Genomic DNA, 115,343 nt, shown 5'->3' with positions numbered 1-115,343 from the left:
TATTCGGTTGTGTCTAAACGCGCGGCTTTATCAAGTCGCGCATTAAGCGGTGCAATGGGGCTATTAGGTGGCCCTGTCGGTTTAGCTGTCACAGCAGGTTTAGCCGTCGCTTATTTTGCGACTCAAGGCGACAAAGCCAGCACCAGCTCAAAACGACTTGAAACACATTTGTATGACTTAGGTGATGCGTTCGACTCAGTTAATAACGTCAGCGCCAAGGCGCAAATAGCTTCTGCATCAAAGCAAACAATCAACTACACAAACAACATTCAAAACGCGTATAAACGTATTAAGCATCTGCGCCAACAAATGAATAATGCAGGCAGTGATCGCGCTATATTTACGTATCAAAACCAAATTGCAGGTATTGAGCGTTACATCAACGAGCAAGCAAAGTTGCGTAGCGAGTCAATGAAAACCGCAGCACAAGCGGCCAACCTACAGCAGAACCTTAAAGCATTGGACTGGAAGCAAATAGCAGAAAACGCAAAACAAGCGACTAATGCCCTGCCACAAAACATCCAGCAGCTGCAGCTTTCGCTACTAGGAGAAGAAGCCAGGCTAAAAGCCAGCTACGAAAAACGCAAAGCCATGGTCATACAAGCACGTGAAAACGACCTGGGCAATAAAGCCAAATACGATGCAATTTTGCTTCAGTTAGACGCCAAACTTCAAGCAGACCAACAAGCCCTTATCAAAAAGCGCGAAGCCGAAAAAACACGTATCCAAAACCAAGCAGAGGAAAAGCGTAAAAACGATTTACGCGCAGAGCTAGAAGACCGCATTGCGCAAATCAAAGGTTATGCAAACCGTGAAGCACTCGCCAGCTACAATAACCAGCTTGCAGTAGAAGAAGCAAAGCAACAAGCACGTATTGATGCAAAACGGCGCAGCATGCTCGGCCTTGCTGCAAACGATGAAGTCGGCGAAATCAAACACAACGCTGATAATCAAATTCGAGACCTAGAGCGCCAGCAAGAGCTGAACGCGGCGAGAGGCTTCCATAGTCAGCGCGAAGCGGATGAACACGCGCACCAGGAGCGTTTAATGCAAGCCCGCACCCGCAATACCGGTGCGATGCAACAACATCTCATGCAGTTTGCAAACTGGGAGACTAAAAACGCCCGCGAGAAAACATCAGCGGTTGTTGGCCTAGGAGCTGCAGGTTTTAAAGCGATGGCTGGCCAAAGTAAAACCGCGTTTAAGCTGTATAAAGCGTTTTCAATCACTCAAGCGATGATAAAAACTTATGAGTCAGCAACTGGCGCATATGCAGCATTAGCCCCTATTCCAGTTGTGGGCCCTGCCCTTGGTGCCGCTGCAGCTGCGGCCGCCGTCGCGATGGGGTTACAACAAGTGCGTATGATCAAATCACAACAACCCGCTGGTATCGCACATGGTGGTTTAGACTACGTACCAAACGAAAGCACCTATGTACTACAACGTGGTGAACGTGTTCTATCTCCAAAGCAAAACGTCGAAATCAGTCATATGGCCAGACACTACAATGCAGGCAACCGCCAAGCTGCAGGTCAAAATGTGGTGTTTAATATTACGAATCAGATCACAGTAGAAGGCGCAGCCAATGCCGAGCAAGGCAACGTTATTGGTGCAAACATTGCTCGGCAGATAGAGGCTGTATTTGTTGAGAGTTGGAATTCTCGTGGAGCTGTGTTCAGGGCGATTAGAAGTGTTGGTTAGTCAGAAACCAAAGCCCATCCAGACATTTCAAAAACGATTAATTTTCATTTAACCCAAAGGCTCTTGTACCAAATTTTTGTTTATACAATGACTCTAGCCTTTCAATTTCACCTTTCCCAAAATTGCTAGGGAGTACTTGAAGGATAGAGAAGGTAAAATTTTCATGATAATTAGGTGTTTGTTGGCACAATGATTCGAGGTGCGAATTCCCGCAGTGTTTAGTGTCTATATAGTTTTTCCACCGCTGCCATAAACCTAGTTGTCCAGAAGCAGAACCAATGTATTGGCAACCCGTATTAGTATCTAATATCATGTAAATTGCATTTACTGAAGAAAGGCGGTGATACCACGCTATATTAGCTTCTTTATTATTTATGAGTTTTTCTAAATCATTAAACTTCAAAACGATATTTTGTAGCTCCGGGCATTCACCAATGTAGCCTTTGGGCAATATTTCAATTACCTCTTTTTCGTTACGGTCGAACCACTGATGCCAATTTCGGGTTGCATCACCCCAATCTATAATTACTCGTTCTTTGAAATGTAGAAGAGCTTCAACCTCTTTAAGGTCATAGAAGTACTTTTCATTTTTTTCTTCTACACCATCCACTTTAAATACACCTAGAAAAAGCGCTTTAGTTCCCTCTAGGCCAATGAATGAAACTAAATAGTCACAGTCATGAAACACGGGCTTAGATTGCTCTTTTTGGTAAGCCAGGAGTTTATCTTTGTCCTTGATGACATCTCGATATTCTTTACGGTTATCTTTATGCCTAACATATTTGACTCGTTTTCCATTAAAAATTGTAGTTTTTATACTAGCTAGTTCTTTAAAAGTTAGCTTTCCTGAGCCCAATGTGATTACCTCATTTAACATTAATATTATCCACGTTGAGGCTTGGAACCTTCTTTTTATTATGGAATAAAATATCAGTACCATGTTCGCATTGATAAGTTTAAACTGCAATAAGCGTTTTAAGGAGAATTTAAGTGAAGAAAGGTGAAGTGTGTTTTGGTACTCCGCAAAAGTTTAATGTCTCGTTTGATATAGACGAAACAAAGTTTAGTGGTGTACTGTTTATTGCGGACGGGCACAGTGCAAGATTACAAGTTAACAATGATTTCTTTTTCAACGGATGTTTGAATATTGCTGAGCTGAAATGTTTCTCTAGTTGTGGAGCATCTTTTACCCTACTTAATTGCGAAGGTTCTTGGGGGGTTATCTACCCAAGTTTTATTCTAAAATGCAAGGACCAAGCAGAGTATGATGCTGTTGTCATCGATTTTTTGGGTCTCGTGAATTGGTTTGATCTAGACAATCCATTTTCTTGTGAGCACGATAAAATATTCAAACAGAACTCTAAAAAGCAATTTGAAGCGGTGTTTTCGCATGATAATGTGGATTATAGTATAAGTAACTCACCTGAATTGTATACGAATAATCGAAACCCAGATGAATACGGGAAAACGATCGTTTATGAATATCAACATATAGTTGTCAAACGCCTTGAAGGGAACTTTTCTTTAGAAGAGGTTGTTATTATTACAAGGCATCTAAAAATACTATTCACACTTCTATCTGGTCACGCCGTACATATACACAAAACGTCTCTGAAGAGTGGCTCATCTTATCACCCTTTTTATTTTCCTGAAATCAGCTCCTCTACCCCTCCATCATGGGGAAAAGGAAATATTCTGTGCACTGGTAACTTTCTTTTTGAAGCGGATATCTGGGAACCTGTACTTAAAAGCTACTTTGATGTGAGCTCCAAAAGCGACCTATTCATAAATTTATATGAGACACTAATATATGATGGCATTTGGACAAACAGTCTTTTAATGCATGTGTCTACATTAGATTCATACTGTACCTATGGTGCTAACGGAATGACTAACGAAAGGTGGGATAATGATAGTTTCAAAAAAACTCTTGATAGTGAGCTTGAATCTTTTAAACACAACTCTTTGATAGGCACTAGGCAGTGTGTCAATAACATTATTAGGAAAATCAATGATAGAAAGAAGCAAGTTGAACACACATTTGAAGAAAAGTTTAATTATGTACTTGAAGAAACAAATAGTTCGATAAAGAAGATAATAGGGTTCGATTTAGTAAAGTTTAAACAACTTAAAAATGCACGAAATTGCATAGCCCATGGAGGAACTTTAGAGTCTTCTTTTTGGGAAAATATAAGTACAATGAACGCCATAAAAAATAACCTACAAATACTACTTTTATATTTTGCTTTTAAGGAATTAAGCTTCAGCGAGAAGCAATTTGCACTATGCCTGAAAGATACGTATAACAAAATATCTCAATTTGGAATTAATATGGCTGAATGCAACAAATTTCTAGGTTATGGGGCATTCATAGCTCTCTCTGAAGGGTTTGAGAAATTACCTAATGAAAGTTATTTTTCACACCTTGCTTTTATATACGACAAGTTAAACAACACTTACCGATTCGATGAAGAGTTAACTAAGCTTGTAAAGCAATGGTATGAACCTAGAATGGAACCTAGAAAGCACCGTAGTATAGTCGACTATCTTGAAGAAGTTGTAGAAGACTCAATTAGTATTAAGTTCGAAAATCTTATATATCTAGAAAAAGGAAATGAGTACATCCCTATTAATGGCGGAGTAATTCTTACCAAGTAAAACATTTTCCACCTAAATCCCTGCTCCTAATTTTTTAAACTCGCTCACACAGTAAAGCAAAGAGCGATAAAAAATATGGAGCATCTTCCCCTACCTAAGCCCCCAAAAAGCTGTGTTTTTCGGCTTGTTCCTAATAGTTACTTACATGTGAGTAAAGCCAATAATGCCTCTGAGGTCTATGACCTTGAAGGTGCGTATTGGGAATTTGAGATTGAGCTGACCAATGTGTTAGAGGCTGATGCGCTTGCGCTGGATGCGTTCTTGGCCAAGTGTCGTGGTTCAGTTGGCAAGTTTTTGTGTTTCGACTATCGGTTTTTACAAGATGAGTTGGACAGTTTTGCGCTGGTTACTAGTTCTTTCCAAGACGGCAATTTGCTTAAAGTCGCTGGTTTGCCAGTGAATAGCGTGTATGCAAAATCTGGCAATCGCATTCAGATTGGTACGGGTGAAAACGCCGAGCTTAAAGTGCTGACTTCGGATGTGGTGGTTGATAGCCAAGGCGAGTGCGAGCTTGAGTTTGAATCGCCTATGCGCCAAATCCCAGCGAGCAATACGCCTGTGTATTTTCAGCGCCCTGCTGGCGTGTTTCGTTTATTGGATAACAAGCAAGGATTGGCTGAGGCGAAGGTTAAAAATGGCTTTGTGACCTCATGGAAAATCAAAGGTCGGGAGGCGTTTTAATGGAGGCATTAAATTCCGCTTTGGTGGCTGAGCTTGCACATTGTCGCCCCCGCTACTTTGTGCGCTTGGCGTTTAAAAGTGGCGATGTGTTATTACATACCGGTGTGGGCAAGCGTCGATTCTTAGGTTACACCTGGCATGGGCTTGGTATTCTCGGGCGAATCGGTGAAATCCCTGCAAACGATAAAAACGATGCGGCGCGTATTCGCTTAACGTTGCACACGCAAAACGAAACGGTGTTAGCTGAAGTCGCTGAGAATGACCCCATTGGCGTGGGCGTTGAAATCTATTTGGCCACGGTCGATAAACATTATCGTGTTAATCAGTCTCAGCTATTAGAAAGCGGCTATATCGTGGCGTGCGATGTCGAGCGCGGCCAAGTCAGTAAAGTGAGCTTATCTGTTGCAGGTGAGTCTGAGCGCTGGAAACAGTCACGTTTACATCAACGCTGGAACCATGCGACGCAAACGGCGTTGTACCCCGATGATATGTTTTTTAATGAGCATGCTGAGGCAACTGGTACTGTGTTGCCGGATACGCAGCCTGGTTATCCAATTGGTGGGAGGGATGGTCATGCACTGCCCTAGTTACCGCCCGATCATACTCCAACGCTATTTAGATTCATGCGAAAACACGCCCTTCTCTTGGGGTAAATTTGATTGCTGCCTGTTCGTTGCAGATTGGCTTCTGACTCGAAATGGTGTCGATGTGGCCCAAGACTTTCGGGGTCATTACAGCACCGCCATTGGCGCAAAAAGGCGTTTAACTCGCTTAGGGTTTAATAGTATTGAAAGTGTGTTTAAACACCATTTAAAGCCTATTGAAACTCACTATGCGCAGCGCGGTGATATTGCCCTGGTTGAATGGGATGGCGAATTGATAGGTGGTATCGTCGGTCTTGGCTATGTCTATTGCGTTACTAATATCGGTTTAAGCGCGCTAGAAATGAGCGCGGTCATTTTTTGCTTTTCTCAGGTGTTACCTGGCTCTGAAAGTGAGGTGGCACATGGGTAAAGTCGTCGATGTTGTTGAAGATATTGCCTCACCCATCCTGGATGTTGCTGAAAAAATTTGGGATGAAACCGTAGGTGCACTCTGGGACAGCATGAGCCCTGAGATACCCGAAGAAGACTATGCAACGCTGGCCAAGGGCTTGCAAAAAGGCATTGACCAGCCAAGGCGTATCACATTCGGGCGTGACCGCATTGGCGGCGTGATTGCGCACCAAGCCACAGTCGAACGCGATGAAAAAAAGTGGGTGCAGTTGATTGTGTTAATCAATGGCGCGCCCATAGATGCACTCGAAGAAGTGTATATTGCCAATAAGCCGTTATCGGACTACCCAGCCGAGAGCTGGGATTATTCACTCTCTGATGGCAATCATACGTCCGCTAACAGCAAAGCCGTGTCTAAAATGGCGGGCTGGACCAGTAAACATGTGGGTTATGGTCAGGCACATGTATTCATTGAGCTTGAGAATAACCGCGAAGTCTTCCCCGACGGGATATCTGATTGTGAGTTTTTAATACGCGGCGCGCGTATTTGGGACCCCCGAGATAGTGAGCAAGACCCAGATGATGCAGCAACTTGGATATGGTCACAAAACGCAGTAATGTGTGCTCTGCACTATATTCGATTCTATGGGGCCCATGAAGTGCCCTACCATCGAATCCCCTTAAACTGGTGGATAGCAGCAGCCAATGTGTGTGATGAAAATGCGGTATATCAAGACAGCGACGGTATTGATAATTTTGAGCCGCGCTACACCTGTAATGGCACCTTTCGCTTTACCAGTAAACCCATAGAAGTGTTAGGCCAGCTTGAGCGCTGTTTTGCTGGCAAGATATTTCGCCAAATGGGCCAATGGTTTGTTCGGGTCGGTGCCTGGTATGGCAACCCTACGTATACGATTAATCAATCGGACGTCATGGGTAATGTCAAAATCAAGTGGCATGCGGATCTGCGTGACAGAGCAAACATTGTCCGTGCTACCTTTACCGACCCCAATCAGCATTACGAACGCACCGATGCACCGCCTGTTCGCGCTGAAGGCTACATTGAAAAAGACAATCAACCTTTAGAAGCCACGATTTCCCTGCTCTTTGTTCGCAGTGCTACAGCGGCACAGCGTTTGGCGACTATTCACCTTGAACAAACCCGTCTCGGCTCAATCGAACTCCCCCTTAAACACAAAGCATTGCGTGCTGCTGTGGGTCGAACAGTATATGTGGACTTACCCAACGAGCGCATTAATAGAAAGGTCTATCGCGTTGTCGCAAGGCGCTTTCGTCTTGATGGGGGTATAACACTGACATGCGTGGAAGACAGCCCCTTACTTTGGGCTGATGATTTAGTGCCTGGCGCCTCTGATATCACCCCAAATAGTGATTACGTCGTGGGCAAACCTTCTCCAATTGAGCAAGCACGTGTTGAGGTGGATGGAGATGGCAATGGCATTGTTAAATGGACCCACCCCGCTCCGCTGGCAGTGCATGAGTTTGATGTGGAATTTTACAGTACGAATGAAACACGTGTGTATAAAGAGTCCGTCACCTATACGCAAGTTGTTATTCCCAAACTCGCGCTTGGCACCTATACGGCAAAAGTGTTTGCCAGGAACATATTCGGACAGCGTTCACCATCTGTTGCGGTTCAGTTTACTGTTTCAGCACCAACAAACCCACAGCTGTCTTATGTCGCAGATTATAACCAAATCACGCTCACGGCTTCACTGCCCGCAATTGGGATTGGTACTCAGTTTGAGTGGCAGTTCCTAGGCTCCAATGACGCACCTCAGCAAAGCGATACAGCTTTCGCGCAAATCTACAATCGCATTGGCTTGCAGCCGATGACCGAGTATCACTTTCAATGTCGTGCCGTGAACCATTTGGGTAACAGTGATTGGGTGCAGATATCTGCCTCAACAACAGAGGTAGATTTAACAGAGTTTATTAACGACATTCCGCTGGCTAAGTTAAGCCAAGAGGCCCAAGCCCTCATCAACGACTTGAACACCCAAGTTGATAGATTGCGACCTGAAACTGAAAACAATTTACCCTCGCTTGTTGCTAAAAATATAGAACAAATACAGGGTTTGGAAGATGTCACTAAGGTTTTAGATAACTCCGTAGTTGATGGCATCCCCGCACAAATCGCACTGAATAAAATCAAGCTGGATGAAACCGCATTGGCTGTGACTGACATGCAAAAAAGCGTCTTCGATGTGACAGCTGGATACACAAATTTTCGTCATGAGTATGAGCGACGCACGCTTAATAATGAACGACTCATTGATGCTGCCGTGTTTGTTGATGCTGAGTCTGGCACTATCGTGAATCGGGCATATTCTTATACCGACACACAATTTAGTGAAGCGGTTTCTTTGGTCGATGGTGCCCACGCGCGCATCAATTTTGAGTCCCGTCGTATAAAGCAGACAGAAAACAAGTTGGTTGATGCGACCGCTCAAATCGAGCTGCAGGCAGGCCAAATTACACAGCGTGCAACGCATAGCGAAGTCGACGCCCATATTGCGGGGGCTATATCAGCCTTAACGCCTGCCTACAGCTGGCAGTTTAACAGCGGCGCTGAGGGTTTTGTAGGGTTTGAAAGTCATCATGCGCTGGGTTATCTAGTGTGTAAAAATACGCTGAATAGCCCTGCTATTTCTCTGGATATATTCGATAACCCCATGTTTAGAGTGCGCGTGCGTAAACATCAAAACAGCACCTGGCTTGGGCATATCCAATTCAATAATGGCGAGCTGTTTTTACCAGAGCCGAGTAGTTTTGATTGGGAGGTTATTCAAGCGGATGCAACCGGCACCGAAGGCTATACCGGTATCGTTACTTGGCTTCAGTTTTCACTGGGCCGCTGCGATATCGACTTTATTGAAATCGGTAAGCGCGGGGCCAGTGATTTAGCACTCAATGACATTACCAGTCGCACCACCACCATTGAGCAAGAACTCGATGCGGGCAATGGCCGTATGGCTCAATATGCAACTACCGCGTGGGTCTCAAGCTTAGGCTATCAAACCCAAAGCAACGTACAAACACTCATAGATTCATTTAACACTCAGTACAGTATCAGTGCCGTGCTACAGCAGCTCAACGACAATGACGTCATCGTCAAAGCCAATACTGCGCAAAAATGGATTGATGGTGCAAATTCAGCGATACGTAGCCAAGTCATTGGCTATTTAAACGAAGAAGACGGCGTAAATCAAAAGCTCGCTACGGCCGAGCAAAACATAGATGCGCTGGCGGGAGAAATACAACAATCGGTCACGCAAATACAAGGCATTCAGCTCGACTTAGCTGACAAAGATTTGAACCAGGTATTAGATGCGTACAACCAACTTCTGCGCGATAACGCGCTAGCAGAGCAGTCTATCACCCTCGCTCATGCTGAAGATAAACTCGCTGCAGTCACAGACGAGGTAAGCGCTCTATCTTCACAATCTACCAAACTGATTGCACTGCATAATCAAAGTGCCTCAAGCATCGATATTCTCGGTAGCGCTTTTGCCAATGAGCGCCAAGCAAGTGCTGAGCGTACAGAAACACTGCGCGCTGAAATAAACCATGAAAGCCAAAAGTCCATTGCTGAAGCTAAGGAGTTTACGCGTGCAATTACAGGTTATTGTGTGGATAGCGATGGCAATCGCACCTTTGATCAAGGTGCTGCTGCGTGTGAATTGGCAGGTCACACATGGGTCGATGGGCCGGTGGTCGAGCGAACAATGAGCTTGGCGACATTACTGGTTGATGGCAGAGGCTACCAAACATCCAGTCAAGTGAACCAAGCGATTAGCACTTTTGATGCTGTCTATGGTATTACAGCTGCGCTGCAATCATTTTACGATAACGGCACGCTTGAAAAAGCTAACGCGGCTGAGCGCTTCATAGCAGGCGCAGCAGGTTACATCAAAGACCAAATCACGGTGTTTAATGCCCAGCAAGATGGTGTGGACGAAAAGTTCTCGTACGTATCTAATAAGCTCGATGCCATTCAAGGCGAGATAAACCGTAATATCGTGCAAGTGCAAGGCCTGCAACTGGGGGCGGATGCGAAAAGTCTCGATGAAGTTATCACGGCGTATAACGCATTGCTTCAAAACAACGAGCTGCAGCAATTAGATATCAAACTTGCCTTGGCCCAAGACCAGTTAAAAGCGACAACCAATGAGCTGGAAAGTGTTGCAAGCTACACAATGGAGCTGGGTGCAATACATCAGCAAAACAGTGCAATTATCACATCCGTCGCCAAAGCATTTGCTAACGAACGTCAAGCCAGTGTCATACGTGATGAGCGCTTCGCGGCTTTCACCCAATCAACACACGCAGCTTTTAGTGATGTAACCGAAGCCGTTGCAGATATAGACCAAGCAAACTTGGTGCGCGACCAAGCATTCACCGCATTCGCAGCTAACACTGAGACGGCTTTTCAAGAAACCACCCAACTTATTTCAAATCTAGATTCAGCTATAACAAGTCAACGACAAGACTTGGTTGCCAAAATCGAACAAGATGACACCGCCACTTTAGCCAGCGCCATCACGTATACGCGCGCTGCCGTTGGATATTGCATCGATGCCCAGGGCAATCTCACAAGTGAGACCGACGCAACCCTTTGCGTTGCGGCAGGTAATAGTTGGGTTGATGGCCCGCTCGCTGAATTTATCCGCAAACTTCAAATTGAGAACAATAGCGGCGACAAAGCCAGCATTTCTGATATTCGCCAGGCGTTTGAAACTCAAGATGGTCGACTTATTGCTCGTGGCGGTTTCTTAATCAATAACCAAGGTCGCGCCACTGGCGTTGTTGGTTTGAACGATGGGCAAATCGGTAATTTGGATTTAGTTGGCGATGTCATCCGTCAAGGCGTCATGGTTGGAGAGACATTCGTCCCTACATCCTACATTGATAACCGCGACCCGCAAAATCCAGTTCACGTATTTCGAGGTCGTTTAGAACTCGGCGATTTTGTAGTTGAATCGGAGGATGATATTCGTGGGCTTGATGGGAAAGATGGGCTATCTGGTCCGCCTGGGCAAACTAAATATACCTGGATTAAATATGCTGACGATTTACACGGGAATGGCTTAAGTGATAATCCTGACGGTAAAGATTACATTGGCTTATCTCACAATCAATTTACGCATATCGAATCAAATGACCCAAGCGTCTACACCTGGTCAAAAATCAAAGGTGAGCAAGGCAATCAAGGTATCCCCGGTGACAAAGGTGAAGATGGTATGACGCTTTACACGTGGATTGCGTACAGTGACAGCGCCAACGGCGCCAATATGTATCAAGTGCCGACCAGCAACACTCAATATATAGGTATCGCAAACAACAAAACAACGGCGACTGAGTCGACAAACCCAGTGGATTATCACTGGTCTAAAATCAAAGGCGCTGATGGCAACCCTGGAGAAAAAGGTGATAAGGGCGATAAAGGAGAGCAAGGCAACAATGGTTTCAATGGCTTACGAGGCGCTGGACGCTTTATTGCTCCGACAGTATCGGGAGTCTGGTCGGATGCAGATGCACATGCTGCTTGTACAGGAGGACGCGCAGTTTTCTATGACGTGGTCACGCTTTATAAACAAGGTGACCCCCGTGTGCAAACAACTAAATCTTGGATCGGCGGAGCTTGGCAAACCTTTGAACTACGCGTACATGGTAATCAACTTGTAGAGGGTACGGTTGTAGCGAATGAGTTAGCTGCAGCAAAAGGTACTTTTTCAGGACGTCTAGAAATCATATCTAACGAGCAAGATATTGACGCGTTTAGTATTCAGTCAGGAAGACTTGGCAGAGCTGGTTTTATAAGCAATACGGCCCAGTCAGTGAACGCCACCCCCTTGATGCTCATGAGTAGTCATGGAACTGCGTTGGAAGCGCTTGGTGGAAAACACGCAATCTACGCAACAGTGCGGGAAGGCACAGCTATTAAAGTAGATGCTTACGAACATGACACCACTGCCCTTTGGACTCGGTTAAAACTATACGCAGGTGCAGGCTACAAACCATTTACCGGAATACATGAAGGTCTGCTTTCTAAGGAAATTCAATTAACACCTGGCGACATCGTTTGTGATGCTTCGCTGGTCAATATGTCCGATATCTCAAACTCAATCTTTGAAATGACGCCATCAACAACGGTTGCGCAGCGCAATGTGCGAGGTGTTTTTATCAGTCGAAAGTCGTTAATGAATGAGCATTTGCCTGCGGGGCTTAATGGTTTTAAGGGGTCGCTAAAATTTAATGAATATAGAGACAGCCACGACGTTATCGAATTCAATGCCATTGGTGAAGGTCTACTCAATGCTTGCGGTCAAGGAGGCAACATCGAAGCTGGTGATTATCTATGCTCAAGCGATATTGCAGGAAAAGCGATGCGCCAGGCTCAACAAGATTTTGAGCGCCCTTTCACTATCGCCCAAGCGCGACATTCTGTGACGTTCAATTCATCAACTCAAATCAAAAAAATCGCAGTCATCTACTTACGAGGATAATAAAAAATGACCTGGTTTAACTCTACAAATTCAAATGCCACCAATGGCAGTAACATCATCAAAATCAATGACAATCAGAGCGTAGCTAACATTAGGCCAAGTGATGCGTTAGTGCTGAGTTCATTCGCGCCCGTCGAAATATTCAAAGCCTACGTCACGAGCCATGGCACATTTATCGAACTCATCAAGCCTTGGCCAAATGCAACCCAAAGCCAAGTACCTTGCGTAGTTTTGCCGACTTCAGGCGACTTCAATACAGCAGTTTCAGCACTCAATAACGCATCCAAAATGGTTAATGACAATTATAAATCAATGCTCGACTGGCAAACAAAATTAGGCTCTGTGCAGTTCAGTGATTTAGATGGAAATACGCAAACAGTTAAAACACTTCGCCAAATGCAAAGTGAAATAGACGCCGTTAATCCCTACCCTTGGGCTATGCGCAAAGTTGAATTCGAAGCGCGACGGCAGCAGAATATAGAGAAGTATGTAGCTTCTGGGTTTGTGAATATGGGGTTGCATATCGACATAGAAACAAACCCCGCCGCAGGTGAGGGATTATGGACATGGTTAAGCTCACCAAACCTTATGTCATTAGGTGTTGCCGAAACTGACTCTGGTGGCCAAGGTAGATCAAAAACAAAGTATTCAACCTTGCATATCTCGGGCTTGCTTTTTGATTTAAAACAACTGTGTCATATTAATTATGTTTTTATAAAACTCCCGCCCGCAGAAGACGGTACGCGCACGTATGATAGCGCCACGGGAATTTCAGTGACGCATAGCTCACCTTCAATTGCGTTTGCCAGCGAAACAGAAACCAACAAAGTCGTTACAAATCGAGTAGATATGTGGGGCTTTGGCTCTTTTTTACGAGAAATAAATCATGCTGACCCTTTTGTATATAGATATGGTTTGATTCACAGCCGCGCCCCAAACATCAATGGCGTTACAACATCTGATGACAATATACGCCCGATTGAATATTTTGCATGGTACGAGGGTGATACAACGAGTCGTGGTAGAGGGGTAAACTGGCAAACTGCAACCGAAGCACAGCGCATGGCAATTGCCTCTGACCCAGCTAACAATATTTATTTTGATGACGCAACGGGCAAGTTTTATCAGCAATGTGTGCGTGGTCGAAGCTTTGCTGGTTTGGGTAATGGTGATTGGTTAAATTCAGGTGAAAGTTTGAATTATGTTATTGGTTTCGATGCGCACAATACATCAAGAGTGCCTGTTCATGGGAAAATGGATACTCCCGAGAAAAATCTAACCGCTTCAAGCGGTTTCTTTTCAGCACTCAGTAATTATTCTACAAATCCAGTTGACAAAGGCGTTTACACTAGCCAAAGGAACACGTCTGCATCTAGCGATGGTTTGGTATATTTTTTGCCCTGTGGCACTGTAAATCGTTTGAACCAAGGTGTTCATCACCCATTAAACCTTTCAGGCACTGCGCCAGTGCGTTTTAAAAATGGCACCGGAGCTATAGCGTGGCATGACGCAAGAACAAAGTTTATCAACTCAAAATCCGATGCGTTCAACCCAGATAATATCGGCTATGCTGGTGCTGGTGTGGTCAATGGCGCACCAATATTGAGCCGAGGCAAGATTGGCGAAAATTCCGGCCGACCCGACAGGCGTTGTTACGATGCAATCTATACGAACGGCCAAGGAGGTGTGTGTCGCGATATGCGATATTCGTCAAAAGCTTTGAGTTTAGAAGATTTTGCAGAGCAAGACTTAAAAGTTAAGTCAGGTCAGTATCGTGGCGTTGAACTCCTAGGAATAACTAAAGTAGGTAAAGTTACAACTACAGGTGCTGTTTATAGTGCTGGATATACTAAGCTAGTAGCGTCGGGGCAACGATATTCTAGTGAATTCTCAGAGTGGGATGGATATAACTTTAGTAGCTATAATGACGTCGACTTACACGGCTGCTTTATCATTGGTGAAAGTGGAACACTCTACCCATTAGGTGTATGTTCTATCAGAAATAACGTTGACGCTACTACGTATGTAGGTGCTAGCGCAGGTGATGTCAGTTCAGATTTTCCAACGGGAGAATATTATGTGATCCTAATGCGTAACGATTTACTACCATCTGTTTCAGGCAAATACATGCACTCTGATGTATTTGGACACCCAGCCAACATTTTGCGTTGTAATGATTTAAGGAGCGGCTGGATTGGGGGCTATTCAGTTGATTTACCAAATGGTATGAATGAAAGAAAGATGCTGAGTCGACCTGTCCACTCTATCGAAAAAACAAGCTGTCAATATTACAACGAAACAAATGGTTGGCTTTCAACTGATGTATCGCACAGCCTGAATGTAGCAACCAGCTCAGTTGGTGACCCAATAATATTTGCAGATGGCAATGTAGTGATTGTTAATTACATGACGAATGCAAAACTTACAAAAAATGCAAACAACTCTAATGTGCAAGGTGGAAAGCATGCAATTGGTGATGTTTTTGTATCAAAGTCGTACCAAGCGCCTCATGGTGCAATGCTTGGATATAGCCTGATCAACAAGGTCATGACGTGCGACGACAATGTAACGCACAAAGATTATGTACTTTCATCATATACGCTAAAAGATAACAAACTGGATTTTGCAACACACCCACCAATTGAACTAACGCTTCCAGCCAATAACGGCCCTGCGTTTAAAGCTTTAAGTTATGTAACTGAACATAACGGACAACCATTTTTAAACTATGCATATACAGAAATTAAACATAATGGCACTGATTGGGGTGATGACGGTGCAATAAACAGTGTGAATGCTCAATCAACAATGCTAGATGGCAACGGCAATATAGTCTGTTTCGGCACTGCACAAATCACAGAGCCACTAGGATGGCTGAAAAAATGACTAAAAATTTTGGAGTTAATTCTGAATTAATCAGTTTTTTGAGCAATTAAAGTAGATAAGTGTCTACAGAATTGGATTTAAAAATCAAAAGTTCAATATATGATAAGTAATGCGTTTGAATATGGTTTATTTAACATAATTTAACTATATCTAATTTCAAACGCACTTTTTTCCAATTTCAAACCGCGCGTTACAACTACATCTTTATAAATTTCTTTAGGTGGATACAGGGATTTAATTATAGTTCTAAAAATAGCCCCTTCATTGACTAATCCCAATGTTAGAAACAACATAAACCCAGCAATAAATGACCAGAAAGCCACTTTATAAATTTTTAGGTTTTCAGATACAGTTAAAGTAACTTTCTTTTCGATCCATTTTTCATAACGATCTCTAACCATAGTCGTCACTCCATGATCTGATGCATCTTGAACATAATCTAGTTCAAGATAAGTCATTTCTCAAGGTCGACTCCCCTAAAAACCCGTAGCCTTTTGCTGTGATAAATAAAAAAATATGCAATTTAACATAATGCATATATTGGTGAAATTACCTACTTCGCTGAATCTGATGGAGAGATGTCTTTTGCTTTCCACTTTTACTACCGCTCCATAATAGATACCTTACCCTGGCAAATATGTTACTCAATCCTTTTATTATTGACGGAGATCTTTTAAAATTCCTTGTTGCTTTTAGTCAAGCTAACGTAACTCGTCAATTTTATTAGAGGTCTTTCAGTGTCACCTGAATCAATGACAGATTTAACCATAACATTTATCATTCTTTTAGTATCCGTAGGCATGGCTTTCCAAGGCAAGGTGCTTAAATCTAACCTAGCTGACAAAGAGAAAGAAGAAGCACAAAAGCTAAAAAGTCGCGCCAACCTTTTAATTATGTGCGGTACATTTGTTGCTATAATTCAAGTTGTTAAGCTAGTTTCTTTTTTATAAGCTTTTAGTAAATTTAACTATGAGCAATGTGCTTAATGAGAACATTGCTTAGTTATACATTTACTAGCTATCACCACCATTTAGTTGCAGCTCTTGAAATATTTGAAGTGGGTTTTCAGGTTGCAAGGCTCACCTATATACAGGATGAACTTGTCAATCATAACCAAATTCCGTGAACTTATTTGACAAATACCTGTTTTCTTCAAAATACTTACGATCTATACTCTGAGGAAATTCCTTCCGTGCAGTTACAAAATTGATTCAACCTTGCTCTTCAATAATTCGAATTTTTTCATCAAGTTATCAATACTATATACATATCCTTGCGAAGCTTTTCTTTGTGCTTTAGAAGGTCTCATTTCAAAAATCTATAATTTTGAAAGCACAACAAACGGTCATGCTTTCGTCATTCTGTTCGTTTCAGCCTACTGTTCTAACGTTTTTAAAACTTCTTTGGCCTTTTGATTTCTAAAGATATAGAACGCAATGGATGCAAGCAACCCCAGTAATAACCCCCCTTCAAGGGCGAAGTCGTTTATTTGACATACATCGGAATAACATATGCTCAAGTTAAAGATGCCAAAACCTAAAATAAATATCCAAGTACCTTTGGTATATAAGGTCCATCTATAGATCTCGTTTCTCAATAATTTTTTGTGAACTTCAAGAGAAGTGCTTATATTCTCACTTTTCAGTTGGTTCAAGCTATCTAAGCGACTTTTTACAGTCAAAACAAAAATGACAATCGCCCAAAAAGTGACAAATCCAATCCAGACAAGTTCAATTAATCCCTTACCTTCGATATATGCCCACACTAACGCGTAACAAACAATGAGGATTGCCAACGCTTCAAAGCACACATTAAACTTTAAAATTGCACTGTGCCTTTTATGTCGTTTCAGTAACTGATCCATATGTGGTTGAGGCTTTTTTTCCGTTGATTGCCAAAGGGATGACAATTGTTCAAATTCATTATTATCCATTAGTTCATACCTGCTAGTAATGTTGATAATTGCTCTTTTGCTCGGTGTAGCCTCACACCGACATTTGCTTCGCTTATCCCTAACACTTCACTCATTTCTATGTTATTTAAGTCCTCTAATTTCAGCAGCATAACTTGCCTTAAACTGAGTGGCAGCTTGTTGACCGCAATGATCAATTGATGTTGCCTTTGCGCTTGTAAAGCGCTTTTCTCTGGTGTTGGAGATTCGCAAAGTGTTGTTTCGTCCAATTCATCTTCTGAAATTTTACTATGTCGTCTTATGTGATCAATTGCCGTATTGTGAATTACACGGTAAATATACGTATTGAGTGAACATTGATAGTTAAACCCCTCTAGCGATCGCCAAACAGATAGCGCCATCTCTTGTGCCAATTCATCTGATAAAGCAGGTCGACTTTCGTACCCTGATGCGGCACGACTTATTTGTGGCCAAAACTGCGAGATGACTTCTTCTTTATCTACGTCCTTGGTGATACTTACCAACGATCTACGCCTCCAAGTTGTTTTTATTATTAGTCGTTGCAGAAACGCAATCATTACAAAAAATTTAGATTTTTTATATCCCTTATTGCTGTTGATTGTATAACGAATGAAAAAACTTAAAAAAGTTTGTAATGATTATTTTTTTTGCACGACTAACCAGATCAAACAACTCATTTACTTAATTATAAAGGAAGCAAAAATGCAAACTTTGAAAAAGTTACTACATATGAATAAAAAGCGCGTACTAAGAACAATTTGGCTTGTCGTTACTTTAAGCTGGTTCGCTATGTTTGCTGTACTTTTTAGTACTGAGACTAAAAGTATGCATATCACCGCAGTTACTATTGCAGCAATCATAACTGAATTAGCAATATGGTGTACTGCTGCGGTGTTAGGTGTCGCTGTTGTTGACGGTAGAAAAGCAATTATTCGTGCGATTAAAAACAAACTCACTGGCCAGCGTGGCCTTAGTAATTAATCGATTAGAGGTTCTAAATATGAAATCATTAAATATAAATGAAAAAAAATTGGTTGCAGCTTGGGTGTTATGTATTTTTTGCTGGGCCAATACAGCACTTGTGATGTCATTCTCTCCTTTTACATTCCTTGAAGTGAGCGCTTTGTGTTTTGCTGTTGTTGTAACACAACTCACAATTTATTGGACAAAGAAAGTAGGCGAAAACAACCCTATGGTTGCGTCAGTTTATAAAAGTCTAATAGGTGATTAAGTTTATAAAGAGTTGGAGATAACTAGTTCCAACTCTTTTAATTCTCCTGCCCTAAATATTTATTCAATGATTCATATAAAACTGTTTGGTCTATGGGCTTGGCTACGTGAAAAGTAAATCCGCTTTGCTTATATTTTTCAATATCTGTACTCATTACATTAGTGGTAAGCGCTATTATTGGTACTTCTTGATTTTCAATTCTTATTATTTCACAAGCTTCGATACCGCTCATTTTTGGCATTTGAATATCCATCAGGATGATATCAGGTAGTCTTTTTATATATAATTCAACTGCTTCAACACCATCTTTCGCGACATCAAATTGAGCCATTGTCTTTTCAAGCATTGCACTTATTACTCTCATATTAATGGCATCATCTTCAGCAACTAAGATATAAGTGTTTGATAAATTTGGTGCTGTCAACGTCTGAACAGCGCTAGGTGTGCAGCTGCGAGAGATTTTATGTTGAAGCTTTTTCAGTGGTAATGTAACACGAATGTCAGTCCCTACCCCTTCACTGCTATTTACCTCTATTTGGCCATCCATCAAGGATATCAAATTTTGAGTAATAGCCATACCTAATCCTGTTCCTCCAAACTTGCGAGTTATTGAATTATCTGCCTGCTTAAAGCGCATAAACAAATTATCTAACCCAAGTTTAGACATACCTATTCCGGTGTCTTTTATCTCGAAAACAAGTAGGTATTGTCCCTCACTTTGAATTTGGTCGATGTTGACAGTTACAGAACCTTCTTCGTTAAACTTCACAGCGTTAGAGATCAAGTTTATCAAAATTTGTCTAATCCTAACTGAGTCGCCAAGCCACATGCTGTGCTTAATTGTATCTGCGCGAATTATGTGAAATGAAAGAGACTTTTGTTTTGCTTGTGATGAAAAATCTGCTTCAAGTGGATCAACAATGCTATCTATTGAAAACTCGGTTACTTCTAAAGAAAGTTGGTTTGCTTCAACTTTCGAAAAACCGAGTATATCACTAATAATACGAAGTAAATTTTTACAGGAGAACAGTGCGATAGACACTGTTTCTAAGTGACGCTTGTCAGTTATACAAGACTGAAGGTGTTGTAGTGAGCCCATTACTCCGTTTAATGGTGTTCTAATTTCATGGCTCATATTGGCTAAAAAATCTGACTTTGCTTTTGAGGCCTGCTGTGCTTCTATCGTTAAGGTGTGCTCTTTTTCAAAGGCGGCTCTGAGCCTAAAAAAATATAAAACTAATACCCCGATAAATATCATTACACTTATAACATTGACAGTATGAGCAATCACAAAGTTGTTGTTTAGCTGTTGTTCTTCCTTACTTATTCGAGCTCGGCTATCTAAATGAAACCTAGACAACGCGGCTAACGCGTTTGTGTCATCAACTTGAACGGCTCTGTCTATTTCTTCACTCGAAGCACCTTGTTCAATCAATTTTAGTGTCAGTGTGAGATTGTGTTCGTATTCGAGTACTACGCTTCTGATTATTTGTAGCGACTTGCTGTCATACTGCTCATACTTTTGAAGTTTTGTTATGAGCGCTTTAATTTCGTAGATCGATTGTCTTAGCTTAGATTCATAGCGAGATTTGTCTTTACGTAACACTAGGTTTTTAAAGTCATGTATGAATCCGCCATAACCTAAATGCTGAACAAGATCATCATGCAAATAGTAAACTTCGTAAATATCTTTGGAATAATAACGCCACTGATTTTCAACTTTGTGATAAAAAAATAATGAAACCAAAGTCAGCCCTACGCCGATTAAGATCACAAGAGAAAACTTTAAGCGTAAGCTATTCAGGGCGTTACTGGTTTTTGTTGTCCGTAAAACAGTCCTTATAAACTTACACTATCGCTTAAGCCATAGAAACTTACCATTAATCTCTTACGCCATGAGATGTCTTAGCTATTAATACTAGCCAAAAGATTATCAATGTGCATTTCCCTGCATTTAAGTGTTGATGATTGCTATTTCTGTTGATTCAAATCCGGTATGTCTAACAAAAAATCAGTGCTGCCTATGTCAATTTCAAGTTGGTTAAACAAGGTTGATAATTGGCCTCTGTGGTGAGTTTGGTGGTTAAACATATGTGATACCAACTCACTAAATTCTCGGGTGCTTTTCTCACCTAGAGAATTGCTATAACTCAAGGTTTTGTGAAAATCGCACTCTTGTGCTTCATTATTCAACCAATGCAAAATTGTTTGGTCCAAACGCTGCCTGACAGCGATCAGGTCTTCAAACTGATTAAACAAAATTTCATCAAGGCTAGATGGATAAGGCAACTCGCTTAGTTCGGAAAGAGATTGAAAACGATTAGAGTGCTTAGAAAATCTTAATAACCAAATTAAGTCACCTATGATGAGGTGATTAAAAGTCCCCAGTATTGAGCTAAAAAATGCCCCTTTGTCTTCAATTAGCTGTTCGTGAGTTAAGGTATGAGCAGCTTGAATGAGTTGTTCATTCATTCTGCGGTTATACAAAGCCATTAATTTGAAGTGTTTGATATGCAGCATACTCTTTTAACTTAGCACGTTTAAATAGTTAATTTTCGGATTAAGTAATATAACTAACTTTAATAGTCTCGATTTGGCTTAAATATACCATTTAAATTAAACCTTATATTTATGCTTTTTTTGTTAGCCTATGCTAGAATCCGTCGCCATCCAACTGATTACATTGATAATTATTATATGGAGTTAATTTTTAGTGTCAGATTCAATTACAAATGAAAATATTCAAGAAACTGTTAATAATGACGCAGTATCATTAGTTAAAATTTTAAATGATATTAGAGAGGTTCACCCAAATACAGCGTGTATTACAGGCGAAATCGTCTCTCTACATTACTATAAGCGCCAATTTAATAAAAAAGAAGAGAAAAAAACACAAAGTTTCGATTATGCATATTGGTGGGTTGAAGTAAAAGATGAAAACGGCAACATCATACAAACCTCAATATCTAGTGAATCTGATTTACTCCAAAACCTAAAAAAAGGCGACTTAATTAGCCTAATATCCTTTCTCGATACACAATTAACATACGATATCGTTTCCTCAGAGGCCAGAAACTTAGTCACAAACAACTCTATCGCAGAGGTAACCGTGATTCATGGTAAAAAATCAAACCAGTGGATAATGAATAACACAGCTTACCCTCACCCAGGATGGAGTAAGCCTCGTTTTTTCACTTTTGGACTTCTCTTAATGCTTTTTGCATTTTTCGAGCAAAATCATGAATTTATTATGTATGGAATGATTTTGACTCCTATTGTTTTTCTAATCGAATGTCTATTTTCGTTTAAATCGTATAATAAAGAAAAGTCGGCTTATAAGCTTGTTTTAGGTAGTTTGGATAATTTATCGGATTTACTTGGGCAAGCTGCACTTTCGCAACGACCCCTTCAAAATTCTCCTTCTGTTGAAAAGGTAAATAGCAAACTATGTGTAGAACAGCCTCAGGCTGCCCAAGCATTAGTAGATAAAAAGCGAAAAGAGCAAGAAAGACTTGCCTCTATGTATGTTAAAGAGTACACAGAGACATATGAACACAACTGTATGTATGATTCAAACTATAAAGCAGATGTCTATTGTAGGCTTCACGTTGCTAAGGTCATTGATACTAAAAGAAAAGTTAATGTTAATAATGGCAAATATGAGGAGAAAACTTATTCAACAGAAAAAGTTTACAACACGGAAACACATTATATTGACGGTCAGTGGGTAAAAGAAAAATCTGTTGATTATGTTCAAGTTGTTGATACCCATACCCATGAAACTCGAAGTGCAAATATGGTCGGTCATGCAGTTTTAGAAAGCCTATCAGGGAAAGTACTTACACAGCGTTTACCTGAAAAAATGTTAAGTAACCTAGATATAGGTGATTGGGTAATTTTTGCTGACTCACATGCTGTATTTGAATCCGGAAAAGAAATTTATTCTTTAGAATATTTTTCAAATATAGATAAGCACACTTGGGACTCTGAAAAATCATTTATGGAATACGAAGATACAAAATGTGAAAAAATGCTCTCTGCCATCTTTAAGTTAATTGGTATGTGTGTTTTAGTCGCGATTGCTGTATTTTCTTATCAATCAGACTGGTCATTATTTCCTGCATTAGCATTGATACCTTACGTAATATATTACTTCTATAAAAGAAATACTTTTTGCAACATTTACAACAAAAACATTGATAATCGCCGTGATGTTTTAAACAAAATATCTGTTTCTATTGATGGCATTAACGAAGATAGAGAGCAGATTAAAGCTCACCTGAATAAGCTAGACGCTATTATCTAATCTTTTAATTATTAGCCAACCAGCTATACAGGTTGGCTAATATTCGCTTCAAGCTCTTCTATAACCTTATACTCTAACTATTTCGCATCGTCTGAAATTTATCAATCTATAGTTTGTGATAAGGCATTGGTTGCAAAACTATTTTGAAAGATATACTGCAATAAAAGAAATAAACAAAAAGGTTAGCACGATTTTTAGCTATGTTTTGCTCTTGCGCAATATAAGATGTAAATACTTCAACGACACCTTCTTTTTAGGCATGAAAAAAGTCTTTGTTGAAAAGTAACCTGTAAACTGTGCTGTGAAAACAGTCATTCGCTCAAAAAGGCGCTTGGTTCAGAAAATCTATAATCGACCAACTTACTACTTTCTCTCTTGCTACCTCAATAAGCAAATTTATACTGGTGTTGATCTGACTCATCTGGTACCTCAGACATTATTTATACACAAATCAGTGGTTGAATTGGCAGCGCTTCTGGGACATGGAAAAGAACTTCATCGTACTCTGCAAACTGTTAACCAGCATATCTGAAATTAAGCGGCAATGCTCAGCCTTGGAGCTCGAAAAAGCGGCAACTTGTCGCCATGCTAATTTTTGCTTTATGTTACACATTGTATTTTATGTAAATTTTTTATTTCTTCGATTGGCCTGTTACTTGCTAAGTATTTGTTACTGAGATAAGGAGATAAGTCATGATTTTAAACTCGAACCCATACCAAGTAACGAATGCGGCTTCCCAGTACCAGCAAACACAAGCTGTTAGCAATAAAGAGTCTACTCAAGCTTCTACACAAACAGATAAAACGGAACAGTCTTCAAATGAGCCACAAAGAAAGCTTGCATGGGAAGGATTTAGAGAAAAAGTAGAATCAGACCCCTCTTTTGCAGCTGAGATAGCAGAAGCTGTGACATTTATCCCTAATAAAATGATGATTAATCTTAATGAAGCGCCACCGCTAAACGATGTAGAGGCGTTTGCAAAGTGGGCAAGCAAATCAGATAAATTTGATAAAGAAGCAGTTGTAGTTACAGAGCAGCGTATCGAAATATATAACAAAATGAAAAATGAAGGCGCTACTGATGCTGAAATTTTCAATCGGATTATGGATTTTAATAGAGCGCTACCACTAGATTACCAAGTTAAAGCAGGTATGTTAGCAGTAGACACTCATGCTTAGGCTAAAACCTTTATATCAAAGGTTTAAAAGCTGTAATTTACTATTACTTGACTATTTCCACCGTAGGCTGGAGGTGACAGTGCACTACCGTTTCCAGCTACGCCAAATGCGAAGAAAAATGGTTTATTTGCAGCTTTGTTTCTAAATTGTTCTAAACGTCCAGATCTACGACCAGTCACGTCCGCACAAGTTGAGGTGCTATTCCAGCAGAGGTACGCGCGCATGCCGCTTGGTAAATATGAATAGTTGTAGTAATAGTTCACTACTGTAATTTTGGCACTCGATGATACAGCACCAACTACTGGCAAGTTTAAGAATGAGTATCGACCAGAGTTGTATAGAGATGGTGCGTTGCCATTGCTTGCATACGCGCCACCGCTAATATTTATTGGTTCAGCCGCTTGCTCTTCTATTACTTCACTTTTAAAAGGCGCTTGTACACCATTTATTGAAGGTAAAGCACCTAGTTGAGCATTTGCAGCCCCAGCAAATAATACGCTAGACGTTACGATTGCAGAAAGATATGTACTGACTTTTACTGTCATTTTCCTTTTCCTCTATTCCATAAAAAGTGCATCCACATTAATAAACTCATTAGAAACATGTCAATAATGCATGATTAAATTTCAATCAATATGAAAGGGGGAAATACGTTTAGCTATCTTTTTTGTATACATCTTTTTAATAGAATAAAAATTCTACTCATTACAAAATCACAATAAGAACTTTCCCTTTCACCTCGTTATAATAAGGCTAACTTGTCATAACGTAGTTGTTTATTACCCTATAAATGAGTACGACTTTACAGGTTAAATGACAGAAGTATCGTATAATTTAAATAACAGAAGCATAACTTTTAATAATTTTAGAATTTTACACCCTTAACTGTCTTCAAACAGGAAAATATCTACTCAAAAATGGAATTTTGAATTATCAATAAAATCACGATAGTTGTAACGTCAAATGTTAAAAAAAATAAAAAGGTGAAAGGTTATTACCATTACTATGCTGAAACAGTCACATCAACTGACTTTAAGATGTGGCTTATGTTTCGAATGTCATACTATTGTCATTTTATAAATCAATGATTTTTTCGTACCTATTATGGACCTTGAATTAATTCAAGCATCAGATATAGAATTTGGGCACGAAAAATGAAATCGCTAAACATAGGTGTTAATGTAATCTGAAGTCTCAGCTAGAAGCTTGTCGTAATTATCGGGGTGCGCCAGGTTTTTACTTCCCCAACTTGTTGCCATCTTAAATAATTCAGATTGCTTGTCTCGCAAAGCAGCTAAGTCTGTCATGATCTCTTTAGCCGACTTGCCCTCTCCTTCTCCATGTTTGATAATTGCCAATTCTTCCTTGTGAAATAGCTCAGCCTCGTGATTAAAATGGCTAATCGCTCTTGATACACGGCCATGCATTTCTTCGACATTATGTGAATTTAAGATGTCTTCCATTCTAAACATGGCTGTTGGGGGGCCGTATTTCTTGATTGCATCAATAGATTGGGCAAGCTTTTCTTCACTTGCTGAATCTATATATTTAAGGTACTCGTTTCTATTATCAGGCTCTTGGGTCGTGCTAACTGAACCTGATGTTGAGCGTTGAACACTTGTAGGTTTATGTTTGATTTCATAAGCACCTTGAGTACTGACCCGATCACTCACATTCATAATAATTTCCTTTTAAAATATTTATCTGCCGCATATGTAATTAAAAAGCGTCATTACTTGCCTGACTATTAATTAAGCAAGTGCCATTCCAAGGTGTTTTACAAAATTAGGTCAAGAGTCATACGTTTTCTTATTTATTTTCAAATTAAATTTAAGTGTTTGTAACTTTTAAAGACTAAATTACATACGCGCTGTAAATGTGTAATTAAATAAAAAATAAGGAAATCTATAATGAAAAAACTAGCACTACTTTCTCTTTTATTACTAGCGAGCACAGCACAAGCTAAAGAAGTCACTTGCTCAGATAAAATCAGTAGTATCAGTATGCAGTCAAATGGATCTGTTTGGATTTGGCCTGATAGACATGAAACCCTTAAATTGGAGCCTACTCACCCTAATTTCTACGAGTATCTTGGCATGATGTTTTATGCAATGAAGTCAGATAAAACAGTTGTCTATAAAGCTGACAACGGAGAGCATATTTCAAACAAATGCCATGATACAAAGTTTGGTTTATATCCGCTGCATGATGTTCTAAGAATGAACTAACTATCACCGATATGAATTCTGAAATGCACTTGCGCTGTGAGTGCATTATTATATTCCCAAAAAAATAATTTAACGAATATAAATTTAAATTTTTGAAGTAAAGGAGCAGTTGTTTAGATATAATACTCTAAAAACAAATGGATTTTATGACATGATTAAAAAATTTGCCCTCTCTACCTTTTTATGTCTCTCTTTTCACTCATTTTCAAGCCCGCTGTTAAATGTAGAATTGACTACAAATAAAGCTGAAGTCTGTACCGAATTCTTAGTTGCTTACCAAAAAGAATATAAACAAAACACTAATGTGGATTTTAGAAGTTGGTTGTCACCATCATTTCGAGATGGCACTCAAATAAACCATAATAATATAGATACCTTTGACATCCCCATTGAATCAAACTTTTCTGTCAAGAGTGCTCCATTTTCTTCGTTTAAACTGTTCCCATCCTTTAAATACCATTTTCAAGCTAAAGATAATATTAGGCAGGAGCTTTACATTACTCATTTAGAGTCTGTAAACAACCTTAGTATTTTATACACAGTTAAAAGAGTTTTTTCACAGAGCCCAAACAATTGGCAGCGCACTTTTTACATTGCAAAGCGTGATAACATCGCTGAGTACTTAAACAGTATCACAGTAAACAGACCATTTAGTATTGATCGTGAGCTATCTGAGATCCTACAAGTCACGGATATTTCTTTCCCATTTGAACATCAGGGAAATGCTTATTACATCAAAGACAATAACAAGGTTATTGCACTTACAGAAGCGTTAGAACATGAGGTCGTTTGTGAAGTTGAAGAAACTAGATTACCAGTATTAATATCGCTGAACGCGCTAAACAAACTGGCACATCAATCTATTATGACTAAAGGCAACCCTATGTTGATGGGGTCTTGGGGAAGCCCGTATTTTGTAATAAAAAAACCATTTGAAGCGTATTTGAAAACACCTAGTTCATTGAAAGTAAAAGGTGAAGGCGGTTGTGATAAAAACGCTGCTATCTGCGCGAGGAAAAAACAGGTTGATAATATCTTGGCATTATTTGGCAATGTGGATGCATGGAGTCATCGAGAGTTACTCACACTAAAAAACCATATGGCAGACGCACAACTACAAGTTGCGCATTTTTACATGTCATATCATAAATATGACAAAGACAAAGCCCACTTTTATGCGCAAACATTGATATATCAATTCTTAGGAAGATTACTCGCTCCCTATCAAGGTTATATGGATTTAAAAGCGGGCTCTCCTCAGTATTTTAAAGCGCAATATTTACTGAACGACTTAAGTGCAGAAGAATTTGCTCAAGCAGCAGCCTATAAGAACTGGTTTAACAAAACATATTTAATGTTAGCCGCACATTTCAACGATCTAGACACCGTTAATGCCTTAATAGCTGCTGGCACGGATATTAACGCCGTCACGTTTATCGATGAAGACGACGAATACAGTAGTTCGGGTGCTTTTATTAATGATGTAAAAAGGCTTAATCGTTCAGCGCTCACTTATGCTGCGGAGAATGCTTCTTTAGAAGTGATCAATGCACTTATCGCCGCAGGAGCGGATAAAACGCTAGTCGACTCGCAAGGCAATGACTTATCATTTTATTTTACAAAAAACCCAAGGCCAAAGGTGGCAGAGCAGGCATCAGAATTTAAATTAATTAAAGGCCAAAAAACCTCTGCTCAAATTACGGCTAGTTTTGATTGTAAATTGGCAAAATCAAAACAAGAAAAAGCGATTTGCTCCAGTGCTGGACTCGCGCTGTACGACAGAGAGCTCACAGCAGCATATAAACGGTTAAGAAACACAGAGCATGCCGATCATGTTCGCCAAACACAGCGCCTTTGGCTGAAAAATATTAGACAGCATAGTAAGACATTGAGCCAAGAAGAGACTCAAGAATACTTGAAAGCACAATATCGTGCGCGTATCCGCGCTATGCATAACTTACTGAGCATTTATTGATCAGAGTAAGTTGCTAAAATGTTAAAAGCATCCTAGTTTAGATTTGATACTCACAATCGGAGAAACTCTATGAAGGTAATTATTTTAGCATTGGCTTTAGGGGTTACAGGTGCCGCAGTGGCAACTGATCATGTTTCCCATGATAAGCATGAGCATAAGCATGGATATAACTGCGGCCATGCAGCCGAATGGCATGTTGACCATTTTGATTACAACCACAGTGGTCATGACCATCACAATCATGCCGGCGAGGTTCATGAGGCTAAAATCAAAGTCCATGAAAAGCATAAACACGGCCATGGCTTAGATTGCGGTCACAAGCGCCGTGTTGAACAAGGCCGTGTGGAATATAGTCATAATGGACATTGGCACCATCAGCACGGTGCACATTTCCATGAGAATCATGGTTAAATAGCATTCAATATCAAGCCCAGACTTATCTGGGCTATTTCTGAAATATATCCTGTGTACTTCTCTCACTATTCTATAAAAACTGCTTTTTAACATAATTTTATTATGTTGTATTTTAAGCTAAGCTTATTACATTCGATTACGAGAAACGTAAACATATAACTGAAATAACACTTTCAAGAGTACATACTTCCACTTATTGAACAAAATTAAAAATTCACTATAAATTAGACTGATGTTCTATTTATTAGAATGAAACTATAAAAAATTACGGTATTTAATTAATGAACCATTCTAATATATAGAACAAATGTTATTTCAGAGCTTTATTAAGTAGCGGAGTGTTCACTTTATTTTTAAACCTTTCCATTAAATTGAGCAATTTGGGGGCGATGATGTTCTGACAAAATGGTCTATCCGGTGCGGTATAAAAATAATCTTGGTAATGCTCAGGTGATAGCTTAAATTCATTAAGTAATAATGCTTGCGTAATTATGGGTTGCTCAAATTGCTTTTGAAGTACTGACAATACACCTTTTACTTCAGTTTGCTGCTCGGTGCTGTAGCAATAAATAGCACTTCTATACTTATCTCTTTTTGAATGGTTTGAAGTTGAACTATGAGAAAAAAGGTGTATCTCAACCAAATCAGCTAAGGTGATGATGTTTTTATCAAATGCCAAGCATTTCCCTTCAGAAAACCATTCGTTGTTATCAAAGCTGTTTATCCAGCCCTGCTCTACTTTTTCAACGCCAATTAATGAGCGAAATATCGCCTCAGTACACCAGTAACAGCTTCCCCCCAAACCCAGCTTAGTTTTCAAAACAACCTCTCAATAAACACAGAATACCGTTTATATGATTTAGCATAACAATCACTCCCCATATAAAGGATAAATTATTCGATTAAAAACTGCCTGCATAATTAAAATAGGTGCAGTCAAACTCAAAATCTATATAATTAAGCGTTTTTTGGGAGCCTAAAGTTTGCTGTCTCGATACAAATTTACACTATTTGGCGTTATAGCTGTACTGCTGTGGAGTGCTGTTTTACACATCGTACGTATCGTGAGTGAGGACTTTGGCCCGATTGGCGGTGCTGCGCTGGTATACACCTACTCTGCGTTATTTTTGGTCGCCTTTTCCGGACTCCCAAATATCAAAAAATACCCAAAACGTTATGTTGTTATTGGTGGCTTTCTTTTTGTTGCATATGAATTATGTCTTTCACTGTCACTTGGCTTTGCTAACTCCAGAGAGCAATCCGCACAAGTACTGATTGTTAATTATCTTTGGCCTTTATTCACCATTTTAGGCGCGGTAATTTGTAAACATAGTAAAGCCAATCTCCAGTTATTGATCCCAGGCAGTATTATAGCCTTCATCGGTGTGTGTTTTGTCGTTTCGGGTGAGTCAAACCTGTTTGCAGGGATGTTGGCAAATATCATGAGTAACCCATTGGCATTTGTACTTACCTTTAGTGGGGCAATTATTTGGGCAATATACTGTAACTTAACCAAGACTATGTCTAACGGCGAAAACGCAATTACGCTCTTTTTCATTTTTACGGCATGCACATTGTGGCTAAAATGGTACCTATTGGACGCTGGTTTCTCGTCAGGCTTTTCCTTCAAAAGTGTCTTTATGCTGGTGCTGGCCGGTGGTGGAATGGCGCTAGGCTATGGCCTTTGGAATAAAGCCATTATTGGCGGCAATATGATCTTACTTGCAGCCATCTCTTATTTTACCCCGGTTTTCTCCGGTATCTTCGCTGCTATTATTTTAGGTGTGACTTTGCAGCAAAGTTTTTGGTTCGGTGTTGTCGCCGTAACGATTGGCTCTTTATTATGCTGGCAATCAACACGCTATAAAAATCAACAAATTAGCCAGGTACAAACTGTGCTAGACAATACTGAATAAATATACATATAATTTGATACAAACATACCGCTTGGATCAACAATATATGACGCCGTTAGTCGATACGCTAAAACAACTCAGATATCTCATCGCCCATTTAGATGATGAGACTTTGCAAAGTGAATACCCCGCAATGGCAGAGTTTTTAAATGATAATCGGCTTGAAGAAAATGTATGTTTGGACGAGTTAAAGTTTCTTTATCAGTTTTTATACGTTTATGGGCGCAAATCAGAGGCAACATTCAATCGCTTTAGAAATGAGATAGAGCGTTTTCATCTTTGGAGTTGGCTCATTCAAGAAAAATCTGTATTTGAACTTAAACGTGAAGACATAGAAGCGTATGTTGATTTTGTTGTCGAGCCAGATAAAGCTTGGCTTGCAGACTCTGTGCAGTGGCGGTTTAAAAATCATGAAGGCACTCGACAAGTTAACTCTAATTGGCGCCCTTTTGTTTTTAAAGAAAATGGCGTGAGCCAGCAAACGCTCGCATCCATGTTCACGGCGCTTAATGTCTTCTATAAATTTGCAATTTTAGAGGAAAAATCATTCACCAACTTTGTGCCTGTTGTTAAAAAGAACTGTCCTTATTTGGTCGTACAGTCACAAATTAAGCTCCCTGACACACTGAGTGATTTGCAATGGGAATATGTCTTTGGTGTGACTAAAGACTTGTGTGAGCAAAACCCAAAACTTGAAAGAAACCTGTTTACCCTTGCGTGCCTAAAAGGGCTTTATCTACGTATATCAGAGCTATCTGAGCGTCCCCAATGGTCCCCTGTAATGAGTCATTTCTGGCAAGATCAGGATGGCTTTTGGTTTTTAAGAATTATGGGTAAAGGTAATAAGCTTCGTGATGTCACATTGAGTGATGACTTTGTTGAATACCTCAAAAGATATAGACAGTCGCGCGGTTTAACCTCCCTTCCCCGTGTTGATGAGCCTCACCCAATTATTCATAAACTACGTGGACAAGGCGGCATGAATGTTCGCCAATTAAGACGTATCGTACAAGAGAGTTTTGACTTAGCCATTGATAAGTTGAAACAAGATGGTTTTAGTGAAGAATCTGAGAACTTAGAAGCTGCGACCAGTCATTGGTTAAGGCACACTGGTGCCACTCATGATGCCCAAACACGACCGTTAAAGCACTTATCTGAAGATCTTGGCCATTCAAAAATTGCGACAACTGACCAGATCTATATTCAAACGAATATAAAAGAGCGCGCAAAGTCTGGCGTTAAGCGGAAATTGTAAACTCGATTTTTTACCCATGCTGTGCATCATTGCATTGTATGTACAGCAGCTTAGTATTTACCTACTCGACCTTCAATCTAAACCTTCTATTCCTTTGATAAAATTTGATTATAAGTAATATGCACTTATGTTAAACATTATTAAAGTATATTTATGTATGATGTGTTCTTTTTGGTAAGCTTTAAAGGGCCGTGGGGCCCTTTTGTTATCTCTTGAATCTTACCACAAGCTCATGCATATCTTTAGCAACGCGTGTTAGTTCTTCACTAATTTCTTGGCTTTCTTGTGAGCTCGTAACGCTTGAATTGGCCAACGAAGCAATATTAACGACTTGCTTATTAATATCTTCAGAAACAGTCGCTTGTTCTTCTACAGCAGCAGCTATTTGCATACTGTTCACGCTCATTGTTTCAATCAAAGAGTAAATATGCTCAATTTTTTGTGTTGAAGCATTTAACTTCTCAATACCAAGTTGAGATTCAGTCTCACCCCGCTGAGCGATCACTTCTGACTCTTGCGTACTTTGAGTTAACTCATCGATGATTGCATGGATCTCTTTAGTAGACTCTTGCGTACGCTGTGCTAGATGTCTAACTTCATCAGCCACCACGGCAAAGCCTCTACCCTGCTCTCCTGCTCGGGCCGCCTCAATGGCCGCATTTAAAGCAAGTAGGTTAGTTTGCTCAGCGATTTGCTCAATGATTTGTGCTGCATCTGCAATTTTACTTGTTTGACGCGCTACGCCTAATACTGAGTCTTTTATGTCAATCACAGTTGAACCAAGACTTTCAATTGACGCTTTAGTCTCTTCAGAGCTTTTAGCACCTTCTTTTGCAAGCTCAAGCGCATCGGTTGCATCCGCTGAAGTAGATTGCACGTTTTGCGAGACTTCATGAATAGTCGTTGCCATCTCATTCATAGCAGTTGCAACCAACTCGGTTTCTTGTTGCTGCTGAGTAAGTTGCTCGGTTGTTGAACGACTTTTATCTGTTGTTTGCTCTGCACCGGATGTAACTTGGTTTGACGCATGTTCAATTCGTGTAATCACCGTGTCTAAATGCGCGTGCTCACTTAATAGTTTTACGTGCAATTCAGCCATTTTCCCTTGCCAAGGTGAGTACACTTGTTTAGATACATCATCGCAAAAACTGTGTTTTAAAACTTGGTTAATTCTTTCGAGTTGCTCATTATCACGATACCGGTTGTATCCGAAGATCGCTACACTATTGAGCATAAGCCACGCAAAAGCACCTGATTCGGATCCAAACGCGTACAAAGCGAGTGAGCTTGCAAATGCAGCAACAGGCCAAATCGTTCTTAATCTTGGTAGTTTAATCGCTGATTTCGTCCCGCTTTGAATAGAGCGATACAAGGCCTCTGCCCTTGCAATATTTTCACGGCTAGGACATGTTCTCACCGATTCATAACCGATAACTTGTCCGTTCTCCGTCATTGGAGTGACATAAGCATCTACCCAATAAAAATCACCGTTTTTACAACGGTTTTTGACCATTCCCATCCAAGGTTTACCAGCTTTTAGCTGCGTCCACATGGTTTTAAATGCCAATTCAGGCATATCAGGATGTCTGACTATATTATGAGGTTGGCCAATTAATTCTTCTTTTGAGTAGCCACTTATATTTATAAAGTGCTCATTACAGTCAATGATTGTACCTTTCAAATCAGTAACTGAAATCAGCTTATCTTCTGGTGCAAACCGCTGTTCACGATTTGTAACTGGTTGATTAACTCGCATTTAACTTAAAACTCTCTGCAAATTACGCTTAAACTCGACGCTGGATAGAGGAACATACGACTTATACCTGATATAAGCAACCTATTTTCACTCTATTACTACAATTTTAAGACGTATTGACATGATTTAAATTAAAAACGCCGCAGTTAGATCCAAATAAGCGTGTTTTACGTATACGCTTTACTGTAAAATACTACCCGTTTTAAAATGCCACCAAGGAGTGCTAAGTGTCCAGATTTTCGGCAATTACTGACAACCCTCATGAGAACCGTTTCAACAATAAAGTTGGCGTACTCGTCACCAATTTGGGCAGCCCTGACGCAGCGACCACACAAGCCCTTCGAATTTATTTAAGAGAATTTCTATCAGATCCACGTATTGTAGAAATTCCACGCATTATTTGGATGATGATATTGCACGGTGTCATACTCAGGATCAGGCCAAGTAGGTCAGCCAAAGCATATCAAAGTATTTGGACCGAGGAAGGCTCGCCACTTATCGATATCACAAAGAAACAATGCCATAAACTGCGTGAATATTTAAAAGAGCAAGACCATAATGATGTCGAAGTGGTGATGGCGATGCGCTACGGCAATCCATCTATTGAAGCCGGTTTAGAAGAGTTACGTGAAAAAGGCATCACTAAAATTGTTGTACTACCACTTTACCCTCAATACTCGAGTGCAACGACAGGCTCAACATTTGATGCAGTCTCTCGGGTATTAACTAAATGGCGCTGGGTACCAGAGCTTCATTTTATTAATGGATATCACGGTAATGAGAAATATATTGAATCTCTAAGTAGCTCTGTTCAAGAGTATTTAGAGCACAACCCAACACCAGATAAAATATTATTCTCCTATCATGGTACGCCGAAAAAGTTTTTGACCAACGGCGACCCATACCATTGCTTTTGTCATTTAACGACAAATGCAGTCGTGGCTAAACTCGGCTTAGACAAAGATAAAGTAATGACCACCTTTCAAAGCCGATTTGGACGTGAAGAATGGCTGAAGCCCTACACTGACTTCACTCTCAAGGAGCTTGCTCAGTCAGGCACAAAACACATTGCCATCTTAAGCCCTGCATTCAGCGCAGATTGCTTAGAAACGCTGGAAGAGCTAGAGGAAGAAAATAGAGAGTATTTTATTGAAGCTGGCGGTAAACGATATGACTATATCCCTGCACTCAATGATAGAGATGACCACATAGAAGCGTTTTACGACATTCTAAAACCACATATCTGAATAGATGTTATTAGAGAGCTAGGTAATTCTGGCTCTCTCCTTTTGACTTGCCCATTAGACAACTTAAATAAAGCTTTTCATTAATAAAATTGTATTTAATGAAACCAAGTAACCAAATTAATATCAAACTGGACAGATTTAAAGTAGTCAATTTTTACCCATTAAAACCAAGGTGAATTAGGTTTTAATGGATTGAATGTTTTTATATCCTGTTAGAACTTAAGTTCAACAAATTAAACTCAATAGCGCTTTCACCGTTAAACTCTTCTAAAAGATGTATGCAAGCGCCGATTGGCCTTGCCGGGCTATAGTAATATCCTTGGATATGGTCACACCCGAGTTCATTTAGTACACTCAGCTGTGTTTCACTTTCAACTCCTTCAGCAATTACTTTGATCCCCAATTGCTTTGCCATATCAACTAAGCAAGAAATCATGATCTGCTTGCTTTTATCTTGCAGCAAACTATCAACAAAGGATTTATCAATTTTCAAGTAGTCTACTTGGTTTTCAATTAAGTGACTCAAAGATGAGTAACCGGTGCAGAAATCATCTAACGCAATTTTTACGCCTTTATCCCGTAAGTCTGCGAGTAATTTCCATGTATAATGATTAGTCGCCATCGACTCAGTTACTTCAACAGTCAAACTATTAAAAGGAATATTTGCTTTTTCGATAGCTTCAGTAATTAAATCAAACTGATTGTTGCTCACTTTAAATTCATTCACAGATCTGTTCACCGATATGCTCACGTCACTGTAGCCCAATGAATGAATTTTATTTAAATCCTGACACGCTTTTTTAAGCACAAAGTGCCCTATTTGCTGGATTAAACCGAACTCTTCAGCAATCGGTATAAATGCGCCTGGTGATATCATACCTTGCTCATCGTCAAACCAGCGAACGAGCGCCTCAAACTTAACAATCTTACCTGTTGATTGATCAACAATTGGCTGGTAATACACATTAAGCAACTCGTGCTTAATTGCATTTCTTAGTTTGTCTCTAAGCGCAATCTTATTGAGATAAGCATTTTGAATCTCTTGATTGTGCAGTGCTATATTACCTCTATTTGTCTTTTTTGCACTTTCTAGTGCGTGTGCAGCATTGCGAATAAACTTAGCTGCGGTAATGCGTTTGCGATAATCTAGCTGTGCAACTCCAATACTCGCTGTCAGCTCTATCGCTAATTCATTAAAAACATAAGGCTGTTTAAGCTTGTCACAAAGCTTAGAAGCAATGTCATAGGCACTTTGTTCATTGGTCGCATCTAGCAAAATTGCAAATTCATCCCCACCATAACGTGCAATCGTATCAGCGCGCCTCAAGCCATTTTTGAGACGCCTTGCGACTGAAATAAGCACCTTATCACCAATTTCAGGACCATAAATATCATTCACTTCTTTAAAGTGATCCAGGCCGATAAACAAAAGAGAACAAGGCTGCAATGTACTGCGGTTTTCTGAAATTCGAGACTCTAGGATATCCATAAAGCAACGACGATTAATTAATGCCGTCAGAGGTTCGTGATTAGCGTAAAATGTTAACTGCGCTTCGTTGCGTTTCCAGTCAGTGATGTCACGGAATATCGCAACATAATTTACGATTTCATCGTCTTCGTCTCTAACAATATTAAGTGTTAGCTCTTCGGGGAAGATTTGGCCGTTTTTTCTGCGGTTATATATCTCACCTTTCCAAGTTCCCTCTTTACTCAGCACTGCCCACATTTTTTCGTAAAATTCTGCACTGTGTTTACCTGAAGATAACACCGAGGGATTTCTGCCGAGAAGTTCAGTGTCAGAATATCCAGTTAAACGCTCAAACGCTCTGTTAACCATCACAATACGGTTTTTATGATCGGTTATCATGATGGCTTCCGTAGCATGTTCGAACACCACATTGGTTAGTTCAAGTTGCTTATTAAGCGCATAAATATATGAAATATCCTGCACGGATGCACAAAAAATGCGTTCATCTTCTTGCTCATCGGAACGCTCAATATGCCCTATAACTCTAAACAACCCTTTAAACTGACTTCTGTCTCGATGAGAAACGTTAATATCAATATGGTTTATCTGCCCATTTCTGAGCTTTTGCATCAGGACTCTGAGTGCTTTCTGATCTTTGCTTTTTAAACTCTCACAAAACAACTCAAAATCAATTTCTTGATCAGGCGCGTTGATGAGAGTTTGCATCTCTTGACTAAAGTTATGGATATTCCTACTGATGTTCCAAGACCAAGAACTAAGTCTTGCAATACGCTCACCTTTTGCAAGCTGCTTAACTAAAATCTCTTGTGAAGTAAGCTCTAAATTATGATTAAGCTCTGCACCCACCAGCAAACTCAGCTCTCTAAACCAATGTTTGTCGTCGTTCGATATTTCTATTTTTTCATCAAACAAGCAAACCATGATACCGATAGGCTTATGGTTCAACGCCCTAAGCGTTACACCAAGGTAACCGTCAATATCAAATATTTTTAAAATCTCATCTTCAGCATACATTTGCTGTAAGTTACAGCTAATAGAGCACACAGTTTGGCTGTCTTTCGCGTCTTTGCAAGGCGTCCCTTCAAGATCATAAATGATGTAATTGGACTTTTCTCCATTGACAGAGTACGCCACTGTCTTAACTCGCGTATCTGAATCAATGAATTTACCTATTAAACAATGAGCTGGTTTAAACTTCTCGTAAATCAAGTTTAGTGCCAATTCGTAACGTGCTTCGCTACTTGGCAAATTATAAAAAGTACTGAATGATAGCGTCATCGTTTAACAATCTTTTAATAATTATAGTTATTAATATGAACCGGAATTAATACAATTAGCAATGATAGATAATTAATATTTTAAGATATGAAGATAGATCAATAAAATATCAATAACAAGATTAATAAATATATATTCAACAATATTTCAACCTTTTAATACCCATTTTACCAAATATGGATACAAACATATTATTTTTCGAATAAAAATACCAATTAAAACGCAAAAAAAAACCGTCTTATTAAGACGGTTTTTAATTAATAAAAATTAAATTTATTCAATAATTGGTTGCACATCTAAGCCATAACCAAAGCTTACTGCAAGTATCAATACGATTGATGCTGCTAGCAATAGCTTACCAATCAATGGCAAACAGAATCTGAACCAGTGTGTATATGGTACGCCGGCCATACCAAGAATACCCATCAATACTGCGTTAGTTGGAATAATCATATTCGAGAAACCATCACCGAATTGATACGCTAATACTGCGACTTGACGTGGCACACCAACAAGATCACCAACCGGTACCATCAGAGGCATAGTGACATAAGCTTGACCAGAGCCAGAAGGAATAAATGTATTTAAGAAGGTTTGAATCACTAACATGCCCACTGCCGAAATTTCTGCAGCAACATGAGATAGCGGAGAAGACAAACTGTAAACCAGAGTATGAAGGATTTGGCCATCTTCAAGGATAAGCGCGATACCACGTGCTACACCGATTAATACAGCAGTCGTAACAAGCTCAGAAACACCATCGATAAAACGCTCTGCAGTCTCGTCAGCTGATAGTTTGCCGATAACCGCAATCACAACACCCCAGGCAACAAATAAGCCACCTAGTTCGTAAAGGTACCAGCCTTTAGTTGCTATTCCCCATACAGCAATACATAAAGTAACTATAAAACTGAATAGCACAGCTTGGTGGCGACCATTTAGTTTCGGGTAATTTGGTTTAGCTTGACCTTCAAGTGGACAAGGAACACCAATCATCATTGATTTGCTTGGGTCGTTTGATACTTTTTTAGCGTAGCTCCAAACATGATGAAAACCAATTAACACGAAAGGAACAAAAATAGCCAATCTAAGTTCAATACCAGAATAAACCGGGATATCTGCGATTTGTTGTGCAATAAGAACCGTAAATGGGTTAAACGCTGATACACCGTAGCCAATGCCGTAACCTGCTACGATCATGCCCACGGCTGTCATTGCGTCAAGCTTCATCGCCTTACACAGCGCAACTAGAATCAGTACAAATGGAATGTATTCACCAGCTGTTCCGATTGTGCTTGATGCCAATGCGAAACAAAAGACCACCATAAAAATAAGGCGCTGTGGCTTAGTTCCATGCTTTTCTAACAAACGACCTATCAATGCATCAACGGTACCTGTTGCACGAGCAATACTCAGTACACCACCTACGATTAATACGAAGAAAATAACATCTTGTGCTTGCGCAAATGCTTTAGGGATTGCAGTTAGGAGGTCCCAAGGAGTTAGAAATTCTTTTTGCTCAACGAGCTGATAAGTACCAGCGACGACCATTTGTCTACCGCTTTCAGTTACGCTTGTTTCAAAAAAGCCCTGAGGTACCACCCATGTGGCTAACAGGGCAACCACCATCATGCCGAGTAACAGCACGAGCGTATGTGGTACTTTCAAAGTCTGTCCCATTTACTACTCCAAATCAATAATATTATAATTTGGCGCGCATATTACCCACATTTAAGACAAAGATCATTGTCTAAGCTAAAAGTTTGTAAATGATTAGCTGTTTTATGTACAAAAAGACCATTTAGGCAGCTTCTAAACAGCAACTTTTATTTCTTCCGCTTTGCTTAGCTTGATATAGCGCTTTGTCAGCCATTTCAATTACCTTATCTATTTGCATTGAATTATTTGGCCACTGGGACACACCGATAGACACCGTCACTCTGATCCCATTAGGCATAGTGTGATTTGATATCAAGGTTCTCAATCTTTCAGCTGTTACCATTGCTTGTGAAAGAGACTGGTTGGGCATAAAAATTAAGAACTCTTCCCCACCTACCCGACAGCAAAAATCATCGGCTCTTGCATTTTGAATCATTAATTTCGCCAGTTCTTTTAGTACTTTATCGCCTGTGCAGTGACCATGACTATCATTGATTGATTTAAAGTGGTCAATATCAATTGCCAGCACGGAAAACCCGACTTTAGATTTAATCGTATTTTCGAGCCAAAGATCCAATGAAAGTCTATTATGTAAAGCGGTAAGCTTGTCAGTCTTTCTATCCGCATCAAGTGCTCTAATCACTTGCCGAACCGCACGGTGACTCTGTAATAAAGCACATTTAAGATTGGCAACCTCATAATACCATGCACTTACTCCTGCACCGGACACGTTCTTATTCTCTACCATTGTTAGTTGCTTTGCCAATACAGTCAGTGGTCTAGCAATTAAAAAACCTACAACGAAAACCCACCCGAGAATCACAATAGTAAAAGGTACGCTGGAGTAAACGACTGACCTATGTGTAAGTGCAAGTTGATTCAAAATTGAAATCAGTGGTCTTTGACTAACCACTCCCCATCCAGTCATTGGAATAGCAGCAAACCCAGCAATCATCTGCTTATCATTACTATTGACCAATTCCATTGCACCTGTTTGGCCGTTTAAAACGCGGTCAATTACGACATTATTAGATACGTGCTCTCCAATTCTATCTGGATCAGGGTGATACAAAATTCGATGCGCTTTATCTACCACGTATGAGTATGAACCATCTGCATAGTGATGCCTTCCAAGCAATCGATTAAGAATCGTATCACCATGGAGATAAATGCCCCCCGCAACAAAGCCAAGATACTGCCCCTGACTATCAAAAAGCGGATAAGTTGGGCTGATCATCAAATTGCCAGCGGGAGATACAAAAGGATCAAGCACGATGGGCTTTTGTAACATTACTTTATCTAGTTGTTGTGAAGAGATTGACTGACCGAGCACCGGCAGATCTGGACGTACAGCTATGATTTGACCAGCAGCACTCACGACAACCAACGAATCAAAGCTATTCGTTTGCGACAACAAACGATCTAATTCAGCATTGACCAGTTTTGTATCACTTATGTTTTCAGCGATATGAAACGCACTGACATTTAACTGACTATTTACTGATTGCAAAAAGAGCTGCGTTACCTCTGCAAGTTTTGTTGCATAGGTTTGATTGGCATGTAAGGTGTCTTTAATAAACGCCTCTTTATGAACTTGATAGCTGGCAATCAGCGTGTTTAATAGCGACAGTACAACACCGCAAGTTGCCAAAGCTAATATGAGTTTTTTTAAATCGATTCGAAGAATGTGTCTTAGCCCGCTTAGTAAATTTCTTTTAGCCATATACAATCATATGTTTTCCCTGCTCTAGCTGTATTTTAAAACCCTAATACAGGTAAAAAATTAACCTAGGTCAAGAAGCAAATCATTAATACAACTTTAATATTAATCCTTTAGTTTGAGTGACTTTATTGTGTAGCAATAGAAACCAAAATCTATTCCTGTTGATAACAGCAACTTAGGTTATCAACAGGAATAAAACGTTCCAAAAGCATGGTTTGTGTTCTATTTTCACTTTATAATATCGACTTAGATTTAGTTTAGGTTTATTTAATGGGTAAAAAGAGAAAATCAAACCCCTTAGTTACACACTTCACCATTGCGGCGGTTGTACTCGCTTTTTTGTGGTTAATAACTGAGGATAAGGATGTATTAGTACTCGGCAATTCTTTGGTATTGGTGTATGTTGTGTACGCACTCGCTTCCAGGTTTGTCGCTACGAAGAAAAAAAGCAAACATTCTTCGAAATAACGAAAAGAAGGAAGCAAACAAAAATAACAAGGAAACTTATGAAACAGCTCTGCGCCATTCCCTTCATGTTTTTAACCGCTTGTACACTTACCAAACCAATTGAGCAATCGACATATCAATTATGTGAACAAACGTTATACCAATATACTGAAATTAGAGATAAAGGCACGACTGATCAATATATTAGTTTATTTACTGAAAACGCAATCTTTAATGTAGAAAGACTGAATATCTCCTTGTCCGGCCATCAAGCACTGGCTTCAAGGTTTGAATCAGCCAGAAAAACAAAGAAATCAATTCACCTTATGACCAGCAGCCGAATCTTTTTAGATGAAGATTCAAACCTTAACGCCAATTCTAACTTCATTCTATACCTAAAAAACAAAAATAATGACAGTGATACAACGGTCATAGCAGGTCGCTATCTTGATAAACTCTCAGTGACAGAGAGCGCCTGTAAATTCAGCCACCGCGAAGTAATCGTTGATAGAATTGACACACTTTAACGACATGTTTTTTTCACATTACTTCTAAAATAGAAATTTTGGGCTACATTCTATTAAGCTATTGGATCGCGCGTTCAACATTAGCTGGAAGCGAGCATGGGTATTAAACAATAATTACAAGGATTTGACTGGTTGGTAGATGCAATAGCAAAACTGTTTTAATAACCTTGTAGGCATTGCTATGAACATGTATAAACCATTCCAAGGATTATGCTTGGGTTTGGCATTATTATCGTTGTCTGGCTGTTTAGATAATGATGATGACGATCCAGTCACTAATCCTACCCCTGTAGATCAAAGTACCAAAGTCACTGTCACCCCATCACTTGGTTTGATAAAAAATGCGGATATCCAATTACTAACATTGGCAAATAAGCAAGCAGTAGAAGGCGCGACAGGCTCAACCGGAGAAGATGGGACGGCAACCATCACTGTACCTAGCGGTACAACTGGCCCCTTCATTGTTGAAGTAAAGCCAACCAGCGAGTCTGAGTATTTCGACGAATCCAAAGGTCAATTCCTGCCGTTGCCATCGACCACAACATTACGTGCAGTGATGGCATCATTACAAGAGCAAGTCGGTGTCACCACCTTAACTGAGATTGCAGCCAACTCGATAATCTCAGCAAATGTGGTCGATGCGGATTCTGTGAATGCAGTCAATGAGCAAATAAAAAATGCGTTAGCGCCTGCACTTGACAACATTTTACAAGCACCGCAACTGGTTTCAGAAAACGTTGCAGGTTCTATTAACAATGACCAAGCAGGCATTTACGCAACAACGCTTGCGGGCCTTGCTAAGCTAGGTGCTACCCAAGACAATCCCGCCATCGCAATTTTAAACAGTTTAAAAGCTGATTTTCTAGATAACGTACTGGATGGAAAAGTAGGCGATCAAGTATTTGAAAACCCAGTTTACAATGCAGACACTTTTGTATCTGATTTATCAAACCAAATTAGCACATATGCCAATAGCTTCGGCGTAGAAGCGCTCTCAGCAGACGTAAATGGTATATTCTCTCTAAATAGCATCAAGAAAACATTAGAAGGCCTTGAGGAAATATTAAAAGACCTGAACTTAGATGATATTTCATTGGATTTTATACCTGGAGGTCTCATTCCAGGTGGCGATGATGATGACGATAACGACGATCAAGGTAACGATGATGTAGTTCCTACTTTGACCATTACAGGAACCTCTACTACTGCAGGCGTTTCCGTTAATTTGCCTGAAATTAAACTTGAGAATGTACCAGCGCCAAATCCTGAAGATTTGGATGCAATAGAGAAACAAATCAAAACTCAAATTGAGTCCCAAGGCATTACAGTTTCAGACTTTTCATTCAAACTCGTTAGTTCAGATGAAAGCAAGCTGGTAGTCAGTGTTCAATACACTCTTTCTACTCAAGGCGTCACTTCAACATCAGATCTCACTTACACTTGGACACCTGGTTATTCAGGCGATGATGACTCTGATGACAGCAGTGACATGTTACCTGATGCACTGAAAGGAAAATCCTTCACACTTACCTTTGCAATGAGCGCTAGTGGTGCGTCATATAACGATGGTCAAGTTGTACAATTTACTTTCTCAAGCTCTGGAGCTCTATTTATTGACCCTAACCCTGAAGCGAATGACGGCTCAGAAATTCAAATCAATGAATTTGAAAAAGTCGGGGCTGAATTTATTTATAAAGACGAGCAAAATGGCTTTAAATACGCAGTATCAGTATTAAATGAGAAGTTTCATGAAGTGAATTTAAGTACGCTTGAAAATGCTTTCTTGGGCCAATTCACAGAGAAATCAACAGACGGTCAAATAGAAAACCTTGAGCTAATTACTGGGTTTGCAAATACTTATTCAGTGACTGGAACTGGACATAGCCGAGGTACTGTCGTTATTGAATCTAATGGTACAATTGATTTTGATACGAGTGTGAGTTACGACTCATCGATGATAGTTGCTATTTTTGACAGACGCAGAGGGACTGATGGCACAGTTTTAGATGAGCCGAGAATTCAAGTAAATTACGGTGCCGATGATGATGGTCCTGTCATTATGCTTTTCCTTAATGAAGATTTAGAGTCTATCAAAATGATCAGATACCGTCATATTAATGAAGATATGCAAGTTGACGTGACGGTCGTTACACCAACCGGTGGTTCAAGAGATTAGAACGCCTAGTACCTACCTGATGAACTAAGTGCTTAGAAGTCTTATGTTCATCAGGCACTCTCTTTGCTGAACTAAGTAATAAGATTGGAACTTACTGGCTTTCAAGCCTCACCCCCCTCTACTATCGATGCGCCATTCCCGCCAACATACAAACTCTTTTGCTTCTTTGTTGCCTCGCAAAAACACCAAAGGAAATAGGAGAGAAGAAATAGTACGAATACATAAATGAAATTTTACATTTCTCAATTTGCCTATAAAGATTTATGCACCATAAAAATTAGACAGCAATGAATACCTATAAGTTAAGTTACTGTAATAAATCATAAAATTAAATAGAAAGTGGATGTTGTGATACTTTATTACACTCAACAACACTCTTTTGTCAAGACGCGAAAGTGTCAATTGTCTGAAATATATTTGCGGTGAAAAATCTATTTCTGTGATACATTCGTATATTGAAAAAACACTCTGGGTTTGATGACATGAAGTGGGTAGATTCCATTTTCGGTGCAGAATCTAAACACAGGCTTTAGTGTGGTTTTGGCCACTTCAAGTCATGATAAATTGTAAACTTTTCCGCGGTTAGTGCTTTTGCATTGGCCGCCAAATATTTTGGTGTCGAGTATTATTTATGTCGTATTCTACGTTTAACAGAAAACATAATGACCAACTAAAAGAGCCAATGTTCTTTGGCCAATCTGTTAATGTATCTCGCTATGATCAGCAGAAGTATCCAATTTTTGAGAAGCTAATTGAAAAGCAACTTTCGTTCTTTTGGCGTCCAGAAGAAGTCGATGTAAGTAAAGACAGGTTAGACTTTCAGGCATTGCCTGAACATGAAAAGCACATCTTTTTAAGTAACTTAAAGTACCAAACGCTGTTAGACAGCGTTCAAGGCCGCTCACCTAATGTTGCATTATTACCAATAGTTTCAATTCCTGAATTGGAAACATGGATCGAAACATGGGCGTTCAGCGAAACGATCCACAGTCGCTCGTACACACATATCATTAGAAACGTGACTAAACAGCCAGAAGTTATTTTTGATGACATCGTAGAAAATGAAAAGATCAGCGAACGTGCTGATTCAGTTACTAAATACTACGATGAGTTAATCGAGAAAGTATCTATCTATAACATGTATGGCGAAGGCAAGCATCAAATCAACGGTGAAACAGTTCACATTAACTTGTTTGAACTTAAAAAATTGCTTTACCTTTGCATCATGTCGGTCAATATTCTTGAAGCCATTCGCTTCTACGTCAGTTTTGCTTGTTCTTTTGCATTTGCTGAACGTGAGCTTATGGAAGGTAATGCAAAAATCATCAAGCTAATCGCTCGTGATGAAGCACTTCACTTGTCTGGTACTCAGCATATTCTGAATATCATGCAAGAAGGCAAAGACGACCCTGAAATGTCAATCGTTGCGGCTCAATGTGAGCAAGAAGCGATTAGGATGTTTGTCGAAGCTGCAGAGCAAGAAAAAGAATGGGCAGAGTATTTGTTCAAAGACGGTTCAATGATCGGCTTAAACAAAGACATCTTATGTCAGTACGTTGAGTACATCACAAACGTACGTATGACTGCTGTCGGTCTACCTGCTCAGTTTGAGAGCAAGAGTAACCCTATCCCTTGGATCAATGCATGGTTAGTATCTGATAACGTTCAGGTTGCGCCACAAGAAGCAGAGATCAGTTCATATCTAGTAGGTCAAATCGATGCTGAAGTCAGTGCTTCAGATTTTGGTGATTTCGACCTGTAATGGAAGAAAGGCCAGAACTGAAGATTTCAATTGAAGACCATGATGAGCCGCTTAAATTTGCGGCTCAGTCACCTTCTCTACTATGCACTCTAGAACAAAACAATATCGATATTCCTTATCAATGCCGTGAAGGTTATTGCGGTGCGTGCCGAGCCAAGCTTGTTGAAGGCCAGGTTACTTACAATCAGGAACCATTGGCATTTGTAAGGGATGGAGAGGTTTTACTGTGTTGCTCGAAGCCAATTACAGATGTTGTCATAAAGCTAACTTAATCGAACAACATCACTTTGAAAATAATCGTCGCCATTGCTGATACTGATGGCGCCGTCTTCAATAATTACATCCCAATGCAAGCTACGTGTCAGTGCATCCACCAGCTCATCAACAAAACGCGATTCAATCGCAAAAATCTTTAGGTTGTGAAAAGCAACTAGATGAGGCTTTAACTCGTCGAACCATTCCTCGTTATGGGTATTAAAAATAATGAGTTTACTGTAAAGACGCGCGTACTTCTGAAGTTCACTCAAATCTGGATTTGCAACAAAAAGTGCGTTTTCTATTTCGCCATTTTCGAGCTCGTGCCAAACATCAGGGTGGTGCTTTTCTCTGCTATTTAACCAACGAACCTCATTTTTATATGACAAAGCACAGTAAGCGATCAGCTTTAGTACAAAATGCTGCAACGTCTCTGCCTTTTGAAGCGCAGCTGTAAAAGTCTCAAGATGATTAGCTTGATGAAATAAATCAGCAATTTTCAATCTTACTTTGAAGACAAATGGCCCTGTCATCGTTGCGCCCTATAAACGTTTTATTATTTTAAATATAGGAACAGACAATCATAATTCAAATATAAAGTTATAGTATAACATCATTGTTTTATATGTTTTGCAGTGTTATATTATTACACGTTCACAATCACATACAGAAAAGAAGTACAATGTTTAAACAATCTTTGATTTCTCTGAGTGTCAGCGCAGTAATGCTGTCAACATCAGCGTTGGCTGGTGAGTTAAGCGGTAAAGTAGTTGATAACAACAATCTCCCTATTAGCAACGCGAATGTTCACCTACACGGTAAGTCTCATACCATTAAAACAGATGACAATGGTAACTTTACTATTGCAGTAGACGCAGCGTCTGAGCTTCACGTTTCCAAAAACAACTTTATCGATCAACGTTTAGACGTAAACCCTGATTCTCCTTTTGTTACTGTTACACTGACACCAAGCTCTATTGAAAGCATCGTTGTATATGCTTCAGCGCTTCATAAAAGTAACATGGAGATGGCATCACCTGTAACAGTATTAAGCGGTGATAAATTAAAGAATTCAGCAAAACCAACTCTTGGTGAGACATTAAAAGACCTACCTGGTATCAATGCAAGCTACTTTGGTCCTGTATCATCAAGCCCAATCATCCGTGGCTTAGATGGCCCTCGTGTAAAAATCACACAAAATGGGTTGGACAGCAGTGATGCCTCTCGCATCGGCCCTGACCACGCAAATACTAACGACGCATTAAGCGCAGAACAAATCGAAGTACTTCGTGGCCCAGCTACCCTACTGTACGGATCTGGTGCAATCGGCGGTGTTGTAAACGTTGTTGATAACCGTATTCCAACAGATGTTGTTGAAGCGCCTCAAGGTGCTGTTGATTACAGCCATGATACAAATTCAAATACCAATACAGTCGCTGCACTATTCGAAGCCGGCCATAACGGCTTCAACTTCCACTTTGATGGCGTTAAGCGCAAAGGCGGTGACTATGAAACTCCTAGCTTTAAGTTACCTGGTGATCATGATGAACACCACGAAGATGAGCATGATGAACACCACGAAGATGAGCATGATCACGACCATGAAGAACATGGCCATGACGAGCATGAAGGTGAAGAGCACGCAGCTGAATACGCAGAAAAAGTAGATAATACGTTTATCGACTCTGAAGTATTTAACATTGGTACAAGCTATGTCACTGACCATATGACTGTAGGCTTCTCGTACGGTAGCATCGAGACAGATTATGGTATCCCTGCACACAGTCATGACCACGGACATGACCATAACCATGATCACGGGCACGACCACGATGAGCATGAGCATGAGCATGAGCATGATGAACATGGCCACGACGAGCACGGTCATGATGAGCACGGTCATGATGAGCATGACCACGACGACCATGGTGATGAAGATGCACACGGTCACGACCAAGAAAACCACAATGTGTTTGCACGCGTAAAACAAGATCGTTGGCAAGCATTGTTCAACTATGCCCTTCATAACAACTGGCTTGAGTCAATCCAAGTACGCGCTGGTTACACTGATTATGAACATGCTGAAATTGAAGCTGGCATGGTTGGCACAGTATTCAAAAATGAAACTACTGAGCTAAGAACCAATTTCGAACACCGTATCGGTGAGTGGCATGGCATTTTTGGTTACCACTACTCTGACAGTGACTATGAAGCAGAGGGCGCTGAAGCATTTACGCCAGCGACTAATACAACGACACATGCGTTTTACGTATTAGAAGAGCGTGAGTTTGGCGACTTTACTTTAGAGTTAGGTGCGCGTGTTGAAAACTATGAACTAACTAGCCGCATCACTGAAACGCATATTGGCCATGAAGATGATCATGACGAGCATGGTCACGAAGAACACAACCATGACCATGACCATGGGCACGAAGAAACTTTAGTAAAAACCACTCAAATTACTGACTACAAACTTGATATGACCAACGTTAGTGCGTCAGTTGGTGGTGTTTATACTTATGCGCCAGGTCACAATGTCGCTGTAAGTTTATCGCGCTCAGAGCGTGCCCCGTTAACTGCTGAGCTGTTGTCTAACGGCTTGCATATCGCAACAAGCACTTATGAGTTAGGTCTTGGTTATCACATCGAAGGCACTGAAATTCATTTTGAACCAACAGATATCGAAAAAGAAACTGCGACTAACTTAGACATTAGTTTCCGTCGCTTCATCGGTGACTTCGGTTACACTGTGAACTTCTTCTATAATGATATTGCAGATTTCTACTATCAAGAAAAAACGAACTACTTCTTCACATCTGAACACGGATTAGAAGTTGCAGATCATGAGCATGAAGGTGCACGTGATGTTTATCAGTTCGTTAGTCAAGATGCAGAACTATACGGTTTAGAATTCGACGTTCATTACCAAATTAACGACGTCAATCGCGTTAAAATCTTTGGTGACCACCTACGCGCTAAGCTAGACAATAGCCAAAACCTACCGCGTATTCCTAGCAACAAGCTTGGTATCAACTACGGATATGAAAAAGGTCCTTTCTCAGCGGATATGACAATTACCCGTTACCTAGAGCAAGACGAAATCACATCGTATGAGACAGTGACCAAGGGCTACACACTTGTAGATGCAAGCATGAGCTACGACTTTGCAGTTCAAGGTATCGATATGATTGGTTATCTAAATTTAGAAAACTTGACGGACGAACTAGGCTTTGTGCATAGCTCATTCATCAAGGATCAGGCACCTCTACCTGGGCGCAATGTTAAGCTTGGGGTCAGAGCTTACTTCTAACCAGTTCCTTTCTTTTATAGAGACCCAAAATGCTGTCCTTCGGGGCAGCATTTTTATTTTAAACGCTTTCCTTGTCTTTTGACTCTTCGTTCTTCTTTTCATAAACCTGTGCTATCTTGCCCATACCAGCAGTCGGTGTAAGTGAAGGTAATGTAAGTCAGTTATTTGTTGGGTCCATGATGTCAATTTGGGACATTGTTTTACAAGATTGGCTACAAAAAATTGATAGGAACTTAGATGATGTTCAACTTCATATTCAAAATTACTCTCCTTTGGAATTAAGAAAGCAGCTGCTAGCAAGGTTAATAGACATCGCATTCATATTCGAACCCCCTTACATTGAAGAAATCGTGACGGAAAAAGTCAGTACAGTACCGTTACAACTAGTATCAACCCAGCAAAATTTAGAGGTAGACCAAATCAAAAGCATAATCCAAGTTGATTATGGCGAGGCTGTGAATAGTCAATTTGTCCGTGATTTTTGCGACAACACGGCGATTAAACACACCATGAGTCAGCCAAGAATCGCGTTAAACTTCATCACCGAAGCGGGTGGTACGGCTTACCTACCAAAACAAATGTGCTTTGACTTGATACGCAAGAAAAAACTTTTTTTGGTCGAAAAATCCCCTACTTATACTAGAGAAATTTTTGCTATGTACTTGGCAAAAAGTAACAAGACAGAACTTATCAAAGACTCTTTGATGCTTTTTCCATATTTACGAAATTTACCTCTATCATGGTGATAAATTTTATTTATCATACAAACTTATCATATAAATTTACTTTTCAAAAAAGATAAAAATTTAATTAGAGATCGAATTAAAAAGAACATAAAAAAATGAAAAAAGTAGGACTTAAAAGCGAAAATAACGATAGGATTTGAAAATTATCTCTATATTTGCCATGATAAAAGGCAATAAAACATTAGAGCTCTAATTAAAAGACTCAATGAAGTTAGTTCAGGTAAAATGAGAAAAAATTCGATGGATGTAGATAGCATATTGGAATTTAATACAGTTAACAGACTCACGTCCGCCAACTTGATCAATTCCAGTCTAAAAGAACACACTATAGACTCAATTGAGCAAGAAACGCATAAACACTGTAATACTAAAATTAGCTATATCATCAACGAATCTCAGTTTGGCCTGTTTTCAAATAAAGATTATCAAATAGAAGCAGCCGTCCCTAGCTATTGCGGTTCACATGATGCTTTGTACATCGCAAAATACTTTGACACAACAAGAGCACAAGAAGTGGGTAAGTTAGAGCACGATTCTGTTTTGGATGTGATTACATCAGCGCCCAATGAACATGATGTGATACCGTCGGGTTTGTCTATGATTCGACTTGCTCAACACAATGATGCAATGGATATCGCTAAATTACAATTTAGTACCAACTGCCATTATACAGCCTTTAATCAAGGCGAACGGGCGATTATTGACGATATGCAACAAGGCAATGATTATCTTGTATTTGAATTTTTAGATAATATAGTCGCGTACGTGAGGGTTACATATCTTTCTCATGGCAATGTCGCCAATATTTCAAACATAGTCATTGCTGATCATCTCGATACGTTAGATGTAAAAAGAGACCTAATCACGCTCACAAAGTCACATTTAAAATCCTTAGGTATCGTTTTGCTTCAGTCAAATTGTTTATCTGACAATTACGACAAAAACAAAATACTCCATCAGGCCGGGTTCAATTTCTCAGGCCGGCTAATAAACCAAAGATATCAGCATGGTGAGCTACTATCTGTCAATGTTTGGTCAACACCGCTTACCTAAGCCCGGGCTCATAATTGAGACTTATGAAGTTCGGGAGAATCAATGGGCTAACCATGTAGCATTAGCACATTATTAGCTCATTGATTGAATTTGGATCACTCACCCGATTTATTGGTAACAACAAGCCATATAGCGTGGATCATTCCTGGTAGGCCACCAAGTAGAGTCAACACAATATTGATAAAAAAGTGCAGACTGAAGCCGACTTGCAAAAATGCACCAATAGGCGGAAGGAAAATTGCAAAAATTAAGTTTAAGATACTTACATTACTTGAGCTCATATTCACTCTCTATCTTTTGTATACCAAAAAAATGCTAGATCAAACTAGCTGTGCGGACTTCTTTGAATATATTCTAGTAACTGATTGCCTTTATTGGCCCATTAGACCTAAAGAACAGTACAAAAATGAGTTGCAGACAGCTACGATTTAAAGATAGCTCATAAACACAAAACCGTTAAACTACATAACCATAAAAATTACGTTTAATAAACATTTATCAATACCAAAATACTGGTTTTTAATTCAATCCCCATATCGTGTGGCTTTTCTATCTGAGCACTCTAATAGCCAAATTAAACCTGCATTTATAGTACTAATAAGGACAAAAGCTAAAATCTGGTGCTAACAAAGGTGAATAACACCAGATGTTTACAGCGCTCTTAATTAAGAGACTGAATACGCTCACTTCAAACAATGCACTTGAAATTACATCCTAATATCACAAGTACCGCAAATTAGAGGGTAATCCTGTGGATCCGTTGCTATTGTTTCAACATTTAAAAAGTCCACTAGCACTGACTCTGCAGTACAAAAAGCACCTTCAATCCATGCTTGATCATTTGAAAACGCGGAGCCAATGATAAACACATTCGGCGATTTATCCATACCTGCCAGCAATTCCGGTGTACGTATATCTTGCATGACATTGCAAATATTATAGTGCGATGCCCAAGCATGATAGCCAGCGCCAAATGGGTTATGCCCCCAGTCCATAAAAGTGGTTTCTAATGGTTTAGGGATCACTTTTGGATCTACATGGTCATTACCATAATGCAATCTAGCTAGTTGTAACCTAAGCATTTTTTGCATTGCATTAGTCGCTTTTTTAGCACCTATGAGTGGCTGAATATCTGTGCTAGGTGCAACCGTATGCTGCTTATCGATTGACCACTCCAACTCACGCCAGAAATTCGTGAAACGCATATCATCATATGATGCCAAAATACCATATACAGGCTTCGCACTTTGATCGGCTGCGTTATTACCAAAATAGTAAACCTGTCTAATCGGTAAATCAGTGATTGTCGGCCCATATGTTTGCGTTTGCGTGTTAATTTTAGGCTTAAATGGCAGTGCATTATCTTCCCACCAGGGTTTATCAAAAAACATCGCAGCTTTAAAGGAAGGTTGCTCAATGACAGACTCTAAGTAATTAGCCACATTGGTTTGATTTAAAAAGTTAACTCGATCACACTCTTCTGGCAAGTACCTAGTGGCAGCAGCAACCGCCTTGATAGCATGAGGCGGCATTGCCAAAAATGCATAATCAGTTTCTTTTACATCACCATCGGGCACATCTGGTTGACACGCAGTAGCAGTATAATACTGTGTTTTACCAGACGTGTTCCAGATCGAATGTAATCGAGTAGATTTCGTTATTTTGAAATCAACGCCTTTACTTTCTGCAAGAGCAGAGCACATTTTGTATAAACGTACAAACAGAGATGACATGCCTGTTTTCAAGGTTTTGAATTTACCGCCGGGTGCAAACTCGCCGTTATAAACAGCCGCATCCGCAGCATTCCAATTTATCACATTAGAGCTGTAGCCATTGGCATCAGCAGCATATTGATACCCTTCGTTATATGCTTGGTCATACAAAATATTCCAGTAACCAATATTGCTTACTAAATCGCCTGGCTTGTACACATATGACTCAAACCCATCGGGTAGCTCTCCTGATGCGTAAAACTCACACTGCTGGACTCTATTTGTCGCCTTTTTAGTTACAATTGAATTTGATACACTCCCGATTAAATCATCTGCTGGTGCAGCATTTGCAGGTACACTGACCGTTTCAACTACATTAAACTGATTACCAACTTTGACGTCAGCCTTTATATCAACACATGTATTGGTATCATATGGAGCTCTGTTATAGAAGTTGATTTCACTTTGGTACATGTGCTGACCACGTACAAATAAAAGCGGATCATCAGTCGTATTAAAAGGGGCTTTTTGACAGTCAAGACCCAGTTTGCGAATAGTCGTCGTTACAAGCTGATGCCCTTCTTTGTTTTTGTCATCCCACTCGATAAAACGCATTCCGCCAACTTCGATATAAGATTGCGTGCTGTCATTTTTATAGTGATGAGTACAGATACGGCCTGCAGGTAAACGCGTTCCTTCTCCATTTTGTGCATAATCGTAATCTCCCCACTCAACTATTTCGAGTTGCTCACCTTTTGTTACTTTACCGCTATCCAATAAACGCCAAGCTGTATATAAACCTGATGGCCCACCACCAAAAATTGTGTACTTTTTCATTATTTTAATTCCTTTTTTGCAGAGACCGCCTCACAAGTTGTTTGCCAGTCAATTGCGAAATGATTGCGGGATATATTAAACACCCGTTCGCCTTCACTATACTTAAATCTCTCGAGATCAGGGTTTTGCAGCATTTTGATGATCATATCTCCCATAATTGGGATAAACTTCCCTGCCCAACCGGCTGTGTATGTCACTATATTCTTAGAGTTTGGCTGCTCTTCAGGTAAGTAATCCAAGAAAAACTCAGGTTGCTCTTCAACGTCAGGGGCATTACACAGTGCAATTAGACAAGTAGAAGTGTGCTGAGGTGTTGGGTCAAGACCTGGCATAAACTGCTCTACCCACGAGGAAGCAATATCTAAAGACTTCTCTGAGGGTGCCAGTCGACGTTCACTGGGATCGTAAATAATTTTATAATCAGGAAAATCAGTTGCGACTCTCACATATCCTGGATTCGCCCAATTTAACTCAGGGAAACCATAAAGGAGTGAATTGGTTGCGCTCTCTTCTTGCTCTGGATGATCTTTTGGTTTTGATTGAAATGCAAACCAGGAAGGAAAATGAGCATGCTCATCGATTTTTTTAAAATAAGCAGACGCCATCTGCCAAATTAAAATCGGCACTGACAAGCCCAAAGTGCTCACCGTGTCGTTCACATAAGCACCTGTCGTAATAGCGAGCTTTGCCCCTTGATAAAAAGACAAGGTTTCTGGGCCTTGTCCACTGCGTTGAGTGAAGACTTTTATACAGCTCTGTTCACTGTTATCTATATTGACAACACTTTCCCACTCTTTAAATGTAACCTTACCTGTTGCAAGCGCTGCGTTATAAAGTACCTGCTCTGTTTCTTTCACATTGATGGTGCCACCGTCTTTTTGAAAAAAACCATAGTATTCAGTTGGTAACTTTTTAAAACTGGCCTTCTTTTCGATAGCTTTTGCATCTTCCAAAGATTCATATGGAATACCAAGGGTATCCATTGTGTCTTTGGCCTTATCAATCCCGCCCTCTTGAGTGCCAGAAATATTCTGACCAAACCATAAACTCCCTTGTTTCCCAACTAAAGGCACACTTGTTGAGCGCTGTAAATCATGCCAAAACGGCTGCGATGACAAGCAAAGTTGCGACATATAATCTTGTTCATATTGCAACCGGAACTGTCTTGAATACCCAGCTGAGCTTCCAAGGTTATTAAAGTAACTAAACTTTTCAATTACCAGAGTTTTAAGGCCCTGTTTTGCGCCATGATAAGCAGTAGATAGGCCAATTGGACCGCCACCTATTACGATGAGGTCATATTTTGTATTTGTGTTCATTAAGCACTCCTTTTTAGATTTTCACTCTAAATTAGAATGCGCCTGTTATGTATTACAAACCCTTACATGATACAGAATTTGTTGTATTTATAAGTCGAGGAATAGGAGTTCTTATATTAATTTAAGGGGATACGATTCATTAAATCAAAGAATTGAAAGCATCTAAAGAACATAACTATAGCTAAGCGCTGCTACCAGCATTACACGAAGTGATACATTATAAATAACTGATAGGAAAATAAAAAACTGAATATAAAATTAGAAAGTTCTACTACGAGGTAAGTTTAGTAGTGAAATTGAAGTGCTGAAAATGCAGGTAAACCATATAGGGCACTTTCTATGCCCTATTCGTTAATTACGCGGAACACAAGGATATACTGGGAAAACCGTCGGTGGTGGATGGCTTACACCAGCAGCGATCAATGGCGTCTGCTCTACACCCACTTCTTTTTGGCTATTTAAGCTTTTTAAATTCTTTTTACTTAGTTGTAACTTCATAATGCTTCCTTTGCAGGTTAATAGATACTCTTTTTATTTATCACAGAAAGTACCAAAAGTGTAAATTTAGACCAATCAATGATTAAAATTAAAACATCATTGTTTAATCATTTTTCTCCACAAGACCTCTAAAACGTATTTATTTTTATCTCTATAACTAGATTCAAGAAACTGCTTGGCCTTGTATGTAGTTAACGACATAAATAAACTCAAAAATATATATTCAGTTCTTGAATATCAAAATAACTCGTGGATTTTTTAAATGAAATAGACTTTCACAATATATAACTAGCCATATAGGGCACTCAATGTGCCCTATTCATTAACGGTATTAACGTGGACGACAAGTATCAACTGGGTAAAACGAAAAATACGGACAGCCCTTCTGTACTGCAGTAGGAGGGATAGCAGAACCACCACCAGCAATCAATGGTGTTTGCTCTACTCCAACATCTTTTTGGTTAGTTAAACTTTTAAGAGTCTTTTTACTTAAGTGTAATTTCATAACGCTTCCTTTACTGTTTAAATAATAGTCAATACTATTTGTTACACAAAGTAATGCAGGTGTAAATTGAAAGAAATTAATGTTGTAACCAAAGAGTAACATTAGGTTTTAGCTCTTTGATTTATTCAGGCCTTTAAAAATATTATTTTCAACACAGTATGATTGCTAATATACGTGGTCATTTATACCTGTCGCATCTTAATTTTTACCTGTTTTTGTCTGCAAATTTATCCACTCAACCATGGTTTCTATAGCACCATGTGAGAAATGGCTCTTTTTAATAGAAAACAATGCATCCAGTGGTAATTCTGGTTTCATTAGACCATGTGTCGCATTGCTGATGGTTACTTGCTCTAGACTCGCATTAGGCTGGTCTGAATTTGCAAATACATATTCAAATTCAACCTTGCTATGCTCAATATCAACATGAACATCGCTATCACCATACATTGCAAACATAGGTACGTTAAGTTTACTAAAACCTTCGGATACATCTGCGTCTATGTTTTTTCGAACAAAGTTAAACCGCGCTTCATTTTCTAACGGTTCTGACATAAAAGGGTCTTGATGCAAAGACGCTGCAAGATAGTTATCGTAACCCGCTTTGATTAACTGGTACTCCTGATCACTCAATTTGTTAATACGCTCTAAAGCTGTTGCGTCATCAGCATCAATTTTTCCTTCATCGACCAAACGGATCCACATACTATATTGACTCTGAGATAACCAATTAGCAGCACCACCAACAAGAACCATAAACTTAATTTCGGTTTCACTGTGTAAATTAGCGAATACCCAACTTGCTTGGCTAAAACCAATCACACCAATCTGATTTTGTTGATAGCCTGTGGCTCGAAGATAAGCAATGGCATCTTGCACCTCTAAAGCTCTATCTTGCATAGATTGAGATAGCCAATCGCCACCTGAATTACCTACACCAGGTTTATCCCACGAAAAGGTTGCAATCTTTTGCTCATTTAAAGCATCAATAATGGGTAGATAAAAACTATTTGCGGTACTGTCCATATCTCCATCCCCGTGAACAAAAATGATGATAGGATCAGATTCTGAATGCAGCTTGGGTTTATAGAGTCGAGCGGATAATTGATTATCGAGTGAATCGAATGTATGTGCTGTATAGGGATTTTCGCTGAAGTCTAATTTATTGTTACAGGCAGATAATACAGATACAAAGGTACACGCAAATAAAAGGCTGAAAAATTTATTCTGAAGCATGACTGATAGTTTCCTTAACTGATAAAGTCAATGAAACTATAAATGCATTTTATGTGAGAAACTGTGAGTAGTCGTAATAATGAACAAAGTTCTTAATCAGCTATTGTAAGATTAATAAGCTCTTCTTTTGCCTGCTTTAGGTAATGCTTGATACGGCACAGTAATTAAAGCACATAACTGGTTTTAGCTATGTGCTTATAAGCATCTTAGCTGTTTGAGTTACCATGCAGGAAAATGCCGTATATTTGATAAGAATTAGAGTCGAGAGCAACTGTAACTTTAAGATTACCTACGCTACCAAATGTGCTCTTTTCAGATAAGCTCACTGTGTAATTTAGCACATAAACCGTAGTGCTACCTTGTTGGCCTGAAAACTCAGCGAAACTATATGTACCCTGCTCTATTTTGTCGAACAACCTAACTAATTTAGAGAACTCTTCATCCATTTTTTCTTTCGATATTTGTGACTTTGCAACTGGACCAAACATATTGTATAAAGCATCAAAATCATGCGCATTAAAGTGCTGTATGAAGGTATTTAAAATATCTTCTCTAACTTGCTCAGTAATAAACGATGGAAGTTCATGTTTAGATGCTTCCTCATAAGGCTTAACATTATCGGCCGTCACTGAGTTTTTTGTACCAAACCATATCGTTGCGATTAGGTTGGCAATTAACAACAAAATTATAACTTTACTTGAATTATTCACTTTACTTCCTTAAACGCTTAATCGTCTTAACAGCATAAATACAAAGCTTAAGAACAGATTTTTCCAAGGGGAAAGTGTCATTTTTATTAATTGACACTGCATATATTTATATGTGCAATTTTAGCAAGAATTATTTTGTTGAAAAAGAGCGAATGTCTATTTAATCCTTTCAATGACTCAAGCATTCAACCACTGCTACCAAACTTAGCAGTACACTACCCACCTGTTATTTGTGTTTAATTCGACTCAATGCAACAGGCGTGATCCCTAAATACTTAGCAATATCATTTTGAGTAAGCTTTTTAACGAGCTCTGGTTGGTCTTTGCATAAATTCTCAAATCGTTCGGATGCAGATAAGGTGAGTAGCTCATACTCTCTACGCTCTTTTTTGAGTGATAAAGACAATAAAATTTGGATAAACTCCTGAGAGATAGATATGGACTTTTTGCTTAAGGCTAATAATTCATTAAAAGGCACTTGTACAAGTTCACAGGGCGCCAAAGCCTCTAAACTAAAAGTGCTTGGGACTTTGCAATGTGCTGCGTTGAGACTACCAATAATGGTACCAGCTTGAATAAATGATTTAATGGTTTCTTTACCTTCGGCCGTGATATAGAAAGCCTTTAATAACCCGCTTTTTACCAAGTACACGTAGTCACACAATTCCCCTTGAGCGAAGACTTGCTGACCTTTTTCAATCTCAAAGGAGATACCATTTTTCGCTATGTAACTTTGTAGTTCCATTTTGCATCCTTTATTTTCTTATACGAAAAAATAAGCACCTAAGATCTCGTCAATTTTCATTATCAATCAGTAAGCTAGAGCGCGCTCTGATTAAAGCCGCTTTAATTTAAATTATTCCGTGATTTTTAACATAGGTTAATGCCCCACAAAAATACGCCCTTTAAAGTATCAATCAGATTCACCACTGGAGATACAAACGTGAACTTAGTGAATAAAGTAATCGTGATAACAGGCGGCACTTCCGGCATTGGCCGTCAAATTGTCGAACAACTACAAGCCAAAAATACCATTATTGTCGTTGCCAGAAACAGTGAACGACTTGAACAGCTCAATAAAAGATATAAGAACGTCACATGTTTTCCTGCTGACCTGTCTGATCCCGGAAGTTATCAACCGCTATCAAAGCACATACAGGCTGAATTCCCCCGCGTTGATGTATTAATCAATAACGCGGCTATACAAAACGAGCCATTTTTCACAGATCCTGATTTCGAATACGAGAAAATTGCACGGGAAATCAATGTGAACTTTACTGCAGTCTGTGCACTATCCTATTTACTGATCCCTGCGCTTAATGCTAGTGAATCTCAATCTATTATATTAAATATCAACTCTGGGCTGTCTTTTGTCGCTAAAAAAAGTGCAAGCGTCTATTGCGCCTCAAAAGCAGCCATCAACCTTTTTTCACAAAGCTTAAGCTACCAGTTAGAGCATACAAATATCAAGGTATTACAGGCGTTTATTCCTTTAGTAGACACCCCTATGACCCAAGGCCGAGGTGACAATAAAATGTCAGCCGAGTGCGCTGCTAAGTGGATTATTAAGGGGCTAAAGCAGCAAAAGCCCCAGCATGATATCGGTAAAATTAAAGTGTTAAGGATTCTAAATGCCCTGACACCCAATCTAGCTAAACGCCTCTTGAAAGGATCTTAATGACCATGTGCAAACTATTTAAATTAATCATTTGGGGAGTACTTTTGATGACAACTACAACAGCAATGGCTAAGAGCGTACAAGTTAAAATTACCGGCATAGATACCAAGCGTTCAGGACAAATTATGGTGATGTTGTTTGAAGATAATGGCTTTCCTGTCAAACACAAACAAGCATTGCAAACTCAGTTTCACAGCCCTGAAAATGAATCACTAACCGCCGAATTTACAACTGCTAAAGCAGAGTTTGCAATCAAAGTACTGCATGATGAAGACAACTCGCAAACTACCTCGAAAAACTGGACGGGTCTAATTCCGTCTGAAGGACTTGGCTTTTCTAATGGTGCCAAAATTAGCTGGCGCGGGCCTCCCAAGTTTAAAGACGCAAAACTCTCATTGGCTGACATTAACACGCCAATTTCCATCTCCATAAACTACCCATAATTTCTAACGACGGAACTGTTTTCTATGAAATCACTTTTAAAAATGATGCTGATATTATTTTTCTTTTTCGCATCCACCTTTATTATTCTCAAAATAAGTGGTGTCCTCAGCATTGACGACATAAAAGCCTGGCTTAACGCAGCAAAAGAGCTGAATATGTACTTAGTCGCACTCATTGTGATTGGGCTACTTTTTTTAGATTTATTCATCGCCGTACCCACACTCACACTTATTTTATTAGCTGGTTTTTTTCTGGGTCCCTATGTGGGCGGACTCAGTGGTATTATTGGCCTGATGCTCGCTGGTACAACAGGTTATGCGATTAGCTATAAGTTTGGCAACAAGCTGTTTGATACGCTTGTTAAAGACCCAAACGAGAGAGCCAGTGCCATCGCACTATTTCAAAAGCGAGGTCCGGTAGTGATCTTACTTTCAAGAGCGACACCAATATTGCCTGAGATTTCAGCATGTATGGCTGGGATGACCAAAATGCCATTTAAAGAGTTTATTATTTATTGGATGATGAGCACTATACCCTACGCATGTATTGCCGCGTATGCAGGTTCAATCAGTACATTAGAAAACCCCAAACCTGCTATTTATGCAGCGATTGGGTTGACTGGATTTTTTTGGATATGTTGGTGGTTGTTCAATAGGCAAACACGGAAAATCAAAACCGCCTCGTCACATTCTTAAAGAAAAGGCTGGCAAACTCAATTTCGCCAGCCATATCTATTAAGCTTGAGTGCCAAATATTTTATCGCCTGCATCACCTAGGCCAGGCACTATATAACCATTTTCGTTCAAATGACTATCTAGCGCAGCTGTATAAACGTCAACATCTGGGTGCGCTTTTTCGACCGCTTCGACACCTTCAGGTGCTGCAACCAATACAATGGCTGTAATGTTTTTACAGCCAGACTTTTTAAGTAAATCAATTGTTGCGATGAGTGATCCGCCTGTAGCCAGCATAGGATCGACAACCAAAGCCCTTCTTGACTCTAGGTTACCTACTAATTTCTCAAAATATGAGACTGGCTCCAGTGTTTCTTCATTCCTTTGTAATCCCACAACACTGATCTTTGCGGCAGGTAACAACTGCATAACGCCATCTAACATACCAAGGCCAGCTCTTAAAATCGGCACAAGTGTGATTTTTTTGCCTTTGATTTCTTGTACGTCTAAATCTTCACCAGTCCAACTTTTTATCGTCGTTGTTTCCGTTGGTAAATCTCTTGTCGCTTCGTAAGTAAGCAAGTTGCCAACTTCCGACACCAGCTCACGAAACTTTTTGGTTGAAATACCATGCTCTCGCAATAAGCCTATTTTGTGTTGTAATAACGGGTGTTCAACAACATGAAGTGCCATAACTTGCCTCTGTAAAAATTATAACTCAGTAAAAAATGAATTTGGTTCGTGACGAACCGGTTTAGTGCATTGAATTGTTGGTGTACCTAGATAAAGATAGCCAACAATCTCATCTTTCTCGTCTAAGCCAAGTTCGCGTTTAACTGTCGGGCTTTGCGCAAAAAAGCCGGTTCTCCAAACACCTGATAGATGCTGTGCAAATGCCGCTTGCTGCATAGCAAAACAAGCGCATGCTGCACTTTCAATTTGCTCGACACGAGGGACTTTTGGGTGCTCTTGATAAGGAGATATAGCAATGATCATCATAGGTGCGCGATGTGGTAGGTCTTTCGCACGGGATACTGTGCGTTCATTTTGCTCTTCTTCCACCGCTGCTTTGTAATATATTTCACCCAACTTATCTCTCGCATCTTCATTGACAACGATAAACTTCCATGGTGCTAAACCACCGTGATCTGGCACTTTTAACGCGGCTTTTTTAATAATTTCTAGTTGCGACTCAGTCGGGCCTGGAAAGGATAAATTACTATCAGATTGACGTGTCATCAAAAGCTCGATGGCATCCATATATAATTCCTTAATGATAAACAAACACTTATTATTTTAACGTGAAGTGTTAGGGAAAGTTTAGCACTTTCCCTAATAATTTTATGCCCTTGAGCTGAGTTGCTTGGCTAACCAGTAATCCAAGCTGAAAAAATGCCCCCCTCCGGTGAAAAATAAGCTTAAAAACATCGCAAAATAAATTGCGGCAAACTCAATGCCATTATTTAAAATCACGACATTGCCCTTCTCGTACAGGAATTCAGGAAACCCGTGGGTGCTGACAATGGACTTAATCCTGTCTAATCGGTCTGCCACTTCTAAACTATTTTCAAGACTTGCTTTTGCAGTATCACTGCCAAGCCAAGCAAATACCTGCGCAGCACTGGTATCTGGATTTGCTGGCGCAACCGAAAACCAACCATTATGCCAATGTACTTGTGTAGCGGCGACAAACATGGTCACCATTAATGGGATAGATACCAATCGAGTGAGTAACCCAATTAGAATTAACCAGCCGCCTAAAAACTCCGTCCAGCCTGCTAGAAATGCCAATAAGTCTGGAAATGGCAACCCTAACCCCCAGTCAGGATTACCAAACCAAGCAACCACGTTTTCATCTGCTAACATACTTTCGAAAAAGCCTGCATCTTCTTTCGCTAAATTGAGTTTGTTATACCCTGCTATAATCATGACCGGCGCAACAATCAACCTTAAAATAAGTGGGGCAAGCCCACTTAAGATATCTGCTTTTTCGATGCTAGTTTGATAAATGGATTGGATTTTATTAATCATATAACGATTTACACCTTTGATAGTATTCATACAGTGTAGACCGTAGCGCAGTAACTTTTATTGCAGGGTAAAAAAAACGACACCCTTGTGCCGTTTTGTTTTTTGAAAGGTTATATCTTTCTTGCGACTTGCAATGCTTCGTAAATAGCCCGCTTTGCATCAATGGCACTGGCAAGCAATGCGCCACCAATCACGTGATGATTATTTGGTAGGCTTTCTTTGTCAAAATCTGACTCATTTGAAGTTTGACCAATACAGGCGATCACTGTATCCACATCAAGTGTTTGCTCTTTACCATCAATACGTACAACTAGTCCGTTATTTGAAAAAGAAACATATTCACAGCCTGCAACCTGCTCGACATTGTGGTGCTTAGCCACCGCTCTATGGATCCAACCTGTCGTCTTGCCTAAACCTGATCCAAAGCGACCCGCACTGCGTTTAAGCATATATATTTTTCTCTGTTCTGTTGATTGAACAACAGACTGTTCAATACCCCACTGGCCTTTGAACTCTTCAATAGACTGGTTTTCAGGCTCAGTTAAAAATGCGACCATATCAAAGCCGATACCACCAGCCCCTAAAATCGCGATTTTATCGCCAAGCTCAACTTCTTTGCGAATAACTTCATCATATGCAAAAACACGTTTGCCATCGCTACATTCGATTTTAGACAAACGGGGGCTGACTCCAGTCGCGAAAACAATATCGTCGTAATCAGCATCCATTTTATTGCTATAGGGCTTACCCAGTTCCATTTTTACGCCGAGTCGTGTTACTTCGTTTAAAAAGTATTTAAGCGCTAACTTAAAATCTTCTTTGCCGGGGATCCGCATTGCAAGATTAAATTGACCCCCAGCATGCTCATTCTTATCAATCAATGTAACTTTATGACCTTTTTTAGCCAAATAGCAGCTGACTGACAACCCAGCTGGTCCCGCACCAACAACTAAGACATCTTTAGGGCTTGAGGTTTTCTCGAGGGGATAATCTAATTCAAAGCCAGCTTGAGGATTCACCAAGCAAGTTGCCCGTTTGCCTTTAAAGACATGGTCTAAACACCCCTGATTACAGCCAATACAAATATTGATTTGCTCAGACTTATTGTCTGCGTATTTGTTAAAAAAGTCAGGATCTGCAAGCAGTGGCCTTGCCATGGAAATAAGGTCGGCTTCACCTTTATCTAGGATATTATTCGCAAGTTCAGGTGTGTTTATACGGTTTACCGCGACAACGGGAATCTCTACAACATCTTTTAAACGCTTAGACGCTTCTCTAAAAGCGCCTGGAGGCACCATGCTGGCTATGGTCGGCACGCGTGCTTCGTGCCAACCGATACCCGTATTTAAAATATCAACGCCTGCAGCTTCAAGTGCTTTGGCTTGCACCGTTACTTCTTCGCTGGTGGAACCATTTGGCACTAAATCCATCACGGATAACCTAAACACAATGATAAATTGGTCAGACACTCGTGCCCTAACTGCTTTCACAATATCAACAGCCAGCCGCATACGGTTTTCGAGTGTACCGCCATATTCATCTGCACGATGATTGGTGTGTGGCGCCATAAACTCGTTAATTAGATACCCTTCTGAGCCCATGATTTCAACACCATCGTATCCCGCTTTTTCAGCCATATAAGCTGATTTCGCAAAATCTTTAATCGTGCTTTTGATCATGCCTAACGACATGGACTTTGGTGTATATGGATTTATAGGCGCCTTAATTTTACTCGGCCCCACATTAAATGGATGATATGCATAGCGCCCAGCATGCAAAAGTTGTAGGCAAATTTTACCTTGGTGCTGATGCACAGCTTCTGTGTATGCCTTGTGTTTAATCACGTCATAGCGGGAATTAAAAGACGACGCGATAGGGGTAAGTTTACCGCGTATATTTGGGCTATATCCGCCCGTAATAATAAGGCCAACACCGCCTTTAGCTCTTTCCTCGTAAAAAGCGCGCAGCCGTTTTCGGTTGTGCCACCCTTCCTCAAGTCCTGTGTGCATTGAACCCATGACCAAGCGGTTACGTAGCTCAGAATTTTTAAGTTTTAGTTTTTGTTCTAACATTGCTCGCCCCAATGTAACTGGTCTTACCTGTGAACATTAACCAATTTATAGATTTTGGCAAGTAAAAAGCAAAAATTTATTACTTAAAAGTAGATAAATTTATAATAATTCCAAAAATTTGCGAATAAAGTGAGCGAAGTAATACTTCGTTACGTTTTAAAAGTAACACTGAGCGCACAACTAAGTTATGATATTAATGAGAGCATTTCGGTACTAAAACCAGAGGAAAAACATTGAAGCTGATCGCAAAACTATTTAAAGGCATATGGCATGCGTTGAACTTCTCTCGCAGGCTACTTGTAAACTTGGTATTTGTTGTACTTATCATAGGCGTTGTTGTCGCTATGATGTCTTCAGAAGAGGAGATCCTCGTACCTCAAGATAGCGTTTTACGCTTGAACTTATCAGGCAAGTTAGTTGAACAGCTAACTTACGTTGACCCTGTTGATGCAGCACTGGATGATGCATTCGGTCCAAGTGACAAACCAATGGAAGTGCTAGTTGATGATGTGATTAAAGTCATCAATAAAGCAACCCATGATAACCGAATCAAAGCGATACATTTAGACCTTAAAGGTTTGTATCATGGACACTTGGACAAATTAAGAGACATCACGACAGCACTTGACGGTTTTAAAGCGCAAGGAAAGCCCGTATATGCACATGGCCCCTACTTTACCCAAACGCAATATTATTTGGCGGCGGCTGCAGACGAAATCTCGATGCACCCTTATGGTGGCTTAAGCATCAAAGGCTTTGGCACTTACCCAATGTATTTCAAAGATGCACTAGATAAATTGCACGTTACACAACATATTTTCCGCGTTGGAACTTTTAAGTCAGCGGTTGAACCATTTATTAGAAATGATATGTCAGATGCTGCAAAAGAAGCGAACAAGCTTTGGCTCAATAATCTCTGGGCACAATACAAAAATGATGTTGCTGCACGCCGATCATTTGACACGGATAATTTCGATGAGACCTTAACGCAACTTGGTGAGAAAATGTCAACTGTATCAGGTGACTCTGCACAGTTTGCAATAAAATATGGCTGGGTTGATTCTCTCAAAACAGACCAGCAATTTAATGACAAACTCATTGATTTAGTTGGTACTGACGCCAAAGGCCACAAATACAAGCAAGTAAAGTATAAAGAGTATTTAACATCAATTTCTGGCTTCCCTACTCAACCTAACCCGTTCACCGACAAAGTCGCTGTCGTTGTCGCCAAAGGGCAAATAGTCGATGGCAAACGTAAAGCAGGTATGATTGGTGGGGACTCTACGGCTGCACTACTCAGAAAAGCACGTCTTGATAGCAATGTAAAAGCAGTTGTACTTCGTATTGATTCAGGTGGCGGCAGCATGTTCGCTTCAGAACAGATCCGAAATGAAGTATTAGCCATAAAAGAGGCTGGAAAACCCATTGTAGCCTCTATGGGTTCTGTTGCTGCATCAGGCGGTTATTGGATTGCGGCATCCGCCAATGAAATTTGGGCATCGCCTTCAACAATCACAGGCTCTATTGGTGTTTTCGGTACTATATTTACATTTGAAAACTCTTTAAAAGCGCTTGGTTTATATTCTGACGGTGTTGCAACTACTGAGCTTAGATCTTCTTCGATTGCGCGTGGTATCGACCCTCAATACGCAGATATTATTCAAATGGGTGTTGAAGATGCTTACGACAAATTTTTGTCTATGATTGCTAATGCAAGAAACATCAACAAAGAAAAAGTGGACGAAGTTGCTCAAGGACGTGTTTGGCTTGCCCCTCAAGCATTAGAATTTGGTTTGATAGACAAGCTTGGTACGAAAGCTGATGCTATTGAATCGGCTGCTGCACTTGCAAGCTTAGAACATTATGAAGTGTTTACAGTTGAACAAACTCTCAGTGAAAAAGAGCTATTAATGCAACAAATATTTGGTGCTGAAATAGTGCAATCTATACTGCCAAATGCAACACAACCTGATACGCTACAAAAAGTAACGCACCAAAGCATCAACCAGATCATAAATAAAGTACAACAAAGTGCAAATATGATTGAACTATATAACGACCCAAACAGTATATATAGTTTGTGTACTATGTGTGATGTGTCCCCATAGTTCATAGTTACAAGGTTAATGAATAAACTGCAATGTGATGCTGCAGTTGGTATACTAAGCCCAGACTCAAATCTGGGCTTTTTTATGAAAAGAAAAAAAATCTATATTGCCTATACCGGCGGTACCATAGGAATGAAGCAATCAAGCAAAGGGTATGTACCCGTTGCAGGTTATCTCACAGAAACTGTCAAGAATAACGCCGAATTCACACGTGAAGAAATGCCGTTATTTGATATTCATGAATATTGTCCGCTCATTGACTCTTCAGACATGTCACCTTTGCACTGGCAATTAATCGCAGAAGATATTCAATCTAAATACGATGACTATGATGGGTTCGTAGTATTGCATGGAACGGATACCATGGCATACACAGCATCCGCCCTGTCTTTCATGTTTGAAAACCTCACAAAGCCAGTGATTGTCACAGGCTCTCAAATCCCACTATCTCAGCTTAGATCTGACGGGCAAGTTAACTTATTAAATGCAATGTATCTTGCAGCAAACTATCCGATTGCCGAAGTCAGCTTGTTTTTCAACAATAAGCTATTCAGAGGTAATCGTGCACTTAAAGCGCATGCTGATGGGTTTGATGCTTTTGCATCCCCTAACCTAGCTCCGCTTGCTCAGGTGGGGATCAATATTCAGCTCCAAGAAGGCAAGTTGAGCCCTTATGTCGATCAAGACTTAGATGTCACCTCTATTCAATCTCAGCAAATTGCGGTACTACACCTCTATCCTGGCATTAGCGCTACTATGGTTGAAAATGTACTGTCATCCGATGTTAAAGCACTTATTTTACTTAGTTTTGGCGTAGGAAATGCCCCACAACAGGACGATATTTTGGCGACCTTGAAGAGTGCGTCTGAACGTGGTGTTGTCATTGTAAACCTAACGCAGTGTATACAAGGTCAAGTGAATATGGGTGGCTATGCTACTGGTAATGCATTATTGAACTGTGGTGTGATCAGCGGCTATGACATGACACTAGAAGCATGTTTAACAAAGTTACATTATTTATTCAGTCAAGAGCTGGAATTAGAAACAATTCGTCACTTGATGCAGGATAACTTGCGCGGAGAGCTAACACGCTAACTATTTTGCTAGATTTTAACAGGCCTTGCGATTTTATCGGTTAGAATGCAAGGCTTGTTTTGATAAGCAAACTAAAATTATAAACCTCATGACAAGGCCCAAACTACTCTTATATTTATCTTGAACGAAATAGCTTATGCAGTTTGTCGGCCAAATAAACATAGAATGGATGTGGTTGAAAAAACGTAAGTGGGATTTTGGTCAAATAAAGTCCCCTTCCTACATATATTGAGAAAAATAAAAACATCCAACCTACAAATGGCATTATCTTATTATCTTTTTGATGCGCAGCTTGCACCTCTTCATAAGATCTTATTATGTTTCCTTCTATACTGATCTGATAAACAGCCTTGCTTACTTTTAGTTGAGCGATGTTATCTGTAAGAAAATTACCTTGATTTTCCATCACATTTAAAGTCACGTTTCTGCCAGTATTTACAGAAAGGATATCGAGCAACTCACCCGCTTGACCATGTTTCTTTAGATAGCTGTAGTTAGAACTGTAATCATTTACTAAATTGATTTCTAATGAATATTCATTCTCTACAACAGACAATATTTTATCATCAACAGATATTAATGATTCTTTATCCGGAAAATAGCTATCAACATTATTAAAATTTGCACTGTATAGTATGAACAAGCCGAGAATAAAAGAAGCAATAACAACTATATAACTAAGCGCAAGGTTAATTCTTTCGTACATATATTATTAAAAACTATAAACTTAACTTAAAAAATAAAGGAGCCAAGCGGCTCCTTTATTTAATCCAGAACGATTAAAAAACACGTATTTATTAAGTTAATTAACGTACCTTTTCGGGTAAGTCGACTAGATCTGTTAAATGAGAAGTCTCACCGCTGTGTGTTTTAATGCCATGCTCACCAAAATAGTCTCGCTGTGCTTGAACTAGGTGACCATTGCTAGGCGTGCTTAGCGTTGCAATATAAGTTTGTGTCGAAGCAAGTACAGGGAACGCCAAACCAGTCTGAATTGCTTGGCCTGTAATACTTCTTAGTGCATGCGCCTCGGCTTCAAGTGTATCGATGAAATCAACACCCTTTGCGATGTCATCAAGATAATCTGCACGAATGATACAACCGGCACGCCAAGTTTGTAATGTCTTTGCAAGATCAACCTTCCACTGATGTGAACGTGATGCGCCTTTAATTAACGCAAGGCCCTGACGGTAGCAGAGCAAGCTAGCAAAATAAAATGCTGACTTAAGCTCATCCAAATCGATATCGATTTTTTGGGTTTCTTTCGCTTGATAAGTCATCTCTTTCGCTGCAAGCGTACTAATCGTATTCGTTAAGTGACGCGCTTGTACTGCTGCAACCAATGAAGGCACTGCAATACCCAACTCTAACGCATTTTGTGCGGTCCAAAGGCCTGTTCCCTTCGCACCTACTTTATTGTCTATCAAATCAACTAATGGTGTTTGGTTGCTGTCTTCTAGGCTAAGAATGTGGCGAGAGATCGATAATAAATAACTGTTCAACTCACCTTCTGACCAAGATTCAAAAATCTCAGCAACTTCTTTTGGTGAACGCCCTGTACCGATGCGAAGCAAGTGATAAACTTCAGCGATTAATTGCATTAGTGCATATTCGATACCGTTGTGAACCATTTTCACAAAGTGACCGCTCGCAGATTGACCTACACGAGCAAAACATGACTCGCCGTTGTAGCTAGCAGCAACTTTTTCAAACCAAGGAACTAAACGTTCCCAACCGCCTTCTGAGCCACTGGCCATCATTGCTGGACCATGTCTAGCACCTTCTGCACCACCAGAGATCCCCATGGTGGCAAACTCAAATTTATTTTGATATTTAAGTTTACGAGCAATGCCATCTTTGTAGTTACTGTTTCCGCAATCAACTATAATATCGCCTTTCGACACGCCGGCTTCTATTAGTTCATTACATACTGAGTCAACTAGCTCGCCTGCTGGTACTAATAGTAGTACCGAACGAGGAGGCTCCAGCCTTCTAACCATATCACCGAGATCCGATACGATATGGAGACGCTCTTCTACACCCAAAGACTGTGCACAGCTAATTAATTCAGCACCTGCGTCTGGGTTTTTATCATAGGCGACTAATGTCATACCTTTCTCTATTAAGTTCAGTGCAAGGTTTTTGCCCATTACACCTAAACCAACTAATGCAACTTGCATTAAGTTTCCTCCTCGGTAACAACCACACTTAAATTCGTCTACAACGATGTCCGGTACATTATACCTGAGCATTCAACAATATTCTGCTCGGGCCACCTTTAGTATCAAACAATTTGAAGTTTAGTACTTTTTTAGTCATCTCGTGTTTTAGCACAAGCAAAAATTTGCTTTACACACTGGCTAAACACATTATCAGTCAGAGTGTTAAAGCTAATCTTCTTTCACTCTAAGATTGACGACCACTGACACCGGTGTCATAATCACGTCATACAGATCATATAATTTAATTTGTGTATGAAAAAGGGTTTAGTGGCAAAACTTTACATAAAAGCGTAATTATCTGAGAATATTTGCTTATTTAAGGTTTAAAAGACCACTATTTAACCACTTTGAATTAAAAAAGATGTTAGCAGAGCAGCCTACAGGAGAATCTGATGCTTAGACGCACTAAAATAGTTGCCACACTGGGACCAGCTACAGATAGAGATAATAATTTAGAAAAAATCATTCGCGCAGGTGCTAATGTAGTACGACTAAACTTTTCCCATGGTGTAGCGCAAGATCATAAAAACAGAGCAGACGCTGTTCGCGAAATCGCTAAAAGACTAGATAAGCATGTTTCAATCCTTGCAGATTTACAGGGCCCTAAAATCCGTGTCTCTACCTTTGCTGAAGGTAAAGTTAATCTAGAGGTAGGTGCAAAGTTCACACTTGATGCAGAGCTTGGCCTTGGTGAGGGTACTGTTGAAGCCGTGGGTATTGACTATAAAGAATTACCACAAGACGTAAATACAGGTGATCTTCTATTATTAAACGATGGTTTGATTCAATTAACAGTTGATGAAGTCGACGGTAAAAAAGTAATTTGTACCGTAACCGTTGGTGGTATTTTGTCAAACAACAAAGGTATCAACAGATTAGGTGGCGGTTTAACAGCCCCAGCCTTTACAGATAAAGATAAAGAAGACTTAATCACTGCAACAGAGATTGGCGTAGACTACATTGCAGTTTCATTCCCTCGTAGCGGTGATGACATGCGTTATGTAAGAGGTCTTGCAGAAAAAGCGGGGTCTAACGCACAGTTACTTGCTAAAATCGAACGTGCAGAGGCTGTTGAGACAGTTGAAGCAATTGACGATATTGTATTAGCATCAGATGCGGTAATGGTCGCACGTGGTGACTTAGGTGTTGAAATTGGGGATGCAGCGCTTGTAGGTAAGCAAAAACAGATTATCAGCCGCGCACGTTCTTTGAATAGAACCGTTGTTACAGCGACACAAATGATGGAGTCGATGATCGACAACCCAATGCCAACGCGTGCTGAAGTAATGGATGTTGCAAACGCAGTATTAGATGGCACAGATGCGGTTATGCTTTCAGCTGAAACTGCTGCTGGCGACTACCCAGAAGAAACGGTTGCGACTATGGCTCGCGTATGTTTAGGTGCAGAATCTCAACCTGAGACACATATTTCAAAACACAGACTAGACAGTATGTTTGCTGATACATCAGAGACTTTGGCTCTATCTGCAATGTATGCAGCGAACCATTTAGATTCAGTGAAGGCAATTGTCGCATTAACAGAATCGGGCAACACTTCTAAACTGATGTCGAGGATCAGCTCTGGATTGCCTATTTACTCGCTATCTCGTCATGCCACTACACTAGGTCAAACAGCACTATATCGCGGTGTTTACCCAGTGTACTTTGATTCAACAAGTTGCACAGCTGACTCGCTTGTTAATGATGCGCTAAAAACGCTTGTTGAAAGTGGCTCTTTAGAAAAAGGTGATACCGTTATTCTTACTCACGGTGACTTAATGGAAACTATTGGCGCGACCAATACGTTGAAAATCGTCACAGTATAATCATTACGATTACTGATACATACTGAGCCCGACTTAAATTAGTTGGGCTTTTTTGTATCAGACATTAAGGCAAACGATATTAAAGTGCTGTGTTACTAACTTGCCAACGCAGACTTCACTTTATCTCTATAGCTACGACTGACTTTCAGCTCTTGACCGTTATCCAATACCAACAAATATTCACCGCTGCTTTGTGTCACGAGCTTACTGATTTGTCCTGTGTTTACTATGGCAGAACGATGTACACGTACAAACAGTTTCGGATCGAGCTCTTGTTCCAGCTCTTTCATTGTTTTACGTAAGATATGCGTTTGTCCGTCAGCACAGTGTAGACACATATAATCACCCGCAGCATCAATCCATTGGATGGTTGCAGTCGACACTCTAATTATTTCGCCCTGCTCTTTTACAGCAAGAGATTCAGGAAATTTTTTGTCTTCAATTGCATCACCAGTGGCTAGCTTTTTTAGAATTTCTTCGCAATTGTTACCTGTTATCCCCGCCACAAAGCTAGCTAGCTTTTTCTTATGGGCGTTATCTTGTTGGTTCTTTAAATAACTTTGCACTTTTTCGATCGCCTGTTTTAGTCTGTTGTCATCAACTGGTTTTAGAATGTAATCCAAAGCGTGGATCTCAAACGCTTTGACCGCATAGTGATCAAACGCTGTAACAAAGACAATAGCAGGCAAAGGTTTAACACTTTCACTTAGAATTCGCGCTACTTCAAAACCATTTAACCCAGGCATTTGGATATCTAAAAAGACCAAATCAATATCCTGCTGCTGGCAAATGTCTATGGCTTTTTGTCCACCGTTACAAAGTTCGACTACTTCTATTTCATCAAATTCTCTCAATCTGACTGCCAAGCCCTTTCTTGCTAGTGGCTCGTCGTCAACAATTATCGTTTTAATCTTGCTCATTACTTCACTTCTCGGCCTTTTCAAACGGAACTCGTATGTTTGCCTTCAATCCTGAAGGCGAATTATTTGATAACACAAACGAGTAATTATTCTCATAAAGTGTTTTTAATCTGTCTTTGGTATTTGCGATGCCAACACCGCTCGCATTGGTTAGCTGACCATCAGTAAGCTCAGCGCCAGGACCATTGTCTCCAACTTCTAACAATAGTTCATTGGCAAATACTTGCGCTTTAATTTCAATTTTGCCGCCCTCATCCATATGCGCTATCGCGTATTTGATGGAATTTTCAATCAATGGCTGCAATATCAGACTTGGCACAAGCGCATTTTTTGCTTGCTCAGTAACATCTAAATCTATCGCCAAACGTTCGTCAAAGCGAACCTTCTCTATCTCTAAATACAACTTTAATGCGTGAAGCTCCTGCTCTAGTGGCACTTTTTTAATTGGATCTGTGTTCAAGGTATACCTTAAAAAGTCACTTAACCTGGACACCATCTGGTTAGCGTCTTTGTTCTCTTCGACTAATATCAATGTCGATATTGCATTTAGTGTGTTAAATAAGAAATGAGGGTTTAGCTGATAACGAAGCATTTTTAATTGCGCTTCATGAGCCATGGTATTGGCCTTAAGTGCTTTTTGACGTTCACTTTGAAGTAATTGGTAATATTTAATACCAAAATATAAGCCACTCCAACACAAGACGATATAAACTGAGTCTAACCCCTGCTGAAGGTAATAAAACCATTCTTCTGGACGATAGCCATGTCGATATATTTCCCACAAGTTATACTTTTGTACAACTGACCACAACGTACCTGTAATGTAAGAAACACTAAAAACAACGAATATCAAAATCCAAGGCTTTGCATTCCATACCCGCCGGTAGAGATACCTAAGTGGCACCGTCATCAAACAACCAGCATACGCATTGAGTACGATGACAAACACATAGATGTCTCGCATTTCAAATACTTTTGAGCCTATATAGTTAACCAGTGCATAACCGATCCAACCAGATATCTGTAAAACCCAAAAAAATCGTTGTCGATTATCGACTAAAGCTTGCCAATTCAAATTAATTTTTACCTCTAATAACCTACCTTGGATTATATCCCATAGAAAACCAGTTAAGCACTACCAATAGTCTTGTATTTCCAACAATTAGCCGCAAACATATAGGTTATTGAAACACAGTAACAACACAATAACGAATCAAACTCAACCTTAATTATCAGTTTAAATTACGATTCCAACCATAATTTGACCACCTGTAAATCCACACATTAACGTTCCAATTAGAGGTATGTATGTAAATTTAAAATTAAGAGACGTGGCGGTGTGTTAAGTAAGTTCTTACATATATGTTTCTTATAATAAAAACACCAAAAACACCATTGATAATCGTTATCACTTACAATACTATTCGCGCGATTATTTAATAATGAAGGAAAATCATGCGCTCATTTAAAACCAAATATCCAATGCTTCTTTCAGCACTTGCGATTGCTTTTTCTGGTGTGTCACTCGCTGACGATTCAAAAAAAAATGAATTGGAAGTGATTGAAGTCAGTCCTAAAGGGCTTATTTCTTATGTTAGTGCAAGTGCATCAAAATCAGATGTGCCGATCACCAAAACACCTGTATCAGTTTCTGTTTTAACTTCAAAGCGAATCGCCGATCTTGGTGCAGAAACCTTACAAGATGCAATTGGTTATGTAGCTGGTGTATACAATGGCCCATATGGTGTCGATACCCGTGGTGATTGGTCAAAAGTGCGTGGTGTAGACCCTCTAATTTATGTAGACGGCCTACAAATGCAGTTTGGAAACTACAACAATACACGTACTAACCCCTATACACTTGAGCGCGTTGAAATTTTAAAAGGCCCCTCTTCTGTTCTTTATGGTCAAGGCTCAACAGGCGGTATCATAAACTCAGTATCAAAACGTCCACACAGCGAAACCCAAGGCGAGATCTGGGCACAAGTTGGTAACTATGATCGCGCGCAGCTCGCTGGTGACTACAACACAGCCTTTGGTCAAAGCGATGAATATCAAGCAAGATTTGTCGGTGTATATCGTAATAGTGATACCCAAACAGACTTTGTCGAAGACAATACACTTGTATTTGCACCAAGCTTTGCTTGGGATATCAACCAAGATACTCGTTTAACAATCTTGACTAATATACAAGAAAATGAGTCAGGGTCTTCAACTCAATTCTTCCCTCACGAAGGCACCATTTTACCAGCAAAATATGGTCAAATCCCGAGTGAACGATTTGTGAGTGAGCCGGGTTGGGATCGCTACGATACGGAACAGTTTGCAATCACAACAATCGTAGAGCACAGTATTACTGAAGACACACAAGTTAACTGGTCTACTCGTTATAGCGATAGCTCTTCTGAGTACCGTACTATTTTTTCTTGGCCACCTAAGTTTGAAGCAGATAAACGCTCAATCAACCGTATATTTAGCATGTCAGATGGCGAGTCAAAGAGCTTGTTAAGTGATATCCAACTGCATCAGTACATCGAATTCAATGACGTAGAAGTAAACATTGTTGCTGGTATTGATTTCCAGGACGCAGAAACACGCACCAGTCGTTTGCGCGGTGGAGTCTCTTCTCCATTAGATTTATACAACCCTGTATACGGTTTAAATGATCCATTACCAACTGAAATAAAAGACATCGCACCTGAGCAAGTAAATACTCAACTTGGTGGATATATCCAAGCGACGTTTGAGTACAATAACTTTGTCTTTAACACTGCACTTCGTCACGACGACCTCGAGCAAAAAACGTGGCAAAAAGTAGATGATGTTGCAAGTTTATTGCAAGTTAAAAAATCGCAAAGTGCTTTGACCGGCCGAATTGGCGGACTATACCAATTTGAAAATGGTATCTCACCTTATGTTAGCTACTCGGAATCATTCCAGCCTTTATATGGTTCAAAGCCACAAGGCGGAAGCTTCAAGCCTAAAGAAGGTGAGCAAATAGAATATGGTGTGAAATATCAACCTGCTGGCACTGAACACTTAATTACTGCTAGTGTTTTCCATATTACCGATAAAAATCATGTAAGAGAAATCTCCCCTCTCGAACATGTACAAGATAGTGAAGTCTCAGTTGATGGCTTTGAACTTGAAGCGCAACTAGAGTGGGAGAATTTAGATGTCTATGCTTCATATGCCTACACAGAATCGGAACAAGACACAACTCCGCTATCTGCACAAGAAATCTTTACTCAGGCAGCTATTTTAGCTCAACAGGCTCCAGATCAGCAGCAGCGAATTATGGCAGGTGCAGTCTTGACGGCTGGCACTGATCATGTGCCTCTGTCTGCAACGCCAGAGCATTTAGCGTCAGTATGGGCAACTTATCGCGCAGACAACCTGTTAGAGGGGTTAAAGTTTGGTGCTGGTATTCGATATGTTGGTAAAACATTCGATGGTAGCCGCTCAGTCTCTGTTGGAAGTGTCGAATACCATAAGGCGCTTACCACAGATAGCTTTACGTTATATGACATGATGGTTGGCTATCAGTTTAACGACTATGAGTTAAGCCTAAATATCGACAACTTAACAGACAAGACAGTGATCACCAGTTGTTTATACCGCGGCGATTGCTTCTATGGCCAACGCCGTACCATCACAGCTAACTTAAAATATCGCTTTTAATTTTAGGTGATTTATTATGGCGTCATTCATTAAAGTTAATGGCGCCATTTTATAAGCCCTACAAACTCTTTTCAAAACATCAAAGCTAGTATTCTTAACTATTCAGCCAAATACCTGAAAGAAACAGTATGTTGATAATACATATGTTCAAAAGCTCGAAACATTCTAAGATATGCTGGGTTATCAATTTGTGCGTTGATTTCGTGGTGAGCGATGTCATTATGCCTAACTCTGACGGCATAGAGTTTATTCAAGCCGCATTAAAGATTCAAAATAACTTACGCTATTTGTTTATTTCTTGTTTTATTGATTGCAAAGATACTGATCACATAACAACAGATAAAATTCTTTACAAACCTTTTAATAAACAGCTGCTCATTAAAAAATTCTGGACGTTATCAAATAAAAAAGGCGACATTTATTGCCGCCTTTTTACCTTTTCATCTCAAGGTTTTTAAGGAATTAGTTACACTTACCTAGGTCAGTCCATACTTTCCAATCGTTACCAACATTAGAATTCTGAGCTGGGTTTGCATCTCTGTTCCACCAGTTGCTGCGATACTTACTGCCTTGGTAAGACACTTCAGCACCTGCAACATACGTTTTAGATGCGCTCCACTCAGTTAGACCAACACAGCCTGTATTATCAGTGCCATCTGTTACTGTTACAGATTTTGTCACACTGTGTGTAGCACCTGCATCATCAGTCACTGTAACAGAAACTTGATATGCGCCTGCATTAGCAAATGCGTGTGAAACTCTAGCACCAGTCGTATTAAAACCACCAATATTCCAGTCGTAACTCACGATTTGACCATCTGCATCACGGCTTGAAGTCGCATTAAAATCACATGCTAATGCACTACAACTGAAAGTGAAGTCTGCAACTGGCGCTTGATTATCAACAGCACCACCACAACCATTTGCAGCGATATAGTCAGATGCAGCTTTCGCCTGTACTAAACCATAACCATATTCGTCATCACGACCAGCCGTACCTAGGTCAATGGCAGTTGCATTCAGTGCATTACGAATATCTACGTTTGTACAGCTTGGGTGCTGGCTCCAAACTAACGCTGCAACACCGGCAACATGTGGGCTTGCCATTGAAGTGCCCGTCATAAGGCCATAGTCAAGAACTGCATTAAGTTCTACTTTAACTGAGCTACCAACAGATGTTTTAAGTGCAGTACCTGCTTCTTGTGATAAAGACAGTACTGGAATAGTTAGACCATGGTTTGTATCACCAAGCGTACCACCAAATTCACCTGGCGAGTTGTTGTAGATAATTGCAGCTACGCCACCGCCCGCTTGGCAATTAGCAGCCTTATCTTTGAACGATGCACCGCCGCGCTCAATTAAACAGATACTTTGTGTCGCAGCACATGCTGTTAAACCTTGACCACAGTCAACGAGATCTGCACTTACAGTACCTTCAACTGAGTGAGTCATACCGCCAGCTTTAACCACATCAGTACCCACTGTAATAGCAGCAAGAATACCAGAACTTCTTGGTACAGTAGATAATACATCAGTACCAGGTGCTGCAATCTCAACTTGGACGTTATATTGTGAAGACGGGTTCTTCACTCTGTTTTCGTCAATGTTTGCTACAGAAACGACTGTATCGTAACTCGCTGGATAGCTCATTGTTGCATTGCCATCATTACCTGCAGCAGCGATAATTAATACGCCTTTGTCATATGCTGCCTGTAGGCGCTCTTGGAAATACTGACTTGGACTACCACCACCTAAACTCATGTTGATAACTTTAGCACCGTTTTCAACACAGTTATCTACTGCACGAGCAATACGTGATGTAAGGCCCTGTTTACCATCATTGTCGAATACACGTACATTGTGAATACCAACCTTATCGTTTGGTAATACACCTACTACACCGAAGCCATTATCGATCGCAACGATTGTACCTGCTACGTGTGTACCGTGGCCTGAACCATCTTGATACCAAGTTAAACCAGGTAAATCAGTGAAACCCGTTGCATTTTGTGGCAAATCAGGGTGGCCTAAATCATAACCCGAGTCGATAACACAGACTTTGAACAAGTCAGCGTTAGTATCTTGTAATAGATTTGCTTGAACTTCTGCAAGCCCATAAGGAGACGCTTCACCTACGAAGTCTTGAGTAAATGGCACATATTCAAAATCTTCTTCGATATACGCGTATTGCCCTGATGCTTTTAGCTTAGCGACTTGCTCAGGAGTCAGCTCCATAGTTACAACAGTGCCTGTTGTATCTGCAGATAGTACTTCTGTAGAGGCATCTGCACTAAAGCTCTCTGCAATATTTGCTCTTGCAAAACGGTTTGTCTCAGGTGCAAAGATACTCAAATCACTTTGCTTTAAGATATATTGTTTTGTTTCTTGTGCTTGAGCAACCGTTGCAGAAAGCGCTGCAACTGCAAACGCGACTGAAGTTAATTTGAACATTTTTTTCATGTTGATTCCTATATTCTTATTTTTATCCGCATCCGATGCGGTGAATCCCTATTTTGCTAGCAATTATGTACCTAACATGTAGACACCCTACACAAGGAGCCCCCTGCTTACAACCGTTTATTTACAAAAATTCATTTTTTCTTCATTAAATTTAAAAAAGCAATAAATCAAATTATGCAATTGACTGGTTTTTGAGCAGAAATTCTCAATAAGTGCGTATGACAATTACTTAGCTATCTAATAAAACAACCAACATCAAAAAAAATAACAATATGTGGGAAGTTTTTTTACACGATCACGCATAAAACTTTGTTCACATTGATTAAACGTAGGTTCTAAAAACAAATTTTGACTCTAGGTTGTTGCTAGTGAGTAAAATATAAAACAACGAACAACAAAAAAGACCCAATAAATAATCAAGATCAAACTTAGCCAAACTATTTAAAATAATTATGATTTACTCCAGAATCAGTTTCTAGGATAATGAGAATAATTTCTATTAAGGAGTAACATCAATGAAAATCATCAAAAAAGTTGTGGTTACCGCGCTTTGTATTTCAGCTTTTCATGCTTCAGCCAATGACTGTGAGTTGACAATTGAATCAAACGATATGATGCAATTCTCAGAAAAAACATTATCAGTGCCAGAAAAATGTGAAGAAGTAAAATTAACACTGGTTCACACAGGCAAGCTAGCAGCATCGGTTATGGGGCATAACTGGGTATTAACTGAGAAGAAAAATGTTAAAGCTGTTGCTTCTGATGGCATGAGAGCTGGTGTAAAAAATAGCTATGTAAAGCCTGATGATCCTAGAGTTTTTGCATTTACACCTGTGATTGGCGGTGGTGAATCGACGTCAATTACTTTTTCAATTAAAGGCATGAGTAAAAATAAAGAGTATAATTTCTTCTGTTCATTCCCTGGACACTTCGCAATTATGAAAGGCGCTTTCAAAATCATATAAGTTTGATGCCAGGATGACACGCCGTTCATACTGGCTTTTCAAATTAAATTAATAATAAAAATCCATTCCATTTATATAATTAATCGCGATAAATTTTATCTATGCCTATGTTTAACATGACTATTTCAGGCACTGCAATAGCGTACAAACAACCTCCTCTGTTCTCTAAATAAAAACTATTGTTTTTTATAAACTAAACCACCCCTTTTAAAGGATGAATTAAATATAAAAAAACAACCTTATATTTACAAAATCATTTAATCTCACAAAATAAAATAAATTCATCTTACGACCAAAATAACCCACCTTTCAAAAAATCAGTTTACTTTCATAAATAAAAATCGTTTACTTGTATAACTCAAATACATTTATTTATGAATAAAAGCATTTGAGTTATACATAAATAATTAGAATAACTAAATAAGGATAGCCAAATGAAAAGGTCAATATTAGCTAGCACTTTAGCACTCGTTTTAAGCTCAACAGCGCTTGCAAGCAACTATGCTCCCCTTTCTGAAGTAAGAGATCAAATTAAATCTCCAGAATATACACAACAAGAAAAGCAACTTGTTGTAGAACAAGCGAGGATTTTATTGGAAGACCTTTATGTACATCAGTATTCAAAAGGTATTTATTATGGAATTTCTCCAAACGGTCATGTAAATGCTGTTTCTGAGATCCATAAATTAATAGATGAACTTGATTCTATCAGCACAGAACAAATGCACACGCGCCTTACGCAAATATTTAAGGCACAACGCGACTTACACTTAGTATACATTCATCCTCAACCTGTACGCAGCTACGCTTCATATTTGCCGTTTGAATTTGACAAAACATCTGACGTATTTGGTAACTATGAAGTGAGAGTATCGAATATATACGAGAGCCTTAGACCTTATGTAACAGACAGCAGGCTACCTGAAGTTGGTGACAAAGTTATTTCTTATGATGGTAAACCAATTCATCAAGTTGTAGAAGACAATTTATATGTCGGCTTCGGCGCAAATGAAGATGCAGGCTTTGTTCAAGCACTAACTGCAATCACCCGAAAAGCTCATGCCATATCCCTTGTTCCAAAGGATAATGAAGTCACTATCGAATTCTTATCCAGTGTGACGGGGGAAACATACACAACAACTATTCCTTGGATAACCAGGGTACCAACCACATCGACAAGCAATGAGCATACTACAAATTTCGGACAGTTATTAGGACAGAGCACAAACATTGAAGCTGATCAACATCGCGCAATTAAAGCTGAGCTAGATACTGATTTAGGCACCCCTTTCGCTACAACCCCATCCACAGATCCTGAGGTGTCTTGGGCAATTCGTGAAGTAGATGGTAAACAAGTTGGTTATATCAAGCTAAATAGCTTTAATGTTGTAGATGATCACATATATACATCTGTCAGACTTATGAGTGAATTATTAACTGAACAGTTGGCAGAAACAGATGCCTTAGTATTTGACGTTAGAGATAACCCTGGTGGTTTTATCATATACGCAGATAACTTGGTGCAATTATTCTCCTCCAAACCTGCAATGCCAACACAGTTAAGATTTCTAAATACCCAGCTCAACTACGATATTTTGCACAAAACCTTCTTTAGTATATTTGGGCCACATTGGCAAAAAGTGCTAGCCGATGTGAATGGAACGAATGCGCGTTACACCGATACAACAAGCTACGTCACTGTTGCCCAAAACAACGAACTCGGACAATCCTACTACAAGCCTGTTGGCATATGGTCAGACGCCAGAACTTATTCTTCAGGTGATGTTTTTACCTGTTCAATGCAAGATAACGGTGTTGCAAAAGTATATGGTGAGCACAAGCGAACTGGAGCTGGCGGTGCAAACGTTGTGAGACACTCAGTATTTTTACATTACGTCGGTGCACCTTATTTTGAACCGTTACCGTATGGACAAGAGATGACAGTGTCTTGGAGGCAAATGATCCGTCATGGACACAATCAAAATGCCATCATCGAAGATTTTGGCTGTGTGGCAGACAAACATGTACCGCAAACACTCGAGAGTATCAAAGATAGTAGCTTAGGTAACTTTGAAACCATTGCTAGAGATTTACTCAGTGAAGCTCCTAATAAATCAACCGTACATTTTTTACAGTCAAAGGTAACTGATCTGGATACAATTGACAGAACGTTCTCGCTCGAAGTTACGAATACCGAGTTAGTTGAAATATACCTTAACGAGGTAAAGGTTGACGTTATAAATATCAGTGCCTATGGTGATGCAAGTAAAACCATCGAATACACAGTCCCAGCTGCAATAGATGAAGGTCAAGTGAGGTTTATCGGCTTAGATGGTGGTAAAACGCCTCTTTGGAATAGCATTCGTTATTTCTACTAATTTAGAAGTAGTAGCTTTAAGCCTACAAAACTAAATTAACTAAAACCTAAAATTAGATCTCAGCCTCTATCTAGCTGAAAGATATCTGAGATCTAATTAATGCTTAGCGACGATAAAGCTAATTGAAGCAATCAATAAAAATACGCCCCAATAGATCAACTTATGATCCTTTGAGCAAGAGCATAGCCAACCACTAAATGAAAATACACTCAAAGTAACAAATAAGGTTATTTCTTTGGAAGGGTTATCGAATACTGTGAACACAAATATAATCGCGGCAAAACCAAACCAACATGCTGTGGAAAAATGCCACATATTCGTTAGCACTGTTTTTGTACAGTATCGACCAAATAAACGCCTTGGCTTTAAGCGTCTAGACGCCTCCTTATTCAGAATCAGCTTATAGCCGATCCAGTGATGTAAAGTACCAATAATTAAAATTAAAAAAAATACAGAACCAGGCATATATTACAACCCAAAAAACCTGCACAAGCCCATTTCTGCCGACACAAACTAAGCTGACATTTATTTACAAAAACGAAATTATATAATGAATATAAGAAAATTGCTGCACATTTTGGAACATTCCAAGAGCGCTTTGAACTACTTAATACGAAAAGAGTCTTATACCTTGAAAATTATTCAATCGATAAGTTTGTTTGAATGAACTTTGATAATTTTGATAGACGGCAACATTTTCCTAGCCATGGAGGTTATACACTCTAGTGTGCACACTATAAAAGTGCGCACAGTCTTACAACTAGCCACTTGGTGCTGGAATCGCTCAGTTCCGCCAGCTTTAACTCACAGTGTTACCTAGCTGATAAATAAACACTCACCTAAATAATTTAATTAGCCTAGATCACGCATTAATATTTCATATTCTTCGTTGGCATCAGCAATCAAATGTGACAATTCTCTCGCGTCTCGCTCTTTAAGGACAACTTGCCAACTTGTTGATCCTTCAATGCCTGTAACCACAATATCTGGCCCTGTATGCTCATACTTAATTTTATCGAATTCAGTCGAGTGATGCTCGTGAAGTTCAATAATATCAACGTCTAGTTGCCCTGTTGGAAAGACTTCAATATGGGCATGTAACCCTCTTTCGCCAGATAAGCAATATTCTCTATGTACTGTAATCATCACAAGCTCCTTACTGTTTTATGAAAGCCAAAGACAAGTGTAGATCAGGATTAACAGATGAGTGTATTCGTAAAAGCAAACCTAGAAATTTTTTTAAAAAACTTTAAAGAAACCATAAAAATTGCCCAAAAAGGAAAAACTCTATTAGCAAGACACATTATTCTCAGCGATAAGGTGCTAACCACAGTTCTCCTTGTATCTTACCCATGAATAAATTAAAACAATTTTTAATATCTTAGCGAAAAAAACAAACCTATTATGTAACTATATTCATTAAAAAAATTCATAGTGAATGCTTCGAATTTAAGCACAGTGCCTGATGAACTGCAGTGTAAAAATAGGAAGTCATACTAGAAATTTAGCAAGCAAAATCTCATTCAAAATGATGTGACAGTGGCCCTAGCATAAAACTGATAATGCGAATAGATAGAAGAGTTGAAGTCTGAGGAAAAATGGGGCTTATCGCCCCACAATTTTTATTTACTTAAAACCATTAAGCATCTTGTCACACACAACAGGTGTTGGCCTGTGGTTGTCATCTACAGCTACAAATGTAAAGTTACCTGAGATTGCTAAATGCTTGTCATCTTTGTGCATCGTTTCTAAGAAGATCTGAACTTCTACTTTTAAACTTGTATTACCAACATGTACAACCTTTGCTACTAATTCAGCAAACGTACCAGCAGGAATTGCCTCTTTAAAATCCACACGGTCAGATGAAATAGTCACAAGTGGCTTGCGACAAAAACGTGTCGCAGCTATAAACGCAACCTCATCCATCCAAGCCAGCGCATCACCGCCAAAAAGGGTATTGTGATGGTTAGTTCTTCCTGGGAATACAGTTTTAGTTACTGAGGTTGTTGAGTCTTCAATACGCTTCGCGATGGTTGCGTCTTTATGTTGTTCTGTCATTATTTACTGCTTTTGTTTGCTAGTTTATCAATCATAAGTAATTCAGGGTCTAACCTTTCGCCAAACCAGTTAAAACGCCAATCTAAATGCGGCCCTGTTACTCTGCCAGTTGCCCCAATATCACCGATAACATCACCGGTTGAAACCATATCCCCTACTTTGACATGCAGCTTGCTCATATGAATATATGTAGAGGTTATGCCATAGCCATGATCCAAAATAAGCGTACCACCACTGTAATATAGGTCACTCTCAGCAAGCACTACCTTTCCAGAAAGTGGCGCCCAGATAGGCGTGCCAGTTTTATTGGCTATATCCAAACCAAAGTGTGGTCTTCTGGGCTCACCGTTAAAATATCGCTGACTGCCATATACACCTGAAATTCGTCCTTTAGCAGGACGATAAACTGGCATATCAAAGAACTCTAGTTTACTGCTCTTTGACCTCGCAGCGCCGACTTTCGCAGAGTCGTTTCGAATGCGTTGAAGCACTTCTTTTGGGGGTGATACATACTTTTTTGCGACGCCCGTGATGCGATCAATATCATAGTCACGACTCGTAATTAAAAAGCTTTTAGTATGTTTTTGATTATTTTTATCTACCCAAGTCAAAGAGTGATCAGACTTAGCATCTCGTCCAAATCCAAACACAAACTGACCATCAGGCGTAACATCTAACTCTTTACCATTAAAAGAAACTGATTTAATTCCTTCAAGATGGCCAGTAACCATACCTCCTTGCGTTAGATGTCCCTTCAGTTCAATTGCTTGTGCACTTAATGCAAAGCATGCGCTAAGTGCCAGCAGCAGTTTATGCATACGCAATCGCTCCTTTACCCACACCTTCATAAGCTCTTACTTTAACTTCTTTGTCTGGGTATGATTTCTTAATTTCATTAGCAAGGTATTCAGCAATACACTCAACCGTTGTATCACATGGCAAAATATCACTACGTGATTTGCTAATACACATTTCAAAATAGCCTTGAGATGACTCATAAGCAAAAGAGTAATCATCTTCTCTAGCTGTAACATATTGTAATTGAGCGTGCTCGATTAAATCTTCTTCTGTGCCTAAATAAATGTCTTCCCATTTCTGAGACCATTCTTTTTGAAGTCTAGGCATACTAACACCATCAAAGAAAATACCTATTAAAGAACGATGCCCATGAATAATACGCTGACAATTACCATCGTGCTTTTTAAGGCCATGACTGTAATGATAGTAGAAGCTAGTTGTCTGCTCTGGACGAAGCGTAATTTCAATATCTTTAACATTATCTGGCATTTGAGGAAGGATCTGCTTCTTTAAGAAAGCAATCACAGACGCTTCATCAATTTTATCACCTTCGACTACACAAACAGCTTCATCAGGTGCATTCATGGCAAGGTGGTGGCCACTGAACTCATAGTCAAAAGATGCGCGCCCATCTCGATTTTTAAATTGACAATTCAGTGCAGAAGGAATGGCTAACTTATGATCTATTGTGTTATCAATAATTGCTTTGATTTGTTTTTTTACTTTTGCAAAGTCCAAAACCATTGATTCTTCATTGAGTTGTCCATGTAAAGTCATGTCAACTATCCAACTTTCTCCAACAGCTCCGCGCTTAGCACACAAGTAAGAAAAGTCTATTACCGTCAAGGCATCTACAAAAAGGATCATAAATTTCCATTAAATTACTAACAAACAAACTAATTATAAAGTTTTTTCAACTAAAAATCGCGTTATTCATTAAGAGAATTGATTTTAATCTTTTTGACGTATTGTTGAGATAAAAATTTAACTGTTCAGAGTTGTTTAGCGTACAACTGTACGCTAAAGTACCCGCAATTAAAAAATGAAGAATGAATACTATGGAACCTAAAAATAGCTATACAAAAGAAGAACTAATCCTTTGTGCTGAAGGCAAGATGTTTGGTGAAAACAACTGTCGTCTGCCAATCGATAATATGTTGATGATGGACCGTATCGTTGAAATCAACGAAGACGGTGGTGAGTTCGGTAAAGGTCAAATCATTGCTGAGCTAGATATCAACCCTGATCTTTGGTTCTTCGATTGTCATTTCCGTGGCGACCCTGTAATGCCTGGTTGCCTTGGTTTAGACGCTATGTGGCAGATTGTTGGCTTTTTCTTAGGATGGTCTGGTGGCCCTGGTCTTGGCCGTGCACTAGGTGTTGGTGAAGTTAAATTTACTGGTCAGATTTTACCTACTGCTAAAAAAGTAACTTACCGCGTAGACATGAAGCGTGTTATCAAGCGCAAATTATTCATGGGTCTTGCTGACGGCGTTGTTGAAGTTGACGGTCGTGTAATCTACGAAGCAAAAGATCTAAAAGTAGGTCTATTCCAAGATACAAGCGCTTTCTAAAATATCGCGCTATAAACAAATAAGCCCCTTTCGGGGCTTTATTCTTTCAATTCGTTTCTGTTGGCTCTGTTTTATGTTTTAAACATGTTGCGATTGTCTATGGCCTCTCGCCAGCCACCTAACCATTCTGATCTGTGCTCAATTTGTTGATATGGACATAAATCTTTAGACCGCCCTGCTAAACCTGCTTTAAATCCCTGTGAGTGTGCTCTTTCTAAACGGTCTCTTTTCTGTCTCTTCATAGGTAAATTCCTCACCTTCAAATTTTTGATTGCTTCGTCTTATCGACATCCACATTTAATAAATAGTTAACGCAAGTGTAATTTGCAAACTCTTTTCGCGTGTTATGCAAAAGCACATACAACCTCTTTGATATGAAAAATATTTACTGCGATCTAAGAGCGTGCATTACCTGCCTAACTATCTTGGATAGAATCAAATATCAATTTTGCAATAATGGTAACAATAAGACTCCAGCTCGCTTTTTTTAAAAGCGTGCAAGACTTATTCAGAAGGAATGGCCAAACCTCAAGTTCTAATTAATCATAGTTTGAAAGGACATGCAACAAAGAGTAGATAAGAACTTTTTGTGAATTTTTTATTTGCAATATTTATGCATAAAAACTAATTTAAAAAACTTTAAAATCTAAAAAATCAATAAAAAAGAATAGAAAAAACCATTTTAGACGTAAAAAAACATTCATTATTTTGTCATAAAAAAGGCCGCTAGATAGCGGCCTGATATCAATCACTTGGGTTGATCACTTAAGGATCTCTAAACCACCCATGTATGGCTTAAGTACCTCTGGTACGATAATCGAGCCATCTTCTTGTTGATAATTTTCTAATATTGCAACTAGTGTACGGCCTACCGCAAGGCCAGAACCATTCAATGTATGAAGTAATTCTGGTTTCTTTTCACCAGCACGACGGAAGCGCGCTTGCATACGACGAGCTTGGAAGTCTTGCATGTTAGAGCAAGATGAAATTTCACGGTATGTGTTTTGCGCAGGAAGCCATACTTCTAAATCGTATGTTTTTGCTGCACCAAAGCCCATATCACCCGTACATAAAACCACTTTTCTGTAAGGAAGCTCTAGAGCTTGAAGAATACCTTCAGCGCTGCCAGTAAGCTCTTCAAGTGCAGCCATTGAATCTTCTGGCTTGACTAGCTGAACTAATTCTACTTTGTCAAACTGATGCTGACGAATAAGACCACGCGTATCACGACCATAGCTACCAGCTTCACTACGGAAACAAGGCGTATGTGCTGTCATCTTGATAGGCAACTCTTTCTCGTCGAAAATTTCATCGCGAGCACAGTTTGTTAAAGGCACTTCAGCTGTTGGAATTAAGCTGTAGCCATCTTGGTCTTCTTCGAGTACTTCAGTGTGGAATAAATCTGCAGCAAATTTTGGTAACTGACCAGTGCCATATAAGCTTGCTTTGTTCACAAGGTAAGGCACATACATTTCAGTGTAGCCGTTTTTATCAGTGTGCGTATCAAGCATAAATTGAACAAGTGCACGGTGCATGCGTGCAACACCGCCACGCATAACAGTAAAGCGAGAGCCACTTAATTTAACACCCGTTTCAAAGTCTAGGCCTTTACCTAATGCTTCACCTAAATCAACGTGATCTTTTACTTCAAAGTCAAACTGCTTAGGCTCGCCCCACTTAGAAACTTCAACGTTGTCATCTTCATCCGCGCCCGCTGGCACATCTTCAGCCGGTAAGTTTGGCAATGTTGACGCTAAGTCTTGTAGCTCAGCTAATATTTTATCTTGCTCAGCTTTTGCTGCTGATAGCTGATCACCAAGATTTGCAACTGCATCTAACAATGGTTGAACATCTTCACCCTTTGCTTTAGCTTGACCAATCGCTTTAGAGCGACTGTTACGCTCGCTTTGTAATTCTTGTGTTTTTGTTTGTAACGTCTTGCGTTGTTCTTCTAACGCATTAACTGCCTCAACATCTAACTCGAAGCCACGTTTTTTTAAGCGCGCAGCAGCTTCTTCGATGTCCTGTCTTAAATACTTTGGATCTAACATGTTTGTTCTTTTAACCTTTTTGCATGACTAAGCAAAGACCTATCCAGGCCATAAATATACATACGACGACATTCAACGCTATATTCAGTGCCATCTTCACGAACTGGCCTTGTTGTAACAACAAAAGACTGTCCATGGAAAATGTTGAAAATGTCGTCAAAGCACCTAAAAAGCCAACCCCTATCAACGCCTTGGCAGGAGATACCGCGATTATTTGCTTTTCGATTAATCCGTAAAGAATGCCCATCAACAATGAACCAAGAATATTAACGGTCAATGTCCCAAAAGGGAATCCCTTACCCATGAGTTTTAACACAATATCACTAATAAAAAACCGTAAGCAGGCACCAAATGCGCCACCAACAGCAATCATTAGATAAGTTTTGAGCACTTCCATTTACGTTTTACCTGGTTTTTGAGCATACCTTTGTTGAGTACTCGAATTATCGAGGCTTTTTAAGTAATTGAGTTTTTCTTTAATTTGCTTTTCTAACCCACGTTCAGTGGGGTAATAATATTGTCTGTCTGCAACAGATTCTGGAAAGTAGTTTTCCCCTGCGGCGTAGGCACCAGGTTCATCATGTGCATAGCGGTATTCTGCCCCAAACCCCATTTCCTTCATCAGCTTTGTTGGCGCATTACGTAGATGTTCCGGTACAGGTAAATCGCCGTCTGTCTCAGCGTCTCTTTTTGCCTGCTTAAATGCGGTATAAACTGCATTGCTCTTGGCGGCACTGGCCATATAAATGGTCGCTTGCGCAATCGCTCTTTCGCCTTCAGCAGGCCCGACTCTGTGAAAAATATCCCACGCATTCAGTGCTATCTGAAGCGCTCTTGGATCTGCATTTCCTATATCCTCACTGGCAATGGCAAGCAAACGTCTTGCGACATAAAGCGGATCGCCGCCGCCTGCTAAAATACGACAATACCAATAAAGTGCTGCGTCAGGATTACTACCACGAACCGATTTATGAAACGCAGAAATCAAATCATAATAAATATCACCGCCTTTATCATACTTGGCTAAGTGAGTTGGTAAAATTTGCGAAAGAACATCACTGTCAATTTTTATGTCGCAGCCAGTTCGATGGCCAAGATCAACTGATTGCTCTAACAGATTTAATGCTTTTCTTGCATCACCATCAGCCGCTTGTGCGATTGCAACCAAGGCTTCTTGTTCAATATGAATAGTAAGCTGGCTCAATTGCTCGTCATGTTCAATGGCATTGTGAAGTGTAAACAGTAATTCATCTTGCGATAAAGGCTTTAGTGTATACACGCGGGCACGAGACAAAACAGCATTATTCAATGCAAACGATGGGTTTTCAGTTGTCGCGCCAATGAAAACAAACGTGCCATCTTCTATGTGAGGTAAAAAGGCATCTTGCTGAGATTTATTAAAACGATGGACCTCGTCGACAAAAAGTAAAGTTCGTCTGCCTGATTGAGACAGTCGACTTTTAGCTTCTAACACGGCTTCACGAATTTCCTTCACGCCTGCTGTCACGGCAGATAGTTTCTCAAGCTCAGCATCTGCATGATTTGCAATGATCTCAGCCAAGGTGGTTTTTCCAACTCCCGGCGGGCCCCATAAAATGAGACTATGACATCGCCCTTGTTCAATAGCACGATAAAGTACAGAGCCTTTTTCAATGATATGTGTTTGTCCAATATAGCCCTGTAACGACTTTGGCCGCATTCTAGCGGCCAAAGGTCTAACATCTGGGGCAAAATCAAAACCGAAACTACTCACCTGTTGTCTGGTCGTCTATGACCACTCCATGCGGAATTTTAAAGGTAAAAGACTTATCGTCCATTTCTAAATTTGTTTTCGCATCTGCAAATTGAAATGTCGAGATCTGCCCTGAAGCATCCTTGATACTTAACGAATCAATGGCAAGGCCGGCACTTTCAAACACAATATCTAATTGCTCCACTTGTGATTCAACATCAGGCTTTGGCGATACACGATAACCAACAGTGGTTTTTGTAACATCATATTTTGCCCACTGAGACTTATCCTGAGTTGTCAGTAAAACAAAGGGAGTAGTGTCTATTAAGCCGGCTGTATTCATAACAGTTACTTGTTCAGCAAAGCTATCGAAATAAAAAGTCTTATCACCATCGGACACTAATAACGTTTCATCCGGTTCTAACTGTTGCCAACGAATTTTTGAAGGATATTTTAGCGCAATATTACCCGTACCATCTTGTAATAATGTGCCTTCTTCATCCTTCACTTGTTGCGTGAAATTTGCTTTAAATGTATTTAACGATTTTAGCTTTGCCTTAAGAGACTCCGCATCTCCAGCAAAGCTTTGTGACATAAAGCCACAGCTTAAACCTAGTACTAAGGCTATTGTTTTAAACTTCATTTTAATTTGCTCCACCTTTCGGTACTAATACTTCTCGTGCACCATTATGGCCTGGCGCACTTACAACACCTGACATCTCCATCTGTTCAACCAAACGTGCAGCTCGGTTATATCCAACTCTTAATTTTCGTTGCACACTGGAAACCGATACCTTACCAGTTTCAATAACAAAGCCAACGGCTTCATCGTAGAGCGGATCAGACTCATCGTCAGCACCTTCAGGCTGCTCGCCAGGTAATAAAATTTCTTCCGTTGCCTCACCACATAAAATATCTTCGATGTAGTTTGGCTTACCACGCGCTTTCCAATCATTCACAACAGCATGTACTTCATGGTCATCAACAAACGCACCATGAACACGGATCGGTACACTCGTGCCAGGCGGTAAGTACAGCATGTCACCCATACCTAGTAAGTTCTCTGCACCTTGCTGATCTAGTATGGTGCGCGAGTCAATTTTACTAGAAACTTGGAACGCCATTCGCGTCGGTATATTTGCCTTAATCAGACCTGTTATAACATCAACTGACGGTCTTTGTGTTGCCAATACAAGGTGTATCCCCGCTGCACGTGCTTTTTGAGCAATACGCGCAATGAGCTCTTCAACTTTTTTACCAACGATCATCATCATGTCTGCAAATTCATCGATAACGACCACAATGCTTGGCAGCTTATCTAGCTCCTCCGGCCCATCAGCCATACCATCCGTATCTTTAAACAACGGATCTAAAATAGGATGCCCAGCTTCTTTAGCTGCTGTGACTTTCTGGTTGTAGCCTTTTAAGTTTCTAACACCTAATGCAGACATTAACTTATAGCGACGTTCCATTTCCCCTACGCACCATCTAAGTGCATTGGCAGCTTCTTTCATATCTGTCACAACTTCACACAGCAAGTGTGGAATGCCTTCATACACTGATAGCTCCAACATTTTAGGGTCTATCATGATCATACGAACGTCTTCAGGCGGTGACTTATACAGTAAGCTTAATATCATAACATTAACGCCAACTGACTTACCGGAGCCGGTTGTACCAGCTACCAATAAATGTGGCATTTTTGCAAGGTCAGCCACAACTGGTTCGCCTGCAATGTCTTTACCTAAAACCATGGTTAATGGTGAAGGATTTTGCTCAAATTTAGGGGCGTTAATGACCTCTGAAAGCCTCACTATTTCGCGGTTTTTATTCGGTAGCTCCAATCCGACATAGGTTTTACCAGGGATAACTTCAACAACTCGTACACTTACTGCTGACAGTGAACGCGCCAAATCTTTTGCAAGACCAGTAATTTTGGCCACTTTAATACCTGGTGCAAGGTCGAGCTCAAAACGCGTAACGACAGGACCCGGGTAAACCCCTACAACTGCGGCTTGAATGTTAAAGTCCAATAATTTGGCTTCAACAAGGCGTGATACAGAGTCTAATTCTTCTTTAGTAATTGGGTTCTCTGCTTTATCTGGTCTATCAAGTAAATCAAGAGATGGTAGCGGGTCTTTAGGTGGCTGCGCTTCTAACAATGCCTCAAACTGCTCTTTTGCAGAAGGTGGCGGTTGGTAAGCTGGCTTCTGCTCAGAGCTTGGCGTTGGCTTTTTAATTGGCCTTGCTGGCGATACCACTTTAGTCACAGGCTCTTCTTTCACTGCGGCATCGTCCAACGCATTAAGGGCAGCAACCGTATCGAGTGACTCATCATCAATAGCAGAGAAATTAATTTCTTGCTCAAGAATATGATCAAGTTCATCAAAAACATCTGCAGAAACCGCATCGTTAAATTCCTGCTTTTGCTCAAATACAGGCTCAACATTTTTAGGAGACATCTGCTCGTTGTTGTCTTTACGGCCAACAACTGAAAACAACTTATCTTTTAATTTTAGCGGTTTTTCAGCTTGTTCTTCATCAGATTCTTTAGCCTCTTCTACAACTACCTCAGGCTCTTTTTGAGCGCGCTCACTTTCTTCAATTTGCTCTCTGGCATCGATACTTCCCTTTTGTTCTACTTCAGGTGGTTGCTCAGTTTCAGCTGCAATGACTTGTGCAGAGGTTTGCTCGGATTTAGGTGTTCTTGTAGTCGCTTTTCTAAATAAAAACTTCACAAATTGAACGACTTTTTCACCTAAATAATCAACCGCTTCAACCCACGAAACTCCGGTGAGCAAGGTAACACCCGCAAAGAAAAAGCACAAAAGTAGAATTGAGGTGCCTGTGAAGTTGAATGCTGGCATCATCGCGCCGGCCACAACATCTCCCACTACTCCGCCTGAAGAAAAGGTGTATATATCATCAAAATTGATACTGCTGATGGCACTTGAAGACGCGATTAAGAGCGTTGCGCCGATAATCCTTAAGCCAAGCGTTGTGTAGTCGAGCTGCAAAATTTTGTGAGGCTTTTTAAATAACACATAACCAAACAGCTGCATTGCAGCTGGTACCCAAAAGGCAAGCCAACCAAAACTCAATAATAAAATGTCAGCAACCCAAGCGCCTGCTGCACCTGTGATATTATTGACTTGTACAAACTCACCCGCTTGTGTCCACGCCGGATCGGCTGGATCAAATGAAACTAAGGCGCAAAGCGTAAAAATTGCAGCAGCTGTGCTAACAATAAGTCCCGTTTCTAGTAGGCGCTGAACACCATTTAAGCGCATTACATTCAACCTGTATTTATCTTTTGTTGTAAACTTCTATTATAGGTTACACCATATCAAGAAATTCTTTAAGGTGCACAAGGTTTTATAATCTCTCCCTCCTCCCCTTTTACCTCTTCCATAACAACATAAGTACGACTTTCATTAATATTCGGTAATTTAAGCAAGATTTCCCCCAGCACTCCTCGATATTCTGACATATCCGTTACACGGGTTTTTAGTAAAAAGTCGAAATTTCCAGAGACTAGGTGACATTCAATGATTTCATCATGTTGTTTTACCGCCTCGTTGAAGCGCTCAAAAACATCTGGCGAGTTTTTATTGATGGTCACTTCAACGAATACCAGTAGCCCCTGGCCAAGCTTAACTGGGTCAACTACTGCTTTGTATCCTTTTATGAACCCTTCTCGCTCTAGTTTTTTTACCCTTTCTAGACAAGGTGTTGCACTTAATCCAATTCGTTTGGCTAATTCAACATTAGAAATTCTTCCGTCTTTTTGTAATTCGACTAAAATTTTTCTATCAGTTCTATCTAGCTGAGTATGCATGAAAAGTGTTTTATCCTATTTTTATAAAGTTTATAGTCAATTCATCTTTAAATTACCACAAAAAAGGTAGGACACACTAGCTTTGCATAATTATAATAGTCAAAAATGTTATCCGTTCTTATTTGAGGCGATTTATTATGATTATTGGTGTACCTAAAGAGATTAAAAACCACGAGTACCGTGTTGGTATGGTTCCAGCAAGTGTTCGTGAACTAATTAACCACGGCCACCAGGTTATTGTTGAAACAAATGCAGGTATCGGCATTGGTTTCACTGACGAAGATTATATCCAAGCGGGTGCTGAAATTTTACCTACAGCTGCAGACGTTTTCGCTAAAGCTGAAATGATTGTTAAGGTAAAAGAGCCACAAGCTGTTGAGCGTGCAATGTTACGTGAAGACCAAATTCTTTTCACTTACCTTCACCTAGCACCAGATCTTCCACAAACTGAAGATCTAATTAAGAGCGGTGCAATTTGTATTGCATACGAAACTGTAACTGACTCACGTGGTGGTCTTCCACTTCTAGCGCCAATGTCAGAAGTTGCTGGCCGTATGTCTATTCAAGCAGGTGCTCAGGCACTTGAAAAGTCAAACCTAGGTCGCGGCATGCTACTAGGTGGCGTACCTGGTGTTGAGCCAGCTAAAGTGGTTGTTATCGGTGGTGGTATGGTTGGCCGTAACGCAGCGCAAATGGCTGTTGGTATGGGTGCAGACGTTACTATTCTTGACCGTAACATCGACGTACTACGTAGCCTTAACGCTCAGTTCGGTAGCCAAGCAAAAGTTATCTACTCAACTGTTGATGCACTAGAGAAGCACGTTGTTGAAGCTGACCTTGTGATCGGTGGTGTACTAATCCCAGGTGCTGCTGCTCCAAAGCTAGTAACTGAAGCACACATCAAAGCGATGAAGCCTGGTGCTGCAATTGTTGACGTTGCAATCGACCAAGGTGGTTGTATCGCGACTTCTAAAGCGACTACACACGCAGAGCCAACTTATATCGTTGACGACGTTGTTCACTACTGTGTTGCTAACATGCCAGGTGCGGTTCCTCGCACTTCTACATTTGCACTTAACAACGCGACTCTGCCTTACATCATCAAGCTTGCGAACCTTGGCTACAAAGAAGCGCTTCTTTCTGATGAGCACTTCTTAAACGGTCTTAACGTTCTTAAGGGCCAAGTAACGTGTAAAGAAGTTGCTGAAGGTTTCGATATGGAATTTGTTGAGCCACGTTTAGCTGTTGAAAACGCATAATCGCACACAGCATTGAATATTTAAAAGGCCTGCTTTTTGCGGGCCTTTTTGATTTTAAATCAATTGTTCCCTCCCACACCCTTTCTATTTTTCTCCTTTTTACAATTCTTGGCTATTCTTATCAATGTAAGATAATGCAGTGAGCGAGAAGTTATGGCCATATCTTTAACCCAACAAGAAAAACAGATCCTCAGGTCTATATCCATCCCGCCAAGACCCGAAGCACTTGTTCAATTTTCACAAGAAACAAAATCCCCTGAACCAAACATCAATAAAATCACCCAAATTTTACAAAGTGACGTTGCCATCAGCGCGGCAATACTCCAAGTCGTCAACTCAGCAGCCTTTCGCCGTAGTAAAGAAATTGAATCCCTTGAACAAGCCATCATGATCCTTGGCCTAAAGCGTTTAATACCGCTTGTTAAAGCGGTTGCTGTTAAAGCGACTGTTGAAACGCCACCAGCTTTAGAAAACTTTTGGCAAGACCAAAGCGATATTGCACAGCTTTGCTCAACGCTGTGCCTGAAGTTAAACAAACCCGGTTTATCAAACCATGCCTACATGCTTGGGTTATTCCATACCGTTGGGATCCCTTTATTGTGCGTACATTTTGATGATTACACCGAGGTGATAGACGTTGCGAAAATCGATGGTTGGAGCAAAGCAACTGAGTTTGAATTTGGTAAATACAATACTAGCCATGCCACCATAGGCGCACTGCTTGCACAGCAATGGAAGCTGCCAAAACCCATGATCAACGTCATCTATTACCAGCATGATGCCAATGGCATATTCCGCTCTGGCGAGCTAGACGGTATTGCTTTGGAACTTCTTTCGGTTTTAAAGCTTGCACGTCACGGTAATTTTCTATTCAAAAATACCACCACCATCGAGAACGATAATGAATGGCTGGCGATTAGTGATGAAGTATTAGATTTTGTGAATATGTCTGAAGAAGAACTGGATGAGCTATATAGTGCTTTAGAGTCAACATAACGTACTTTACTTTGAAGTTTTGATGCCAAATTGTAAATAAAACCATTAAACTACCGTAAATCATTGCAACTATTCGCTTATGATTTACCTTTAATAATAAGCTCACATCTGGGAGACGTTCAGTGAAGTTTAAATATAAAGTAGTCGCCGTTTCTGCGAGTGTTTTAGTGCTTGCCTTATTCTTACTGTCGGTCAAGCAATACTTCCTGCTTAAAGAAAACTTAGAAGAACAAGTCACTCACAGTATGGAAGAAGTGATCCAAGGGATCAGTAATACTGTCACAGCTCAAATGCAGGGCGCTATGAACCTTGCAGCGCTTACTACTGGGCTAGTCGCTCAGGTCGATGGCCTTGAAAAGGCACGCCCTATGATTTCTCAGCCCAAGCTAACCTCTGAGTTTTTACTCATCGGCTACGGTGAAGAAAGTTCAGGTAAATATGTGGCAAGCGACCCAAACTGGAACCCTGGTTCGACATGGGACCCAAGAGTAAGGCCTTGGTATAAGGATGCAAAAGCAGCAAAAAATCTGGTCGTGACAGATCCGTATGCAGATGCCGTCAGTGGCGAGATTGTTGTGTCAATTGGTGCACCGGTATTCAAAGGCAGCCAATTTCACGGCGCCATCTTTTATGATGTCAGCCTTGCAAAACTGGGCAACATGATTAATTCATTTAACTTATTTGATGCTGGTTTTTCATTTATGGTGAGCTCCAACGGCAGCACCATTTCTCATCCAGATGTATCGCTAAATGGCCAACCTGCGCGTAACTTCTTAGGTAACACAGTGGTCAGGGAATCATCACAGGAAATTGAAATTGACGGTGTCACCTATCTTGTTATGTTTAAAGCAGTTGAAGGATATGATTGGTATGTCGGTGTCGCCCTTGAAAAAGAAAAAGTGTTTTCTGCTATGGAAACGCTCACCTACAACGCAACAGTCGTCTCTATCATCGCAGTTATTGCCAGCTTCTTAGCCTTATCTTACGTCATTAATATCTTGTTAAAACCACTTGAAGCGATTAACGCTGCGATGTCTAATATCGCCAGGGGTAACGCAGACCTTACAGTTCGGTTGCAAGCTTCGAGTGAACCGGAGTTTTCGGACTTAGCAGAAAACTTCAATTTATTCACCTCTCGACTGCAAAACATCATTGCCGAAATTCAAACTTTAGGACACGAAGTACTCGACGATGCCAAGCAAACATCTGCCGGTGCTAATCACGCAACGCAAGCCATACAAAGACAGCTTGAGGCACTCAATGAACTAGTCAACTCGACTGCCAATATGTCCAATACAGAGCAACAGGTTGCAAGTACAGCACAACTTGCTGCTGACGCAATTAAGACTACTGACGGTTTGGCAAAAGATGGTGAGAGCATAGTCGTGCAATCAACTAGCTCCATCAGTGAGCTTTCATCACAAATTGAACGTGCTGTAGAAGTCGTCAATGAACTAGAAGTATCTTCGTCTGGAATTGAGCAGATACTTTCTGTCATTAATGGTATTGCAGAGCAAACAAACCTACTCGCTCTTAACGCCGCAATCGAGGCTGCCAGAGCCGGTGAGTCTGGCAGAGGCTTTGCTGTGGTGGCAGATGAAGTGAGAACCTTAGCCCAGCGCACACAAGAGGCCACCACAGAAATTAAGTCTATGATCGACCAACTTCAATCTGGCGCTGAAAATGCTGTAGGGGTTATGAAGCAGAGTCAAACTATTGTTGAAAAGACCGTTGTCAAAGCGGAAGAAACAAAAGATGCCCTCCATGCCATTCGCGAGTCAATTAACAACATTGTTGAGCTAAATGTAAATATTGCCAGCATGTTGGAAGAGCAAAAAACAGTGGTAGAAGCAGTCGATCACAATGCGTCTGAGATACGAAACCTATCAAATACCGTTGTCGATGAAGCGAAAGTGGTGGATCACACCATGAAGTCACAAGTTGATAAAATCGCAAAACAAGAGGATATGTTAGAGCAATTTAAAGTATAAATTAGTTAACATCTTGATTTAAATGGCTAGAGTGGCGAGAATAAAGGTATAGCTACTCTAGCCACATTAATATCGGCATACATAAATGCAAACGAACTTAAAAGAAAACTTTGACCAATATTTTCAAATAGACGAAGCAAACCAAATCAACTTATTCCCTGTTGATGAAAACATGGTGCCTAAAAACCAAGCTCAGCTTGAAGCCGCAATACCTCCCTTGTTCAGGTTAGCTAATGAAATTAATGAGCTAGATTTAAACGCACTCAGACCTTTAAGAAATCTAGGTGATGTTGCTTCAGACTTAGCTGCTTACCTTCAAGCTCAATCGAGAAAAATTGACCTCATCATGAGCCACATTCTTGCCAATGAACAACCTGAAGATGAAACCAGCTATTGCGACAGTTATGGCGGTGGTGGGATCAAGGTCACGACCAATGAGCAATTTCAAATAGGACAAAACTTTAGAACTAAAGTTTTTTTGCAATATGAAGCCAGTGCCATTTTTTGCTATAGCCAAGTGATTGAGATTTCAAAACAAGATGATGATGCACTTCAATATACCCTAGCTTTCACTCAAATTAGAGACACAGATCAAGAGCTATTAGTTCGAGCCAGCTTACATGCACAAACAAGGCAATTAAAAAAGCGTCAATCAGACACCGAAAGTGATCAAAATAGCTGACACAGCGCCGTGCAGTGATACACTTAGCCCCTAGCAATTAAAAATCTATTATCGTCATGAGTTTTACGTTATTACCTGAATGGTCACCGCAAGATGCGGTGATGGTCACATGGCCGCACAAAAATACTGACTGGGCTGATATTCTTGAGCAAGTTGAGCCTGTTTATATCGCCCTATGTCAGCAAATATCACAGGTTCAAAAAGTGGTTATCGTTGCCCACGACGAAGCGCTTAAAAACCATATTACCACCCTACTGATTGATGCCAGCGTAGATATGCAACAAATCGTATTTGTTGATGCGCCTTGCAACGATACTTGGGCACGTGATCATGGCCCGCTTACTACAGTCAATATAAGCGGTGAACTCAGTATTAAAGACTTCATCTTTAACGGCTGGGGAAACAAATACGAAAGTGATTTAGATACCCAGATCAATGCCGCTATGTGTCAGCAAATTGCAGACGAACGTAACCAAGTTCAACAAGTCAACTTGGTGTTAGAAGGTGGCGGTGTTGAGATTAACGAGCACAAAGTTTTGTTAACCACATCAGAGTGCTTACTGAATCCAAATCGCAACCCACACCTGAACAAGCAGCAAGTAGAAGCTGAGCTCACTAAAGAGCTAGGCGCAACTTCATTTTTGTGGGTTGACCATGGATACCTTGCTGGTGACGACACGGACAGCCACATTGATACGCTAGTCAGATTTGCACCAAATAATACCCTCGTGTATGTGCAATGTGACGATGAACAAGACGAACATTATCAGGCACTCAATGCGATGGAGTCTCAACTTAAAGAGTTTGTCACTCCTTCAGGTGAACCATATAACCTAGTGCCTTTGCCTTGGCCAAGTGCTAAATACAATGATGAGAATGAACGTTTACCTGCAACCTATGCGAATTACCTGATCATTAACGATACTGTGTTGCTCCCTATTTATGGGGATGAAAAAGACGCACTCGCACTGACTCAATTGCAAAAGGCACACCCTGAAAGAACCATTATTGGCATTGACTGCCTGCCAATTATTCATCAATTTGGCAGCTTGCACTGTATCACAATGCAACTACCTCAAGGCTTTTTAAGTAGGAACCCAAATGAGCAACAATAATTTGAAAGTCGCGTTAATCCAACACGCTAATAGCGACAACCTAGAAAGTAACTTCGAAAAGTCCATTTCAGGCATTAAAAATGCAGCAGCACAAGGTGCAAAATTAGTTGTATTACAAGAGCTTCACCGTAGCCTATATTTCTGTCAAACTGAAGACACGGATTTATTCGACTTAGCTGAAACCATACCGGGCCCAAGTACCGATGCACTTTGTGTACTTGCGAAAGAACTCAACGTTGTTATTGTCGCCTCGCTTTTTGAAAAACGAGCAACGGGCTTATATCACAATACCGCAGTCGTCATTGAGTCGGATGGCACCATTGCAGGAAAGTATCGTAAGATGCATATCCCTGACGATCCGGGCTTCTATGAAAAATTTTACTTTACCCCAGGTGATTTAGGTTTTGAACCAATCCAAACATCAGTGGGCAAACTAGGCGTTTTAGTTTGTTGGGATCAATGGTTCCCTGAAGGCGCAAGATTAATGGCCATGGCAGGTGCTGAGTTGCTTATATACCCAACGGCGATTGGCTGGGATCCGCGTGATGATAAAGATGAACAAATTCGTCAACGTGATGCATGGATGATTGCACAGCGCGCACATGCTGTTTCTAATGGCGTGCCTGTTATCAGTGTGAACCGAGTTGGCCACGAATCTGATCCAAGTACGCAAAGCGAAGGTATCTTGTTCTGGGGCAATTCTTTTGTCGCCGGTCCTCAGGGTGAACTACTTATTCATGGTACTGAAGATCAAGAAGAAGTGCTTGTCGTCGATATTGATCAAGACCGCAGTGAGTCGGTTCGCCGTATTTGGCCGTATTTACGTGATAGACGTATAGATCATTATCAAGACCTATGTAAAATATACAGAGATTAAGTAGTTAGGAGTTAAGAATGGCATTAGTGCAGTGGAATGAGCTACCTTGGGTAAAATCAGCAAAGGATAAGATCCATTGGGGTCAATTACTCGGTAGTAGCTTGGCAATTACTATCAGCGAGGGCGTAAAAAAGAATCAATCCCTTGTCGTGTTAGTCACGCCAGACACCCCCAGTGCACTTCGCTTAGAAACTGAACTCGGTTATTTACTTGGTGAAGACAATGTCATGGTTTTTCCGGATTGGGAAACCCTCCCCTATGACCATTTTTCGCCGCACCAAGATATTATTTCTCAGCGTTTAGCCAGTCTTAATGCGCTACGCACAAAGCAACAGGGGGTGCTACTCATACCTGTTGCTACATTAATGCTCAGAACTGCACCGCCTGAATTTATCTATGGCAATGCGCTGCAGTTTAAAGTGGGCGACACATTAGATGCGCAAGGTCTCAGAGAAACTCTTACTCAAGCGGGCTATCGTAACGTACAGCAGGTGATGGAACATGGTGAATTCGCTGTGCGCGGATCTATCATTGACCTTTACCCAATGGGTAGTCAGCACCCTTACCGATTGGACTTTTTTGATGATGAGCTAGATAGTATTCGTCTTTTTGACATTGAAACACAGCGTTCAAGCGAGACCATAAAGTCAATTGACTTATTGCCTGCACACGAGTTTCCAACCAACGACAGTGACATTGAGCGCTTTCGTATTCAATACCGCGAAACCTTTGGAGCAAGCTCTGAACAAGACTCCATCTACATGCAGGTAACACGGGGTAATTGGCCAGCAGGTATCGAATACTACTTACCGTTATTTTATGACAAGCTGGCGACTATTTTTGATTATTTACCAAAAGATGCTGTATTCATGCATTTAGGCGACATCGAGCACGCCGCTGGTGACTTTTGGTCGGATGTCAGTAAGCGATACGAAAACCGTAGAGTTGATCCATTAAGACCATTGCTTGAACCAAAAGAACTTTACCTTAATGTCGAGTCGCTTTTTGAGGCGTTTTCACATTACCCGAGAATTCGATTAAGCCAAGCATCACTTGGGACAAAAGCGGGCCATACAAACGTTAATTCTGCCCTTATTGATGATGTGCGTATTGACCACAAGCAAGCAGATCCGTATTCATCCATTGTGAGTTACATCACTGAACAAAAACAACAAAAAGGTAAAGTACTTTTCAGTGTTGAGTCAGATGGTCGTCGAGAATCATTATTAACGCTTTTAAAGCCAACAGGCTTGAAACTAAAAGAATTCGAGTCCTTTGAAGCATTCACTAAGGGCCGTGCAGATGTTGGGTTGGTAGTCAGCCCGCTTGAAGCATCTGTCTTTCTTAATGGCGCGAAGCCTTTATCACTTATTACTGAGCAAGAGTTACTGGGAATTAAAGTCTCCCAACGCAGACGTCGTAAACACAAATACGAGCAAGGACAAGATGCCCTAATTCGTAATCTAGCAGAGCTAAAAGAAGGTCAGCCAATTGTACATTTAGACCACGGTGTTGGTCGCTACCTTGGTTTGCAAACCATTGATGCTGCCGGGGTTGCTACAGAGTTTGTGACCATTATCTACTCTGGTGATGCCAAACTTTATGTGCCGGTTTCATCTTTACATATGCTGAGTCGTTATTCTGGTGGTGAAGAAGCCTCTGCCCCACTCCATAAATTAGGTTCAGATGTTTGGGAGAAGGCCAAACGCAAAGCCGCTGAGAAAGTGCGAGATGTTGCAGCTGAACTATTAGATATTTACGCTAAGCGTCAAAGCAAACCAGGCCATCAATTTAAACTTGATGGTGGCGCATATAGAGATTTCAGCAATAGTTTCCCATTTGAAGAAACAGATGATCAGCGCAACGCCATCGAGGCCGTCATTGGTGACATGCAAACGAATCAAGCAATGGACAGGCTCGTATGTGGTGACGTTGGCTTTGGTAAAACAGAAGTCGCCATGCGCGCCGCGTTTGTTGCCATAAACGACAATAAACAAGTTGCTGTTCTAGTACCAACCACACTACTTGCACAGCAACACTTTGAAAACTTCAAAGACCGCTTTGCCGATCTGCCTATCGAAGTCGGTGTGCTGTCTCGCTTTAACAGCACAAAAGAACAAAAAGAAACATTAAATGCCTTAGAAGATGGCAAAATTGACATTGTCATTGGCACCCATAAGCTCATTCAAGAAAACATAAAGTTTAAAGACTTAGGCTTATTGATTGTCGATGAGGAACACCGCTTTGGTGTGCGTCAAAAAGAAAAGATTAAAAAGCTTCGTGCAGACGTCGACATTTTAACGCTGACAGCAACGCCAATTCCAAGAACGCTTAATATGGCGATGAGCGGCATGCGTGATTTATCTATCATCGCAACGCCACCAGCAAAGCGACTGGCAGTTAAAACCTTTGTCCGTGAGCGCAATGACGAACTTATCCGTGAAGCCATCTTACGTGAGATCAAACGCGGTGGTCAGGTTTACTTCCTACACAACAACGTTGAGACCATCGAAAAAACCGCTGCGGATATCTCAGCGCTTGTACCAGAAGCCAATATCGCTGTTGCACATGGTCAGATGCGTGAACGCGAGCTCGAGCACTTGATGAGTGACTTTTACCATCAAAAGCACAACGTGTTGGTATGTACCACCATCATAGAAACAGGTATAGATATTCCAACCGCGAATACCATCATTATGGACCGCGCTGACAAACTTGGCTTAGCACAGCTACACCAGCTTCGCGGTCGAGTTGGTCGTAGCCATCACCAAGCATATGCATATTTACTTACTCGAAATAGCCAAAGCTTGACCAAAGATGCGGTAAAACGACTACAAGCTATCGAATCTCTTGAAGACTTAGGCGCTGGTTTTGCACTTGCAACGCATGATTTAGAGATCCGTGGTGCGGGTGAGCTTCTTGGTGACGACCAAAGCGGTCAAATCCAAACTGTCGGATTTACCTTGTACATGGAAATGCTAGAGCAAGCCGTCCAAGCACTCAAAGATGGCAAAGAGCCAACGCTTGAGAACTTATTACAGCAACAAAGCGAAGTTGACTTGAAACTACCCGCTCTACTTCCTGATGATTACATCCATGATGTGAATACTCGCCTGAGCATGTACAAGCGCATTGCTACTCTGTCTTCTGAAAATGAACTGGACGAGTTAAAGGTTGAGCTAATAGACCGTTTTGGCTTATTACCAGATGCTGCTAAAAATATTTTCGAAATACAGCTATTAAAATGTAAAGCACAACAAATCGGAATACAGAAGATTGAAGCGAATCCAAAAGGTGGCTATTTTGAATTTAGTAATAACACCAGTGTTAACCCGACGTTCATCATCGGCTTGATACAAAGCAACCCTGCCATATATCGTATGGAAGGCGCGAGTAAACTACGCTTTAATATAGAAGAAAAAAATGGCCAAGAGCGTTTGAAGCTCATTAACGCCATGATGGATGACTTTCAGAAAAAGGCTGTTGCATGAAGCAATCAATCGTTAAATGGGGACTATTAGCAGCATTGAGCACATCAGCCATGCCTGCTTTTGCCGTACGCTGGTTTGAAGTTGAGTTAATCGCTTTTTCTCAAAAAGATGCGTCAACCATTAGGGAAGACTTTTCAATCGAAACACCACCGTTACCTACTGAGAAACGATTAGATTTACTCACGCAAGGTTACAATAATGTTGGTCATCAGTCTTGCTTATCAGGCGACCCAAATTATGACCCACGCAGTGTCACTGAAAAGTTTACTAGAGCCCAAAGCTCTTGGTATTGCGATGACGACATTAACTATGTAGAACGCTATGACATTCTACCTGTTGTGCCTGTCAGTGAGCCTCTTGAACATATGCAATCTATGTATTTGTTAGCACCTGAGCAACTTAAGTTTGAGTCAATACGCAAAAAGCTTGAACGTAAAGGCCATACAGCTATTTTACATACTGGTTGGCGTTTTCCTGATCAAAGCAAAAAGCGCGCTCCCAACGTTGTTGTTTATGGCGGTAAAAAGTACGCTGAGCCTGCCAGCTACATCTATAATGAGTCGAGTAACGATAACTTTATCAGCTTACTCAGTACCGAGCCAAAGCCCAACCTAACATCTGGCGGTGACACATTGTGGGAGCTAGATGGCACGATGAAAATTCATATTCGCCACTACTTATATGTGACGAGTAACTTTGACTATCGCTATATGTCTGATACTGGTGAGCTGGAGTCAGCTAGAATGTCTCAGTTTACTCGCGTTTATAGTGGCGATATACATTATTTAGACCACCCTAAAATGGGTATTATTTTCCAGATAAGAAAATATAAGCACTAACAGGATCAATAGCATGAAAAAACTTTTAGTCATTGCCGCTTTACTTTCACTTACTGCTTGCTCAAAAGTCAGTATCGAAAACTACGAAAAAATATCTGTTGGTATGGAGAAAGCAGAACTTGAAAAAGTCCTAGGTTCAGCAGATTCATGCGAAGAAAAAACGTTGCATACTAATTGTGTTTGGGGAAATGAATCAAAGAACATCACTGTGACACTGGTTTCTGATCGCGTAACACTATTTAGCAAAAAAGGCCTATAAGGCACGCATCTGTGATTGATTTTGGCAAAGGTGTAAGCGGTATTGCTTATGCTTTTGCTCAAACCCTAAATGCTTTAATAAATTGATACTTCTTTTATTTTCTTTATCAACTTTGGCATTAATTTGCTCAATAAGCGCTTTGGGTAGTACGTTTGTCAATGAATCAACCAGACAACTAGCCGCTTCGCGCATATACCCATTACCCCAATGCTCAGGGGCGAGTTCATAACCAATTGAAATTTCTGATGTTGACTCTTGATAGTCAAACAAACCAATTGAACCAATTACAACCCCCTCCTTTAATAGTGCAAAACGAGCTCCAACCCCCTGATAAAAAAGCTCTAAATCACCTTGGATCATGGCCTTGATATCTTGCAAGGATAAGTCAGTACCATAGTCGTTATAGTGACTCACTTTTGGGTCATTTAAAATTTTAAACAGCGCGTTACAGTCTCTATAAGAAACGAGGCGTAATATCAGCCTTTTTGTTCGTAGTTCCATCTGGTTTATGGGTCGATTTTTTATTATTTTGGTATAAACTACCCCATCTTATTTGAAAGTCCAGTGAAGATAAAAATATGACGGAAAAAAGTGACGAATTTAAGGTGATCCCCCCGACTACGAAAGTTTTGTGTCCAGAAAAAGGCGAAGGTTGGACCTTAACTGGTATTACAGGCATCGATGAACACACTTCTGTCATGTTCCAAGGTGTTCGCTATACACTCCCTGCAAAATTAATTGTTGATGAGCTACTGCCTAACTACTTGGAATCACAGAAAAACAGTTAAAACCTGCTTTTTTTTAATCCATTAGTTGTATTTTGTTGTTGCAATTTTGTTCATAAGGGAGGATGATATAATGAGATTGCAAAGATAATAATGGATGCGTCTGTCTCGAAGGAATAAGAATGCACATCGTACAGAGGATGTAGATGTGTGATTACTTTGTGTTGTGTTAGCTTGCTTAGGATAAACTGAACAGAGTTTGTTACCATGCTAAAAACATCACTAACCATTTTAACCCTCGCAACTGCGTCATTGCCCACCCTTGGCTTTGCAAATACTTGTCACGGCGAATTATTCGGCGTCAATGCTGGTCGTGGCGATGTGGGGATTTTATTTGGCTTAAATGAGCAGAATAATAGTGCATATGCACAAACCCTTGCCGAATTTAGCGCCTCCGCGTTAGCTTATGACAGTGAAGATAAGCGCATGTATTACATTTCGGCACCAAGACCCATTGAATACAAAGTAGACATCAGTGGCTTAACAAACCTCACTGAAGAGCAAAAGGCGCACTTACCTATTGAAGGCCAGCGTTTTAAGTATTTACGTCTTGCTTATTACGACTTTAATACCAACTCACACACCGTGGTTGACAGAACCACACAAGTTTTGAGTATGGTCTTTGATCCTGACAGTAACGTCCTACTTGGCACTGACTTTAAAAAGCTATATCAAATTAATAAAAATACTGGTTCAGCCACTGAATTAGGTGCATTGGGTTCATTGAAGGGCAAATTTAGGGGAGACTTGGTCATTCAAGACGGTAACCTCTATTTAATTACCAGTCGATCTGTGTATCAAATTGATAGAACTACATACGAAGTCACCAAGCTTGCAAACCACTCATTAACTGCCGCAACCGGCGCGACGTTAAACCAAGCTGGAGAAGTCGTGGTTAGCCGAACACTGATCAATGACTATGGTCATGTGAATCGCTCCAAGCTTTATAAAATGAACCCACAGTCAGGTAACACTTGCCTACTGGCGACTGTGCCCGTGAGACTCAACGATCTAGCTACCAACACGCATAATGAAGTTGCTTGTTACACCACGCCAACGTGTGAAACTGACCCTATTCCAACTTTTACACTGGAAGCTGTTAAAGACTCTGCTTTTGAAGGGGCACAGCTAGAATATCAAGTCACCTTGAGTAATGATTACTATCAAGACGTCTCTATTGATTTAAGTATTACGCATGGCACGACCAGTTCAGCGGACTTGGCCCTAAGCCAAACAAGCATCACGATCCCGAGCGGTGATACCACCGCGAATATAGTCATTGATACAACTGACGACCAAGATTATGAAGGCGACGAAACATTCACCCTGCAAGCTACCGCAGATCAGAATGTGACAGGCTCTGCGTCATTACCAGGTACCGTACTTGAAAATGACCCGCAGTGTATCCCAGACGAATATACCCGTATCAACTATCAGTTTGTGAGTGAAAGCGCCGGTTATAATAACGATTGGGGCGTCAAAGTTAACGGCAGCTATGTCAAACTGCTAGACGAGTACGGCGGCTCTGGTAGTTACGATGTACTCGTCGGCAGTAGCTATAACTACGTACTGGCAATTAACGGAAACAGTAATCAGTTAACTACAAATTATACTGTCTATGGCGACAAACAGTACTGGGAAGATCAAAACGACAATGACTACAATGATTTTGTCGTGAGGGTGTGGACTACGCCAATCCAAAAAGGATGTGACTAAATTTAACTAATCTAACCTTTATGCGATTTGCTGCTTAACTGGCCTTAACAGCAAATCGCTTTTTTTACCGAGCTCTCTCCTACTCCCAAAATATATAGTGTGTTTGCTGCTCAACCTTGTTAGCTGACATTTTCACTTTGTAAGTATATTCATGTAGTGACTCAAACTTAACTGCTTCTCGTAAAATGCCTTTTTGATATTTATATTTGATTTGCTCGTCTGGCGTCAGCGCTGAATATATTGCACCAATAGAAGTCTGGTACTTCTGAGCCTTTGTATCATTGAGATAATTGCTGAACTGCCTTTGTGTTTGATTTTCAACAATGACCGGTTTGACACTGGGTATGTCTATTTTATCACTAAAGTCCGAAAATACAGGTGCTGCCAATACGCTAGATGAGACTAAACATCCTAACGTTACATACTTGATATTAGATATAACCATATTTTCTCCTTTTTTATCCTTCCCTTTACTTTAACCATAAAAAATACTGCAAATCCAGCCTGGAAACGTCTCATTTTCTAGTCCACATTTATGCGCACTGTAATTTAATAAAAATAATTTCAATATATTCATAACGTTATAAAAAACCAAAATAAAAAGAGTCTTCTTAAAACAGTTCGGACGCTTCCAAATCACACTCTCGATAAAGTGGCTCCAGTGCTTAGCAACAAGCACCAAACAGTCATCAAGCTATCTGCACATTAGAAGCAAGATGAGAGCAATATTAAATTGGAGCAATTAATATGAACACATTTAAAAAACTAGCCATTGTAACTGGGCTAACCTGCATATCAATCTCAGCCAGCGCGCACCATTTGAATGCCGATCAACGCGCTAAATTATCGAATATCTTAGGCTGTATGTCTCAGTCTAATGACACTATCCATATCCATGGTTGTAACTTACAAATCACAAATGGTCTTGGTGAAACTAAATCAAACAATGGTATGGGTAACCTTATTATTGGCTACAACGATGGCGGCTCTAACCCACTCGCCCCAGTTGTTACCACATCAGGATCACACAATCTTGTTATAGGCTATGGACATACGTACACACGCTCTGGTTCTTTGATTGCAGGCACCAAAAATACCGTGCATGCGCCGTCAAGCTTTGTTGCTGGGTCGAGTAGCCTAGTTGAAGGAGCAAATGCAGAAAGAGGTACCATCGCAGGTGGTTTAGGTAATACAAACAGAGCTTTTTTAAGCGGTATTTTAGGGGGCAATAGCAACACTATTTCAGATGAGTTTTCTCATGCCATGGTTATTCTTGGCGGTCAAGGTAATGACCTCGATGGCCAATACAGTACCATTGCAGGTGGTGTAAATAACAAAGTCGTTAAAGCACTACAAGTCAACATTCTTGGCGGCCAGAACAACACAGCGACTGTACAACAAACAGTTATTGCAGGTGGTCGTAACAACACAGCAGCGCAAGAAGCTGCCACCATTTTAGGCGGACAAGACAATACAGCCAAAGGTTTTCGTTCAACTATCGCTGGCGGCGCTGACAGACAAACAACCCAGGATCATGAATTCCGAGCGGGTATTTTCAATTCACAAGACCCATACAGAGCTGACGCTTTAAACCAACAAAACTAATTAAGACAGAACTTTAAGGATAACGAACATGAAAATACTATCAAAAATTGCAGTTGTTGCGCTATCAGCTGCCTCTTTAAACGCACAAGCAACACTTACTGAACAAGAGCAAACGGCTTTAATTGATATCCTGTCTTGTTTAGAAAGAGTCGATAACACCCTGATTGTGAGTGGCTGTGATGTGCAAGTCATTAATGGCTCTGAAGATAACACAGCTAGAAATGGCAAAGGCAATGTGATCATTGGATACAATGCTCAAGCGATTCCTTCGCAACGTGTTGCAACGGGTTCTCATAACTTAATTATTGGTGATGGACATCAATTTAATTCTGCTGGCGCCTTGATTGCCGGTGACAATAATTCAGCATTTGCAGATGCAACAAGCGTTGCAGGTGTGAATAACTATGTCTCTGGACCACACAGTGTAATTTGGGGCGGTGAATCAAATACCGCAGAGGCAACCTTCTCTGCCATTTTAGGTGGTCAACAGAACAACACGCTTCCATTTCATAATTATGCCTTGATTGCAGGTGGTAAAGGCAATACAGCTAAAAACTTCTACGCATCCGTGTATGGGGGTGAAAACAACATAGCAAAAGGCCAAAGCTCTATGATTTTAGGTGGCCAGAATAACTTCACTGAAGGTCCGCTTTCCAGTATCACAGGTGGTCGAAACAACGAAGCAAATGGTGAGCTCAGCGCAGTCCTTGGCGGCGAGTTTAACCGTGCAAACGGCTTCACTTCAAGCATCGGTGGCGGTTTAAGTCGCACCATTGGTGGTCATGATGACTATCAAGCCGGCTACTTCTTTTCTGACAAATAACCTAAAAACAACCTATTTTGGAGTAACAACATGTTGAATTTAAAAAAATCATTTGCCCTATTAAGCCTATCACTTGTCAGTAGCGTGACCTTGGCCAACTCACACGACCATGTCCATGACCCCATTGACAGCGACCAAGCACTTCGCGCAATTTTACAGTGCATGAGTAAAGTTGGTAATACATTAATTATTAACGGTTGCAACCTACATATTGCAAATGGCACGGGCTATACACACGAAAAAAATAATGTAAGCACAGCCAATGGGGTTGGTAACTTAATCTTAGGCTACAACACGCTTCGCTACGGTAGCCAAACGCCTGAACTAGACCGTCAAGGCTCACACAATGTAATTTTAGGTGATGGCCATAGCTATCAATCTACAGGTACCATTTTGACAGGTAAAAATAACACTGTTACAGGAAAGTCAGGCGTTATCGCAGGTTCAAATAACCACATCAGCGGTTATGGTGCAGCGATTATGTCAGGCAGTAATCACACTGTTGAAGCGGATCATGCCAGTATTTTCGGTGGCACCAACAACACCATATATTCTGATGCAACTTGGGCCAGTATTTCTGGAGGCGAGACTAACAGAGTATATGCACAGTTTGCGAGTGTCGTCGGAGGAAGACATAACTCTGCTTATGGTTTTGCATCTTCAATCAGTGGCGGCCAATTCAATCAAACGACCGCAAATGCACCTTATGCTGTTGTTGTAGGTGGTAGCGAAAACAAATCAGGCAGCCCTGCTGCGGTTGTACTTGGTGGGCGCTTTAACGAAGCAAATGGTGAAGCTTCAACCGTTGCTGGTGGCTTTAAGCGCTCTACAACAGGCATACATGACTATCGAGCAGGTAGCAACTTCTTCTCTAACCAATAGTAACAAACATCTCCCATCATTCTTCGGTTAAAGCCATCAACTTGATGGCTTTTTTAAGAAAGAATCACTCTACCAATAAATGAGTGAGGGAATTACCGGTCCCTTGTGAATCATCATGAAATAAGCCACAGGCTTCTTTTCTGAATTGGCTTGGTGTTAAACCAGTATAAGATTTAAATAACTTATTGAATGTGGATTTACTATTGAAGCCTGCATCAAAAGCGACAGCAAGTACTTTGTGCTGAGTTTTACACAATAAAAGCTTGGCTTCATCAACACGGTAACGATTTACAAAGTCATAAAAGTTCATGTTTAAATGTGTATTTAACGTGCAAGAGACTTCAGCAGTCGTTGAGTTAATATGCTTAGCAAGCTCTGAAATACTCAATTGGGGGTTTAAAAAGAGCCTATCACTGCGCATTGAGCTGTTAAGCTGGTGAATAATCTGTTCATATGACTTGCAGTGACTGTTATGTATTTGAGGACTGTCAATGCTCTCACTGAGCTCATTCACATTGCCTTGTACATAAAGCGGCTTGATTTGATTAAAGTAGGACAAATAGAAAAGCCAAAAGCTCATAGGTACATAGCTAGCTAAGGCAATAAGTTTACTAACCGGCACAGAGAAAATATCGTTTACAGACAAAAGTAAAAAAACTAAACACCAACAGATAAGCTGAAATCTAGCCATCACGACAAGCCAAGTATAGTTGTCGTATTGCCGATGAGTGACTTCAATTTTAAGTCTTGGCCGATGCGTGTTTAAGTAATAGACAATATAAATTGCGTAAGACAGTGCACAAACAACACCAAAGCAAAATTCCCAGGTCATGCTAAACAAATAACTTGCACAGATTGGTAATGCATGAAAAACATCTTCAAAGGAGACTTTTTTTGCTTCTACTTGAAAGCGAACATAAAAATAGAAAACCAATCCATACAAAGCGTCAAATGATATAAAGCTGGTATATGTCATTATATCTGTCATAACAAACGCAACTTGAGTAAGCTCAGTCACAAACAACAATATCCAAATGCTTATGAGGCTACATGCCAGGGTTTTCGTTTTAGACAAAAAAAGTAATAGGCTGACAATACACCCTAAAACTAAGCTAAGAATATAAAAATTTCTAATCACATCGGTTACTAGCTCAAACATACTATTTTCCTTATTTTCATTTGCGCTTAAAAGCAGACCGTGTCCCCACCAAAAATGTTACAAAAATAATTACAAATTTAAATAAATGTGATCTAAAGCACTTTTCCAAAGCATTACCATGAAACATGCAGGTACAGAAATTGCTTTTGTCGTATTGCAGCACATACTTATCTATCAAGGTTCAGTCCATTCTATTCACAAGTTGAATACCATGAAAAAATTCTCTGTGCTTTTGGTCGAAGATAACCAAGTTTATGCAAACCTAGTACAACTTCTAAGTGGAGATAGAGCTGATTTTACATGGTGTAATAGCTTAGAAGCAGCTAATAAAGCATTAGATAAACAGCAATTCGATATCTATCTTCTTGACCTTTATTTGCCAGATGGAGACAGCATAGAGTTTTGCCGCAGAATAAACACGCCTAAAAAAGAGGATACAATCACTGTGTTTTTAAGTGGTGAGACTGACTTAGAATGGAGGCTTAGAGCGTTTGAAGCTGGGGCAGAAAATTATATACAAAAAGACATTGGCAAAGAAGTTTTAAAAATAAAATTAGACAGCTTGCTAGATTACCAAGCAAAGCGATTACGCGCACTTAAGCATGCAAAAAAGAACTCTCAAATCCAAACAGATAGAACTTTTAGAACGCAGCTTGATCATAACGCACTCATACACTTTTACCGTCAATGCTTAAACCTGAACGATATCAACAAATTTTCGGGTTATTTATCGTCTTTAATGCAAAGCTGGGAGCTAGATTACATTGCCCGCCTAAAGCTCACGGACGGAACTGAATATCATTTTAAAAATAATGATGAAGCCATTTGCGATATGGAACTTGAGCTATTCAATGATTTAGAGGTCAACAGCGCAAACGTACAATCTTTTGGTCAATCAACTTTTTTTAAATACCATCAAGCAGAGCTCATAGTCAAAAACATGCCAACTGACAATTACAACAAAGGCTCACTGATTGATATTTTTCATTATGTTGTCGAAGCGATTGACATCAGACTGAATGAAATTGCCAAGCTGCAGCACATGGACTCAATAATTCAAGACATACAAGCACATTTAAGCGATAGACAAGATGACAAAAGCCTGTCATTAGTGAATGAGTTAATAGATGATTTGTCAGCTATCACAACCGAAAAAGATTTAAGTGATGACAATGATGATATGGTTTTTTTCTAAGCTCAGAAAAACTTAGTGAACTTTTATTTAGAATCACAAGCTAAGTATAAGCACTCTGTGATACAGAGTGCTTAAATAAAGCTTAGAAAATTAGTTGATCAAACTAAAGCTCGACTTAAGCTGCTCAGGCGACACTTCTTTGGTAAATGGCGTAATAACAGGTCCACTGCCATACCAATACATACCATATGCACAAGAATTTACATTTTCCCAAGTGCCATCTTTATATAAAACTCGACGTGCGCAAGCCTCAGCGCTACCACTTGGGTGATCAGGGTCGTTGGAAAACCTACAATACTGCCCTGTTCTACAATCCCAAGTACCTGGATTACCATTAAAAGTCCAAGTTACCTCAGCAATCGGTTTATCCGACTTTAGCCTAAATATAACATCTGACACGTGCCATGATGTTTGGCTTGCACAAGTCCCCTCAGTATATTCTTGAGGTGTTGGCGTACCGCTTATCACACACTCTACAACTGCTGCTTGAGCCGATACACTTGCCATGCCAAGCCCCAATAAAGCTACTAAAGTTATTTTTTTCATTACAGACCTCTTATTTACATTAATTTTTATAATAAAAATTCACCAATTTCATTTTTGTAGACTTAAAGTTTAAGAAGTAAGAACCTTATTAAGGAGCATTCGCACCTAAACTTCATCATCTTGACTGAAAGAAATTTAATGAAGAAAAAATACAACACAAATAAAATGCCATTAAGAAACAAACAAATTCAACTGAAGGAAATGTAATTAACTTAAAAATAAGAATTATAAGAAAAAAACAACATAGATTACTGACCAAGCAAAGCCAAATATAACGCAATAAATTTTAAAAATTAAAAACCTTTAAAAATAAAAACTTGTAAGCAATCTTAAAAAATTTTATACCAACATTTATATAAAGCTCTATCTACTCTAAAAATCATGT

96 protein-coding genes (1 of these 96 only partly in view) are annotated in these 115,343 nt (G+C 40.1%); 50 read left to right on the top strand and 46 right to left on the bottom strand.

Features of this window, described 5'->3' with window-relative positions; translation table 11 throughout:
- A protein-coding gene (locus tag AC2CZC_RS17065) for a tape measure protein (protein ID WP_484582716.1) crosses the window boundary here: on the top strand, window positions 1-1,701 show its 3' portion. It extends 1,242 nt beyond the left edge of the window; the window shows 1,701 of its 2,943 coding nt (coding positions 1,243-2,943); the start codon falls outside the window, past its left edge; it ends in the stop codon at window positions 1,699-1,701.
- 37 nt (window positions 1,702-1,738) lie between these two features.
- Here the strand turns inward: AC2CZC_RS17065 and AC2CZC_RS17060 are convergent, their stop codons facing one another.
- Window positions 1,739-2,578 (bottom strand): GIY-YIG nuclease family protein, encoded by an 840-nt coding sequence (locus tag AC2CZC_RS17060; RefSeq protein WP_484582715.1) that lies wholly within the window; start codon window positions 2,576-2,578, stop codon window positions 1,739-1,741.
- Between the two features lie 113 nt (window positions 2,579-2,691).
- On the opposite strand from AC2CZC_RS17060, the gene AC2CZC_RS17055 reads away from it, so the two are divergent.
- From AC2CZC_RS17055 to AC2CZC_RS17030, 6 genes are all read left to right on the top strand, one after another.
- Entirely contained in the window at window positions 2,692-4,359 is a 1,668-nt protein-coding gene (locus AC2CZC_RS17055; protein WP_484582714.1) for a HEPN domain-containing protein, read from the top strand.
- A 147-nt stretch (window positions 4,360-4,506) separates the two neighbouring features.
- Window positions 4,507-5,040: a hypothetical protein gene (locus AC2CZC_RS17050; RefSeq protein WP_484582713.1), complete on the top strand. Its 534-nt coding sequence runs from the start codon at window positions 4,507-4,509 to the stop codon at window positions 5,038-5,040.
- Window positions 5,040-5,627 carry a hypothetical protein gene (locus tag AC2CZC_RS17045; protein ID WP_484582712.1) on the top strand — a complete coding sequence of 196 codons (588 nt, stop codon included), beginning with the start codon at window positions 5,040-5,042 and terminating at the stop codon, window positions 5,625-5,627. Before AC2CZC_RS17050 ends, AC2CZC_RS17045 begins: the two co-directional genes overlap by 1 nt.
- Entirely contained in the window at window positions 5,614-6,054 is a 441-nt protein-coding gene (locus tag AC2CZC_RS17040; RefSeq protein ID WP_484582711.1) for a DUF6950 family protein, read from the top strand. Before AC2CZC_RS17045 ends, AC2CZC_RS17040 begins: the two co-directional genes overlap by 14 nt.
- The gene (locus AC2CZC_RS17035) at window positions 6,047-12,565 is read left to right on the top strand and encodes a phage tail protein (RefSeq protein ID WP_484582710.1); all 6,519 of its coding nucleotides are present in this window, start codon (window positions 6,047-6,049) and stop codon (window positions 12,563-12,565) included. The genes AC2CZC_RS17040 and AC2CZC_RS17035 overlap by 8 nt, the downstream gene beginning before the upstream one ends.
- A 6-nt stretch (window positions 12,566-12,571) precedes the next feature.
- Window positions 12,572-15,451, top strand: a complete 2,880-nt coding sequence (locus AC2CZC_RS17030; RefSeq protein WP_484582709.1) for a hypothetical protein — start codon at window positions 12,572-12,574, stop codon at window positions 15,449-15,451.
- A gap of 140 nt (window positions 15,452-15,591) precedes the next feature.
- On the opposite strand, the gene AC2CZC_RS17025 is transcribed toward AC2CZC_RS17030, so the two are convergent.
- Complete coding sequence (locus AC2CZC_RS17025) at window positions 15,592-15,852, bottom strand: hypothetical protein (protein WP_484582708.1); 261 nt, start codon at window positions 15,850-15,852, stop codon at window positions 15,592-15,594.
- Between the two features lie 336 nt (window positions 15,853-16,188).
- On the opposite strand from AC2CZC_RS17025, the gene AC2CZC_RS17020 reads away from it, so the two are divergent.
- On the top strand, window positions 16,189-16,401 hold the full coding sequence (locus AC2CZC_RS17020; protein WP_484582707.1) for a hypothetical protein: 213 nt from the start codon (window positions 16,189-16,191) through the stop codon (window positions 16,399-16,401).
- Window positions 16,402-16,826: 425 nt separating this feature from the next.
- Here AC2CZC_RS17020 and AC2CZC_RS17015 read toward each other — a convergent pair whose 3' ends face one another.
- A complete protein-coding gene (locus AC2CZC_RS17015) occupies window positions 16,827-17,384 on the bottom strand; it encodes a hypothetical protein (RefSeq protein ID WP_484582706.1) in 558 nt (185 codons plus the stop codon).
- Window positions 17,384-17,887 carry an RNA polymerase sigma factor gene (locus tag AC2CZC_RS17010; protein ID WP_484582705.1) on the bottom strand — a complete coding sequence of 168 codons (504 nt, stop codon included), beginning with the start codon at window positions 17,885-17,887 and terminating at the stop codon, window positions 17,384-17,386. The genes AC2CZC_RS17015 and AC2CZC_RS17010 overlap by 1 nt, the downstream gene beginning before the upstream one ends.
- A gap of 199 nt (window positions 17,888-18,086) precedes the next feature.
- Between AC2CZC_RS17010 and AC2CZC_RS17005 the strand changes: the two genes are divergently transcribed.
- Both AC2CZC_RS17005 and AC2CZC_RS17000 read left to right on the top strand, forming a co-directional pair.
- Window positions 18,087-18,365 carry a hypothetical protein gene (locus tag AC2CZC_RS17005; RefSeq protein ID WP_484582704.1) on the top strand — a complete coding sequence of 93 codons (279 nt, stop codon included), beginning with the start codon at window positions 18,087-18,089 and terminating at the stop codon, window positions 18,363-18,365.
- Window positions 18,366-18,384: 19 nt separating this feature from the next.
- Window positions 18,385-18,615, top strand: coding sequence for a hypothetical protein (locus AC2CZC_RS17000; protein WP_484582703.1), 231 nt, complete (start codon window positions 18,385-18,387; stop codon window positions 18,613-18,615).
- 37 nt (window positions 18,616-18,652) lie between these two features.
- Here AC2CZC_RS17000 and AC2CZC_RS16995 read toward each other — a convergent pair whose 3' ends face one another.
- Together AC2CZC_RS16995 and AC2CZC_RS16990 are read right to left on the bottom strand one after the other, a co-directional pair.
- Window positions 18,653-20,389, bottom strand: coding sequence for an ATP-binding protein (locus AC2CZC_RS16995; RefSeq protein WP_484582702.1), 1,737 nt, complete (start codon window positions 20,387-20,389; stop codon window positions 18,653-18,655).
- A 197-nt stretch (window positions 20,390-20,586) separates the two neighbouring features.
- Window positions 20,587-21,135 carry a DinB family protein gene (locus tag AC2CZC_RS16990; protein WP_484582701.1) on the bottom strand — a complete coding sequence of 183 codons (549 nt, stop codon included), beginning with the start codon at window positions 21,133-21,135 and terminating at the stop codon, window positions 20,587-20,589.
- A 193-nt stretch (window positions 21,136-21,328) separates the two neighbouring features.
- On the opposite strand from AC2CZC_RS16990, the gene AC2CZC_RS16985 reads away from it, so the two are divergent.
- Window positions 21,329-22,921, top strand: a complete 1,593-nt coding sequence (locus AC2CZC_RS16985; protein WP_484582700.1) for a hypothetical protein — start codon at window positions 21,329-21,331, stop codon at window positions 22,919-22,921.
- 693 nt (window positions 22,922-23,614) lie between these two features.
- Window positions 23,615-24,100, top strand: a complete 486-nt coding sequence (locus tag AC2CZC_RS16980) for a hypothetical protein (protein ID WP_484582699.1) — start codon at window positions 23,615-23,617, stop codon at window positions 24,098-24,100.
- Window positions 24,101-24,123: 23 nt separating this feature from the next.
- Here the strand turns inward: AC2CZC_RS16980 and AC2CZC_RS16975 are convergent, their stop codons facing one another.
- Together AC2CZC_RS16975 and AC2CZC_RS16970 are read right to left on the bottom strand one after the other, a co-directional pair.
- Window positions 24,124-24,645, bottom strand: a complete 522-nt coding sequence (locus tag AC2CZC_RS16975) for a flagellar protein FlhE (RefSeq protein ID WP_484582698.1) — start codon at window positions 24,643-24,645, stop codon at window positions 24,124-24,126.
- 618 nt (window positions 24,646-25,263) lie between these two features.
- Window positions 25,264-25,779, bottom strand: coding sequence for a hypothetical protein (locus AC2CZC_RS16970; RefSeq protein WP_484582697.1), 516 nt, complete (start codon window positions 25,777-25,779; stop codon window positions 25,264-25,266).
- Window positions 25,780-26,010: 231 nt separating this feature from the next.
- On the opposite strand from AC2CZC_RS16970, the gene AC2CZC_RS16965 reads away from it, so the two are divergent.
- From AC2CZC_RS16965 to AC2CZC_RS16955, 3 genes are all read left to right on the top strand, one after another.
- Window positions 26,011-26,328, top strand: coding sequence for a hypothetical protein (locus tag AC2CZC_RS16965; RefSeq protein WP_063360035.1), 318 nt, complete (start codon window positions 26,011-26,013; stop codon window positions 26,326-26,328).
- Window positions 26,329-26,479: 151 nt separating this feature from the next.
- A complete protein-coding gene (locus tag AC2CZC_RS16960; protein WP_484582696.1) occupies window positions 26,480-28,303 on the top strand; it encodes a hypothetical protein in 1,824 nt (607 codons plus the stop codon).
- A gap of 69 nt (window positions 28,304-28,372) precedes the next feature.
- A complete protein-coding gene (locus AC2CZC_RS16955; RefSeq protein ID WP_484582695.1) occupies window positions 28,373-28,714 on the top strand; it encodes a hypothetical protein in 342 nt (113 codons plus the stop codon).
- A 313-nt stretch (window positions 28,715-29,027) separates the two neighbouring features.
- Here the strand turns inward: AC2CZC_RS16955 and AC2CZC_RS16950 are convergent, their stop codons facing one another.
- Window positions 29,028-29,537, bottom strand: coding sequence for a peptide-methionine (S)-S-oxide reductase (locus tag AC2CZC_RS16950; RefSeq protein WP_484582694.1), 510 nt, complete (start codon window positions 29,535-29,537; stop codon window positions 29,028-29,030).
- A 163-nt stretch (window positions 29,538-29,700) separates the two neighbouring features.
- On the opposite strand from AC2CZC_RS16950, the gene yddG reads away from it, so the two are divergent.
- Window positions 29,701-30,633 carry an aromatic amino acid DMT transporter YddG gene (gene yddG / locus AC2CZC_RS16945; protein ID WP_484582693.1) on the top strand — a complete coding sequence of 311 codons (933 nt, stop codon included), beginning with the start codon at window positions 29,701-29,703 and terminating at the stop codon, window positions 30,631-30,633.
- A gap of 46 nt (window positions 30,634-30,679) precedes the next feature.
- Window positions 30,680-31,888 (top strand): tyrosine-type recombinase/integrase, encoded by a 1,209-nt coding sequence (locus tag AC2CZC_RS16940; RefSeq protein ID WP_211036931.1) that lies wholly within the window; start codon window positions 30,680-30,682, stop codon window positions 31,886-31,888.
- 205 nt (window positions 31,889-32,093) lie between these two features.
- On the opposite strand, the gene AC2CZC_RS16935 is transcribed toward AC2CZC_RS16940, so the two are convergent.
- Window positions 32,094-33,644 (bottom strand): methyl-accepting chemotaxis protein, encoded by a 1,551-nt coding sequence (locus AC2CZC_RS16935; protein ID WP_484582692.1) that lies wholly within the window; start codon window positions 33,642-33,644, stop codon window positions 32,094-32,096.
- A gap of 227 nt (window positions 33,645-33,871) precedes the next feature.
- Here AC2CZC_RS16935 and hemH point away from each other — a divergent pair, with 227 nt between their 5' ends.
- Window positions 33,872-34,891 (top strand): ferrochelatase, encoded by a 1,020-nt coding sequence (gene hemH, locus AC2CZC_RS16930; RefSeq protein ID WP_484582691.1) that lies wholly within the window; start codon window positions 33,872-33,874, stop codon window positions 34,889-34,891.
- A 202-nt stretch (window positions 34,892-35,093) separates the two neighbouring features.
- Here the strand turns inward: hemH and AC2CZC_RS16925 are convergent, their stop codons facing one another.
- The 3 genes from AC2CZC_RS16925 to AC2CZC_RS16915 form a co-directional block, all read right to left on the bottom strand.
- Complete coding sequence (locus AC2CZC_RS16925; protein WP_484582690.1) at window positions 35,094-37,658, bottom strand: putative bifunctional diguanylate cyclase/phosphodiesterase; 2,565 nt, start codon at window positions 37,656-37,658, stop codon at window positions 35,094-35,096.
- Window positions 37,659-37,931: 273 nt separating this feature from the next.
- A complete protein-coding gene (locus tag AC2CZC_RS16920; RefSeq protein WP_063360042.1) occupies window positions 37,932-39,338 on the bottom strand; it encodes a YfcC family protein in 1,407 nt (468 codons plus the stop codon).
- Window positions 39,339-39,459: 121 nt separating this feature from the next.
- A complete protein-coding gene (locus tag AC2CZC_RS16915) occupies window positions 39,460-41,040 on the bottom strand; it encodes a sensor domain-containing diguanylate cyclase (protein ID WP_484582689.1) in 1,581 nt (526 codons plus the stop codon).
- Between the two features lie 506 nt (window positions 41,041-41,546).
- On the opposite strand from AC2CZC_RS16915, the gene AC2CZC_RS16910 reads away from it, so the two are divergent.
- From AC2CZC_RS16910 to yfaE, 4 genes are all read left to right on the top strand, one after another.
- Window positions 41,547-42,014, top strand: a complete 468-nt coding sequence (locus AC2CZC_RS16910; RefSeq protein WP_484582688.1) for a nuclear transport factor 2 family protein — start codon at window positions 41,547-41,549, stop codon at window positions 42,012-42,014.
- 181 nt (window positions 42,015-42,195) lie between these two features.
- Complete coding sequence (locus tag AC2CZC_RS16905; RefSeq protein WP_484582687.1) at window positions 42,196-44,190, top strand: hypothetical protein; 1,995 nt, start codon at window positions 42,196-42,198, stop codon at window positions 44,188-44,190.
- Window positions 44,191-44,821: 631 nt separating this feature from the next.
- The gene (gene nrdB / locus AC2CZC_RS16900) at window positions 44,822-45,952 is read left to right on the top strand and encodes a class Ia ribonucleoside-diphosphate reductase subunit beta (RefSeq protein WP_484582686.1); all 1,131 of its coding nucleotides are present in this window, start codon (window positions 44,822-44,824) and stop codon (window positions 45,950-45,952) included.
- Window positions 45,952-46,224 carry a class I ribonucleotide reductase maintenance protein YfaE gene (gene yfaE / locus AC2CZC_RS16895; RefSeq protein ID WP_063360048.1) on the top strand — a complete coding sequence of 91 codons (273 nt, stop codon included), beginning with the start codon at window positions 45,952-45,954 and terminating at the stop codon, window positions 46,222-46,224. The genes nrdB and yfaE overlap by 1 nt, the downstream gene beginning before the upstream one ends.
- On the opposite strand, the gene AC2CZC_RS16890 is transcribed toward yfaE, so the two are convergent.
- Complete coding sequence (locus AC2CZC_RS16890; protein ID WP_484582685.1) at window positions 46,216-46,740, bottom strand: YaeQ family protein; 525 nt, start codon at window positions 46,738-46,740, stop codon at window positions 46,216-46,218. The genes yfaE and AC2CZC_RS16890 overlap by 9 nt on opposite strands.
- Window positions 46,741-46,889: 149 nt before the next feature.
- On the opposite strand from AC2CZC_RS16890, the gene AC2CZC_RS16885 reads away from it, so the two are divergent.
- The 3 genes from AC2CZC_RS16885 (at window position 46,890) to AC2CZC_RS16875 (ending at window position 51,316) form a co-directional block, all read left to right on the top strand.
- Window positions 46,890-49,517 carry a TonB-dependent receptor gene (locus AC2CZC_RS16885; protein WP_484582684.1) on the top strand — a complete coding sequence of 876 codons (2,628 nt, stop codon included), beginning with the start codon at window positions 46,890-46,892 and terminating at the stop codon, window positions 49,515-49,517.
- Window positions 49,518-49,633: 116 nt separating this feature from the next.
- Window positions 49,634-50,263: a LysR substrate-binding domain-containing protein gene (locus AC2CZC_RS16880; RefSeq protein ID WP_484582683.1), complete on the top strand. Its 630-nt coding sequence runs from the start codon at window positions 49,634-49,636 to the stop codon at window positions 50,261-50,263.
- 225 nt (window positions 50,264-50,488) lie between these two features.
- Window positions 50,489-51,316 carry a hypothetical protein gene (locus AC2CZC_RS16875; protein ID WP_484582682.1) on the top strand — a complete coding sequence of 276 codons (828 nt, stop codon included), beginning with the start codon at window positions 50,489-50,491 and terminating at the stop codon, window positions 51,314-51,316.
- Window positions 51,317-51,411: 95 nt separating this feature from the next.
- On the opposite strand, the gene AC2CZC_RS16870 is transcribed toward AC2CZC_RS16875, so the two are convergent.
- The 8 genes from AC2CZC_RS16870 to AC2CZC_RS16835 form a co-directional block, all read right to left on the bottom strand.
- Window positions 51,412-51,597, bottom strand: a complete 186-nt coding sequence (locus tag AC2CZC_RS16870) for a YqaE/Pmp3 family membrane protein (protein WP_063360053.1) — start codon at window positions 51,595-51,597, stop codon at window positions 51,412-51,414.
- A 426-nt stretch (window positions 51,598-52,023) separates the two neighbouring features.
- A complete protein-coding gene (locus AC2CZC_RS16865; protein WP_063360054.1) occupies window positions 52,024-53,865 on the bottom strand; it encodes a flavin monoamine oxidase family protein in 1,842 nt (613 codons plus the stop codon).
- Window positions 53,865-55,184, bottom strand: a complete 1,320-nt coding sequence (locus AC2CZC_RS16860; RefSeq protein WP_063360055.1) for an FAD-dependent oxidoreductase — start codon at window positions 55,182-55,184, stop codon at window positions 53,865-53,867. The genes AC2CZC_RS16865 and AC2CZC_RS16860 overlap by 1 nt, the downstream gene beginning before the upstream one ends.
- 351 nt (window positions 55,185-55,535) lie before the next feature.
- On the bottom strand, window positions 55,536-55,682 hold the full coding sequence (locus AC2CZC_RS16855) for a hypothetical protein (protein ID WP_155731947.1): 147 nt from the start codon (window positions 55,680-55,682) through the stop codon (window positions 55,536-55,538).
- 331 nt (window positions 55,683-56,013) lie between these two features.
- Window positions 56,014-56,187 carry a hypothetical protein gene (locus AC2CZC_RS16850; RefSeq protein ID WP_155731946.1) on the bottom strand — a complete coding sequence of 58 codons (174 nt, stop codon included), beginning with the start codon at window positions 56,185-56,187 and terminating at the stop codon, window positions 56,014-56,016.
- Between the two features lie 198 nt (window positions 56,188-56,385).
- The gene (locus AC2CZC_RS16845; RefSeq protein WP_484582681.1) at window positions 56,386-57,423 is read right to left on the bottom strand and encodes an alpha/beta hydrolase family protein; all 1,038 of its coding nucleotides are present in this window, start codon (window positions 57,421-57,423) and stop codon (window positions 56,386-56,388) included.
- Window positions 57,424-57,629: 206 nt separating this feature from the next.
- Entirely contained in the window at window positions 57,630-58,133 is a 504-nt protein-coding gene (locus AC2CZC_RS16840; protein WP_484582680.1) for a DUF3887 domain-containing protein, read from the bottom strand.
- A 226-nt stretch (window positions 58,134-58,359) separates the two neighbouring features.
- Complete coding sequence (locus AC2CZC_RS16835) at window positions 58,360-58,878, bottom strand: Crp/Fnr family transcriptional regulator (protein WP_484582679.1); 519 nt, start codon at window positions 58,876-58,878, stop codon at window positions 58,360-58,362.
- Window positions 58,879-59,076: 198 nt separating this feature from the next.
- On the opposite strand from AC2CZC_RS16835, the gene AC2CZC_RS16830 reads away from it, so the two are divergent.
- The 3 genes from AC2CZC_RS16830 to AC2CZC_RS16820 are packed head-to-tail and all read left to right on the top strand — an operon-like array spanning window position 59,077 to window position 60,950.
- Window positions 59,077-59,811 carry an SDR family oxidoreductase gene (locus tag AC2CZC_RS16830; protein ID WP_484582678.1) on the top strand — a complete coding sequence of 245 codons (735 nt, stop codon included), beginning with the start codon at window positions 59,077-59,079 and terminating at the stop codon, window positions 59,809-59,811.
- 47 nt (window positions 59,812-59,858) lie between these two features.
- Window positions 59,859-60,254: a DUF2141 domain-containing protein gene (locus AC2CZC_RS16825; protein WP_484582677.1), complete on the top strand. Its 396-nt coding sequence runs from the start codon at window positions 59,859-59,861 to the stop codon at window positions 60,252-60,254.
- A gap of 24 nt (window positions 60,255-60,278) precedes the next feature.
- Window positions 60,279-60,950, top strand: coding sequence for a TVP38/TMEM64 family protein (locus AC2CZC_RS16820; RefSeq protein ID WP_484582676.1), 672 nt, complete (start codon window positions 60,279-60,281; stop codon window positions 60,948-60,950).
- A gap of 39 nt (window positions 60,951-60,989) precedes the next feature.
- Here the strand turns inward: AC2CZC_RS16820 and upp are convergent, their stop codons facing one another.
- The 4 genes from upp to AC2CZC_RS16800 form a co-directional block, all read right to left on the bottom strand.
- Complete coding sequence (upp, locus tag AC2CZC_RS16815) at window positions 60,990-61,622, bottom strand: uracil phosphoribosyltransferase (protein WP_063360063.1); 633 nt, start codon at window positions 61,620-61,622, stop codon at window positions 60,990-60,992.
- Between the two features lie 18 nt (window positions 61,623-61,640).
- Window positions 61,641-62,189: an NAD(P)H nitroreductase gene (locus tag AC2CZC_RS16810; protein WP_484582675.1), complete on the bottom strand. Its 549-nt coding sequence runs from the start codon at window positions 62,187-62,189 to the stop codon at window positions 61,641-61,643.
- 81 nt (window positions 62,190-62,270) lie between these two features.
- Window positions 62,271-62,960, bottom strand: coding sequence for an HvfX family Cu-binding RiPP maturation protein (locus AC2CZC_RS16805; RefSeq protein ID WP_484582674.1), 690 nt, complete (start codon window positions 62,958-62,960; stop codon window positions 62,271-62,273).
- Between the two features lie 110 nt (window positions 62,961-63,070).
- Entirely contained in the window at window positions 63,071-65,032 is a 1,962-nt protein-coding gene (locus AC2CZC_RS16800) for an FAD-dependent oxidoreductase (protein ID WP_484582673.1), read from the bottom strand.
- A gap of 239 nt (window positions 65,033-65,271) precedes the next feature.
- Here AC2CZC_RS16800 and sppA point away from each other — a divergent pair, with 239 nt between their 5' ends.
- Window positions 65,272-67,140, top strand: a complete 1,869-nt coding sequence (gene sppA, locus AC2CZC_RS16795) for a signal peptide peptidase SppA (RefSeq protein ID WP_484584898.1) — start codon at window positions 65,272-65,274, stop codon at window positions 67,138-67,140.
- 84 nt (window positions 67,141-67,224) lie between these two features.
- The gene (ansA, locus tag AC2CZC_RS16790; protein WP_046355524.1) at window positions 67,225-68,235 is read left to right on the top strand and encodes an asparaginase; all 1,011 of its coding nucleotides are present in this window, start codon (window positions 67,225-67,227) and stop codon (window positions 68,233-68,235) included.
- Window positions 68,236-68,350: 115 nt separating this feature from the next.
- Here ansA and AC2CZC_RS16785 read toward each other — a convergent pair whose 3' ends face one another.
- Window positions 68,351-68,941 (bottom strand): hypothetical protein, encoded by a 591-nt coding sequence (locus AC2CZC_RS16785; RefSeq protein WP_484582672.1) that lies wholly within the window; start codon window positions 68,939-68,941, stop codon window positions 68,351-68,353.
- A 100-nt stretch (window positions 68,942-69,041) separates the two neighbouring features.
- Complete coding sequence (gene gndA / locus AC2CZC_RS16780) at window positions 69,042-70,415, bottom strand: NADP-dependent phosphogluconate dehydrogenase (protein ID WP_484582671.1); 1,374 nt, start codon at window positions 70,413-70,415, stop codon at window positions 69,042-69,044.
- A gap of 434 nt (window positions 70,416-70,849) precedes the next feature.
- On the opposite strand from gndA, the gene pyk reads away from it, so the two are divergent.
- Window positions 70,850-72,283 carry a pyruvate kinase gene (gene pyk / locus AC2CZC_RS16775; protein WP_484582670.1) on the top strand — a complete coding sequence of 478 codons (1,434 nt, stop codon included), beginning with the start codon at window positions 70,850-70,852 and terminating at the stop codon, window positions 72,281-72,283.
- Between the two features lie 95 nt (window positions 72,284-72,378).
- Here pyk and AC2CZC_RS16770 read toward each other — a convergent pair whose 3' ends face one another.
- Together AC2CZC_RS16770 and AC2CZC_RS16765 are read right to left on the bottom strand one after the other, a co-directional pair.
- Window positions 72,379-73,203 carry a LytR/AlgR family response regulator transcription factor gene (locus AC2CZC_RS16770; protein ID WP_237139289.1) on the bottom strand — a complete coding sequence of 275 codons (825 nt, stop codon included), beginning with the start codon at window positions 73,201-73,203 and terminating at the stop codon, window positions 72,379-72,381.
- Between the two features lie 4 nt (window positions 73,204-73,207).
- Window positions 73,208-74,278, bottom strand: a complete 1,071-nt coding sequence (locus AC2CZC_RS16765) for a sensor histidine kinase (protein ID WP_063360071.1) — start codon at window positions 74,276-74,278, stop codon at window positions 73,208-73,210.
- A 380-nt stretch (window positions 74,279-74,658) separates the two neighbouring features.
- Between AC2CZC_RS16765 and AC2CZC_RS16760 the strand changes: the two genes are divergently transcribed.
- Window positions 74,659-76,884: a TonB-dependent siderophore receptor gene (locus AC2CZC_RS16760; protein WP_484582669.1), complete on the top strand. Its 2,226-nt coding sequence runs from the start codon at window positions 74,659-74,661 to the stop codon at window positions 76,882-76,884.
- Window positions 76,885-77,346: 462 nt separating this feature from the next.
- On the opposite strand, the gene AC2CZC_RS16755 is transcribed toward AC2CZC_RS16760, so the two are convergent.
- Window positions 77,347-79,344 carry a S8 family serine peptidase gene (locus AC2CZC_RS16755; protein WP_484582668.1) on the bottom strand — a complete coding sequence of 666 codons (1,998 nt, stop codon included), beginning with the start codon at window positions 79,342-79,344 and terminating at the stop codon, window positions 77,347-77,349.
- Window positions 79,345-79,859: 515 nt separating this feature from the next.
- Between AC2CZC_RS16755 and azu the strand changes: the two genes are divergently transcribed.
- Window positions 79,860-80,309 carry an azurin gene (gene azu, locus AC2CZC_RS16750; protein ID WP_484582667.1) on the top strand — a complete coding sequence of 150 codons (450 nt, stop codon included), beginning with the start codon at window positions 79,860-79,862 and terminating at the stop codon, window positions 80,307-80,309.
- A 434-nt stretch (window positions 80,310-80,743) separates the two neighbouring features.
- Window positions 80,744-82,687: a S41 family peptidase gene (locus AC2CZC_RS16745; protein WP_484582666.1), complete on the top strand. Its 1,944-nt coding sequence runs from the start codon at window positions 80,744-80,746 to the stop codon at window positions 82,685-82,687.
- Between the two features lie 852 nt (window positions 82,688-83,539).
- Here AC2CZC_RS16745 and AC2CZC_RS16740 read toward each other — a convergent pair.
- The 4 genes from AC2CZC_RS16740 to AC2CZC_RS16725 form a co-directional block, all read right to left on the bottom strand.
- Window positions 83,540-83,833: a hypothetical protein gene (locus AC2CZC_RS16740; RefSeq protein ID WP_484582665.1), complete on the bottom strand. Its 294-nt coding sequence runs from the start codon at window positions 83,831-83,833 to the stop codon at window positions 83,540-83,542.
- A 480-nt stretch (window positions 83,834-84,313) separates the two neighbouring features.
- A complete protein-coding gene (locus AC2CZC_RS16735; RefSeq protein ID WP_063360085.1) occupies window positions 84,314-84,745 on the bottom strand; it encodes an acyl-CoA thioesterase in 432 nt (143 codons plus the stop codon).
- Complete coding sequence (locus tag AC2CZC_RS16730) at window positions 84,745-85,563, bottom strand: M23 family metallopeptidase (RefSeq protein ID WP_484582664.1); 819 nt, start codon at window positions 85,561-85,563, stop codon at window positions 84,745-84,747. The genes AC2CZC_RS16735 and AC2CZC_RS16730 overlap by 1 nt, the downstream gene beginning before the upstream one ends.
- Window positions 85,556-86,410, bottom strand: a complete 855-nt coding sequence (locus AC2CZC_RS16725; RefSeq protein WP_484582663.1) for a 6-carboxytetrahydropterin synthase — start codon at window positions 86,408-86,410, stop codon at window positions 85,556-85,558. The genes AC2CZC_RS16730 and AC2CZC_RS16725 overlap by 8 nt, the downstream gene beginning before the upstream one ends.
- A 191-nt stretch (window positions 86,411-86,601) precedes the next feature.
- Between AC2CZC_RS16725 and fabA the strand changes: the two genes are divergently transcribed.
- Complete coding sequence (fabA, locus tag AC2CZC_RS16720; RefSeq protein WP_046355548.1) at window positions 86,602-87,117, top strand: bifunctional 3-hydroxydecanoyl-ACP dehydratase/trans-2-decenoyl-ACP isomerase; 516 nt, start codon at window positions 86,602-86,604, stop codon at window positions 87,115-87,117.
- A 71-nt stretch (window positions 87,118-87,188) separates the two neighbouring features.
- Here fabA and rmf read toward each other — a convergent pair whose 3' ends face one another.
- From rmf to lrp, 7 genes are all read right to left on the bottom strand, one after another.
- Complete coding sequence (gene rmf, locus AC2CZC_RS16715) at window positions 87,189-87,359, bottom strand: ribosome modulation factor (RefSeq protein ID WP_023398857.1); 171 nt, start codon at window positions 87,357-87,359, stop codon at window positions 87,189-87,191.
- Between the two features lie 519 nt (window positions 87,360-87,878).
- The gene (serS, locus tag AC2CZC_RS16710) at window positions 87,879-89,168 is read right to left on the bottom strand and encodes a serine--tRNA ligase (RefSeq protein ID WP_063360088.1); all 1,290 of its coding nucleotides are present in this window, start codon (window positions 89,166-89,168) and stop codon (window positions 87,879-87,881) included.
- Window positions 89,169-89,178: 10 nt separating this feature from the next.
- Window positions 89,179-89,559, bottom strand: coding sequence for a fluoride efflux transporter CrcB (gene crcB, locus AC2CZC_RS16705; protein ID WP_063360119.1), 381 nt, complete (start codon window positions 89,557-89,559; stop codon window positions 89,179-89,181).
- A gap of 6 nt (window positions 89,560-89,565) precedes the next feature.
- Window positions 89,566-90,921, bottom strand: a complete 1,356-nt coding sequence (locus tag AC2CZC_RS16700) for a replication-associated recombination protein A (protein ID WP_484582662.1) — start codon at window positions 90,919-90,921, stop codon at window positions 89,566-89,568.
- On the bottom strand, window positions 90,914-91,543 hold the full coding sequence (gene lolA / locus AC2CZC_RS16695; RefSeq protein WP_484582661.1) for an outer membrane lipoprotein periplasmic chaperone LolA: 630 nt from the start codon (window positions 91,541-91,543) through the stop codon (window positions 90,914-90,916). The genes AC2CZC_RS16700 and lolA overlap by 8 nt, the downstream gene beginning before the upstream one ends.
- Before the next feature lies 1 nt (window position 91,544).
- Window positions 91,545-94,190: a DNA translocase FtsK gene (locus AC2CZC_RS16690; RefSeq protein ID WP_484582660.1), complete on the bottom strand. Its 2,646-nt coding sequence runs from the start codon at window positions 94,188-94,190 to the stop codon at window positions 91,545-91,547.
- A gap of 68 nt (window positions 94,191-94,258) precedes the next feature.
- Window positions 94,259-94,738 carry a leucine-responsive transcriptional regulator Lrp gene (gene lrp / locus AC2CZC_RS16685; RefSeq protein WP_039609997.1) on the bottom strand — a complete coding sequence of 160 codons (480 nt, stop codon included), beginning with the start codon at window positions 94,736-94,738 and terminating at the stop codon, window positions 94,259-94,261.
- Between the two features lie 137 nt (window positions 94,739-94,875).
- Here lrp and ald point away from each other — a divergent pair, with 137 nt between their 5' ends.
- The 9 genes from ald to AC2CZC_RS16640 all read left to right on the top strand — a co-directional run bounded on the left by ald (window position 94,876) and on the right by AC2CZC_RS16640 (window position 106,247).
- Complete coding sequence (gene ald, locus AC2CZC_RS16680) at window positions 94,876-95,997, top strand: alanine dehydrogenase (protein ID WP_484582659.1); 1,122 nt, start codon at window positions 94,876-94,878, stop codon at window positions 95,995-95,997.
- A gap of 153 nt (window positions 95,998-96,150) precedes the next feature.
- Window positions 96,151-96,993 (top strand): HDOD domain-containing protein, encoded by an 843-nt coding sequence (locus tag AC2CZC_RS16675; RefSeq protein WP_484582658.1) that lies wholly within the window; start codon window positions 96,151-96,153, stop codon window positions 96,991-96,993.
- A gap of 122 nt (window positions 96,994-97,115) precedes the next feature.
- A complete protein-coding gene (locus AC2CZC_RS16670) occupies window positions 97,116-98,984 on the top strand; it encodes a methyl-accepting chemotaxis protein (RefSeq protein ID WP_284019410.1) in 1,869 nt (622 codons plus the stop codon).
- An 85-nt stretch (window positions 98,985-99,069) separates the two neighbouring features.
- Window positions 99,070-99,666 (top strand): PilZ domain-containing protein, encoded by a 597-nt coding sequence (locus AC2CZC_RS16665; RefSeq protein WP_063360094.1) that lies wholly within the window; start codon window positions 99,070-99,072, stop codon window positions 99,664-99,666.
- Between the two features lie 56 nt (window positions 99,667-99,722).
- Complete coding sequence (locus AC2CZC_RS16660) at window positions 99,723-100,781, top strand: agmatine deiminase family protein (RefSeq protein ID WP_484582657.1); 1,059 nt, start codon at window positions 99,723-99,725, stop codon at window positions 100,779-100,781.
- On the top strand, window positions 100,768-101,658 hold the full coding sequence (locus AC2CZC_RS16655) for a carbon-nitrogen hydrolase (RefSeq protein ID WP_484582656.1): 891 nt from the start codon (window positions 100,768-100,770) through the stop codon (window positions 101,656-101,658). The genes AC2CZC_RS16660 and AC2CZC_RS16655 overlap by 14 nt, the downstream gene beginning before the upstream one ends.
- Before the next feature lie 17 nt (window positions 101,659-101,675).
- Complete coding sequence (gene mfd / locus AC2CZC_RS16650) at window positions 101,676-105,149, top strand: transcription-repair coupling factor (protein WP_484582655.1); 3,474 nt, start codon at window positions 101,676-101,678, stop codon at window positions 105,147-105,149.
- Entirely contained in the window at window positions 105,146-105,988 is an 843-nt protein-coding gene (locus tag AC2CZC_RS16645; protein WP_484582654.1) for a CsiV family protein, read from the top strand. Before mfd ends, AC2CZC_RS16645 begins: the two co-directional genes overlap by 4 nt.
- Window positions 105,989-106,001: 13 nt before the next feature.
- Window positions 106,002-106,247 (top strand): hypothetical protein, encoded by a 246-nt coding sequence (locus AC2CZC_RS16640; protein WP_063360098.1) that lies wholly within the window; start codon window positions 106,002-106,004, stop codon window positions 106,245-106,247.
- Here AC2CZC_RS16640 and AC2CZC_RS16635 read toward each other — a convergent pair.
- Window positions 106,242-106,748 (bottom strand): GNAT family N-acetyltransferase, encoded by a 507-nt coding sequence (locus AC2CZC_RS16635; RefSeq protein ID WP_484582653.1) that lies wholly within the window; start codon window positions 106,746-106,748, stop codon window positions 106,242-106,244. The two genes, AC2CZC_RS16640 and AC2CZC_RS16635, sit on opposite strands and share 6 nt — an antisense overlap.
- Before the next feature lie 77 nt (window positions 106,749-106,825).
- Here AC2CZC_RS16635 and AC2CZC_RS16630 point away from each other — a divergent pair, with 77 nt between their 5' ends.
- Window positions 106,826-107,035 carry a hypothetical protein gene (locus AC2CZC_RS16630; protein WP_484582652.1) on the top strand — a complete coding sequence of 70 codons (210 nt, stop codon included), beginning with the start codon at window positions 106,826-106,828 and terminating at the stop codon, window positions 107,033-107,035.
- 204 nt (window positions 107,036-107,239) lie between these two features.
- Window positions 107,240-108,748: a hemolysin gene (locus AC2CZC_RS16625; RefSeq protein WP_484582651.1), complete on the top strand. Its 1,509-nt coding sequence runs from the start codon at window positions 107,240-107,242 to the stop codon at window positions 108,746-108,748.
- A gap of 79 nt (window positions 108,749-108,827) precedes the next feature.
- Here the strand turns inward: AC2CZC_RS16625 and AC2CZC_RS16620 are convergent, their stop codons facing one another.
- Window positions 108,828-109,193 carry a hypothetical protein gene (locus AC2CZC_RS16620; protein WP_484582650.1) on the bottom strand — a complete coding sequence of 122 codons (366 nt, stop codon included), beginning with the start codon at window positions 109,191-109,193 and terminating at the stop codon, window positions 108,828-108,830.
- A gap of 302 nt (window positions 109,194-109,495) precedes the next feature.
- Here AC2CZC_RS16620 and AC2CZC_RS16615 point away from each other — a divergent pair, with 302 nt between their 5' ends.
- From AC2CZC_RS16615 to AC2CZC_RS16605, 3 genes are read left to right on the top strand one after another with little or no spacing between them, the layout of a single operon-like run.
- Complete coding sequence (locus AC2CZC_RS16615; RefSeq protein WP_484582649.1) at window positions 109,496-110,353, top strand: hypothetical protein; 858 nt, start codon at window positions 109,496-109,498, stop codon at window positions 110,351-110,353.
- Window positions 110,354-110,381: 28 nt separating this feature from the next.
- Window positions 110,382-111,176, top strand: a complete 795-nt coding sequence (locus AC2CZC_RS16610; protein ID WP_484582648.1) for a hypothetical protein — start codon at window positions 110,382-110,384, stop codon at window positions 111,174-111,176.
- A gap of 30 nt (window positions 111,177-111,206) precedes the next feature.
- Window positions 111,207-112,058 (top strand): hypothetical protein, encoded by an 852-nt coding sequence (locus tag AC2CZC_RS16605; protein ID WP_484582647.1) that lies wholly within the window; start codon window positions 111,207-111,209, stop codon window positions 112,056-112,058.
- A gap of 64 nt (window positions 112,059-112,122) precedes the next feature.
- Here the strand turns inward: AC2CZC_RS16605 and AC2CZC_RS16600 are convergent, their stop codons facing one another.
- Window positions 112,123-113,217: a helix-turn-helix domain-containing protein gene (locus AC2CZC_RS16600; RefSeq protein ID WP_484582646.1), complete on the bottom strand. Its 1,095-nt coding sequence runs from the start codon at window positions 113,215-113,217 to the stop codon at window positions 112,123-112,125.
- A 118-nt stretch (window positions 113,218-113,335) separates the two neighbouring features.
- On the opposite strand from AC2CZC_RS16600, the gene AC2CZC_RS16595 reads away from it, so the two are divergent.
- Window positions 113,336-114,412, top strand: coding sequence for a response regulator (locus tag AC2CZC_RS16595; RefSeq protein WP_484582645.1), 1,077 nt, complete (start codon window positions 113,336-113,338; stop codon window positions 114,410-114,412).
- Between the two features lie 90 nt (window positions 114,413-114,502).
- Here AC2CZC_RS16595 and AC2CZC_RS16590 read toward each other — a convergent pair whose 3' ends face one another.
- A complete protein-coding gene (locus AC2CZC_RS16590) occupies window positions 114,503-114,958 on the bottom strand; it encodes a hypothetical protein (RefSeq protein ID WP_484582644.1) in 456 nt (151 codons plus the stop codon).
- Window positions 114,959-115,343 lie beyond the last annotated feature (385 nt).

The organism is Pseudoalteromonas sp. MMG033, assembly GCF_057197785.1.
Note: the sequence above shows the minus strand (reverse complement) of the source record. Positions and strands in the feature narration are given on the sequence as shown.

Bases quoted from the DNA above. Each gene is read 5' to 3' on its own strand.
- AC2CZC_RS16620 (WP_484582650.1), bottom strand. From the start codon at position 109,193: ATGGTTATATCTAATATCAAGTATGTAACGTTAGGATGTTTAGTCTCA.
- AC2CZC_RS16735 (WP_063360085.1), bottom strand. From the start codon at position 84,745: ATGACAGAACAACATAAAGACGCAACCATCGCGAAGCGTATTGAAGAC.
- AC2CZC_RS16855 (WP_155731947.1), bottom strand. From the start codon at position 55,682: ATGAAGTTACAACTAAGTAAAAAGAATTTAAAAAGCTTAAATAGCCAA.
- AC2CZC_RS16800 (WP_484582673.1), bottom strand. From the start codon at position 65,032: ATGTTAGAACAAAAACTAAAACTTAAAAATTCTGAGCTACGTAACCGC.
- AC2CZC_RS16690 (WP_484582660.1), bottom strand. From the start codon at position 94,190: ATGCGCTTAAATGGTGTTCAGCGCCTACTAGAAACGGGACTTATTGTT.
- AC2CZC_RS16590 (WP_484582644.1), bottom strand. From the start codon at position 114,958: ATGAAAAAAATAACTTTAGTAGCTTTATTGGGGCTTGGCATGGCAAGT.
- AC2CZC_RS16920 (WP_063360042.1), bottom strand. From the start codon at position 39,338: ATGGGACAGACTTTGAAAGTACCACATACGCTCGTGCTGTTACTCGGC.
- AC2CZC_RS16810 (WP_484582675.1), bottom strand. From the start codon at position 62,189: ATGGATGCCATCGAGCTTTTGATGACACGTCAATCTGATAGTAATTTA.
- AC2CZC_RS16820 (WP_484582676.1), top strand. From the start codon at position 60,279: ATGAAATCACTTTTAAAAATGATGCTGATATTATTTTTCTTTTTCGCA.
- AC2CZC_RS16825 (WP_484582677.1), top strand. From the start codon at position 59,859: ATGACAACTACAACAGCAATGGCTAAGAGCGTACAAGTTAAAATTACC.
- nrdB (WP_484582686.1), top strand. From the start codon at position 44,822: ATGTCGTATTCTACGTTTAACAGAAAACATAATGACCAACTAAAAGAG.
- AC2CZC_RS16730 (WP_484582664.1), bottom strand. From the start codon at position 85,563: ATGCATAAACTGCTGCTGGCACTTAGCGCATGCTTTGCATTAAGTGCA.
- AC2CZC_RS16665 (WP_063360094.1), top strand. From the start codon at position 99,070: ATGCAAACGAACTTAAAAGAAAACTTTGACCAATATTTTCAAATAGAC.
- serS (WP_063360088.1), bottom strand. From the start codon at position 89,168: ATGTTAGATCCAAAGTATTTAAGACAGGACATCGAAGAAGCTGCTGCG.
- AC2CZC_RS17005 (WP_484582704.1), top strand. From the start codon at position 18,087: ATGCAAACTTTGAAAAAGTTACTACATATGAATAAAAAGCGCGTACTA.
- AC2CZC_RS16980 (WP_484582699.1), top strand. From the start codon at position 23,615: ATGATTTTAAACTCGAACCCATACCAAGTAACGAATGCGGCTTCCCAG.
- AC2CZC_RS16850 (WP_155731946.1), bottom strand. From the start codon at position 56,187: ATGAAATTACACTTAAGTAAAAAGACTCTTAAAAGTTTAACTAACCAA.
- AC2CZC_RS16615 (WP_484582649.1), top strand. From the start codon at position 109,496: ATGAACACATTTAAAAAACTAGCCATTGTAACTGGGCTAACCTGCATA.
- AC2CZC_RS17060 (WP_484582715.1), bottom strand. From the start codon at position 2,578: ATGTTAAATGAGGTAATCACATTGGGCTCAGGAAAGCTAACTTTTAAA.
- AC2CZC_RS16935 (WP_484582692.1), bottom strand. From the start codon at position 33,644: ATGCGAGTTAATCAACCAGTTACAAATCGTGAACAGCGGTTTGCACCA.
- AC2CZC_RS16655 (WP_484582656.1), top strand. From the start codon at position 100,768: ATGAGCAACAATAATTTGAAAGTCGCGTTAATCCAACACGCTAATAGC.
- AC2CZC_RS16755 (WP_484582668.1), bottom strand. From the start codon at position 79,344: ATGAAAAAAATGTTCAAATTAACTTCAGTCGCGTTTGCAGTTGCAGCG.
- AC2CZC_RS16910 (WP_484582688.1), top strand. From the start codon at position 41,547: ATGAAACAGCTCTGCGCCATTCCCTTCATGTTTTTAACCGCTTGTACA.
- AC2CZC_RS16905 (WP_484582687.1), top strand. From the start codon at position 42,196: ATGAACATGTATAAACCATTCCAAGGATTATGCTTGGGTTTGGCATTA.
- upp (WP_063360063.1), bottom strand. From the start codon at position 61,622: ATGGCACTTCATGTTGTTGAACACCCGTTATTACAACACAAAATAGGC.
- AC2CZC_RS16640 (WP_063360098.1), top strand. From the start codon at position 106,002: ATGAAAAAACTTTTAGTCATTGCCGCTTTACTTTCACTTACTGCTTGC.
- AC2CZC_RS17000 (WP_484582703.1), top strand. From the start codon at position 18,385: ATGAAATCATTAAATATAAATGAAAAAAAATTGGTTGCAGCTTGGGTG.
- mfd (WP_484582655.1), top strand. From the start codon at position 101,676: ATGGCATTAGTGCAGTGGAATGAGCTACCTTGGGTAAAATCAGCAAAG.
- AC2CZC_RS16805 (WP_484582674.1), bottom strand. From the start codon at position 62,960: ATGATTAATAAAATCCAATCCATTTATCAAACTAGCATCGAAAAAGCA.
- AC2CZC_RS16990 (WP_484582701.1), bottom strand. From the start codon at position 21,135: ATGCTGCATATCAAACACTTCAAATTAATGGCTTTGTATAACCGCAGA.
- AC2CZC_RS17040 (WP_484582711.1), top strand. From the start codon at position 5,614: ATGCACTGCCCTAGTTACCGCCCGATCATACTCCAACGCTATTTAGAT.
- fabA (WP_046355548.1), top strand. From the start codon at position 86,602: ATGGAACCTAAAAATAGCTATACAAAAGAAGAACTAATCCTTTGTGCT.
- AC2CZC_RS16835 (WP_484582679.1), bottom strand. From the start codon at position 58,878: ATGGAACTACAAAGTTACATAGCGAAAAATGGTATCTCCTTTGAGATT.
- AC2CZC_RS16785 (WP_484582672.1), bottom strand. From the start codon at position 68,941: ATGTACGAAAGAATTAACCTTGCGCTTAGTTATATAGTTGTTATTGCT.
- AC2CZC_RS16890 (WP_484582685.1), bottom strand. From the start codon at position 46,740: ATGACAGGGCCATTTGTCTTCAAAGTAAGATTGAAAATTGCTGATTTA.
- AC2CZC_RS16965 (WP_063360035.1), top strand. From the start codon at position 26,011: ATGAAAAAACTAGCACTACTTTCTCTTTTATTACTAGCGAGCACAGCA.
- AC2CZC_RS16745 (WP_484582666.1), top strand. From the start codon at position 80,744: ATGAAAAGGTCAATATTAGCTAGCACTTTAGCACTCGTTTTAAGCTCA.
- lrp (WP_039609997.1), bottom strand. From the start codon at position 94,738: ATGCATACTCAGCTAGATAGAACTGATAGAAAAATTTTAGTCGAATTA.
- AC2CZC_RS16970 (WP_484582697.1), bottom strand. From the start codon at position 25,779: ATGAATGTGAGTGATCGGGTCAGTACTCAAGGTGCTTATGAAATCAAA.
- AC2CZC_RS16940 (WP_211036931.1), top strand. From the start codon at position 30,680: ATGACGCCGTTAGTCGATACGCTAAAACAACTCAGATATCTCATCGCC.
- AC2CZC_RS17015 (WP_484582706.1), bottom strand. From the start codon at position 17,384: ATGGATAATAATGAATTTGAACAATTGTCATCCCTTTGGCAATCAACG.
- AC2CZC_RS16770 (WP_237139289.1), bottom strand. From the start codon at position 73,203: ATGAGCAAGATTAAAACGATAATTGTTGACGACGAGCCACTAGCAAGA.
- AC2CZC_RS16610 (WP_484582648.1), top strand. From the start codon at position 110,382: ATGAAAATACTATCAAAAATTGCAGTTGTTGCGCTATCAGCTGCCTCT.
- gndA (WP_484582671.1), bottom strand. From the start codon at position 70,415: ATGCAAGTTGCATTAGTTGGTTTAGGTGTAATGGGCAAAAACCTTGCA.
- AC2CZC_RS16740 (WP_484582665.1), bottom strand. From the start codon at position 83,833: ATGATTACAGTACATAGAGAATATTGCTTATCTGGCGAAAGAGGGTTA.
- AC2CZC_RS16760 (WP_484582669.1), top strand. From the start codon at position 74,659: ATGCGCTCATTTAAAACCAAATATCCAATGCTTCTTTCAGCACTTGCG.
- AC2CZC_RS16605 (WP_484582647.1), top strand. From the start codon at position 111,207: ATGTTGAATTTAAAAAAATCATTTGCCCTATTAAGCCTATCACTTGTC.
- AC2CZC_RS17025 (WP_484582708.1), bottom strand. From the start codon at position 15,852: ATGGTTAGAGATCGTTATGAAAAATGGATCGAAAAGAAAGTTACTTTA.
- AC2CZC_RS16875 (WP_484582682.1), top strand. From the start codon at position 50,489: ATGAGAAAAAATTCGATGGATGTAGATAGCATATTGGAATTTAATACA.
- AC2CZC_RS16925 (WP_484582690.1), bottom strand. From the start codon at position 37,658: ATGACGCTATCATTCAGTACTTTTTATAATTTGCCAAGTAGCGAAGCA.
- AC2CZC_RS16645 (WP_484582654.1), top strand. From the start codon at position 105,146: ATGAAGCAATCAATCGTTAAATGGGGACTATTAGCAGCATTGAGCACA.
- AC2CZC_RS16625 (WP_484582651.1), top strand. From the start codon at position 107,240: ATGCTAAAAACATCACTAACCATTTTAACCCTCGCAACTGCGTCATTG.
- AC2CZC_RS16600 (WP_484582646.1), bottom strand. From the start codon at position 113,217: ATGTTTGAGCTAGTAACCGATGTGATTAGAAATTTTTATATTCTTAGC.
- AC2CZC_RS16870 (WP_063360053.1), bottom strand. From the start codon at position 51,597: ATGAGCTCAAGTAATGTAAGTATCTTAAACTTAATTTTTGCAATTTTC.
- lolA (WP_484582661.1), bottom strand. From the start codon at position 91,543: ATGAAGTTTAAAACAATAGCCTTAGTACTAGGTTTAAGCTGTGGCTTT.
- AC2CZC_RS16660 (WP_484582657.1), top strand. From the start codon at position 99,723: ATGAGTTTTACGTTATTACCTGAATGGTCACCGCAAGATGCGGTGATG.
- ald (WP_484582659.1), top strand. From the start codon at position 94,876: ATGATTATTGGTGTACCTAAAGAGATTAAAAACCACGAGTACCGTGTT.
- AC2CZC_RS16860 (WP_063360055.1), bottom strand. From the start codon at position 55,184: ATGAACACAAATACAAAATATGACCTCATCGTAATAGGTGGCGGTCCA.
- AC2CZC_RS16675 (WP_484582658.1), top strand. From the start codon at position 96,151: ATGGCCATATCTTTAACCCAACAAGAAAAACAGATCCTCAGGTCTATA.
- AC2CZC_RS17035 (WP_484582710.1), top strand. From the start codon at position 6,047: ATGGGTAAAGTCGTCGATGTTGTTGAAGATATTGCCTCACCCATCCTG.
- yfaE (WP_063360048.1), top strand. From the start codon at position 45,952: ATGGAAGAAAGGCCAGAACTGAAGATTTCAATTGAAGACCATGATGAG.
- AC2CZC_RS16955 (WP_484582695.1), top strand. From the start codon at position 28,373: ATGAAGGTAATTATTTTAGCATTGGCTTTAGGGGTTACAGGTGCCGCA.
- AC2CZC_RS16635 (WP_484582653.1), bottom strand. From the start codon at position 106,748: ATGGAACTACGAACAAAAAGGCTGATATTACGCCTCGTTTCTTATAGA.
- ansA (WP_046355524.1), top strand. From the start codon at position 67,225: ATGAAAAGAAAAAAAATCTATATTGCCTATACCGGCGGTACCATAGGA.
- azu (WP_484582667.1), top strand. From the start codon at position 79,860: ATGAAAATCATCAAAAAAGTTGTGGTTACCGCGCTTTGTATTTCAGCT.
- AC2CZC_RS16915 (WP_484582689.1), bottom strand. From the start codon at position 41,040: ATGGCTAAAAGAAATTTACTAAGCGGGCTAAGACACATTCTTCGAATC.
- pyk (WP_484582670.1), top strand. From the start codon at position 70,850: ATGCTTAGACGCACTAAAATAGTTGCCACACTGGGACCAGCTACAGAT.
- AC2CZC_RS16630 (WP_484582652.1), top strand. From the start codon at position 106,826: ATGACGGAAAAAAGTGACGAATTTAAGGTGATCCCCCCGACTACGAAA.
- AC2CZC_RS16595 (WP_484582645.1), top strand. From the start codon at position 113,336: ATGAAACATGCAGGTACAGAAATTGCTTTTGTCGTATTGCAGCACATA.
- AC2CZC_RS16975 (WP_484582698.1), bottom strand. From the start codon at position 24,645: ATGACAGTAAAAGTCAGTACATATCTTTCTGCAATCGTAACGTCTAGC.
- AC2CZC_RS17045 (WP_484582712.1), top strand. From the start codon at position 5,040: ATGGAGGCATTAAATTCCGCTTTGGTGGCTGAGCTTGCACATTGTCGC.
- AC2CZC_RS17030 (WP_484582709.1), top strand. From the start codon at position 12,572: ATGACCTGGTTTAACTCTACAAATTCAAATGCCACCAATGGCAGTAAC.
- AC2CZC_RS16865 (WP_063360054.1), bottom strand. From the start codon at position 53,865: ATGAAAAAGTACACAATTTTTGGTGGTGGGCCATCAGGTTTATATACA.
- AC2CZC_RS16725 (WP_484582663.1), bottom strand. From the start codon at position 86,410: ATGATCCTTTTTGTAGATGCCTTGACGGTAATAGACTTTTCTTACTTG.
- rmf (WP_023398857.1), bottom strand. From the start codon at position 87,359: ATGAAGAGACAGAAAAGAGACCGTTTAGAAAGAGCACACTCACAGGGA.
- AC2CZC_RS16845 (WP_484582681.1), bottom strand. From the start codon at position 57,423: ATGCTTCAGAATAAATTTTTCAGCCTTTTATTTGCGTGTACCTTTGTA.
- AC2CZC_RS16885 (WP_484582684.1), top strand. From the start codon at position 46,890: ATGTTTAAACAATCTTTGATTTCTCTGAGTGTCAGCGCAGTAATGCTG.
- AC2CZC_RS16960 (WP_484582696.1), top strand. From the start codon at position 26,480: ATGATTAAAAAATTTGCCCTCTCTACCTTTTTATGTCTCTCTTTTCAC.